This window comes from Novosphingobium sp. BL-S-24, assembly GCF_055521575.1.
Genome location: NZ_CM145487.1, coordinates 60,172 through 175,514, shown reverse-complemented (window position 1 = coordinate 175,514; position 115,343 = coordinate 60,172). Strand labels below are relative to the sequence as shown.

The 115,343-nt window shown below is 62.3% G+C and carries 85 protein-coding genes and 2 pseudogenes (2 of these 87 only partly in view); 55 read left to right on the top strand and 32 right to left on the bottom strand.

From position 1 onward, the window contains the following. The 4 genes from ACZ1JM_RS00680 to ACZ1JM_RS00665 form a co-directional block, all read left to right on the top strand. Window positions 1-884: the 3' portion of an MFS transporter gene (locus tag ACZ1JM_RS00680; RefSeq protein ID WP_465132180.1), read on the top strand. It extends 445 nt beyond the left edge of the window; only the last 884 of its 1,329 coding nucleotides appear in the window; its start codon lies beyond the left edge, outside the window; it ends in the stop codon at window positions 882-884. A gap of 65 nt (window positions 885-949) precedes the next feature. Then, a complete protein-coding gene (locus ACZ1JM_RS00675) occupies window positions 950-2,158 on the top strand; it encodes a cytochrome P450 (protein ID WP_465132179.1) in 1,209 nt (402 codons plus the stop codon). 126 nt (window positions 2,159-2,284) lie between these two features. After that, on the top strand, window positions 2,285-3,136 hold the full coding sequence (locus ACZ1JM_RS00670; protein ID WP_465132178.1) for a DUF3667 domain-containing protein: 852 nt from the start codon (window positions 2,285-2,287) through the stop codon (window positions 3,134-3,136). A gap of 7 nt (window positions 3,137-3,143) precedes the next feature. Further along, window positions 3,144-4,763 (top strand): TPM domain-containing protein, encoded by a 1,620-nt coding sequence (locus ACZ1JM_RS00665; RefSeq protein ID WP_465132177.1) that lies wholly within the window; start codon window positions 3,144-3,146, stop codon window positions 4,761-4,763. Between the two features lie 50 nt (window positions 4,764-4,813). On the opposite strand, the gene fghA is transcribed toward ACZ1JM_RS00665, so the two are convergent. From fghA to ACZ1JM_RS00645, 4 genes are all read right to left on the bottom strand, one after another. Next, entirely contained in the window at window positions 4,814-5,659 is an 846-nt protein-coding gene (fghA, locus tag ACZ1JM_RS00660) for an S-formylglutathione hydrolase (RefSeq protein WP_465132176.1), read from the bottom strand. A gap of 37 nt (window positions 5,660-5,696) precedes the next feature. After that, the gene (locus ACZ1JM_RS00655; RefSeq protein ID WP_465132175.1) at window positions 5,697-6,809 is read right to left on the bottom strand and encodes an S-(hydroxymethyl)glutathione dehydrogenase/class III alcohol dehydrogenase; all 1,113 of its coding nucleotides are present in this window, start codon (window positions 6,807-6,809) and stop codon (window positions 5,697-5,699) included. A 226-nt stretch (window positions 6,810-7,035) separates the two neighbouring features. Then, window positions 7,036-8,052, bottom strand: coding sequence for a glycosyltransferase family 4 protein (locus ACZ1JM_RS00650; protein ID WP_465132174.1), 1,017 nt, complete (start codon window positions 8,050-8,052; stop codon window positions 7,036-7,038). Window positions 8,053-8,054: 2 nt separating this feature from the next. Next, the gene (locus ACZ1JM_RS00645; RefSeq protein WP_465132173.1) at window positions 8,055-9,650 is read right to left on the bottom strand and encodes an alpha-amylase family glycosyl hydrolase; all 1,596 of its coding nucleotides are present in this window, start codon (window positions 9,648-9,650) and stop codon (window positions 8,055-8,057) included. 174 nt (window positions 9,651-9,824) lie between these two features. Between ACZ1JM_RS00645 and ACZ1JM_RS00640 the strand changes: the two genes are divergently transcribed. The 5 genes from ACZ1JM_RS00640 to ACZ1JM_RS00620 are packed head-to-tail and all read left to right on the top strand — an operon-like array spanning window position 9,825 to window position 14,171. Beyond that, window positions 9,825-10,061 (top strand): acyl carrier protein, encoded by a 237-nt coding sequence (locus tag ACZ1JM_RS00640; RefSeq protein ID WP_465132172.1) that lies wholly within the window; start codon window positions 9,825-9,827, stop codon window positions 10,059-10,061. After that, window positions 10,058-11,287 carry a beta-ketoacyl-[acyl-carrier-protein] synthase family protein gene (locus ACZ1JM_RS00635; protein WP_465132171.1) on the top strand — a complete coding sequence of 410 codons (1,230 nt, stop codon included), beginning with the start codon at window positions 10,058-10,060 and terminating at the stop codon, window positions 11,285-11,287. The genes ACZ1JM_RS00640 and ACZ1JM_RS00635 overlap by 4 nt, the downstream gene beginning before the upstream one ends. Then, window positions 11,287-12,384, top strand: coding sequence for a type III polyketide synthase (locus ACZ1JM_RS00630; protein WP_465132170.1), 1,098 nt, complete (start codon window positions 11,287-11,289; stop codon window positions 12,382-12,384). The genes ACZ1JM_RS00635 and ACZ1JM_RS00630 overlap by 1 nt, the downstream gene beginning before the upstream one ends. A gap of 3 nt (window positions 12,385-12,387) precedes the next feature. Beyond that, window positions 12,388-13,089, top strand: a complete 702-nt coding sequence (locus tag ACZ1JM_RS00625; RefSeq protein WP_465132169.1) for a methyltransferase domain-containing protein — start codon at window positions 12,388-12,390, stop codon at window positions 13,087-13,089. Then, window positions 13,086-14,171 (top strand): NAD(P)/FAD-dependent oxidoreductase, encoded by a 1,086-nt coding sequence (locus ACZ1JM_RS00620; RefSeq protein ID WP_465132168.1) that lies wholly within the window; start codon window positions 13,086-13,088, stop codon window positions 14,169-14,171. Before ACZ1JM_RS00625 ends, ACZ1JM_RS00620 begins: the two co-directional genes overlap by 4 nt. Window positions 14,172-14,196: 25 nt before the next feature. Here ACZ1JM_RS00620 and ACZ1JM_RS00615 read toward each other — a convergent pair. Further along, window positions 14,197-14,331: pseudogene (locus ACZ1JM_RS00615) on the bottom strand (DUF1993 family protein); the annotation flags it as partial. Beyond that, window positions 14,307-14,665: pseudogene (locus ACZ1JM_RS00610) on the bottom strand (elongation factor 1-alpha C-terminal domain-related protein); the annotation flags it as partial. The pseudogenes ACZ1JM_RS00610 and ACZ1JM_RS00615, both read right to left, overlap by 25 nt. A gap of 17 nt (window positions 14,666-14,682) precedes the next feature. Here ACZ1JM_RS00610 and ACZ1JM_RS00605 point away from each other — a divergent pair. Next, a complete protein-coding gene (locus ACZ1JM_RS00605; protein WP_465132167.1) occupies window positions 14,683-15,081 on the top strand; it encodes a helix-turn-helix transcriptional regulator in 399 nt (132 codons plus the stop codon). Between the two features lie 41 nt (window positions 15,082-15,122). Here ACZ1JM_RS00605 and ACZ1JM_RS00600 read toward each other — a convergent pair whose 3' ends face one another. After that, a complete protein-coding gene (locus ACZ1JM_RS00600; RefSeq protein ID WP_465132544.1) occupies window positions 15,123-16,295 on the bottom strand; it encodes an isovaleryl-CoA dehydrogenase in 1,173 nt (390 codons plus the stop codon). Window positions 16,296-16,382: 87 nt separating this feature from the next. Here ACZ1JM_RS00600 and ACZ1JM_RS00595 point away from each other — a divergent pair, with 87 nt between their 5' ends. From ACZ1JM_RS00595 to ACZ1JM_RS00545, 11 genes are all read left to right on the top strand, one after another. Then, on the top strand, window positions 16,383-17,270 hold the full coding sequence (locus ACZ1JM_RS00595; protein WP_465132166.1) for a LysR family transcriptional regulator: 888 nt from the start codon (window positions 16,383-16,385) through the stop codon (window positions 17,268-17,270). A gap of 75 nt (window positions 17,271-17,345) precedes the next feature. Then, window positions 17,346-18,020, top strand: a complete 675-nt coding sequence (locus tag ACZ1JM_RS00590; RefSeq protein ID WP_465132165.1) for a TetR/AcrR family transcriptional regulator — start codon at window positions 17,346-17,348, stop codon at window positions 18,018-18,020. Between the two features lie 89 nt (window positions 18,021-18,109). After that, the gene (locus ACZ1JM_RS00585; protein WP_465132164.1) at window positions 18,110-19,447 is read left to right on the top strand and encodes an aromatic ring-hydroxylating oxygenase subunit alpha; all 1,338 of its coding nucleotides are present in this window, start codon (window positions 18,110-18,112) and stop codon (window positions 19,445-19,447) included. Window positions 19,448-19,628: 181 nt separating this feature from the next. Continuing rightward, window positions 19,629-21,905, top strand: coding sequence for a TonB-dependent receptor (locus tag ACZ1JM_RS00580; RefSeq protein WP_465132163.1), 2,277 nt, complete (start codon window positions 19,629-19,631; stop codon window positions 21,903-21,905). Between the two features lie 78 nt (window positions 21,906-21,983). Beyond that, the gene (locus ACZ1JM_RS00575) at window positions 21,984-22,730 is read left to right on the top strand and encodes an SDR family oxidoreductase (protein WP_465132162.1); all 747 of its coding nucleotides are present in this window, start codon (window positions 21,984-21,986) and stop codon (window positions 22,728-22,730) included. Beyond that, window positions 22,727-23,794 carry a nuclear transport factor 2 family protein gene (locus ACZ1JM_RS00570; protein ID WP_465132161.1) on the top strand — a complete coding sequence of 356 codons (1,068 nt, stop codon included), beginning with the start codon at window positions 22,727-22,729 and terminating at the stop codon, window positions 23,792-23,794. Before ACZ1JM_RS00575 ends, ACZ1JM_RS00570 begins: the two co-directional genes overlap by 4 nt. 89 nt (window positions 23,795-23,883) lie before the next feature. Then, entirely contained in the window at window positions 23,884-24,312 is a 429-nt protein-coding gene (locus ACZ1JM_RS00565; RefSeq protein WP_465132160.1) for a DUF983 domain-containing protein, read from the top strand. Further along, entirely contained in the window at window positions 24,305-24,607 is a 303-nt protein-coding gene (locus ACZ1JM_RS00560; protein WP_465132159.1) for a hypothetical protein, read from the top strand. Before ACZ1JM_RS00565 ends, ACZ1JM_RS00560 begins: the two co-directional genes overlap by 8 nt. Before the next feature lie 6 nt (window positions 24,608-24,613). Continuing rightward, window positions 24,614-26,002 (top strand): aminotransferase-like domain-containing protein, encoded by a 1,389-nt coding sequence (locus ACZ1JM_RS00555; protein WP_465132158.1) that lies wholly within the window; start codon window positions 24,614-24,616, stop codon window positions 26,000-26,002. A gap of 72 nt (window positions 26,003-26,074) precedes the next feature. Next, window positions 26,075-27,358, top strand: a complete 1,284-nt coding sequence (locus ACZ1JM_RS00550) for a cystathionine gamma-synthase family protein (protein WP_465132157.1) — start codon at window positions 26,075-26,077, stop codon at window positions 27,356-27,358. Window positions 27,359-27,756: 398 nt separating this feature from the next. Then, on the top strand, window positions 27,757-28,572 hold the full coding sequence (locus ACZ1JM_RS00545; protein WP_465132156.1) for a helix-turn-helix transcriptional regulator: 816 nt from the start codon (window positions 27,757-27,759) through the stop codon (window positions 28,570-28,572). A gap of 12 nt (window positions 28,573-28,584) precedes the next feature. Here the strand turns inward: ACZ1JM_RS00545 and ACZ1JM_RS00540 are convergent, their stop codons facing one another. The 4 genes from ACZ1JM_RS00540 to ACZ1JM_RS00525 form a co-directional block, all read right to left on the bottom strand. Beyond that, window positions 28,585-29,478 carry a hypothetical protein gene (locus ACZ1JM_RS00540; protein ID WP_465132155.1) on the bottom strand — a complete coding sequence of 298 codons (894 nt, stop codon included), beginning with the start codon at window positions 29,476-29,478 and terminating at the stop codon, window positions 28,585-28,587. After that, window positions 29,475-29,963, bottom strand: coding sequence for a putative periplasmic lipoprotein (locus ACZ1JM_RS00535; RefSeq protein ID WP_465132154.1), 489 nt, complete (start codon window positions 29,961-29,963; stop codon window positions 29,475-29,477). The genes ACZ1JM_RS00540 and ACZ1JM_RS00535 overlap by 4 nt, the downstream gene beginning before the upstream one ends. Next, the gene (locus ACZ1JM_RS00530) at window positions 29,960-31,372 is read right to left on the bottom strand and encodes a hypothetical protein (protein ID WP_465132153.1); all 1,413 of its coding nucleotides are present in this window, start codon (window positions 31,370-31,372) and stop codon (window positions 29,960-29,962) included. Before ACZ1JM_RS00530 ends, ACZ1JM_RS00535 begins: the two co-directional genes overlap by 4 nt. 71 nt (window positions 31,373-31,443) lie before the next feature. After that, the gene (locus ACZ1JM_RS00525) at window positions 31,444-32,082 is read right to left on the bottom strand and encodes a CsgG/HfaB family protein (RefSeq protein ID WP_465132152.1); all 639 of its coding nucleotides are present in this window, start codon (window positions 32,080-32,082) and stop codon (window positions 31,444-31,446) included. Between the two features lie 232 nt (window positions 32,083-32,314). Here ACZ1JM_RS00525 and ACZ1JM_RS00520 point away from each other — a divergent pair, with 232 nt between their 5' ends. Continuing rightward, window positions 32,315-32,515: a helix-hairpin-helix domain-containing protein gene (locus tag ACZ1JM_RS00520; RefSeq protein WP_465132151.1), complete on the top strand. Its 201-nt coding sequence runs from the start codon at window positions 32,315-32,317 to the stop codon at window positions 32,513-32,515. A 13-nt stretch (window positions 32,516-32,528) separates the two neighbouring features. On the opposite strand, the gene ACZ1JM_RS00515 is transcribed toward ACZ1JM_RS00520, so the two are convergent. The 4 genes from ACZ1JM_RS00515 to ACZ1JM_RS00500 are packed head-to-tail and all read right to left on the bottom strand — an operon-like array spanning window position 32,529 to window position 37,685. Then, window positions 32,529-33,602: a glycosyltransferase gene (locus tag ACZ1JM_RS00515; RefSeq protein WP_465132150.1), complete on the bottom strand. Its 1,074-nt coding sequence runs from the start codon at window positions 33,600-33,602 to the stop codon at window positions 32,529-32,531. Continuing rightward, window positions 33,599-34,531: a galactosyltransferase-related protein gene (locus tag ACZ1JM_RS00510; RefSeq protein ID WP_465132149.1), complete on the bottom strand. Its 933-nt coding sequence runs from the start codon at window positions 34,529-34,531 to the stop codon at window positions 33,599-33,601. Before ACZ1JM_RS00510 ends, ACZ1JM_RS00515 begins: the two co-directional genes overlap by 4 nt. Next, window positions 34,528-35,682 (bottom strand): glycosyltransferase, encoded by a 1,155-nt coding sequence (locus tag ACZ1JM_RS00505; RefSeq protein ID WP_465132543.1) that lies wholly within the window; start codon window positions 35,680-35,682, stop codon window positions 34,528-34,530. The genes ACZ1JM_RS00510 and ACZ1JM_RS00505 overlap by 4 nt, the downstream gene beginning before the upstream one ends. After that, window positions 35,682-37,685, bottom strand: coding sequence for an HAD-IIB family hydrolase (locus tag ACZ1JM_RS00500; protein WP_465132148.1), 2,004 nt, complete (start codon window positions 37,683-37,685; stop codon window positions 35,682-35,684). Before ACZ1JM_RS00500 ends, ACZ1JM_RS00505 begins: the two co-directional genes overlap by 1 nt. Window positions 37,686-37,997: 312 nt before the next feature. Between ACZ1JM_RS00500 and ACZ1JM_RS00495 the strand changes: the two genes are divergently transcribed. Next, window positions 37,998-39,053: an AI-2E family transporter gene (locus ACZ1JM_RS00495; protein ID WP_465132147.1), complete on the top strand. Its 1,056-nt coding sequence runs from the start codon at window positions 37,998-38,000 to the stop codon at window positions 39,051-39,053. Window positions 39,054-39,263: 210 nt separating this feature from the next. After that, the gene (locus tag ACZ1JM_RS00490; protein WP_465132146.1) at window positions 39,264-41,312 is read left to right on the top strand and encodes a TonB-dependent siderophore receptor; all 2,049 of its coding nucleotides are present in this window, start codon (window positions 39,264-39,266) and stop codon (window positions 41,310-41,312) included. 51 nt (window positions 41,313-41,363) lie between these two features. On the opposite strand, the gene ACZ1JM_RS00485 is transcribed toward ACZ1JM_RS00490, so the two are convergent. After that, the gene (locus tag ACZ1JM_RS00485; protein WP_465132145.1) at window positions 41,364-42,257 is read right to left on the bottom strand and encodes an SDR family oxidoreductase; all 894 of its coding nucleotides are present in this window, start codon (window positions 42,255-42,257) and stop codon (window positions 41,364-41,366) included. A 228-nt stretch (window positions 42,258-42,485) separates the two neighbouring features. Here ACZ1JM_RS00485 and ACZ1JM_RS00480 point away from each other — a divergent pair, with 228 nt between their 5' ends. From ACZ1JM_RS00480 to nhaA, 3 genes are all read left to right on the top strand, one after another. Then, entirely contained in the window at window positions 42,486-42,890 is a 405-nt protein-coding gene (locus ACZ1JM_RS00480; protein ID WP_465132144.1) for an antitoxin Xre-like helix-turn-helix domain-containing protein, read from the top strand. Continuing rightward, window positions 42,890-43,573 carry an RES family NAD+ phosphorylase gene (locus tag ACZ1JM_RS00475; protein WP_465132143.1) on the top strand — a complete coding sequence of 228 codons (684 nt, stop codon included), beginning with the start codon at window positions 42,890-42,892 and terminating at the stop codon, window positions 43,571-43,573. Before ACZ1JM_RS00480 ends, ACZ1JM_RS00475 begins: the two co-directional genes overlap by 1 nt. A 147-nt stretch (window positions 43,574-43,720) precedes the next feature. Next, the gene (nhaA, locus tag ACZ1JM_RS00470) at window positions 43,721-44,923 is read left to right on the top strand and encodes a Na+/H+ antiporter NhaA (RefSeq protein WP_465132142.1); all 1,203 of its coding nucleotides are present in this window, start codon (window positions 43,721-43,723) and stop codon (window positions 44,921-44,923) included. Here the strand turns inward: nhaA and ACZ1JM_RS00465 are convergent. Then, the gene (locus ACZ1JM_RS00465) at window positions 44,920-45,381 is read right to left on the bottom strand and encodes a MarR family winged helix-turn-helix transcriptional regulator (protein WP_465132141.1); all 462 of its coding nucleotides are present in this window, start codon (window positions 45,379-45,381) and stop codon (window positions 44,920-44,922) included. The two genes, nhaA and ACZ1JM_RS00465, sit on opposite strands and share 4 nt — an antisense overlap. A 293-nt stretch (window positions 45,382-45,674) precedes the next feature. Between ACZ1JM_RS00465 and ectA the strand changes: the two genes are divergently transcribed. From ectA to ACZ1JM_RS00430, 7 genes are read left to right on the top strand one after another with little or no spacing between them, the layout of a single operon-like run. Continuing rightward, on the top strand, window positions 45,675-46,163 hold the full coding sequence (gene ectA, locus ACZ1JM_RS00460; protein ID WP_465132140.1) for a diaminobutyrate acetyltransferase: 489 nt from the start codon (window positions 45,675-45,677) through the stop codon (window positions 46,161-46,163). 15 nt (window positions 46,164-46,178) lie between these two features. Further along, window positions 46,179-47,498: a diaminobutyrate--2-oxoglutarate transaminase gene (gene ectB / locus ACZ1JM_RS00455; RefSeq protein WP_465132542.1), complete on the top strand. Its 1,320-nt coding sequence runs from the start codon at window positions 46,179-46,181 to the stop codon at window positions 47,496-47,498. Between the two features lie 29 nt (window positions 47,499-47,527). After that, a complete protein-coding gene (locus tag ACZ1JM_RS00450) occupies window positions 47,528-47,932 on the top strand; it encodes an ectoine synthase (protein ID WP_465132139.1) in 405 nt (134 codons plus the stop codon). A 19-nt stretch (window positions 47,933-47,951) separates the two neighbouring features. Beyond that, a complete protein-coding gene (thpD, locus tag ACZ1JM_RS00445; RefSeq protein WP_465132138.1) occupies window positions 47,952-48,878 on the top strand; it encodes an ectoine hydroxylase in 927 nt (308 codons plus the stop codon). Beyond that, complete coding sequence (locus ACZ1JM_RS00440; protein ID WP_465132137.1) at window positions 48,875-50,317, top strand: aspartate kinase; 1,443 nt, start codon at window positions 48,875-48,877, stop codon at window positions 50,315-50,317. Before thpD ends, ACZ1JM_RS00440 begins: the two co-directional genes overlap by 4 nt. A gap of 7 nt (window positions 50,318-50,324) precedes the next feature. Further along, window positions 50,325-51,572 carry an MFS transporter gene (locus ACZ1JM_RS00435; RefSeq protein WP_465132136.1) on the top strand — a complete coding sequence of 416 codons (1,248 nt, stop codon included), beginning with the start codon at window positions 50,325-50,327 and terminating at the stop codon, window positions 51,570-51,572. Continuing rightward, entirely contained in the window at window positions 51,569-52,852 is a 1,284-nt protein-coding gene (locus ACZ1JM_RS00430) for an MFS transporter (RefSeq protein WP_465132135.1), read from the top strand. Before ACZ1JM_RS00435 ends, ACZ1JM_RS00430 begins: the two co-directional genes overlap by 4 nt. 37 nt (window positions 52,853-52,889) lie before the next feature. On the opposite strand, the gene ACZ1JM_RS00425 is transcribed toward ACZ1JM_RS00430, so the two are convergent. The 4 genes from ACZ1JM_RS00425 to ACZ1JM_RS00410 form a co-directional block, all read right to left on the bottom strand. After that, window positions 52,890-55,019, bottom strand: coding sequence for a TonB-dependent receptor (locus ACZ1JM_RS00425; protein ID WP_465132134.1), 2,130 nt, complete (start codon window positions 55,017-55,019; stop codon window positions 52,890-52,892). A gap of 185 nt (window positions 55,020-55,204) precedes the next feature. Next, window positions 55,205-56,485 carry a DUF3526 domain-containing protein gene (locus ACZ1JM_RS00420; RefSeq protein ID WP_465132133.1) on the bottom strand — a complete coding sequence of 427 codons (1,281 nt, stop codon included), beginning with the start codon at window positions 56,483-56,485 and terminating at the stop codon, window positions 55,205-55,207. After that, window positions 56,482-57,921, bottom strand: a complete 1,440-nt coding sequence (locus ACZ1JM_RS00415) for an ABC transporter permease (protein ID WP_465132132.1) — start codon at window positions 57,919-57,921, stop codon at window positions 56,482-56,484. The genes ACZ1JM_RS00420 and ACZ1JM_RS00415 overlap by 4 nt, the downstream gene beginning before the upstream one ends. Next, window positions 57,918-58,655 (bottom strand): ABC transporter ATP-binding protein, encoded by a 738-nt coding sequence (locus ACZ1JM_RS00410; protein ID WP_465132131.1) that lies wholly within the window; start codon window positions 58,653-58,655, stop codon window positions 57,918-57,920. The genes ACZ1JM_RS00415 and ACZ1JM_RS00410 overlap by 4 nt, the downstream gene beginning before the upstream one ends. Before the next feature lie 261 nt (window positions 58,656-58,916). Here ACZ1JM_RS00410 and ACZ1JM_RS00405 point away from each other — a divergent pair, with 261 nt between their 5' ends. From ACZ1JM_RS00405 to ACZ1JM_RS00385, 5 genes are all read left to right on the top strand, one after another. Continuing rightward, window positions 58,917-60,986, top strand: a complete 2,070-nt coding sequence (locus tag ACZ1JM_RS00405; RefSeq protein ID WP_465132541.1) for a TonB-dependent siderophore receptor — start codon at window positions 58,917-58,919, stop codon at window positions 60,984-60,986. A 16-nt stretch (window positions 60,987-61,002) separates the two neighbouring features. Continuing rightward, the gene (locus ACZ1JM_RS00400) at window positions 61,003-62,784 is read left to right on the top strand and encodes a M14 family metallopeptidase (protein ID WP_465132130.1); all 1,782 of its coding nucleotides are present in this window, start codon (window positions 61,003-61,005) and stop codon (window positions 62,782-62,784) included. A 134-nt stretch (window positions 62,785-62,918) separates the two neighbouring features. Then, the gene (locus ACZ1JM_RS00395) at window positions 62,919-64,430 is read left to right on the top strand and encodes a DUF389 domain-containing protein (RefSeq protein WP_465132129.1); all 1,512 of its coding nucleotides are present in this window, start codon (window positions 62,919-62,921) and stop codon (window positions 64,428-64,430) included. 84 nt (window positions 64,431-64,514) lie between these two features. Then, a complete protein-coding gene (locus tag ACZ1JM_RS00390; protein ID WP_465132128.1) occupies window positions 64,515-66,704 on the top strand; it encodes a TonB-dependent siderophore receptor in 2,190 nt (729 codons plus the stop codon). Window positions 66,705-66,781: 77 nt separating this feature from the next. Next, window positions 66,782-67,039, top strand: coding sequence for a hypothetical protein (locus tag ACZ1JM_RS00385; protein WP_465132127.1), 258 nt, complete (start codon window positions 66,782-66,784; stop codon window positions 67,037-67,039). Between the two features lie 91 nt (window positions 67,040-67,130). Here ACZ1JM_RS00385 and ACZ1JM_RS00380 read toward each other — a convergent pair whose 3' ends face one another. Continuing rightward, on the bottom strand, window positions 67,131-68,099 hold the full coding sequence (locus ACZ1JM_RS00380; RefSeq protein ID WP_465132126.1) for a magnesium and cobalt transport protein CorA: 969 nt from the start codon (window positions 68,097-68,099) through the stop codon (window positions 67,131-67,133). A 136-nt stretch (window positions 68,100-68,235) separates the two neighbouring features. Between ACZ1JM_RS00380 and ACZ1JM_RS00375 the strand changes: the two genes are divergently transcribed. Continuing rightward, window positions 68,236-68,790, top strand: a complete 555-nt coding sequence (locus ACZ1JM_RS00375) for a hypothetical protein (RefSeq protein ID WP_465132125.1) — start codon at window positions 68,236-68,238, stop codon at window positions 68,788-68,790. A gap of 250 nt (window positions 68,791-69,040) precedes the next feature. After that, window positions 69,041-71,101, top strand: coding sequence for a TonB-dependent receptor domain-containing protein (locus ACZ1JM_RS00370; protein ID WP_465132540.1), 2,061 nt, complete (start codon window positions 69,041-69,043; stop codon window positions 71,099-71,101). A 9-nt stretch (window positions 71,102-71,110) separates the two neighbouring features. Here ACZ1JM_RS00370 and ACZ1JM_RS00365 read toward each other — a convergent pair whose 3' ends face one another. The 6 genes from ACZ1JM_RS00365 to ACZ1JM_RS00340 all read right to left on the bottom strand — a co-directional run bounded on the left by ACZ1JM_RS00365 (window position 71,111) and on the right by ACZ1JM_RS00340 (window position 77,069). Continuing rightward, entirely contained in the window at window positions 71,111-71,788 is a 678-nt protein-coding gene (locus ACZ1JM_RS00365) for an NTP transferase domain-containing protein (RefSeq protein ID WP_465132124.1), read from the bottom strand. Further along, the gene (locus ACZ1JM_RS00360) at window positions 71,764-72,366 is read right to left on the bottom strand and encodes an HAD-IB family phosphatase (RefSeq protein ID WP_465132123.1); all 603 of its coding nucleotides are present in this window, start codon (window positions 72,364-72,366) and stop codon (window positions 71,764-71,766) included. The genes ACZ1JM_RS00365 and ACZ1JM_RS00360 overlap by 25 nt, the downstream gene beginning before the upstream one ends. Continuing rightward, entirely contained in the window at window positions 72,359-73,117 is a 759-nt protein-coding gene (locus tag ACZ1JM_RS00355) for a class I SAM-dependent methyltransferase (RefSeq protein ID WP_465132122.1), read from the bottom strand. The genes ACZ1JM_RS00360 and ACZ1JM_RS00355 overlap by 8 nt, the downstream gene beginning before the upstream one ends. A gap of 124 nt (window positions 73,118-73,241) precedes the next feature. Continuing rightward, window positions 73,242-74,717, bottom strand: a complete 1,476-nt coding sequence (locus ACZ1JM_RS00350; protein WP_465132121.1) for a hypothetical protein — start codon at window positions 74,715-74,717, stop codon at window positions 73,242-73,244. Next, window positions 74,714-75,841, bottom strand: a complete 1,128-nt coding sequence (gene glf, locus ACZ1JM_RS00345) for a UDP-galactopyranose mutase (protein ID WP_465132120.1) — start codon at window positions 75,839-75,841, stop codon at window positions 74,714-74,716. The genes ACZ1JM_RS00350 and glf overlap by 4 nt, the downstream gene beginning before the upstream one ends. 19 nt (window positions 75,842-75,860) lie before the next feature. After that, window positions 75,861-77,069, bottom strand: coding sequence for a glycosyltransferase family 2 protein (locus tag ACZ1JM_RS00340; RefSeq protein WP_465132119.1), 1,209 nt, complete (start codon window positions 77,067-77,069; stop codon window positions 75,861-75,863). A 269-nt stretch (window positions 77,070-77,338) separates the two neighbouring features. On the opposite strand from ACZ1JM_RS00340, the gene glmM reads away from it, so the two are divergent. Further along, window positions 77,339-78,679, top strand: a complete 1,341-nt coding sequence (glmM, locus tag ACZ1JM_RS00335) for a phosphoglucosamine mutase (RefSeq protein WP_465132118.1) — start codon at window positions 77,339-77,341, stop codon at window positions 78,677-78,679. Between the two features lie 32 nt (window positions 78,680-78,711). On the opposite strand, the gene ACZ1JM_RS00330 is transcribed toward glmM, so the two are convergent. After that, window positions 78,712-79,686, bottom strand: coding sequence for a M48 family metallopeptidase (locus ACZ1JM_RS00330; RefSeq protein ID WP_465132117.1), 975 nt, complete (start codon window positions 79,684-79,686; stop codon window positions 78,712-78,714). Window positions 79,687-79,765: 79 nt separating this feature from the next. Here ACZ1JM_RS00330 and ACZ1JM_RS00325 point away from each other — a divergent pair, with 79 nt between their 5' ends. The 11 genes from ACZ1JM_RS00325 (at window position 79,766) to ACZ1JM_RS00275 (ending at window position 106,109) form a co-directional block, all read left to right on the top strand. Next, window positions 79,766-80,617 (top strand): metallophosphoesterase family protein, encoded by an 852-nt coding sequence (locus ACZ1JM_RS00325; protein ID WP_465132116.1) that lies wholly within the window; start codon window positions 79,766-79,768, stop codon window positions 80,615-80,617. Between the two features lie 180 nt (window positions 80,618-80,797). Further along, a complete protein-coding gene (locus ACZ1JM_RS00320; protein ID WP_465132115.1) occupies window positions 80,798-81,043 on the top strand; it encodes a hypothetical protein in 246 nt (81 codons plus the stop codon). A 1,172-nt stretch (window positions 81,044-82,215) separates the two neighbouring features. Then, window positions 82,216-96,462, top strand: a complete 14,247-nt coding sequence (locus tag ACZ1JM_RS00315) for an Ig-like domain-containing protein (RefSeq protein ID WP_465132114.1) — start codon at window positions 82,216-82,218, stop codon at window positions 96,460-96,462. 38 nt (window positions 96,463-96,500) lie between these two features. Then, window positions 96,501-97,922 (top strand): TolC family protein, encoded by a 1,422-nt coding sequence (locus ACZ1JM_RS00310; RefSeq protein ID WP_465132113.1) that lies wholly within the window; start codon window positions 96,501-96,503, stop codon window positions 97,920-97,922. Further along, complete coding sequence (locus ACZ1JM_RS00305; RefSeq protein WP_465132112.1) at window positions 97,915-100,107, top strand: type I secretion system permease/ATPase; 2,193 nt, start codon at window positions 97,915-97,917, stop codon at window positions 100,105-100,107. Before ACZ1JM_RS00310 ends, ACZ1JM_RS00305 begins: the two co-directional genes overlap by 8 nt. Next, on the top strand, window positions 100,104-101,318 hold the full coding sequence (locus ACZ1JM_RS00300; protein WP_465132111.1) for an HlyD family type I secretion periplasmic adaptor subunit: 1,215 nt from the start codon (window positions 100,104-100,106) through the stop codon (window positions 101,316-101,318). Before ACZ1JM_RS00305 ends, ACZ1JM_RS00300 begins: the two co-directional genes overlap by 4 nt. A gap of 158 nt (window positions 101,319-101,476) precedes the next feature. Further along, window positions 101,477-102,109: a DUF4198 domain-containing protein gene (locus tag ACZ1JM_RS00295; RefSeq protein ID WP_465132110.1), complete on the top strand. Its 633-nt coding sequence runs from the start codon at window positions 101,477-101,479 to the stop codon at window positions 102,107-102,109. 19 nt (window positions 102,110-102,128) lie between these two features. Continuing rightward, a complete protein-coding gene (locus ACZ1JM_RS00290) occupies window positions 102,129-102,470 on the top strand; it encodes a hypothetical protein (protein ID WP_465132109.1) in 342 nt (113 codons plus the stop codon). Between the two features lie 103 nt (window positions 102,471-102,573). Beyond that, window positions 102,574-102,696: a thioredoxin domain-containing protein gene (locus ACZ1JM_RS00285; protein ID WP_465132108.1), complete on the top strand. Its 123-nt coding sequence runs from the start codon at window positions 102,574-102,576 to the stop codon at window positions 102,694-102,696. A gap of 480 nt (window positions 102,697-103,176) precedes the next feature. Next, window positions 103,177-104,586, top strand: coding sequence for a DUF4139 domain-containing protein (locus ACZ1JM_RS00280; RefSeq protein WP_465132107.1), 1,410 nt, complete (start codon window positions 103,177-103,179; stop codon window positions 104,584-104,586). Next, complete coding sequence (locus ACZ1JM_RS00275) at window positions 104,586-106,109, top strand: DUF4139 domain-containing protein (RefSeq protein WP_465132106.1); 1,524 nt, start codon at window positions 104,586-104,588, stop codon at window positions 106,107-106,109. Before ACZ1JM_RS00280 ends, ACZ1JM_RS00275 begins: the two co-directional genes overlap by 1 nt. 43 nt (window positions 106,110-106,152) lie before the next feature. On the opposite strand, the gene ACZ1JM_RS00270 is transcribed toward ACZ1JM_RS00275, so the two are convergent. Next, window positions 106,153-107,304 carry a sterol desaturase family protein gene (locus ACZ1JM_RS00270; protein ID WP_465132105.1) on the bottom strand — a complete coding sequence of 384 codons (1,152 nt, stop codon included), beginning with the start codon at window positions 107,302-107,304 and terminating at the stop codon, window positions 106,153-106,155. Window positions 107,305-107,334: 30 nt separating this feature from the next. Next, window positions 107,335-107,934: a TetR/AcrR family transcriptional regulator gene (locus tag ACZ1JM_RS00265; RefSeq protein ID WP_465132104.1), complete on the bottom strand. Its 600-nt coding sequence runs from the start codon at window positions 107,932-107,934 to the stop codon at window positions 107,335-107,337. 98 nt (window positions 107,935-108,032) lie between these two features. Here ACZ1JM_RS00265 and ACZ1JM_RS00260 point away from each other — a divergent pair, with 98 nt between their 5' ends. Further along, window positions 108,033-110,936: a DUF2339 domain-containing protein gene (locus ACZ1JM_RS00260; protein WP_465132103.1), complete on the top strand. Its 2,904-nt coding sequence runs from the start codon at window positions 108,033-108,035 to the stop codon at window positions 110,934-110,936. A 52-nt stretch (window positions 110,937-110,988) separates the two neighbouring features. Beyond that, window positions 110,989-114,384 carry an acyl-[ACP]--phospholipid O-acyltransferase gene (locus ACZ1JM_RS00255; RefSeq protein ID WP_465132102.1) on the top strand — a complete coding sequence of 1,132 codons (3,396 nt, stop codon included), beginning with the start codon at window positions 110,989-110,991 and terminating at the stop codon, window positions 114,382-114,384. Between the two features lie 165 nt (window positions 114,385-114,549). Here ACZ1JM_RS00255 and ACZ1JM_RS00250 read toward each other — a convergent pair whose 3' ends face one another. Beyond that, window positions 114,550-115,343: the 3' portion of a LysR family transcriptional regulator gene (locus ACZ1JM_RS00250; protein ID WP_465132101.1), read on the bottom strand. The gene runs 100 nt beyond the window's last position; only the last 794 of its 894 coding nucleotides appear in the window; the start codon falls outside the window, past its right edge — the gene reads right to left on this strand; the stop codon is at window positions 114,550-114,552.

Genomic DNA, 115,343 nt, shown 5'->3' with positions numbered 1-115,343 from the left:
CTTCGCTTTTCATGCTGGCGCCGTTCGTCGGCGGTGGTCTGGCGCTGACACTGGGAGGCCAATTGTACGCCGCCTCGGCAAACTGGGCGATGCCCTCCTTTGGCGCGTTCGGAACGCTGGAGCGCTGGCAGATGATCTTCCTGCTGGCGGGATTGCCTGGGCTGATCCTGGCCCCCATCATGGCCCTCACCGTCCGCGAACCGCGCCTGCATAGAACGGCCAAGCCGGTGCGCGCCGCCAAGGGTGAACTTTTCCGGTTTCTGGGGGACAACCGGGGATTTTGCATTCCCTACATTATCGCCATCGCCCTGCTCATCACCATGCTGAACGCACATGTTGCCTGGATGCCTACCGCGCTGATGCGCCGGCATGAACTTGGCGAAGCGACTGTCGGCGGCAGCTTTGGCTTGGTGTTCATCGTCGCCGGGGCCTTGGGTACGCTGACGGCTGGCTGGCTGGTAGGCAAGTCGGCGGACGAGAACATGCTGGGCCGCACCGTCCGGTTGATGCGCGGAGCGGCATTCGCACTGGTTCTGCCCGCCGCCCTTGCCCCGATCGCGCCCAACCTGACACCCGCGCTGATGCTGCTGGTGCCGACGATATTCATCATCAGCGCTATTATCAGCATGTCCTCGATCCCGTTTCAGCTCCTGGCCCCGCCGCATTTGAGAGCTCAATCGCTGGCGGTCCTCTCGATCGCAGCGGCATTCATCGGCACCGGCCTTGGCCCCCTTATCATCGGGTTGCTGAGCGATGCCTTCGCTCGCATGCACCTTGCCGATCCCCTTGCCTATGCGTTGACCACCGCCGCCATCGTCATCGTTCCAACGACGGGACTGCTGCTGACACTGGCCGCCAGGCATCTGCGACCCACCTCGCCATAACCTCAGGTGGCATGCCCGTGGGTCAGGGCTACCGATGTTGACAATAACAGTAAGAGAGGATGCCCATGTCTGCCATCGCGGTGCCATCGCATGTTCCCGCCGACCGGGTTGTCGATTTCGACATTTTCAACCCGCCGGGCGTGGAGCAGGACTATTTCGCAGCCTGGACATCGCTGCTCGGCGGGCCGGGCCTGCTGTGGACTACCGCCAACGGTGGCCACTGGATCGGCGCCCGTGGCGACGTGGTGCGGGAATTGTGGGGCGATGCGCAGCGCCTGTCCAGCGAGTGCCTGGCGGTAACCCCCGGTCTGGGTGAAGTGATGCAGTTCATTCCGCTTCAGTCCGATGGCGCCGAGCATAAAGCCTATCGCGGGCCGGTGATGAAAGGCCTCGCATCCCGCTTCGTCACCGCGCTGGAGCCGAGCGTTGCAACGGCCGCCCGCGACCTGATCGCCGGTTTCCGCGATCGCGGGGCGTGCGAATTTGTCACGGAATTCGCCGAAGTTCTGCCGCTCAACATCTTTCTCAGCCTGATCGACGTGCCGCTGGAAGACCGCCCGCGCTTGCGCGCACTGGGCGTGCAACTGACGCGGCCCGACGGATCGGTGACCGTCGAGGGGTTGAAGCAGGCGGCAGACGATTATCTGTGGCCTTTCATCGCGAAGCGCCTTCGCGAACCGGGTGACGATCTGTTCAGCCGCATCCTGATGGAGCCGGTCAACGGGCGCCCCTGGAGTGAGGACGAAGCGCGCCGGATGTGCCGCAACCTGCTGTTCGGCGGGCTGGACACCGTGGCCGGGGTCATCGGAATGGTCGCCCTGCATCTTGCCCGACACCCCGATGACCAGCGCCTCCTGCGCGAAAATCCGCATCTGATCCCAGGCGCGGCGGATGAACTGATGCGCCGCTATCCGACCGTCTCGGTCAGTCGCAACGCGGTGGTGGATGTAGAAATCGATGGCGTCACCATTCGCACCGGCGACAAGGTCTATCTCGCCAGCGTGCTGCACAATCTGGACCCCGCCTGCTTCGATGCGCCGGAAGATGTTCGGTTCGAACGCGGTCTTACCCCGATACGCCATACAACGATGGGTGTCGGCCCCCATCGCTGCGTAGGCGCGGGGCTGGCCCGCATGGAAGTGATCGTGTTCCTGCAGGAATGGCTGTCCGGCATGCCGGAGACGACCCTCGATCCTGCCCGCCCCGTCACGATGAAGGGCGGCAACGTGGGTGCCTGCACCGCCATTCCGCTGGTCTGGACACCGCCCAGCTAGCACGCTGCTTGCAGCAGCCTCGGCGGGACGGATTTGCTGCACGGGTGGGCAGGATCGCACTCGCTCGCAACGCGCATCGGGTTGAGGTGTTACGTCTTTTCGTTGCTCAGCCATTTGCGAGGAGCCGTGCTGACGTTGCGCCGGGCGTTCTACACTATCCTGAGCCGTTCCGCCGCCGCGCCTGTGCAGATGCCGGATCGCGCGATGGATCCGGCCTGGTTCGACGGCAAGGTCTGCCGCAATTGCGCGGAACCCCTAACCACCCCGTTCTGCGCGCAGTGTGGGCAGAAGGCCGCCCGGCGTTTCGTCTGGAAAGACACCGCGCGCGAAGCCTGGGAACGGCTGCGGGTTTTCGAACTCCAGACCCTGACGACCATGCTGCGCCTTGCCACAATGCCGGGGACGGTGGCCCGCGAATATGTGCTCGGTCGGCGCAGCGCCAACATGCATCCGCTAAAACTGCTGGTGGCGATGGTGGCGATCCTGGTGGTGATGCTGGCGGCCAACGGCTACTTCGGTCACTACGCCTATGCGGGCCGCAATGCCGATGTCGATCGCATGGCCTCGCGGGTAATGGCCTATGCGAACTGGAGCTTTTCGCTGGGCATCCTCGCCATCTACGCCGGATCGTGGACGATGCTGCGCCCAAAGGCTAAGTATAACGCGATCGAGCATGCCGTGCTGTGCATCTACGCGCAAAGCGTGATCCTCGGCATCATCATCCTCAATATGCTGCCGACCCTGATCTGGCGCGATGCGCAGTTCATTTTGTGGCACAAGTCCGCATCTCAATACTACATCCCGGCGATCAAGCTTCTGGTGGTCGCCGCGGCCTACAAGCAATTCTTCCTGCTGCAGTTACGGTTCGACTGGCTGCGCCTCGCGCTGGCGTGCCTTGTATTCGCGGTCGTCAACTGGCTGCTGCTGCGGGCCTACGCTTTCGCGATCCTCTGGCTGGTGAGTTCAACGACAACATAAGGAGAGAATGATGCAGCGTTCCAACGTCCGCTCCCTGATTCCGCTTGCCGCCCTGGCTTTGGTCGGTTGCGGCTCCCAAGGGGAACAGTCCGGCACCAAGCTTTCCGGGGCGGACAAAGTGGAAGCCATCGCGTCGACACTGCAGGCGTGCTCGTATGATGGTGAACCTGTAAACGCTTCCGCATCCTCTCTCAACGGGCAGGCACCCAACGAATGCGCGCTGGCGGTACGCCGGATCATGGAGTTCACCGGCCTGCCCGCCAACTTCGTAGTGGTATCAGGCCCGGTCGAAAACGCTGCGGCCGTGATCCTGCTGGACGCCAATCGCATCCCGCGCCGGGTCATCGCCTTCAACCCGAAGTTCATGGCCGAGGCAACGGCCGCCGTCGGGGGGAACAAGTGGGGGCCGATCAGTGTCATGGCGCACGAGATCGCGCACCATCTGTCCGGACATACCATCGTCCCGGGCGGCAGCCGCCCCGAAATCGAACTGGAAGCGGACAAGTTCAGCGGCTTTGTCCTGCAAAAGATGGGCGCCCCGCTTGCAGACGCCACCAAGATGATCCTCACCATCGGGTCCGCCCACGGATCGCCCACTCACCCCGACAAGCAGCGTCGCGCTGACGCCATCGGGCAGGGCTGGAGGGAAGCCTGCCAGCAGCGCGGGGGAGCCGATTGCGGCGGCGGCGGTACGGGTGCGATGGCTTCGTCCGCGCCCTCCCCCGCAGCGACGCAGATGCCCAGCACCGGCGGATCAGCAAGACCGTCGGTCCTGCCGGCGCCGGGATCGATCCCGTTCAAGTACGGGCACTTCGTCATCGATGAAACCGGCAAGCTCGACCCTGCTCGCGTAAAGGCGATGGAGGGCCGGCTGTTCTCATTGGCAAAGGACGTGGGCGTGGAAGTGACCTTCCTCGTCGTCAATGACCTGAAAGGAATGTCGGCGCAGGATTACGCGTGGGCGATGATGCGGCAATTACGGATCGGCAAGCTTGATGTCGGCAACGGAGCGGTGGTCGTCGTCGCCCCGCGCCTACGCCAGGCGGCCGTCGCTTTCGGACCCGGCCTTGCCAAGGAAGCGGAATTCTCCGATCCGCAAAAGCAACTGCTGCAATGGACCGACGCCGCCTGGAATTACTGCGACGACGCGGATGGCTGCGGTGGGTGGACGGACAATCTGTTCGACATCTTCCGCCTTACGCTGTCGAACGCCGCAAACACCAAGTGGTCCATCCAGTATCAGACACTCGGCGATTTGCTGGCACATTACGACAAGGTCAATGCAGAGCGGATGCAATCCAAACGCCCGTTCAATCCGCAGACCGACCAACCCCTCGGCAACCTGATCCGGGTATCGGGCACGGTCACCAGCCTGTCTCCACCGACCGGGTTTGGCCAGGTGAACGAGAAGATGATCGGCGGCACGCTGGGCTATACCGCCGTCAGCCTGAAGACCGACGATGGCTATCCGGTGATCCTTTACGTATCGCCCCGTCTGGCCGGACTAATGCCCTCGGGGAAAATCAAGGAGGGCACGAAGTACACCGCAGTCGGCCGGCTGCAACGCACCGGTGACAAGGAGAAGCAGGCGTCCGCGATGTGGCTGTTCAGTTACGACGCGATCTGACGGGCGCTGGCTCCGTCAACGCCAATCGCTGACCGGCCGGCGCCGCTGCCTCATCCGGTCAGCCGCGCGGCGTGCCAGCGCAGATGATCCTCCATGAACGTGGAGATGAAGTAATAGCTGTGATCGTACCCTTCGCGCATGTTGAGGGTCAGATCGATGCCAGCTGCATCGCATGCCGCCCGGAGCAGTTCGGGGCGCAGTTGCTCTTCCACAAACGTGTCCGCCGTACCCTGATCCACCAGCAGATCGGGTACCCGCGCGCCGTCTTCGATAAGGGCGACGGCATCGTGCTTGCGCCATGCAGCGCGATCATTGCCCAGATAGCCGCCCAACGCCTTTTCGCCCCATGGCACCTGACCCGGCGCAACGATCGGCGCAAAGGCGGACACTGCCTTGAAACGATCAGGATGGCGCAAGCCGATCGTCAGCGCGCCATGGCCGCCCATCGAATGGCCCATGATCGACTGACGGCTCGTGTCTGCCGGGAAGTTCGCGCCGATCAGATCGGGCAGTTCCTGCGTTACGTAAGACCACATGCGGTAGTTGCGATCGAACGGCGCCTGCGTCGCATCGACGTAGAACCCTGCGCCCAGCCCGAAATCGTAAGCGCCTGCTTCATCGTCTGGCACGCCATCGCCGCGCGGGGACGTGTCCGGTGCCACGAAGATCAGCCCGAGTTCCGAGCAGACCCGTCGGAATTCGCCCTTGTCAGTGACATTTGCGTGGGTGCAGGTCAGGCCAGACAGATACCAGACGACCGGCAACTTTGCCCCTTCAGCGTGAGGCGGCACATAGACGGAGAGTGTCATGTCCGTGCCCGTCGCCTCGGAGGCGTGGCGGTACACGCCCTGCACTCCGCCAAATGCCAGATTGGCGCTGGTTTGCTCAAGGCTCATCGGAAAGGCTCCTGGATATAGTTTTTCGCAGACCCGATCAGAACACCACGACGCTGCGGATGCTTTCACCCGCATGCATCAGGTCGAAGCCCTTGTTGATCTCCTCCAGCCCCATGACATGGGTGATCATCGGGTCGATCTCGATCTTGCCGGTCATGTACATGTCAACGATCTTGGGTACGTCGGTGCGGCCCTTGGCCCCGCCGAACGCCGTGCCGCGCCAGTTGCGACCGGTCACCAGCTGGAACGGTCGAGTGGCGATTTCCTTGCCCGCTTCGGCGACCCCGATGATGATCGAGGTGCCCCAACCGCGATGGCATGCTTCCAGCGCTGTGCGCATGACATCGGTATTACCGGTGGCGTCGAACGTATAGTCCGCGCCGCCATCGGTCATCTGGACGATGGTGGCCACCACGTCTTCGCGGCTCATGCCCTTGCTGTTGAGGAAGTCGGTCATGCCGAACCGGCGGCCCCATTCCTCACGATCGGGATTGATATCGACGCCGATGATGCTCTTGGCCCCGGCCAGCCGCGCGCCCTGGATCACGTTCAGGCCGATACCGCCGAGGCCGAACACGACCACATTGTCGTTCACCTGCACTTTGGCGGTGTTCAGCACCGCGCCCACGCCCGTGGTCACGCCACAGCCAATGTAGCAGCTGGTCTTGAACGGCGCATCCTCGCGAATTTTGGCGACGGCGATCTCGGGCAGCACGGTAAAGTTGGAGAACGTGGAGCAGCCCATGTAGTGGAAGATCGGCTGCCCCTTGTAGGAAAAGCGGGTCGTTCCGTCCGGCATCAGGCCTTTGCCCTGCGTGGCGCGGATCGCCGTGCACAGGTTCGTCTTGCCGGACAGGCACGACTTACACTGCCGGCACTCGGGCGTGTAAAGCGGGATCACGTGATCGCCCGGCTTAACGCTCGTTACGCCCGCGCCTACGTCGCGAACGATCCCAGCGCCTTCATGCCCAAGGATGGAGGGGAAGATTCCTTCGCTGTCGAACCCGTCAAGCGTGTAGGCGTCGGTGTGGCAGATGCCTGTTGCCATGATCTCGACCAGCACTTCGCCCGCCTTGGGGCCTTCCAGATCGACCTCGACGATCTCAAGGGGCTTTTTCGCTTCGAAGGCAACGGCAGCGCGGGTCTTCATCGGGAAACGTCCTTCGGTCGATGCTGGGAACCCAGCCGGATTGGCGGTGCGATAGCAGGCGGGTCGGTTCGCTGTAAACACTCGGCGATACGACTGCCAGCGGCAGGGAGGGTTGGTTTTCCTACATCGCCGAACCCTGCTAGCATCGCGCGCGGCCTTTGCACCGACAGCCTGCATCCCCCGATTTCGGCTACAAAGGCACCCTCGTCCGCATGTGTTTGATCAACTAAACACTTCGAACCAGAATGCTCCGGTAGAGGGCCAGATAATCATCCACCATCCGATCGACGCTGAACCGCTGCTCGACACTACGCCGTACCAGATTTCTATCCAGCGCATCGATCCTGCCGACAGCGGCGATCGCCTCGTCCAGACTATTGACCAGATAACCGTTGACGCCATCCTCGATGATCTCCGGCATCGACCCCCGCCTCGTCGCGATCACCGGCGTCCCACAGGCCATCGCTTCGACCACCGAAAGCCCGAACGGCTCGTCAAAGTTCACCAGGTGAAGCAGCGCCCTGGCACTGCCAAGCGCCCGCAGACGGTCCGATCCCCCGGCAGGGCCATGGAATGTAGCTGAGTTGGGCGAAAGAGATGGTTCGACTTCATCGCGGAAATAGCGATCATCCTGCACGATGCCGTGAAGATTGAGCTTTCGCCCACAAGCCTGGGCAACCTCGATTGCCTCGGTAGCGCCCTTGTCCGGGTGAATGCGCCCAAAGAACAGGAGATCGTCCGAACCCGTGGGGTCAAAGGGAAATTCGTCAACGTCGATCCCGTGATGGATCGTAGCGGCGTAACGCAAGGCAGGGTGACGGTCGGCCGCGCTGATCGCGACGTAGTGTACCCGATCCTGAAATGGCTCATACATCGGCAGAATGCGGTCTGATGAAAAACCATGGATAGTCGTCACCATCGGCGTATCGACCAGACGAGAAAATGCATGCGCCGGGAAATCGGCCTGATTGTGGATGATGTCGAAATCACCAGCCTGCTCGAACAGATGAGCTAGGTGGCGAAATTCCCAGACTTTGGCATCTATTGCAGGGTCTTCACCGTAGGGCGCGGGGACTACGCCATCCAGCTTACCGGCGGTTATGCTGTCCATGGTCGCGAATAGAGTGACATCGACACCACGCGCAACCAGCGCCTCGGTAAGTAGGCTGGTGACCAGTTCCCAAGGGCCATAATGCTGCGGCGGAGTGCGCCAGGCGATCGGAGCCAGCATTGCTATTCGCATTTTCAAGTACCTGTCGCCAATCTCAAGATCAGTCCTTCATTCGGCAAAAGGGTGCCATCGTACGTTCGGAGGGATGGAAGTGTAGAGGCAACCGTGGCCGCGATCGGCAAACGGAGGTGATACGATCGTTCTGCGTCGCCGAGGTTCAGGAGCACCGCCAACCGTTCGCCATCATATTCGCGAATATAGCAAAGAATATCCTCAGCCGCTTCCCGCATCTCGAATGAGCCGACGGATAACGCAGGATGCAATCGTCTGAGTGTCAGCAAAGAGCGATAAAAGTTGAGCATCGAGGCGGCATCCGCCTCTTGCATCTCTACATTGCGGCTGCGCCAATCGTCGTTAAGCGGAAGCCAGGGATCGCCGGTACTGAACCCCGCGTTCTCTGATGCATCCCACGGCATGGGTGTTCGTGACCGGTCCCGTCCGATGTTCAAGGTGGGTTGGCGAAAGTGCTGTGGGTCCCTGATCCTGTCTACCGGTATCGTCACCTGGCCGATGCCAATCTCGTCGCCCTGATACATCGTTGGGGTACCCCGCAGGGTCAACAGCAGCATTGCCGCCACACGGGCCTGCTGCTCTCCGATCCGGGCTGCAATCCGGGGCGCATCGTGACTGCCAATGACCCAGTTCGGCCATCCGAATGCGGGGAGCGACGCTTCGTAATCGATAATCACCTGCCGCAGTCGCTCGGCATTCCAAGGGGTTTCAACTAGCTGAAAGTTGAAAGGAAGATGCACTTGCGGGCGCTCGGGAACGCCATACCATCGGGCATGACGATCGTTGGGAAGGAAAATTTCGCCAACCAGAACCCGCTCGCCATATTCATCGGCCAGCTTGCGCATCTCCGCCGTATAATCATGCGCTTCAGGCTGATCTGTGGAATGAAATTGGATGAGGCGATCCCGCTCGGTGATCTCGGGTGTCCAATCCGGGTTCAAGGGATTGTCTGGCAAAGCCTCGTGCTTGACGATATGCCATAACACGTCGATCCGAAAGCCATCCACGCCGCGATCAAGCCAGAAGCGCAAGACGTCGCTCATCGCGGCACGTACATCCGGGTTGCGCCAATTAAGGTCGGGCTGCTCCTTCAGAAAGGCGTGTAGATAATATTGCCCTGTCTGCTCGTCCCATTCCCAGGATGATCCGCCAAAATCGCTGATCCAATTGTTTGGAACACCGCCGTCCGGTTTCGCGTCGCGCCAGACATACCAGTCACGTTTCGGATTGCTTCGATTGGACCGGCTTTCCTTGAACCACGGATGCTGATCGGAAGTATGATTGGGCACGAAATCCAGGATGACCTTCAAGCCACGGTCATGCGCGGCGGCCACAAGGCTGTCGAACGCATCGAGGTTTCCGAACAATGGCTCGATGTCGCAGTAGTCCGCCACGTCATAGCCGAAATCTGCCATGGGTGACGGGAATATGGGTGAAAGCCAGATGGCATCTACGCCCAACGCTGCCACGTAATCCAATCGCGAATGGACTCCTGCGATGTCACCTATTCCATCACCATCGGAATCCTGAAACGATCGGGGATAGATCTGGTAGATCACTCCCCGTTCCCACCAGGCTCTTTTCGCTTGATCTGTCATCGATCGAGGTAAAGCGCGGGCACCTGTCCTGTTCCGCTTCAAAAGATCGGTCCGCGTCTGGCATATTTCTTTGTATGCGGCATCAGCAACAGTTCGGTCATGCAGACGTTTGATATGATAGGCTAACTCTGCGCGACATACGATAATCGAGTCGCGAAGCGCGAAAGGAGCCGGATGCCAGTCTCTCCCACTGAGGTACTTTCCGTTATCGCCGAGGAGTCCGGGCTTGATCAGGAAGCATTACGCCCTGATGCAACGTTCGATGAGCTTGATATCGGATCCATCGATGTCGCAAGCGCCCTGTTTGCGATAGAGGACAAGTTCGGCGTTGTGGTCGATTCTGAGGCACTTGGCCCGACCTCCACCATCAGTGACTTTGTGGCGCTCGTCACCCGCCTTGCTGCGGCATGAAGCGAAAGGTCGTCGTCACCGGATATGGCTGCGTAAGCGGATTGGGGATCGGTGTAACAGAGACATGGTCCAGGGCATTATCAGGTAGTGGGGCTATTCGCAGACTTACGCGAGATGCCCCGCCAGATCACCCTTCGCGTGCCATGGATGGACCTGCGGCGTGGATTGATCCCGGCAGCTTCGATAATTTGATAGCACAGGAGGATTTGCGACGTTTCGGCCATCTTGATCCGCTCTCGCTTTACGCACTGGCGGCGGCAGTAGAGGCGGTGGGTCAAGCGGGCTTGCGTGGTCATCACTCGCTTGCGACGCGCACTGCTGTAATTCTAGGTTGCGGCAGCGGGGGCAATACCACCGTCGATACCGCCTATGAACGACTGTATGGTCGTGAGCTGGCAAAAGTGCATCCTCAGACCATTCCCGCATCGATGATCTCCGCGCCGGCGAGTCATGTCGCCATGCTGCTTGGAATCCATGGGCCGACTTTCGTGGTAGCCGGTGCCTGCGCCTCCTCCGCTCAGGCCATGGGCGAAGCGATGCATATGATCCGGGCGGGCCGAGCGGACGTCGCCATCGCTGGTGGATCGGAAGCCTGTCTGAACCTGGGGTCATGGGTGGGATGGAAATCCCTGGGAGTGATGGCGAATGATACATGCCGCCCCTTCTCCAAAGAACGCAGCGGCATGGTGTTGAGCGAAGGCGCCGCGATCGTGATACTCGAGAGCGAAGAGCATGCTCAGGCACGGGGCGCTACGATATTGGGCGAGCTTGCTGGCTATGGCTCAAGCAGTGATGCGCGTGATATGACGGCGCCTGACCCTGCCGGAATTCAAATGGCCATCAGAAACGCTCACGAAGATGCCGACTTACCGTTCCACGGCCCAGCGCTGATTTCTGCCCACGGGACAGGCACACGCCTCAACGATCGCGCGGAGGCAGAAGTAGTGCGAGCAGTGTGCGGCGGTGCACTACAAACAGTTGACGTCATCGCGACGAAGTCTGCACATGGCCATCTTATCGGGGCCACCGCCGCTCTGGAATTTATCATCGGCATGAAAGCGCTGAACACAGGCATGGCGCCACCGATCCTGAATTACCAAAGCAGCGACCCTGAATGCGATCTTCCGCTGGTTCTGGCTGCAAAGCCTATTGACCATGACGTGCTGATTTCAAACAGCTTTGCCTTTGGAGGTCTCAATGCAGTTCTGATTGGGAAGCGATACTGATGACGACCACAGTCGCTTACGTAAACAAAATCGGCACGGCCGTACCACCGTATCAAGTTCACGATGCCTTTACTGCCTTTGTACGTGGTCTGCTCGATGACCCCAATCATGTTCGGCTATTTGATAGAATGGAGGGCCGCTCGGGGATCGAGCGTCGATTTTCTTTCCTAGAGCCTGAAGTTCTGTCCGATGGCGTTATAACCGATCGTGACCGTTTCTATGGATTAGGCGATTGGCCCTCCACTGCCGAACGGATGGTTCGTTATGAACGTGATGCGCCCATTCTGGCTGTCCAGGCTATAGAGGCAATGGGCGGAAATATCTCTGACGAAGGCGTCACACATCTCGTAGTCGCTTCCTGCACGGGGTTTATCGCACCTGGCCTGGATCAATTGATCATAGCGAAGACGGGCATGGATCCCTCCGTAGAGAGAAGCGTTTTAGGATTCATGGGCTGCTACGCCGCGGTCAACGCCCTAAGGACAGCACACCATATCGTACGATCGGAGCCTCATGCCCGCGTGCTCGTCGTGAATGTCGAGCTTTGCTCCCTTCATTTTCAACGCACGCAAAACCTGGAACGATTGCTGTCGATGCTTCTATTTGGGGATGGCGCATCTGCAGCACTGGTGACCGCAGACCAGCACGGGATCGCGCTCACAGACTTCCGTTCCGCGTCAATCGCCGGATCGACTGACGCCATAACGTGGAGGATTGGCGATCAGGGGTTTGATATGCATCTCGATGGAAAAGTCCCTGCATCCATAGGAAACGCCCTGCGTTCGGAACGCGAGGAAGCCAGCCCCCAAGGCATATTCCGAGGGCTTGATCCTGCTAAATATGATCTCTGGGCCGTGCATGCCGGAGGGCGCACTATCCTTGATGCCGTAGAACGATCGCTCGACCTCGCGCCGGAAGCACTACAACACTCTCGCGACGTGTTACGGAAGTTTGGCAACATGTCTTCCGCTACGTTGATGTTCGTTCTGGCGTCGATGCTGGAGGCACGTTCATCGGGCGGATCACGAGGCAATGGGATGGCCATGGCCTTCGGGCCCGGTCTCGCGTGCGAAAGTTTCACGTTTAGGATGGCCTAGGCAGTGGTCGATTTAAGCCATCGCTCCACCGATCCGGAATGGATGGACGGCGATACTGTCCCGACATCGGTCTTCGCTGCCTGCTTGGAAGACCTAGCCGCAGTCAACACACTCACCCTTGCGCGGCGACCTACACTGGAATTCCTAGACCGAGCTTTCGCCGCCACTCCGGCCGATCGTATTTTGACTATCGTCGACGTAGGTTTCGGGGCCGGCGATATGCTACGTTCGATGGCGGTTCATGCATCAAAAAAGCGTCGCTCTTGTCGCTTCATAGGGTACGATATCAACCCTCGAAGCGAAGCTATTGCTCGCAGCATGACTTCGCCGGAACTGTCCATTGACTATCGGACTGGTGACGCCTTTGCCAGCAATGACGTGCAAATAGACCTCGTAGTAAGCTCTCTCGTTACTCATCATATGCTTGATGATGAGATCATCTTGTTTCTTCGCCAGATGGAGCGCTATTCACGCTTGGGTTGGTTCATCAATGATTTGCACCGCCACTGGATTGCCTATCATGGGTTCCGCTTTTTTTCTGGACTGATGCAATGGCATCCGTTTGTCCGCCATGACGGGCCTTTATCAATCGCGCGGGCTTTTCGCCGGCAGGAGTGGGACTCATTGCTGGCCACTGCTCAGACGCCTGCCAAAGTCCAATGGCACTTCCCCTTTCGCTATTGTGTTGAACGGAAGCACTGGTGAGCGACGTTGTCATAGTCGGCGGCGGACTGGCCGGAGGATCGGCTGCAGTTAGTTTGGCTAGAACCGGAAGGCGCGTCCATTTGTTCGAACGCCAGCACGGACCCCAAGACAAGGTATGCGGTGAATTCCTTTCTATCGAGGCGCAAACTGATCTTAGAGCGATCGGCGTGGAGCCTCTAGCGTTGGGTGCTGTCGCTATCGATCGCGTAAGAGTGATCGGCCAAGGCAAGATTATCGAAGCTACTCTTCCCTTCACTGCCCTCAGCCTGAGTCGCAAGACGCTGGACCAGGCTTTGCTCGCCTTAGCCCGTGAAAGTGGTGCCGAAGTCCATTATGGTGTAAAAGTTTCGGAAATCCAATCTGGCAAAGTGACTTCCAATCTTGGGACAACAAACGCCAGCTCAATATTATTGGCCAGTGGTAAATACGATATACGAACTGCCCCACGTATCACATCAGGAATTAAGACTGATTACGTCGGATTCAAAACTCATTGGGAAATCGATACCGCCCAGGTCGCAGAACTAGATAGTGCAATTGAGCTAGTATGGTTTGATGGAGGCTATGCTGGAATTCAACGAGTGTCGGAACGGACGCTCAATCTCTGCATGGTTATAAGAAATGACTATCTGTCCAGAAACGGCAATTCATGGAATGGCATTTTGAACCGGTTGATGGAGATTGATCATGTCGCGCGCCGCCTTCTAAACGCGAAGCCTTTGTTCGAACGGCCGTTATCAATTGCCCGCTTGCCGTATGGGTATATTCATCATCCCTCCGACGATATGGACGCAGTGTATCGGATCGGCGATCAGGCTGCAGTCACGGCACCTCTGACCGGGGATGGAATGTCGATCGCATTAAGAAGCGCTTCATTCGCGGCAAAATGCATCGAAGGCGACATTTCGGTTCAACAGTACACTAAAATGGTGCGAAATGAAGTATCCTCGCAAGTAAGTCGCGCAATGACACTTCATCGAGCCGCTAACAGTCCACGAATGATGAAACCGTTGCTTTCAGTCCTGCAACTCTGCCCAAATTTTCTATCCTTTTTAGCCTTGAGAACAAGGCTGAAAGGGTAAGTCAAATGAACCGCATTTTTCGTCATCAAGGTTGCGCGGCAGGCCGAAGAAACGCAAACATATGACTGACATAGTCCGCCTTTCCTAACTCTACTCCCTCAGTGCGCAAAATGGCATACGCGGCCATCAGATGGAAATAGAACTGCGGCAATGCCCAATCGCAATCGTCGCGTTGGAGATCGTGTCGATCAGAATGAAACCACCAAGCGTGCGGTTCTGGTAACATGGCTCGAAGACGATCTGCTTGTGGGTAGACAATTGGCTACACCGATTGCATTCAGGTCGAGCGTCTTGGCAGCAAGCTGCTACATCGTATTGACATTGATTTGGTACTTGGGCTGCTGGATCGTTGCAGTCACCATCTGCGGCCCGATCTTCAGCCATTAGGAACGTCCGGGCAGCATCTCTTCATCGGCCATCCAGACGATCGTCGCCTCGAACTGGTCGGCTGTCTGCGGTGGATTATCGGCGGCAGCGATCACATCGCCACGCGATCGACCGGGAAGTGTCGATGTTGATCAAGAAATTCGCAAGCGAACCAGATGCACGGGCCCGGGCTCTCAATCTCAGTCGAGATCCACTCATGGATATGATCCTGCATCCGGTCAGGGGCCGGGCATCAAACTCGCAGGGATCAGCCGTAGCCATAGCGTATGTCAGCGGTGATAAATGGTCGAGCGCCGATCGGTGTGACCAACTGGTCGACTTGTTTGGCCTGCTGCCTAGTGAGGCCCGGCTCGCTTGGGCAATCTCCCAGGGCCTCTCGATTGCAGACGCGTCTCGCAGCCTTGGCCTAACGGTGGAAACAGGCCGCAATTATTCAAAGAAAATATACGCCAAAACCGGCGCGAGAGGCCAGGCAGAACTGGTAAGGATCATTCTTACCAGTGTCCTCGCGCTGGCGAGATGAATGTATCGCCAGCGCGAGGCGCAGATTAGCAAGCAACCGCCTTACTGCGCTCTAGGTGCATCCTGCCCGATCAATTCACGACCGATAAGCATCCGGCGCACTTCGTTGGTACCAGCGCCGATGTCCAACAACTTGGCGTCACGCCAATAACGCTCGACCGGCCAGTCCTTGGTATATCCCGCACCTCCGAGCGCCTGTATGGCCTCACCCGCCACTTTCACCGCATTTTCCGATGCCAGGAGGATGCATCCAGCGGCGTCAAAGCGCGTGGTCTTTCCTGCGTCGCACGCCTTCGCCACGGCGTACACGTAGGCTCGCGAAGAATTCAGCGCCACATACATGTCGGCGACCTTCGCCTGCATCAGTTGGAACTCACCAATTGGCTTGCCAAACTGCTTGCGCTCGCGAACGAAGGGAAGAACCACATCAAGGCATGCCTGCATGATGCCAAGCTGTATTCCCGAAAGGACGACGCGCTCATAGTCCAGACCGGACATAAGCACTTTGACGCCGCCATCGACGGACCCCATCACCTGCTCATCGGGAACAAAGCAATCGTCGAACACCAGTTCTGCCGTAGGCGAACCGCGCATGCCAACCTTGTCGATCTTTTGGCCGATCGCGAATCCTGGGAAATCCTTTTCGATCAGAAACGCGGTGATACCCTTGGAACCAGCGTCCGGCTTGGTCTTGGCATAGACCACCAGCGTGTCGGCATAACTGGCGTTCGTTATCCAGAACTTGGTTCCGTTAAGGCGATATCCGCCGTCAACCTTATCGGCGCGCAGCTTCATCGAAACCACGTCGGAGCCAGCGCCGGATTCAGACATCGCGAGGCTGCCAACATGCTCGCCCGAAATCAGTTTAGGCAGATACCGCGCTTTCTGGTCCTCGTTGCCCCAGCGCCGGATCTGGTTGATGCACAGATTAGAATGCGCACCATAGCTTAAGCCTATCGATGCAGACGATCTGCTGATCTCTTCACAGGCGATCAGATGTTCGAGATATCCGAGCCCCAGGCCCCCGTCCTGTTCCTCAACGGTGATCCCGTGCAGGCCCAATTCGCCCATCTGTGGCCACAGCTCCCGAGGGAAGCTATCCTCGGCATCAATCCGGGCTGCGATCGGCTCAATCCGGTCGAGCGAAAATCGGCGCGTCGTCTCGCGGATCGAGTTCGCCATTTCCCCGATTTGGAAATCCAGTTCGACCATCATCATCTCCGTGTGCTTCAACACCGATGTACGACGAAAGGTCGCATCTGGAAAATTGAAACACCGGCAAAAACATTATAGAGTTTGTCTATGATCGACCGATACCATCTGCGCTATTTCTTGTCGGTTGTTGATACCGGAAACTTTTCGCGCGCAGCGGTGGCATGCAATGTGTCTCAACCCACGCTCTCGGTCGGGATATCAAAGCTGGAGCAGTCCCTTGGTCGTCCGCTATTCACCCGGAGCAATCGGCGCGTTGCCCTGACGGAAGCGGGCTCCCGCCTGGTAAGCTATGCGCGAGCGATCGAAGCCGGGTTCACGGCTGCCGAAAGGGAAGTGCTCGACACTACATCCGTACGGCCCATTCGTCTCGGCGTCTTGTCGTCCACCCCTCGCGTCTGGACCGAACGCTTGCTGGCTGAATACCGGGCCAGTGCGCCAAGCCATCCGATAGAAATTCTCGAAGGCAGAGATCGCGATCTGCGCGAGCGGCTGGCTCGCGGTCGCATCGAACTGGCGCTGACGACGCTTCGCGATGGCGGTGAGCAGTATGTCAGTCGACCTATTCTGACAGAGGGATACTCTTTGGCACTGGGGGCTGACCATCGTCTTGCGGAACGAGAAAGCATCCGCGCCGAAGAGTTGATCGATGATCCAATGATTGTGCGCCGTCACTGTGAGTTGCTGGCAGAGACCAGCCGATTTTTTACGGCCCGTGGTGTCCGCCCGGCTTTTCCATCGCGGACCGCAAGTGACGACCGTGCCCTCAGCTATGTCCGAGCCGGGTTGGGGATTACCATCATGCCGGATGGATTTTTCGAGGATGGTGTCGCTCGCGTGCGTCTTGATGGCTTTGATTTCACCAGAGAACTGGGCCTCATTTTTGCGCCCCACGCAGATGCGGAAACGTTGCGTAATGGTGCCTTGGCTGAGGCGGTTGTCCGGGCTCTGGATGTTTCATGCGCCTTCATTTCCTGATCGAAGTTAGGTTTGTGCAGGTCAAACTAGTCGGTTGCGCCTTGCGGTCCAGCGGCTGAGCGTGGACAAGGCGCCATGAAAAGCCCGAGCCTCAATGCATCGCCTGCCGCACCCAGCAAGGGTGAGGCGACGCGCGGGCAAATTCTCGATGCGAGTGAAATCCTGTTTGCGCAGTACGGCTATCTGGGAACGTCGCTGCGCGACATCGCCGCTCAGGCGGGGGTGCGCATTGGAGTGGTCCACTACCATTTCAACAACAAGCATCTGATCCTGGATGCCGCCCTGGAGCGTAAGCTCAACCTTCTGCACGATACGATCGATGCAAGTTTTCGCCGAGTGGAGGAAAGCGGCGAACAGCTGTGCCTCGAACGCATGGTGACCGCTTTCATCTCGCCCTTTCTCGAGGCGGCGTGCCGGCCGGCCGATCCCTTACGCAATTACATCGTCATGACATCCCACTTGATGAGCACGTATCGAGTGCCCGAACTGCGCCCGATACTCGCCAAATTGAGCATCATATCGCAGATCCTGATCGACCGGATCCGCATGTATCGGCCGGATATTGGTGAACGTGAACTGCTTGCCGGAATATACCTGATCGAAGCCGCCCTTATCTTCATGGTGCAGGACCCGGGGTTTCTCGACGATATCTCAGAGGGTCACCACTCGGTCGATCGACTGGAGCAAATGGCTGGCCCTGCATTGCGATTCTTCGCCAGCGGACTTGAGGGGCTGAAATCCTCTTCCTGACCTTTTTATCAGTTAGGTCGTTCGACCAGTTTTGCTATCCGTTTCTATAACGAGACGAGATAACCACAAGCTCTCGGACAGGAGCAGAGATGGGACGGCAAGACATCCACGCCATGATGATCGACGGCCGAGACGCCGCGAACCTCAGAGGCGATCCGATAACCGGCGATCGATATACGTCGCCTGAATTCATGCAGCGCGAATGGGACCGTATGTGGACCCGCATCTGGCATATCGCCGGACGCACTGCGGAACTGGAAGAGGCCGGCGATTACGTCGTCCATAATTTCATGAACGAGTCCGTCTTTTGCGTGAAGCAGGAGGACGGATCGATCAAGGCCTTCTACAATTCCTGCCGACACCGGGGCATGCGCCTGGTCTGGGACGCAAGTTCCCAGGAGTCTTTCCAATGTCCTTACCACGGCTGGGTATGGGGCAAGGACGGTGTTCTGCAGCATGCTCAGGACCCTGAAGATTTTCCGCAGGGGAATCCTTGCGGAAAACTGAAGTTGAAGGAACTGCGCTGCGCGACATGGGGCGGTTTTGTCTGGTACACGATGGATGACCAGGCGCCGGAACTGCTGGATTACCTCGCGCCCATGCCTGATCTTTACAAGAATTATCCAATGGACACGGCCGTGCGCGTTTACTGGATGAAGATCGACCTTGATACCAACTGGAAGTTCGCGACCGATAACTTCTCCGAAAGCTATCACACGCGCACCGCCCATCCGCAGGTTCCGCCATGGATCGATCAGGACGTGGATACCGCCCGTCACGAGATGTGGTCGAACGGGCATGGCCGGACCGTGCAGCCGATGCGTCCGTCCCTGTCGGATCGGTTGCCGGAGGGTGTGGATCATCCCTTCGACATGATCCTGCAAGCCTGGGACATCGACCCTGCCAGCTATCCGGATTACGAGACCAAGGCCATGCAGGGCTGGCTGGACCTGAAGGCCGCCAAAAAGCGTCTGTGGCAAGAACGTGGCTACACGCACTACGAAAACATGGACGATGAGGAAATTACCGACAGCCCGCATACGGTGATCTTTCCCAACGTGACCATCAGCTTCCTGCCGGACAACCTGATCTTGTTCCGCACCGAACCCCATCCTACCGATCCGAGCAAGTGCACGTTCGACCTGTGGTGCATGGCCTTCCCGGTCGAAGGGCAGGAGATAGTTGAGTCGGTCATGGCAGGCCCGCAACCGCTGCGGGAAGCGGAGTTCCAGCATCGTGCCTTCGACAACGGACGCGGGGTGCCGGAGATCAAGGATCAGATCGTCTATCAGGATATGCTGCTTGCCGAAGGTCAGCAGAAGGGAATGCATTCCCGAGGATATGACGACGCCTATCTTGCCGCACAGGAAACGCGGGTGCGTTTTTTCCACGAAGTATTGAACGACTATCTGGAAGGACGGCGCTGAGCCTCCGTCAAGGGGGGTTTAGTTGATGAAACACATGCGATCGGTGCCTTTTACAAGGACGCCGGCGCGGTATGCGGGTTCGCGTTGGAAAGAGCCTGCACGAGAATAGCAGGGTCGGGCCCTGTAGGAAAATCCGACGCTGAGATCGACGACCATAATAAAACAGTGGGAGATGATGGACATGAAGGCATGGCTTAATACAGGCTCGCGCATTGCCCTGGGGGCGGCCGCGCTGATCGCGCCGCACGCGACACTGGCGCAGGAAGCGGCCGAGCCGCAGCAGCAGGGCGGCATCCAGGAAATCGTCGTGACCGCGCAAAAGCGCGCCGAAAACATCCAGGACGTGCCCATCTCCATCACCGCCGTTGGCGGAGAGCAACTGGCTGCCCGCCAGGGCACCTCGCTGCAGGCGCTGCAGGGACAGATCCCCAACGTCCAGATCGACAACTTTGCCAACACCCCGCAAAGCGCCGTTTTCACCGTGCGCGGCATCGGCGTAATCGAGCCGGATCCCTATGCGGGCAACACGGTGTCCATCGTCGTCGACGGCGTACCCCAGTTCTTCTCAATGGGCGCTTTGCTCGACTTGTACGACGTGGACCGGATCGAGGTTCTGCGCGGGCCGCAAGGCACCCTGTTTGGCGCCAATACCACGGGCGGCGTCATCAACGTGGTGACGGCACAGCCCACCGGGGAATTCGGCGGCCGGGCCAAGGCGGTCTATGGCAACTACAATCGCTTCGACGTTACCGGGTCCATTGAGGCTCCGCTGGTGAAAGACGTACTTTCGCTCAAAGTCGCGGGCATCCACACCCAGCGCAAGGGCTGGGTCACCAACGTCGTCGATGGGTCCGACTTGGGCCGCAAGAACCTGGACGCAGTGCGTGCCTATCTGCGCTTCACCCCCTCCGCCAACTTCGATGCGACGCTTCAGGGCGAGTATGTGAATGCCCGAAACGGATCGCCGATCGTCATCAACGGCGCGCGTCCGGGAGAAGCTCTTTACGTTCCGCCAGGCACGGCCGGAATGTACGTCGGCCCATGCGCGGCCAACAATCAGTCCGGCATGTGCGTCGCACCTGACAAGTACTTCGGCGCCAACAATTCGGTGCCCGACGAATCCAACATGGATACGTACTCGGGCACGCTGACGATGAACTGGCGTGATAGCGGCTTGGGAGACTGGACGTCGATCACCGGCTACAAACGGTTCAAACTGCGCGAATACACCGATCAGGACGGCAGCCCGCTGTTCCTCAACGATACCTATCGCCGCACGGTGGGGTGGCAGTTCAGCCAGGAACTGCGCACCAATCTGGAATTGAGCGATACGTTCAACGTCCTTGTCGGCGGCTTCTACCTCAAGAACCACTACGATCACATACAGGCCTACCGCCTGCAGTTCGCGGCACCAGGTCTGCTGCAGATCAACCTGCAGGATCAGGACAACTACTCGATTTCCGGATTCGCCCAGGCTTACTGGCAACTGACCGACCGCCTGAAATTGCAGGCGGGTATCCGCTATACCCACGAAAAGACGGAATCGACGCCCAGCCTCACCACCAGCATCGGCAATCCGGCTGGCTCCAACTACACGGGCGAAGGCAATACCGTCATCGGCAGCTTCACCGTCGGCGGCAAGAAAAGCTGGAACAACGTCGGCTGGAAAATGGGCGCGGATTATGAAATCGCGGACGACACCCTGCTCTACGCAAGCTGGACGCGCGGCTTCAAGTCAGGCGGCTTCACCGCGCGCGTGGGCGTGCCCGCCGATGGTGAGAACCCCTACGATCCCGAAAAGGTCGATACGTTCGAAGGCGGCATAAAGGCCGATCTGCTGGATCGCCGCCTGCGCATCAACCTTGCGGCATTCTACACCAACTACCGCGACATGCAGGTTGCGCAGATCTACTTCGACAATGCCACGGCAACGCAGGGCAACCGCATCCTCAATGCAGGCAAATCCGAGATCAAGGGCTTCGAACTGGAAGCCACGGCCGTACCGGTTGAGGGGATGACCCTGCGCGCGTCGCTTGCCTACCTCGATGCAAAGTACAAGGAATTCCTCTACGGTGATCCGCTTTCCGGGCAGATCATCGATCTTGAGGGATATCGCCTTCAGAACGCCCCCAAGTGGAACACCAGCATCGGCGCGAATTTCGTGATCCCGCTGGGCAACGGCGCCAATCTGGTGAGCGACGTGAGCTATACCTACACCAGCTCCAAGTACTACACCGCGATCCTGGACACGCCACGTTCGAAGATTCAGCCGACCCATCTGGTCGACGCATCGCTTACCTATCGCCCCGATCAGGCAGCGTGGTCGGTGGGATTGTGGGCCACCAACCTGCTGGACTCGCGCTATCTCTCGACCGTCTACGACAGTCCTGGATACGCCGGTCTCGCGGGCTACGCACCGCCGCGCCAGTGGGGCGGATCGGTCAGCTTCGACTTCTAGGGGTCGATCGCTGCCCAGCATCATTGTCGTCGTCTCCGCCAGCGCGGGGATGACGACTGCTTTGACGAAGGAAAGCTCATGAACCGCGTACACGGCAAAGTCGCCCTTATCACCGGCGGAGCCTCGGGCCTTGGCGCTGCCGACGCAAAGCTGCTGGCGGCGGAGGGCGCCAAGATCGTCATCACCGATGTGCAGGCGGATCTTGGCCGTCAGGTTGCGGCCAGCATTCCCGACGCGCTGTTTCTGGAACACGATGTCCGGGACGAGGCGCAGTGGCAGCAGGTTGTCGCGCAGACCATCGCCCATTTCGGCAAGCTGGACGTTCTGGTCAACAACGCCGGGCTGGTCCGCTTCGCCACGATCGAGGACTGCGATCTCGACAGCTTTCGCCTGCAGATGCAGGTAATGGTGGACGGCTGCTTCCTTGGCTGCCGAACCGCCATTCCACACATGACCAAGGGCGGCGGCGGGTCGATCATCAATGTCGCCTCGGTCGCCGCGCTCAAGGGGATCAGCGCCATTCCAGCGTACAGCGCGGCAAAGGCCGGCATTATCGCCCTGACGCGCAGCGTTGCCGTTCACTGCCAGGAACAGCGCTACGGCATCCGCGTCAACGCCATCGCCCCCGGCGCCCATGAAACGCCGATGACCCAGCAGGCGCTGGCCGAACTGCCGCCCGAAGATGCAGGACGCGACCAGTCGAATACCTACGGCCAGGGCAAGCCCGAAGATGTGGCGAACCTTGTGCTGTTTCTGGCGTCGGAGGAATCGCGGCAAATCACGGGTACGCACATCGTCATCGACAATGGCGAGACGGCGCGATGACCATCGCCCTGATCGCCGACAAACAGGCCATCGCCAACGTGCTCGCCCAACACAGCCGGGGCGTGGACCGTGCGGACGTGGGGCTGCTGGCGGATTGCTATCATCCTGACGGAACGGTCGATTATCGCTTCTATGCCGGACCCGCTGCCGAATTTGCGACGATCCTGTGCGGCGCGCAGAAGGCTGGGCCGGTCACGTCGCACCGCACGGCGCAGATGTGGATCGAGTGCGATGGCGATAGCGCCTGGTCCGAAAGCTACATCATGGCCTACGCCTCTTCGGCCGGAGAGGACGGCCCGGCTACGCAGCACCTGATCTGCGGTCGATACCTCGATCGCCACGCCCGCCGCGATGGCCGCTGGCGCATGACGCACCGCACTTATGTACTCGATACCAATATTAACTGGACGGGTGGCACTGCCCTGCCCGCATTGGGACCCCTGGGAAACCACGTCCCGGTCGGCAGCCACGGCAGCACCGACGCAGGCATTGCCCTGCTCGCGCAGGCACGCGCCCGCAACCAGGCCCAAGGAGCAACGACGATGACGCATGACGACAGCATGATCGACGCGGTGATCTCCCGCCAGCAGATCGCTGACCTGACCATGGCCTATTGCCGCGGCGTGGACCGCGCTGACGTGGAACTGCTCGCAGGTATATTTCACTCCGACAGCACCGTCGTCAGCGGCGCGTTCAACGGCAACGGCAAGACGTTCGCCGCCGAGATATGCGGCGTGGTGGAAACGGCATTCGACCAGACGTTCCATTCGATCGCAAACCAGTGGATCGAAGTGAACGGCGATGGGGCGGTCGGCGAAACCTATGTCCTCGCCGTGGCGACCACGCGCGGTGACGGATCGACCGACATGTTCACCGGCGGCCGCTACATCGATCGGTTCGAACGGCAAGACGGACGGTGGGGCATTGCCGAGCGCACGTTCGTGCTCGACTGGCAGCGCTCCGAACCCAGCACGCGCGATATGGAAGGCGGCATGTACGCCGCGCTCGACCTGCACGGTGCGCGCGGCAAGGGCGATCCGGTCTACTCCTTCGCGCGGCAATAGGCTCCGTTATTGTATGGATCAATGCATGGGTATTGCATCCATGCATTGATGGCGTATATGCAGGCAATCTCTTGCCGAGGTTGCTGATCATGGATGAACCCGAAGCCGCATCGAAAAGCAAAGGCCAGTGGATCTGGCATTGTGGTCTTAAGGGCCTGTGCCCGCGCTGCGGCAAGGGGCGCATGTTTCGCAAGTGGCTGAAACTGCAGGACCGCTGCCCGTCCTGCGGGTTGAACTACAACTTCGCCGCACCGGATGACGGACCGGCCTTCTTCTCGTTGTGCATCGTCGCTTTCCCGCTGACGTTCTTCGCGGTGTGGCTGCAGGTGAAGTACGAACCGCCTTTCTGGGTCCATCTCGTAACCTCCTTCCCGCTGCTCGCCATCGGCTGCGTGCTGCCGCTGCAGTACATCAAGGGCTGGCTCGTCGCGTCGCAGTACGTGAACAAGGCACAGGAAGCTGGAACCGAAAAGCTCTGGGCGGATCTCCACGCCCGGTCGGACGCCAAGGATGACTGATACCGGACTGGCCGCGCACATCGTGGCGGACGTCTACGATGCCATCAACCGGCACGATCTTGCGGCCATGCTGCGCGCGGGCAAGGCCCATGATTTTCCCGAAGTTGCGGCAGTCGCCTCGCGGCTATCGGCCTATACCGCCCGCACCGCCCATCATGAAGCGGCGCTGGCGCAGTACGCCGACCCGCATTTCTGGGACTCGGACACGCCCGGAGGCCCGCTTGCCCTGCACGACGGCGGCGAAATGGCGCGTAACGTGTTGGCGGGCCGCCCGCCGTTCTTCCATCGGGACTGACCGGCGATGCAGGGCTGGATACCGGACATCAGCAGAGCAAGCGGGCCGAAATACCTCGCCATCGCCGCCGCACTGTCGCGCGATATTGAAACTGGCGCGCTGTCCTCCGGCGATCGCCTGCCCCCGCAGCGCGTGCTCGCCGATGCGCTGGGCGTCGATCTGACCACCGTCACCCGCGCTTATGGTGAAGCCCAGCGGCTGGGGCTGATCGAAGGCAGCGGGCGGCGCGGCAGTTTCGTGCGAGCGAAGGCCGCCCCAACCCCTTCTGCCACGACCAGCCCCGATCCGGGCGACACCGGCATGAATGCCCCGCCGGACGGCTTCGGCGGAAATCTGGCCGCCGCCTTTCGCGACAGCGCGGCAAGTCTGCTTTCCTCTGGAATGAGCGCACCCTTTCAATACCAGCGCAGCGGCGGCGCGTCGTCGGTACGCAGGGCCGGCGCGGACCTGCTTGGTGCACGTGGCATTCCGTGTGACGAGGATACCGTCCTTGTCACTGCGGGGGGCCAGAACGCACTCCATGCGATTTTCAGCGCGGAGTTTTCCGCTGGAGACAGGGTCGCGATCGGGACCTTTGCCTATCCCGGCCTGCTTTCGCTGGCCCGCCGTTTCGGCGTCTCGCTCGTGCCAATCGCATGCGACGAGCACGGCATGCGGCCCGATCTGCTGGCGGCAGCGTGTCTGGCGGACAGCATTCGCGGCGTCTACATCGTCCCTGCGAACGACAACCCCACAACCATCACCATGCCGGTAGACCGCCGCCAATCCATCGCCGCCGTTGCGCAAGCCCATGGTTTGCTGGTGATCGAGGATGACGCCTACGGCCTGCTCTGCGCCCAACCCACCGCGCCTATCGCTGCTTTCGCGCCGGAGCGGACGTGGCATGTCGCCAGCGTTTCGAAAATCCTGACGCCCGGCCTGCGCGTGGCATGGCTGCGCGCGCCGGACGTTGCCAGAGCCTGGCGGCTGGCGGCCGACCTGCACGAAACCTCGGTGATGGCACCGCCGCTCAACGCGGCGATCGTAGCGCAATGGCTGCAGACGGGCATGTTCGAACGCCTCGTCGACGAAGTGCGTAACGAGGCACGGGCGCGCCAGACCATCGCGCATCAATGCCTTGCCCCCGCTACATTCAGGTCGCAGGAATACGGCTACCACCTGTGGATCGCCACGGGCGGGGCGAACGCGCAGCAGATTACGGAAGCCATGCGCCAGCACGGACTATCCGCGATCCCCGGCGAAGCCTTTGCCGCCGATCGCCTTTTGCCGGACGTCGAGACCAGCATGCGCGTCTCCATCGGCGGCACCATCGGCCATGATCGCCTGCAACGCGCGCTGACGCTGCTTGCTGCCCTGATCGGCCCGGATGGCACGCGCAAGGTCAGCATCGTGTAGGTTTGACCATTGCGCCCGGCGGCGCATTGCGGCAGCTTGATCGCAAGGTGGGGACCGATCGAGGAGAACGAGATGACCGCCCCGCGCGAAAACAAGACCCGCATCGGTGACCACCAGCTGCATCCGGACACCCTGATGCTGAACTATGGGTACGATCCGGCACTGTCCGAAGGCGCGGTAAAGCCACCGGTATTCCTGACCTCCACGTTCGTGTTCCCGACCGCCGAGGAGGGCCGCGACTTCTTCGATTACGTGGCAGGCCGCAAGGAACCGCCCCCAGGACAGGGCCGTGGGCTGGTCTATTCTCGCTTCAACCACCCCAACAGCGAAATCGTGGAAGACCGACTTGCCGTCTATGAAGGGGCCGAGGCCGGGGTCGTCTTCTCATCCGGCATGGGCGCGATCACTACGGCGATGCTGGCGTTCGCGCGGCCCGGCGATGTGATCCTTCATTCGCAACCGCTTTATGGCGGCACCGAAACGCTGATCGCCCGGACATTCGCCAACCTGCAGGTCAAGGCCGTCGGCTTTGCCAATGGACTGGATGAGGACGAAATCGGCGCAGCGGCGCGGCAGGCCATGGGGATGGGCCGCGTGTCCATCATCATGGTGGAAACGCCGGCGAACCCCACCAATTCGCTGGTCGATATCGCCCTCCTGCGCCGCGTATGCGACACCATCGAGAGCGAGCAGGGCCATCGTCCACTGCTGATGTGCGACAATACACTGCTCGGCCCCGTCTTCCAGCATCCGCTTCGCCATGGCGCGGACATTTCCCTGTACTCGCTGACCAAATACGTCGGCGGCCATTCCGATCTGGTGGCGGGTGCGGCGCTGGGATCGGCGGCGCTGATGCGCGAGGTTCGCCTGCTGCGCAGTGCCATCGGTACGCAGCTCGATCCGCACAGTTGCTGGATGCTCAGCCGATCGCTGGAGAGTTTGGGGCTGCGCATGGAGCGCGCCGACGCCAACGCAGCGATCGCGGCCACGTTCCTGCGCGATCACCCGAAAGTCCAAAGCGTGGCCTATCCGCCGTTCTTCCCTGAAGGATCGCGGCAGCGGGAGGTGTTCGCCGCGCAATGCACCGGGGCGGGATCGACCTTTGCGTTTGATATCGTAGGCGGTCAGGAGGCGGCGTTCCGGTTCCTGAATGCGCTGCAGATATTCAAACTGGCAGTCAGCCTGGGCGGCACGGAATCGCTCGCCAGCCATCCTGCGACGACCACGCATTCCGGTGTGCCGGTCGATGTGCGCGATCGTATCGGCGTGCTGCAATCGACCGTTCGCCTGTCGATCGGCATCGAACATCGTGACGATATCGTGGCCGATCTGGCGCAGGCGCTGGACGCTACATGACGAATCCCAGAACGGTGCAGTAATTCCCGTACTGGGAAAAAGCACTTCCTTAATAGATGCCCTTTGATTAGTAACGGCGACAGTCGTCGGCGTCATTACAATCACGCGTGACGGTTTTACTTTATCAAGTTCGCGGGGGGCCGGTGAACAGGGGTGAACTTTACGATGCAATTCATGACGATACAGCGTTCGCGGAGTTGCCTCAGACGTTAGCGCGGTTGGCGGGCGGTCGCTCTTCCACGTTATATCGTTTCAATGCTGCGCAAGAACTAACCGATCTTCAGTACGCTTATTTCTCAAAAGAATCGATCGACTTCATTCTGGAGGACCCGAGTCGCCGGTTGGATACTTGGGGTAACATTGGTTTTACGGTCGGGCCCACCGGTCGCGCCGTGGCAATGGACGATCTGCTTCCTGAAGAACAATTCCGGAATTCGGCATTCTGGAATGAAGTGATGCGCCCGATTGGCGACGATACCGGGCATTGCATGGGCCTGATCCACAAGCTGGGCGGCGATACGCTTTGTACCGCCATTCAGCGCTCGTTCGGCGCGGGTGCGTTCACGCCGGAAGAGACGGCGGGCCTGGACGACCTCGTCCTTGATCTTCATCGCATCTATCTGGCGCGCACCATGATCGGCGAGCGGGACCGCAAGATCGGCAACCTCAACGATCTGTTGAACGCGGGGGATGAGGGACTGCTACTGGTCGGCCCCACTCTGCGCGTGATCGAAGCGACACCCCCGGCGCAGGCCGTTCTGGCCGCAGGGTCGGCGGCATCGATCAAGAACGGGCGCCTTCATTTCGCCAATCCCCAACTGGAACGTCAGGTTCGCAAGGCGGTGGAGGACACGCTTCACCGGCGTACGACCGAGCAAGTCGCCTTTGCGTGTGAGCATCCTGAATCCGGGCAGATCGTGCGGATGCTGGTCCTTCCCGTGCAGCGCGACGGCGCGACTGGCTGCGTCGTCCGGGTACGCGATGAACGCCCTCCACGGTCGAACGCGGACATTTGGCTGGCGCAGCACTTTGGCCTCACCCAGGCAGAGGCGCGCGTGGCCGAAGCGCTGGCCGCCGGGCATTCTCCCAATGAGATCAGCGACATGCGATCGGTCAGCCTGCACACCGTACGGACCCAGGTGCGACAGGTCCTGCAAAAGACCGGCTGCGAGACGGTGACCAAGCTGGTCGTCCTTCTACGCAGCCTGCCCTGAGCCTCTCCTGATCTAGCGCCGCGACCCGGCGATGGCGGCCATTGCGTCGACCGCGATCTGGCGCCCGCTGGCGAGCGGGCTGACTGGAGCGGGGGTTGCGCGCACGAAGCCGTTCGGCCCTGCCACGTAAGGCATGCGGCCGACTTCGGGCTGGCCGTCGCTGACAGTCATCGCCACGATCTCGCCGCTGCGCACGTCGCGAACGATGATCTTGAACGCGCCGTCGCCCGATCCGCGACTGAGCGGGGTCACTTCCATCGTCCAGTCGGCCCGGCCTTGCAGCGCCTTCATCTCCACTGCCTGCGCATTGGCAGGATCGCTGCCCAGTGCCGCCGCGCGGACGATGGTGGTCCGGTCGATCAAGCGCACGCCCGCGTTCGACAGCGCCTGAACGAAGCCGCGCTGCAAGTCGAAATCATCGGCATCGCTGTAGGGAGACGCGCGGCGGCCCCGATCAAGGCGGCCGGACGTCGTGCGGATGGTGCCGTCGGTCCCACTCTCGGACGTCGAGTCATAGCGCGAATGCGAGCCGCGCCGGGTGCTGCGCTCATCGAGATCCCCGGACGCACTGCCGGTAATGCGCGAAGAAAACTCGGTCACCTCCTCACGCTCGGTTTCGATGTCGTCGGTCAGCTCGCGGTTCCAGAACACGACGACACGCGGCGAACGGGCGCGGGCATAGGCGCTGGAAAAGCCGGCCGCGCGGTCCATCCGGGTCGGCGGGCCGATGCGATCCATCGTTTCCGGCTGGCCAAGACGGTCCGCCCCTTCCGCCCATTCACCCGCCATGCCCGGCTGGCCGGAGCGCAAGCCCCCCTCCTGCGCCACGGCCATTGGCATGTGCCCGGCGACCGTCAGGCCGACGATCAACGCCGCGCGGGTCACGAACCCCCTGCCCACCGTCACTGGTCGCTCCGCAGTTCGATCAGGTAGTATTCGACGCCGCGTGGGCTGATCGAACGCTCCTGATACGTGCTCATCGACAAGGGTGACAGGTGTACAGTCTTCCACACGGACGACGGCTCGGCAGGCCCCTGCCCCTGGTTGAGAAATGATGAGCGCGCCTGAACGACCAGCGGCTTCTTGGTGCAGTTGACCAGCCGCGCCGTGACTTCCAGCGTATCGGCGGGAGTGCGGCTGACGAACAGCCCCTCCACGATGACCTTCTTCCACACGCCGCGATCGTTCATCTGCACCGCGTTGAGGTCCACCGGGGTCATCGCTCGCGGGATGTTGGCGACCAGCGCGGGCCCGCCATGCGGAGGATCGCGGCGGGCAGCGCCGATGCTGCATTTGAGCGGGCGGTTCTCGCGCGCGGTGGAGGGCGATCCCCCCAGAACCGCGCTGACTGCCAATGCGGCGACCGCGATCGCCAGCGTGCGATTGATCACAGTGCAGTTCCTTCAAGTGTAGTGCGGAAAGCCTTGTTCTTCAACTGGACCGGCTTCTTGCGGTTTTGCGAAGCGGCGACACCCGCGTCCTCACCGATGATGTCGGTGCCGAACACACCGGGCCGTGAGCGCATCCACACGACATTGCACGCCTTGCCGCCGCCGCGGCGAGCGGTTCCGGCCAGTTCCAGCGGCTCGGCGCCTTTCAGGTACTTGCCCTGGTACTGCCACCCATCGGTCTTGGTGTTTGCGGTGCCGACCATGATGAGGTCGGGCAGCCCCTCCCACGCGCGAATGTCTGCATTCGTCTTCATCGCGCCGGAGAACATGGAGAACATGCTGCCCGCAAGCTGCATGTATGGGTCGCCGCCCATCATGCCCTGCATGGCCAAGGCAGAACCGACCGCGTCGGTGCCTTCCTTCCAGTTGGCCTTGCCGTTCATCACGCCGTCGATCGCGCGACCGCCGCGCGTGGTCGCCTGATACTTCACGCTGCTCGCCAGCTTCATCGGCACGGCAACCTGCTGCTTGCCATCGACCAACGTGATCGTCGTATCGCTTTCGTCGTATTCCGCCCCGGCCTGGAACAGCAGCTTCTGCGCCTGCGCCGCGTCACGGGCCTTTACCGGACCATTGCCCAGTTCCGCCACGAACAACACGTTGTCGCCATCGGCGGGTATCACCAGGTCCTTCTGGGACTTCACCGCCAGATCGAACGATTCCTTGGCAGACGATTTGTCGCCCGCGCACTTCTGGCTCCAGCCCTTGAGGTAGTTCATCACGGCGAAATCGCCCTGGAAGCTTTCCTCTTCCGAAAGCGTATCCTGGTATTCGGCGTTGCGGAACGACACGGTGGCATCCTGGAACTTGCCTTCCTGAAGGAAGATCAGCCCGCGATAGTAATAGGCCATCGAACGTTCGTAAGGTTCGCCCTTGAAGTCCTTGTTCGCTTCGTTGTGGAAGATCGACCGGGCGGTTGCCGCCTGAGGATTGTCGGCATAGATCGTCTCGATGCGGTTCAGTGCCTGATCGAACGCCCAGCCGGCGTCCTTCATCAGGCCTTCCTGATACGCGGCAAGGCCAAGTCGCTCGAAATTGAGCACCGCGTTACGCTCGCCGCCCGTGTAGAGCGCCTGATACAAAGGCCGCAGCTTTTCCGGCTTGCTGGCGACGTACGCGGAGATTTCATCGGGATACGGGCCTTCGCCGTACTTGGCCTTCAGGTCGCGCAGACGCTTCGCTTCGGCCTGCGCCGCGAGTTTGGCGGCCTTCGCCTCAGCCTTTGCATCGACAGCGGCAGTAGCTGTTGCAGCCGGGGCGGCCACGGCGGCCGGTTCAGCCTGCGCGATGGCGGCGGCGGCGATCAGGTTGGTCGAAAGAAGAGCGGCAATGATGGTAGAGCTACGCATAAGTTTCCCCCTTATGTGTCAGGAATCCGCGCGACGAGACGAGGTCACGCGTCCAGTTATTGCTTTGAAGATCAGCGGTAGACGACGTCGTCACCCGCAGCGCGCAGGATGACGTAAGGCTCGCCGGTCCATGGAAGGTCCCCCGTTTCCATGTCGACCAGTTCGAACACCACCTGGGTGCGGCGCTGCACCAGACCGGAGCGCTGATCACGCGAGTCCAGCGAGGTCACGCGTCCGATCAGTTGGTAATCGACACCAGACACGCCCCTGGTCATTCCGCGAGTCCCGACATCCGCGACGCCCGAACGCTTGAGCTCACGCTCACGCATGACGATGTCCATCGCTTCACGGCTGACGAAGCGGATGCGACCTTGCGCCGCCCGGCTGAGTTGCGCGCGCAGCATCGAGGTGATCATGTCCCGGTCGATGCGCTGGATGCTGTTGTTGTAGAACTTTTCGCTGTCCACCACGATGCGTGGCGGCGTGGCGGTTCCCACGATGTCCGGCCGCGACATCAGATCGCGCACCACGTTGTTGGCCATCCGTTCTATATCGACGGACTCGATCGACTGGCCGAACACCGCGCCCTTGCTTTGCGGATCCAGTTCCATGGCCTGCGTGCCGCGCTTGTTCGATCCCGCGTGCGCGGCACCCCCTGCCATGACGCACGCGCATGCGGACGCCGCCGCGATAAGATATCGAAACTGCATGAGTACCCCTATTCAACGGTGGCCGCATCGTTTCCGATGCGGCCAGACCGTGCCCCGGGATTGCTATTTCATGACTTGGTATGTCTATTCATCATCACAATTGATGATGCCGTGGCGAATACTGGTTTGTCACCATGCGGTCCCTGGACGATAATGGAAGACGACAGGCAACCATGCCCGCTTCATCCGGTTATCCCGTCGAATGACACATATCCGGGAGCGAGGCCGATCCATGACTGATGCCGTCAACGTGAACACAGCGAGTGCGGAAGAGCTGGACGCCGTGCCGGGGCTTCAGGGTCATGGCTTCGAGATCGTCCGCTATCGCGGGGAGCGCGGGCGCTTCACCGATCTGCGCCAACTTGAGGAGGTGCCTGGCATGGCCGGAAAGGTCGATGGCACCAGCGCAGCGCTCAGCGTCGGCGATAGTTGACGCAGCCTCTCGTTCAGGCCGCCAGACTATGCATCCCTGCCATGGCGGCCTGATAGAGATCCTCGCAGCGATCGATCCATAGCTCGCGCGTGAACATCGCCTCTACCCGCTGACGGGGACGGACGCGTGGGATCGCCATGGTGTCAACGATCGCGGCGGCCAGCGCCTTCACATCCCCGGGCGCCGCAAAGCGGCCGGCATCGCCGATCACTTCCCGCGCTGCTCCCTGATCGAAGGCAGCGATGGGTAGACCGCAGGACATCGCCTCTATCGCTACCAAGCCGAACGGTTCGTCCCAGCAGGGCGTGAACAGGAATACCGACGCCTTGCCGATCTGACGCGCCAGATTGGCCGGGTCCAGATGACCGCCATAGCGTATGGTCTCGCTCAACATGGGCGCAACGTGCGTTTCCCAGTATTCGGGATCCTCCATCGGGCCGTAAAGGGTCAGAGCGATACCGGCGATCATCGCTGCCCGAATGGCGAGATGCGGCCCCTTGTTGGGCGTGATGCGCCCGCACCATGCCGCCGTTCCGTCGCCGTTGGCCACGAACGGCCAGAGCGCGGGATCGATTCCATTGTGCAGAACGCTGACTCCGGGCGGCGTTTGCTCGGGAAACCACGCCTCCAACTGGCGCGCCGAGGTAACGGTCAGGCGATGCGTCGCGGCGATGCTGGCGGTGACGAAGCCATGCAGGGCATCGTACGGCGGCACGTGAAGCGACGTGACCGTCGGCACTTGCGCGGTGCGGCGCGGCTCCAGCGCAAAACGGTGCAGGCTGTTGTTGTGCACCACATCGAACCCACCCGCCGCGATCCGTTCGCAGGCAGCGGCGTATCCCCGGTCCAGATGCGCGATCAGCGGGGCGGAGCCGCGATGCTCGGCCCAGGGGAACGTGCGTTCGTAATGCTCGTCCAGCACGGGATCGATCGTAAAGCGTGGATCGCTGTCACCCGAAGCGAAGAGCACCACGTCATGCCCACGGGCGCGCAGGCCATCGGCCAGATGCCAGCAGTGCGCTTCCATTCCGCCGGCAAAGGGGTGGGCGATGCGCTGGCGCACATGCCCCAGGATCGCGATCCTCATGCGGCGACGAGAGCGTCATCCGCAACGCAGCGCGCTTCGAGCAGGCGGATGACCGTGGCGCTGTTCGCGTAAGGCTGCTCGCTCTGCTGCCCGGTCAGTGCCAGATCAGCCTCGCTGGGACTGCGCAGGATGGTGATGGGCTGGCCGGGAGTGTGATCGATCAGGCCCATCATCCCGAACGCATGAAGCCAATGCCCCATGGTGCGATAGCCCCACTTGGCCTCGAAAAGCTGGGCATTGCGCACGACGCTTTCCAGATGATGGACGGGCGGCATGTGATGCGGATGGTACTGGTGATAGGCCAGCCCACCCTTCAACCACGCGATGGGGACGCCGGCCGTGCTGATCGTCTTGCCGAAATCGGTGTCTTCCCCGCCATACCCGAAATAACGCTCGTCAAAGCCGCCGACGCGAAGGAATGTGTCGCGCCGCATCGCAAAGTTCAGTGACCAGAAGCAGCGATAATCGGCGCAAATTTCGATCCCGCTGGGCGGCGGGCCGCGGCGGTCCGAATGCTTGACCCCCACGCGCGCGAATTCCTCGAACGACCATGCTTCCCGCGTCGCGCCGCCGGGCAGATAAAGCACTTCGCCCATAAGCAGACCGTCGAACTCCGCCATGTGTCTGGCGTAATCTGCGATAAGGCTAGGTTCCGCGATGCAATCCATGTCGAGGAAGATCAGCAGTTCGCCTTCTGCCGCCGTTGCCGCCGCGTTCCGCGCTTCGGCAAGGCGCAGGGTATCGGAACAGACGCGCATCTGCCGGATCGGAAATGGAGCAGGAGGAAGCGCGTAAAGCTCGTCCTGCATCACCGCCACGATCAGTTCACCGGGAAGCTCTGTTTGCTGTGTCAGCCCATGGACCAGATTCACCAGATGAGCGTCGCGGCCTTTTGCCAGCGTGACGACGGAAACAGGGTGCTTGGTCATTGGGGCTCCATCAACGGGGGGCAAGGGATTGGAGAGGCGATTGGTGTCGGTTGGTCGGTTGGCCAAAGACGATGGCTCAAGGCTTCCAGCCAATCGGCGGCTATGCGGGCAGGCTCGCTCTCGATCATGGCGCGCTGGATATCCGGGCGATGGCTACGCAGTGTATCGTCAAGCGCCTGCTGCCACGCCTGCGCAGAGGATGGCAGATGCGGCCGTATGCAAGCGGCACCCGCCGCGCCCAAGGCATCGGCTTTGCAGTGCTGCTCATCGAAATAACGCCATTCCGGCACTGCGAGCCACGGACGCCCTGCCGCCAGAACCTGCTGGCAGGTTGTGTTGCCGGTAGAGGAGATGACGATGTCCGCTGCTGCGATGTAGTCGGCGGCGTTTTCCACCCAGCCTCTATGCTCGATGTTGGCAGGTTCGGTGGCGTGCCAGTCGCGCTGTACGGGTCCGATGGTGATCCATTGCGCATCGGGCCGAGTGCGCGCCCCGACGCCCAGCGGCGCCTGAGCGAAACCTCCGCCACCGCCGCCCGAGACGACAAGGATCATCTGCGCATCGCGGCCAATTCCGATCCGCTGGCGAGCGACTTCCCGCTCCACCGACAGCGTATCGACGCCCAGACCACCGACAAAACACGTCTTGGCCCGCATCGCCTCGTCCCAGTCAGGCTGGGCGAGGTCTGCATGAAATGCCGCGAGCAGCCCTGCCGCCCCGTCATACGCCGCGCGATGACCTGCGTCGGAGCGTTGACCGTGCTGCAGCACTTTCACATGCGGGACGGAACATATGCGCGCCAACTGCCCAACCTCGGCCGAGACGTCGCAGATCAACAGTGCCGGGTCCGCTTCGTGGAACCATGCCGTCATCGTCGCCATCGCGTGGCGGATGCCCGGCCATCCCAATGGCGCGCAATGCAGCGTTTCCGGTGTTCCTACCCAGTCGCTGGAGCCGATCTCCCCCCCGGTAGGCTCGAATAGCGAGGGGATGCGGACGATCCGTGCATGGTCCGGCAAATCAGGGAAAATGTCGTCGCGGGCGCTGAACAGGGTGAGCGGTCGCGACGCCGGCAGCGCGTGGGCAATGGCGGCGGCGCGCTCTGCATGGCCCCTGCCCTGATGGTGAACGAAGTATCCGAAGGGCCGCATCACGCCGCCACCGGCATGGCCTGGGCCATCACGCCATGCTGCTCAAGTCCCTCCAGAATTCCGGCTGCATGGTGTTTCAGCGCCCGGTACATGCCGGAGCGCATGGGCAGATCATCCAGATCGGCATCCGCATTGCCGACGAGGATGGAGTAGCCGCACTGCGCCAGCATGTCGGCATCGTTACCGCTGTCTCCCGCTGCGATGCAGGCCGAGATCGGCAGACCAAGCCGCGCGGCATACGCGGCGATCGCTGCGGCCTTCCCGCCCTTGATCGGTAGGACATCGATCAGGGTATCATGCGAGTGAATTACCTTGCCCAGCAGCCCGGCATCTTGCAGCGCTTGACGGATAAGCCCGGCGGTAGCCGCATCGCCGAAAAAGCTGCGCTTATGGCGCGTCTGCACGCGAGCGGGCTGCTCCTCCAGCTCAAATGGCCGCAAGGCTCGATCAACAGCCGACAGATCCCAGCCATCGTCGAGGGACGCTTCGAAATCCGGGCACGATCGCCATTCGCCGTCGTCGCCCGGCAGCATTATGCTGGACCCTACATCGACAATATAGGCGTCCGGCTGCGGCAGGTTCCAGGCATCGAGGATGCGTCGTGCATCAACGAAAGGCCGACCGGTGGCGATGACAAAGGGAATGCTCCGCTTCCCCGCCCAATCGCGGAAAGCCAGCGCGCTTTCGCGGCACCCCGTGAGCGTGTTGTCGATATCGCAGGCAAGAAGCCCGGGCGTGCTCTGAGCTCTGTATATCGCGACTGATGCTTCGGCATAGGCGGGCCAGGAATAGCCATCGATGGCGTTCAGACCGGCCACGGCGTGGCGGCGATGGTGCTGGGGATCGGACAGCAGGGCATGGCAAGCGTCGGCAATCGCACGGGTATCACGCGGGTCGATCAGGATGCCATTGCCCAGCGCGCCCACGATCTCCACCGGACCGCCATGGCACGTAGCAACCACCGGCACCCCTGCGGCCGCGGCCTCGATCAGTGTGAGGCCGAAAGGTTCATGCAACGCGGGATTGATGAAGATGCCACCGTTCGCCGCCAGCGCGTACAGAGCCGCGACATCGCCCGCGCCATGTGATGCTGGGAGGGCGACTTTGCCGCGCAGCGCGGGCTGGGATGCCAGTTGCCTCAGTTCTTCCAGCACCTCGCTCTCCTCACCGCTTGCATGATCATGCTGCCCGGCGAGGATCACCAGATTGGCGGCCGAGCGAAGGCATTCGTCCGCTGCGAACGTATCGAGGATCACGGATAGGTTCTTCTTGCGAACAGGCCGTGCTACCGCAAGGATGATCGGCAACTGCGGGCGGTCTAACCAATCTCCGAGACGATCCGCAACGGTGTCGGTGGACACGCCACGGACTATGTGCGGTACTCCGGGTTTCAGGCGATGGACCCGGTCGCCGGTTGCAACATCATAGGCTGCGATCTGGCGATCGGCTTCGTCGTGGGTTGAAACGAGGATCGCGTTTGCGTCAGCAATAGCAGCGCGTTCGTTCCGGATGCGCGCATCTAGCGCGCTGTCGGCCAGCCCCAGCTTCAGCTTGTCGATCCCCAACGCGTGCGGGGTATAGGCGACAGGAATCCCAAATCGCCGCCGCGCCTCGATCGCAATGGCGGCAGCATCGGCGAAATGCGCGTGGATCACATCGGGAACGACGGGGAGTGACCCCAGATGCGCGCAAAACGCCTCGGTCAACGCCGGGAGTTCGGCGGACAGAGCTTCTTTTTGCAGGTAGGCCCGGTTCCGCGTGGCGATGCGGTTGATCGTCAACTTAGCGCAAATGGATTCCGATGATTGGGCATGCATCGCATCGAGCGTTGGATCAGCGAACAGGCGCGTCACGATCGACACCAAGCGAACATCATCTCGCGCTGCCTGAGCCTGCGCCGCTTCCAGAATGTAAGCAATATGTCCGCCCGTGTCGGGAGTAATACCAAACAGTACAGGCGGCGCCTTTAAACATCCGCCAAGCGCAAGATGAATGATGAACAAGAAGCCCCCTTTGATGATACCGGGCTTCAACGTCGACTTACAGGCTTTGATCCTGCTGATATGTCGTGGGCTAATGTGGGTTAGTGCGATTTCTCGTTGGTTTCCTGAATGTTTCTCAGCGCAGAAACTTACCGCATCACCGTTCGTTGTTAGCCCCAATTTTAACCGAATATGGTCGTCAAAGCCTCATCACCAGATCTTGCGGAAGTGGGTGCGACTTAAGCTGGAACATGCCGCAAATATCGACCAAGCAAGGCGTGAAGGCGGGGTTCATCTCTTCCTGCGGGTCTGGCTTACGACAAGGATAGTTCATTGGAATTGGAAACCGCTACCCCCTCGCGTTACTGGTCGCTCAGCCGCATTGCCGCTGCCGCCGTGATGATCATCGCAATCGCGGGAGTGGCGCTGCTGATGGTGAAGCTGTCCAGCTTCCTGATGCTGGTATTCGCGGCCATCGTGCTGGCAGTCGTCTTCGATGCCATGACAAGGTTCATCTGTTCGCTACTACCGATCGGACGGGGTTTTTCCCTGGCGATTGCCGTCATCGTCCTGCTGGGGACATTCGTTGGCGCGCTGGTGCTGTTCGGGGCGCAACTGACCAGCGAATTCGACACGATCCGGGAAAGTCTGCCCAAAGCGATCAACCAGCTTCAGGCCTTTCTCGAACGCAACGGGTTTGGCGAGGCGGCCAACGGCGCGCTTGAGAAAGGGAAAGACAGTCTTTCCGGCGTCGTATCCCGGATCGGCACCTACATGCTCGCGGTAGGAAGCGGACTGACCAATCTTGTCCTGGTGATCTTCGCCGCGATCTTTCTGGCGTCCGATCCAAAGGTCTACCGCGAGGGGTTGCTGCATCTCGTACCGAAGAAAGGCATGGACGTCGCCGAAGCGGGCCTGGCCGATGTCGGCCATGGCCTGAATGGCTGGATGAAGGGGCAGGTCATCTCCTCCATCGTGGTGGCATCCTTGACCTCGGCGGGCCTTGGCCTGCTTGGGGTACCGTCGGCGGCGGGCCTCGGCGTCATCGCCGGACTGCTGGACGTCATCCCGATGATCGGCCCGGTGATCTCCGGTGTACCGGCGGTGCTGCTCGCGTTTACCCAGTCTCCGGCGACTGCACTGTGGACGGTGGTCCTGTTCCTGATCGTGCAGCAACTGCAGGGGAATGTCCTCCAGCCCATGATCCAGAAACAGGCCGTTGATGTACCGCCCGCCGTCCTGCTGTTTACCGTGGTCGCCGCCGGGACACTCTTCGGCTTTCTCGGCGTGCTGCTGGCCGCTCCCTTCACCATCACCATCTTCGTGCTGGTTAAGCGGATCTATGTGAAGACGCTTCTCGACAAGGATATCGATCTGGAAAACGGCTAGCACCCGTGTTTGCGATGGGCAGATTGCTCTTCGCTCGGCCGGATCAGGGATAGGCCGTATTCCCAATCCTGAGCAAATGAGCACAGATCTATTGCGAACGAAATGCAAAAGCAGTAGCGGCGATCCCGGTGGCGCGCGTTTTTTGCGCCTGCGGGGGCGGCATACGTGGTTACGGTTCAAGGGCGATTAGTGTGTCTGTGCAGCGCGGGATTGTCGTTGGTTTGCGCGACGCCCGCCGTTGCTGAGACCGAGGCCATCGAACCGGGCGGGCCAGCGGGGGAGATCATCGTCACGGCCCGCGACGCTAACGCCAGCATCCTCGGCACCGACACACCGCTTACCATCTATCCGCAATCGGTCCGGGTGCTCGATAAGGATGCCCTGGCCAATCTGAATGCCCCGCGACTTCAGGATGCGCTCGATTACGCGGGCGGTGTCTCCCGTCAGAACGACTTCGGCGGATTGTGGGACAAGTACGCGATCCGGGGCTTCGCCGGAGACGAGAACGCGGGGCCGGATATTCTCATCAATCGTTTCGGTAGCAATTTCGGTTTCAACGCCCCGGTCGATACCGCCACGATCGAGCGGGTGGAGGTGCTGAAGGGTGCCAGCGCCGCGCTGTCCGGGCGAGGAGAGCCGGGCGGCTCCGTCAATATCGTCACGAAAGCGCCGCTGGATCACGCCCATGCCGCTGCCAGTGTCAGCTATGGCAGCTGGAACGCAGCCCGCGTCACCGCCGATATCGGCGGACCGATAGCCGCGGACCTGTCCGTTCGCCTCGTGGGCGCGGTGGAAGACCGCGACAGCTTCCGCGACTACGTCGATGCAAAGCGCAAACTCATCGCGCCGTCGATTGCGTGGCGGCCCCTGCCCGGTCTGCGCCTGCTGTATCAGGCTGAGTACATGCGCAACGACACGGTGCTGGACCGTGGTATAGTCGCCATTGCGGGAAATGCCCGTGCGATGAAGCGATCTACGTTCGTGGGCGAACCCGGTGACGGCCGCATCGCCCAAAAGATCTTCTGGCAGCAGGGCAGCCTGTTCGCCGAGCTCGGCGGCGGGATCGGGCTGGAGATCGGCGGCAGTCACCGCGATGGCTCGCTGCGCGGATTCGGCACCATGGTCGATTTTGGCGCGCGCGGGTTACAGCCTGACAATCGCACAGCCGGGCGGGATCGCCGCTATCACGATTTCAGCTGGAACGATCTGACTCTGCGTGCGGAACTGACGGCCGAAGTTGAACTGCTCGGAATGCAACATGTGCTGCGCTTCGGTGTCGATCGGATTCGCCACGCACTGGACTTCCGGCTTGACCGGTTTCGTGGAACCCCAACGCGTCCGGCGCTGCCCATTGATCTTTTTGATCCGGTATACGGGCAGCCGTTGCCGACCCCGCCCGCATCGCTCAGCCGCACGACCTCTTTCCGCAGCGAGAGCGTCTATGCGCAGGACGTTGTTCGCCATGGGCCTTTTACCTTGCTGCTCGGCGCCCGCTGGAACAGCTTTCGCGAGGACGTATTCAACCGCCTGAGCCGTCGCGACTTCGATACTGACGACAAACGCATCACGCCGCGCGCTGCTCTATCATGGCAAGTCGCCAACGGCGTATCGCTGTATACCAGTTGGGGGGAATCGATGCGCCTCAATCCCTCGGACGGCACCACCACGTTCGATGCGGAGCGCAGCCATTCGACCGAGGCAGGACTGAAGGTGGCCATGCTGGAAAACCGGCTCACCGGCACGGCAGCGGTATTCGACATGGAAAAGCGCAACGTCGTGAACCCCAACGCCGTCGATCCCTTCGTCAAGACGCAGATCGGTCGCCAGCGGTCACGGGGCGCCGAGGCCGAACTGACCTACACGCGCGAAAACGACCTCTATGTCACCGCGGCCTACACGTATCTCAACGCCGAAATCCGGGAGGACCAGAATGCGGCGCTGATCGGCAAGCCGCTGTCGAACGTGCCGCGCCATAACGCCAGCGTGTTCGCGATGAAATCGCTCGGTCGCCTGGGCATTGGCGGCGGCATCACCCATGTTGGACGCCGCGCGGGGGATCCTTTTGGCACGAGCTATCGGCTTCCCGCCTATACGACGGTGCGCCTGGCGGCCCGCTACGCCGTCACGGACGAAGTGACGGCCCGCGTTGATGTCGATAACCTGTTCGACACGTACTATATCAGCAGCTCCTATGCGAACGTCTGGACCGTCCCCGGCGCCCCGCGAAACGTGCGCTTTACGGTGGCGGCTACCTTCTGAGCCATTGATGGTGGTAGCCTCGACCAACCTGCCAAGTACTCGCCTGCTCGATCAAGCCCCAGTTTTGCCACCGGTGACGCGGTAGACCTCACCGTTGATGTAGCTGCTCTCCTGACTGGCCAGCAGGACGTAGACCGGGGCGATTTCCACGGGTTGTCCGGGGCGACCGTGCAGCGTCTGCTCTCCGAAGGTCGTCACCGCGTCCTGCGGCTGGCCGCCAGAGGACTGCAGCGCCGTCCAGAACGGACCCGGCGCGATGACGTTGGCGCGGATGCCCTTCTCGATAAGCTGCTTGGACAGTGCTTGCGTGTACGCAACGATGCCCGCCTTGGTGGTCGCGTAATCCAAGAGGATCGCGGACGGGCTATACGCCTGCACTGACGCCGTGGTGATGATCGTGGCACCGGCAGGCAAATGCGGAACGGCGGCCTGAATGATCCAGTGCATGGCGTATAGATTGGTCTTCATCGTCAGGTCGAAATCCTGCGATGACACCTGCGAAATGTCGTCCCGGTATTGCTGGTGGCCGGCGTTGATGACCAGAATGTCGAGGCCGCGCAGCCCTTCGACCGCGCGCGAAACCATGGTTCGGCACCAGTCTTCGTCGGTAATGTCGCCGGGGAGAGCGACTGCATTGCGACCTTCTGCTTCGATCAGCCGGATCACTTCGGCGGCATCGGCCACTTCGCTCGGCAGATAGGAAATGGCAACGTCCGCTCCTTCGCGGGCGTAGGCTATCGCAGCAGCCCGGCCGATCCCGCTGTCGCCGCCTGTGACGAGCGCCTTGCGGCCCGTCAATTTGCCTGCACCCCGATAGCTCGTTTCCCCATGATCAGGAACCGGCTCCATCTTTCCGGCGATACCGGGCGCGGGTTGGGGCTGATGCGGGAAAGGCGGGCGGGGATACTGATGGCGCGGATCCTGCATGGTCAGACGGTCTGTCATTTGGGGGATTCCTTTAATGGGCCTGTTGGCGCTTGGGATGATAATGACCTTCGCCGAAAGTCCGTTGGGCCGGATTTGTCTGAACAATGCAGGAGTTCGAAAATTGTTCTTTTACAGGGAATTGAGTTTTTCCGCGCAAGCAGTTGGTCAAACCTACGATCCGATATATGATCATGTGTTGATTTTTGTGTAGATATCACACATATCTGTGATCGAAAGGATTTCGCCATGGCGACCGCTGCTCGTTCCAAAAGCCCCGTTCATACCAAAACGCCCGATCGCAGGGAGTTGACCGGACCGGCGCTGCGCACGTTTTTCCGCATTGCCGATGCCTGGGGCCTCAAGGAAGCCGAGCAGATGAAGCTTTTGGGCCTGGACAATCGTTCCACGTTCCAGACCTGGAAACGCGGTTCGGTGTCGGCCATTCCCAAGGATGCGCTGGAGCGGATTTCCTATGTGATGGGCATCTACAAGGGATTGCAGATGCTCCTACCGCGCACGGCGGACGAATGGGTACGCAAGCCGAACGAGGCGCCACTGTTCGCCGGACGACCTGCGATCGAACGGATGGCCTCGGGCAATGTCGCCGATCTATATGTAGTGCGCCAGTATATCGACGCGCAGCGCGGCTGATGGATGACGTATCGACGGCGCGCGTGCTGTGGCAGCCGTGCTACCGCATCATCGCAAGTCGTTTTCCGCCCATATCCCTGTTTGAAAACGTCGCTGACGCGGCGGACCTCGAAGCGGTCTACGCGATCGAGGCGATGACCAACGACCGGTTGCGCGACGAGGTTGGCGACCTCGCCCTGGTGCCGTCCGATGATCGGGTATCCGGGCCGGGCAGTTCGGTGATCATGGCGGCCTTTACCCATCTCAATCCCGATGGCAGCCGCTTTTCCGACGGCAGTTTCGGCGTCTTCTATGCCGCCGATACGATCGATACCGCCGTTGCCGAGACGAGCCATCATCGTGCTCGCTTCATGGCATTCACCAGCGAACCTGCGCAGGAGCTGGACATGCGTGTCTATGCCGTGGACCTGGATGCCATGCTGCACGATATTCGCGGCCTTCGCGACGCATATTCGGCCCTGTACGATGCGGACAACTACGCTGCGGGGCATGCGTTTGGCGGAAAACTTCGCAGCGCAGGCGCTGACGGTATCGTCTATCACAGCGTACGGTACGCCGGGGGCGAGTGTGCTGCCGTATTCCGCCCTCGCCTGCTCTCCCATTGCCGACAGGAACGGCACTTGTGCTATGTATGGGATGGCCAGGCGATCACCACCGTTTATGAAAAGAGAGCATTCGGCTGACATGCCGCAGGCCGCGACGGATTGCGATCGGTCGCTCTTGATGCGATAGGACCGATGGGTGTTCGCTTGCGAGATATCGATGCGGGCAGGTTTTCACGCTGGTCGGGCCGCCAGCGGCAAGTCACCTGCGTCCGAAAGATTGAGACCATGAAACACCCCCTTGCCCGCGCGAGCGCGATCCGACGCTTTCTGGAAGCACAGTCGTCCTCCGGGATCGTGCTGATGGGCGCAGCGGTGACGGCGTTGATGATCGCCAATTCACCGCTGGGTTCCGGCTACGCGGCACTTCTCCATGTGTATCTTGGTCCCCTGTCGCTGGGGCATTGGATCAACGATGGACTGATGGCGCTGTTCTTCCTGCTAGTGGGCATGGAGATCAAGCGCGAGGTGCTCGATGGCCAGTTGGCGACCTGGCCGCGACGCATCCTTCCGGGGGCCGCCGCGCTGGGCGGGATGATCGTGCCCGCGCTCGTCTACCTCGCATTCAATCGGGGGGCGACCGCCACCGGGTGGGCGATCCCGGCGGCGACCGACATCGCTTTTGCGCTCGGCGTCATCACCCTTCTCGGTAAACGCGTTCCGGTGTCCTTGCGGGTGTTTCTGGCCGCGCTGGCGATCATTGACGATCTGGGCGCGGTGGTCATCATCGCCGCCTTTTACACGACCGGCTTGTCGGTGGCTTATCTTGCCGGGGCCGCCGTCGCGTTAGCCGTGCTGACAGCCTTCAATCGCCTTGGTGTACGCCGCCTGTCCCCCTACCTGCTGGTCGGAGCGATCCTGTGGGTGCTGGTGCTGCGATCCGGGGTCCACGCCACGCTGGCGGGCGTCATGCTGGCCTTCACGCTGCCGCTTGAACTTACCCCCGGCCGTTCGGACGCCGATTGCGTCAGCCCGCTCCACCGTCTTGAACACATCCTGCACAAGCCCGTCAGTTTTCTGGTGCTCCCCCTGTTCGGGCTGGCCAATGCCGGAGTGCCTGTCCTTGGATTGCCTGCGGGGGCGTTCGCCGCGCCGGTGACGCTCGGCACAGCCGCCGGGCTGCTGATCGGCAAAGTCATCGGCGTGTTCGGGTTTTCTACCCTCGTCATCCGCATGGGATTGGCGGACATGCCCGCGCATGCAAGCCGCCTTCAGTTGCTGGGGGTTGCGATGCTGTGCGGGATAGGCTTTACGATGAGCATCTTCATCACGCTGCTGGCGTTTCCGGGCAGTCCCCTGCTGCAGTCCGAGGCCAAGATTGGCGTGCTGGCGGGGTCGTTCCTTTCCGGCCTGATCGGCTTTGCGATCCTGTACCGGGCCAAAGGCGATCCGGCCACCGCCCACACTGGAACGAGTGCAAGCCCGGCCTAGCGTTCAGCGCTCGACGTTTCCGCCACGGCGCCGGGCGTGAGCAACGCATCCAGTCGCTCCAACGCCGCCAGCAGCATGGCCTGCTCCCAGCGCTCGAGTTGCGCGTACCCTTCACTGAAGCGCAACTGCAGCGGAAACGGAGATGCTTTAAGCTTTTCACGCCCTTCCTCGGTCGATTGGAGAAGCATCTGGCGCTTGTCCGCCGCGCTGCGGGTTCGCGTCACCAGGCCGCCTGCGACGAGCCTGTCCACGATATTGGTGATGGTCGCCTGCCCGAAGCGTAGCGAGGTGGCGACGGCGCTGGGCGTGATTGCCTCATGGGCGCAGATCTGCCGCAGCACCAACCCTTGCGACGGGGTAAGCCCGGTCGCGGCGGCCATCTTGCGATTGTCGAGATCGGCCGCATCAAGAATTTTTCGCAGCGCCGTCAGGGCCGCAGGCGTGAGGTCGGAATCCATGCCTACAGCTAGCTGTGGCGGGGGTTTGCGCCAAGCGGGAAGATGCTTCGAAGGTGGAAGATAAATGACAGAATACGACCTTAGCGAGGAACCATTCTTGGATCTCGCAGTTGCAATATAGCTCATAACAGCTATGTTTTGTGCAGAGATAGTCACGATGAGGCAATAGCCAAGCACCATGATGTGCTTCGGAGGGTGAAGTAATCTTAGATTTGAATGCGGACGAGGTAAGCCATCGGAGCGATTCCGGGGCTTCCAAGAACGCGCCGCCGGGCCAAGGCATCACGCCCGCAATGGTCCTGCGCTGCCCCGTCGCCGAGGACGGTCCCGCCGTCACGGCATTGATCGCGGCATCTGCCCCGCTCGATCCCAATTCCGCCTACTGCAACCTGCTTCAGTGCAGCGATTTCGCCAATACGTGCGTGGTCGCCGAGCGGGACGGCAAGGTAGTCGGCTGGATCTCCGGGTATCGCCCTCCCTCCCACCCCGAACGGATCTTCGTGTGGCAAGTCGCCGTCGATGCCTCCGCCCGGGGGGAAGGGCTGGGAGGCCGGATGCTGGATGACCTGCTGGCTCGCCCGGCGGTATACGGCGCGACCACGCTGACCACGACCATCACCCAGGACAACCCCGCAAGCTGGGGTCTGTTCACGGCCTTCGCCCGCCGTCACGGCGCGACGTTGACCAGATCGCCGCGCTTCGAGCGCGACGCGCACTTTGCCGGTGCGCACGAAACGGAATGGCAGGCGAGCATCGCCCCGTTGCCGTCCGCCCATACCTGACAGGGAAATCCAATGATGACCAAGACCCCCATGCCGAGCGCCATCGCGCCGGATACCAAGATCTATGACCGCCGCGAATCCAAGGTCCGCAGCTATTCGCGCTCCATGCCGCGTCAGTTCGGCAAGGCGCAGGGACCATGGCTGCACGACAGCGAAGGTGGACGTTATCTCGATTTCCTGTCGGGCTGCTCGTCGCTGAATTATGGCCACAACCACCCGGTGCTGAAAGCCGCGCTGATGGACTATATCGCCAGCGACGGCGTGACCCACGCGCTGGACCTGCACACCGACGCCAAGTCCGAATTCCTGCGCACGTTCGAAGACGTGATCCTTGAGCCGCGCGGGCTGGACTATCGCGCGATGTTTACCGGCCCGACAGGTACCAACGCGGTCGAGGCGGCGATCAAGCTGGCCCGCAAGGTGACGGGCCGGGAAATGGTGGTCGCTTTCACCAACGGCTTCCACGGCATGACGCTGGGCGCCCTCGCCTGCACCGGGAACGCCGGAAAACGCAGCGGCGCGGGCGTCCCGCTCAGCCACGTCAGCCATGAACCGTTCGACGGCTATTACGGCGACGAGGTGGACACCGCCGATCTGCTCGAACAGCGCCTGTCGGATCCTTCGAGCGGCCTTGACGCACCCGCCGCCTTCCTGGTCGAAACCGTGCAGGGCGAAGGTGGCCTTAACGCCGCGCGTCCCGAATGGCTGGCCCGCATCGCCGCGCTCGCCAGGAAGCATGGCGCACTGATGATCGTCGATGACATTCAGGCCGGATGTGGCCGCGCGGGCGGTTTCTTCAGCTTTGAAGGCATGGGCTTCACGCCCGATATCGTCACGCTCGCCAAATCACTGTCCGGCATGGGCCTGCCTTTCGCGCTGACGCTGATGCGGCCCGATCTCGATATCTGGAAGCCGGGCGAGCATAACGGCACGTTCCGGGGCAACAACCACGCTTTCGTCACCGCCACTGCCGCCCTGCGTGAATTCTGGGCTGATCCCGCCTTCATCGATGCGGTCGCCCGGCGCGGCGGCATCCTTGAGCAGCGGCTTGAACGAATGGCAGAACGCCACGGCCTATCGACCCGCGGGCGCGGCATGATGCGCGGCATCAACGTGGGCGATGGCGCCATCGCATCGCGCGTCACCTCGGCCTGCTTCGACGAGGGCCTGATCATCGAAACCAGCGGCGCGCATGACGAAATCGTCAAAGTGCTGGCCCCGCTGACCATCGATGATGCCGTGCTCGAAGCCGGGCTCGACATTCTGGAAGAAGCGCTCGCCGAAGCGATCGCGCCGGTGCGCCGCCCCCTCGCCCGGATCGGCGTCGCGGCCTGAACTCTCCCCTATTTCAAAGGAATACACACATGATCGTTCGCCAACTCAAGGATGTCCGCAAGTCAGACCGTCACGTCGTTTCCAATGGCTGGCAGTCCGACCGGCTGCTGCTGAAGGACGATGACATGGGCTTTTCATTCCATGTCACCACGATGTTCGCCGGTGAGGAACTGCACATGCATTACCAGAACCACCAGGAAGCCGTGCTCGTGCTCAAGGGATCGGGCACCATCGAAGATCTGGGCACCGGCCTGACGCATGAGCTGAAGGCAGGCGTGATGTATGCGCTCAACGAAAACGACAAGCATATCGTCCGCCCGGTCGAGGACATCCTGTGCGCCTGCGTGTTCAATCCGCCCGTCACCGGTCGCGAAGTACACGACGAGAGCGGCGCGTACCCTGCCGACACCAGCGAAGCCGTTGCGGCGGAGTAAGGATACGGAAGGGGCACTGATGCAAGACCACTATCCCACCCGCCACGCGGCCAAGCCTCAGCTGCTTGCCCGCAGCGAGCCGGTCGCCCGCCGCGCATGGCAGCCGGGCGCGCCGCTGACCGCCGATCAGGTGTCGCAGTTCGATCGCGACGGCTATCTCGTGCTGGACGATGTATTCTCCGAAGCCGAAATGGCCGCGCTGCAATCCGAAACCGGACGCCTGCTGGGCGATCCGCAGGGGCTGGACGAAGAAACCGTCATCGCCGAGCCGGGCAGCCGCGAAATCCGATCGATTTTCGAGATTCACGAACAGAGCGCCATGATGGCCCGCCTCGCCGATGATGAACGGCTTGCCGGTGTCGCATCCTGGCTGCTCGACGACGATGTCTACGTCCATCAATCGCGCCTGAACTACAAACCCGGTTTCAAGGGCAAGGAGTTCTACTGGCACTCGGACTTCGAGACCTGGCACGCCGAGGATGGGATGCCGCGCATGCGGGCGCTGTCCATGTCCGTACTGCTGGCGGAAAATACGCCCAACAACGGGCCTCTGATGGTCATACCCGGATCGCAGCACGTGTTCATCGCCTGCGTCGGAGAGACGCCGGACGATCATTACAAGGCATCGCTGCGCAAGCAGGAATACGGTGTGCCTGATGAAGATACGCTGGCCGAACTGGCCCACCGTCAGGGCATCGTCGCGCCGACGGGCAAGCCGGGCACTGTCATCGTGTTCGACTGCAATACGATGCACGGGTCCAACGGCAACATCACTCCCTTCCCGCGCGCCAATGCCTTTCTGGTCTATAACGCGGTGAGCAACCGCCTGCAGGCGCCGTTCGCCGCTGCCACGCCGCGCCCGTCATTCATTGCCGCGCGCGAGGTGAAGACGATCGTGCCGGTGTCCGGCCGGATCACTGAAAGCCTTGAAGGAATTGCTGCATGACCCGGACCCATTCCGTGGAAAAGATCGGCGGCACATCGATGGCCGCCACCTCTACCGTGTTCGACAACGTGCTGGTTGCAGGGCGCGAGGGCGCTGACCTCTACAACCGCATTTTTGTTGTGTCCGCCTATGCCGGGATGACCGACCTCTTGCTGGAAAACAAGAAGTCGGGCGAGCCGGGCGTGCATGCACACTTCATCCGCAACGAAGTTCCGGGCGCATGGCGTTCGGCCCTGTCGGACGTGATGGATACGATGCGGGCGCGCAATGCGCAGATGTTTGCGCGCACCGAAAGCCGCGAGGAGGCCGACGCCTTCGTCGCCCGGCGCATCGCCGCACTGGAAACCTGCCTCGACGATCTCGACCGTCTGCGCGCCCACGGCCGCTTCTGCCTGAAAGAGCAGATGACCACCGTGCGTGAAATGCTGGCCGGACTTGGCGAAGCGCATTCCGCGCACTCGACCGCGCTGATGCTGCGCGACCGGGGCGTCAACGCGGTGTTCGTGGACCTCACCCTGTGGAACCATGAGGACATGCGCAGTCTGGACGGGCGCATCGAAGAAGCGCTCTCGCCCATTGATCTCGCCACCCAGATGCCGGTCGTCACCGGGTATGCGGGATGCGAAGGCGGTATGGTGCGCCGCTATGCGCGCGGGTATTCCGAGATGACATTCTCGCGCATCGCGGTGCTGACGCAGGCGCGCGAGGCGATCATCCACAAGGAGTTCCACCTCTCCAGCGCCGACCCGCGCCTTGTCGGTGAAACAGCGGCCCGCAAGATCGGGCGCACCAACTATGACGTCGCCGACCAGCTCGCCAACCTGGGTATGGAAGCGATCCATCCACGCGCCGGGCGCGGGCTGCGCCAGTCGGGCATTCCCCTGCGCGTGCGCAACACTTTTGACCGGCATGATGGTGGCACGCTGATCAGGGGTGATTACGTCTCCGAAGCTCCCCGCGTCGAGATCGTCACCGGCCTCGCATCGGTGCAGGCCCTGCAGGTGTTCGAACAGCATATGGTGGGCGAAAAAGGCTATGACGCCGCGATCCTCGATACTCTGACCAGGCATGGCGCCTGGATCGTCAGCAAAAGCTCCAACGCCAACACGATAACGCATTATCTGTCGGGCACTGACCACGCGCAGATGGCGGGCATCGTTGCCGACATCGAAACCCGCTGGCCCGGCGCTGCGGTAACGGTGCAGCCGGTCGCGATGGTCTCGGTCATTGGCAGCGATCTCAACGCACCGGGCCTTGTCCCGCGCGCGCTGATGGCGCTGGCGAAGGAAGGCATCGGCATGATTGCCATGCAGCACCAGATCCGCAACGTGGACGTGCAGTTCATCGTCGGGGTCGAGGATTTCCACCCCGCCGTGCGCGCACTGCACAAAGCCTTGGTGGAAAGCGCTGGCGCGTCGGAAGAACGCGCGGCCGCCTGATCCTTCGATGCTGAGCGCGATCCTGCCCGTGCGCAGCCTGCTGCTCGCCATCTTCATGCTGATGGCGGGCGGCGGCTTCATGAACACCCTCGTCAGCGTGCGTCTGGAGCGCGCGGGATCGGGTACGCTGGCGATCGGCCTTGTTGGCACCGCGTACTTCGCCGGGCTTGTCGCCGGATCACTGCGCGCACCGGCACTGCTGCGACGGATCGGCCATATTCGCGCCTTCGCCGCCTTCGTCGCGGTGCTGAGCGCCAGCACGCTGGCTTACGCCATTCACCGCGACGCACCGTTCTGGGGCACGCTGCGCTTTGCCGACGGAGTGTGCCTTGCCGGGATATACGTATGCCTCGAAAGCTGGCTGGGCGAACGGGCCGAAGGCGCGAGCCGGGGCAGCATCCTGGCGGGCTACATGATCGCGCTCTACGGGGGGCAGGCGATCGGGCAGTTCACGCTCAACATCGGCGGCGCTTCCTCCTCCATGCCGTTGCTCGCAGGCTCGATCCTTATTTCGCTTGCCGCCGTGCCGGTCGTGCTGACGCGCATCGCCGCACCGGCTCTGGAAGAGGCGTCCTCCCTGTCCTTCCGCGAACTCTACGCGGTGTCGCCTTTGGGCATCGTCGGCGCGTGCCTGACCGGGGTGATGCTGGGCGCGTTCTATGCGATGGGCGCGGTTTATGCCCGGCGCTCCGGGCTGGACCTTGCCGCGACGACCGTGTTCATGAGCGTGGTCATCACCGGCGGCGTGGCGCTGCAGTGGCCGCTTGGCCGCCTGTCCGACCGAATGGACCGGCGCACGGTGATCGTCATCGGCTTTGCCGGAACGCTCGCCGCCAGCCTCGCCATCGCGCTGACGACCGGAACCACACCGCTGATGCTGTTCGGCGCGCTGTTCGGCGGGCTTAGCTTCGCGCTCTACCCCCTGTGCGTCGCGCATACCAACGACCATCTTTCCGCGCAGCAGCGCGTCGCCGCCAGCGGCGGATTGGTGCTGCTCTACTCGCTGGGCGCCGCCATCGGCCCTTCGCTCGGCGCCGTGGCGATGACCGTGCTCGGGACGGCGGGACTGTTCCTGTTCATCGCCGCTTGCGCGGGCGGCGCGCTCGCCTTCGGGTTGTGGCGTCAGGTCCGCTCAGAACCGGTGCCGACGCATCTTCAGGAAACCTATGTCGTGCTGCCCCGCACGACCCCGCTCTCCACCGGCATGTCGACCACTTCCGACCCGGTGACGGCGGACGAAAGCACCCGTTTATGACGCAAGAAACTCCGCCCGCCGTGCTTCATCGCGCCATCGCCGCCTCTGCCATCGGCAACGCGACCGAGTGGTTCGACTATGGCATCTACGCTTATGGCGTGACGTACATCTCAGCCGCACTATTCCCCGGGGAAACAGCCGAGCAGACGCTGTTCGCGCTGGCGACGTTCGCGATCTCGTTTCTGGTGCGCCCGCTTGGCGGGTTCTTCTGGGGGCCGCTCGGCGACAGGCTGGGCCGCAAGACGGTGCTGGGCGTGACCATCGTGATGATGGCGGCGGCCACGGTCGGCGTCGGGCTGATCCCGTCCTACTCCACAATTGGTATGTGGGCGCCCGCGCTGCTGGTGCTCTTGCGCATGGTTCAGGGGTTTTCCACCGGCGGCGAGTACGGCGGCGCAGCGATCTTCATGGCGGAGTACGCGCCGGACGCAAAACGTGGTTTCTATGGCAGTTTTCTGGAAGTCGGCACGCTGGCGGGCTTCTGCGGCGGGGCTCTGCTGATGCTGGGCTTTTCGCTGCTGCTTGGCGACGCGGCGATGCGTGACTGGGCATGGCGCCTGCCGTTCCTGCTGGCGGGTCCGCTTGGCTTCGTCGGCGTCTATCTGCGCTCTCGCATGGAAGAAACGCCGCTGTTTCGCGAGGTCGAGGAAAGCGGACAGGCGAGTGCCGCCACCCCGATACGCGACCTGATGCGCTACCACCGCCGCCCGCTTCTCGCGATGGGCGGGCTGGTGGTCGCGCTCAACGTGGTGAACTACACCCTCCTCAGCTACATGCCAACATATCTGGAGCGCCGCCTCGGTCTGTCCACCGACGCCTCGCTGGCGGTGCCGATCGCGGGCATGCTGTTCATGATGGTTCTGCTGCCGTTTGCGGGCCTGCTGTCGGACCGGATCGGGCGCAAACCGATGTGGATGGCATCGCTGATCGGCCTCACGCTGGCAGTGGTTCCGATCTATCACGTGATGGGCGCAGGGCTGGCGAGCGCGGTTGTCGGCTATGCGCTGCTGGGCATGCTCTACGTGCCGCAACTTGCGACGATTTCGGCGACATTCCCCGCTTTCTTCCCGACGCCGGTGCGATTTGCCGGGTTCGCCATCGCCTATAACCTGTCGACCTCGCTGTTCGGCGGCACCGCCCCTGCCGCGAACGCCTGGCTGATCGACCGGACCGGCGATCCGCTGATGCCCGCCTACGTCATGATGATCGCCTGCATCGTCGGCATGATCGCCCTGCGCTTTACCGAGGAAACCGCCCGCCAGCCGCTGCGCTCTGCATGATGCAGCCGGGGCGGTGGGCGCCGCCCCGGCATGTTCGTCAGAAGCTGAGCCGGGCGCTCACCCGGATGTCACGGCCAGACAACGGCGCGTAATCTTTCAGGAAGGAAGACGCCCGCCGCGCGACGACATCGAAGATGTTGTTGGCCGAAACCGCGAAGCTGAGCGGGCGGTCGTTGCCCCATGGCCTGATGTTCACCTCGGCGTTGACGAGGGTGTAGCTGGGCGTCGTGGTTTCGAATTCGGCAACGCGATCCTGCTTGGCCGCGTGTTCGACTTCACCGCGAATGTCGAACTTGGGTGACTGGTAGCCGAGCCCGCCCAAGACGCGCAGCGGCGGGATGCGCGGTGCGGGGCCGACGTTCTCGACCCGCGCATGGACATAGTCTGCCAAAGCATCGGCAACGATCTTCCCTTCGCCCAACCGGGCCAACGTCAACGAACCCTGCACTTCGAACCCGTAGTAACGGGCATCCGCCTGACGGAAGGCATAGACGGGCAGGCCGTCCTCCTCTTCGCCGGTCAAATCCTCGTAGATGAAGTTCGAGAACCATGTGTGATAGGCCGAGGCTTCGAACGTATAGTTCGCGCCGCTGCCGCGCAGGATCGCCTCGACGCTGGTGGCTTTTTCCAGCTTGAAGTCCGGGTTGCCTACTTCGAACGCCTGCGTGCCGGCATGCGGACCGTTGGCGAACAGTTCTTCCGCCGCAGGCGCGCGGCTGGTGCGGGAGACGTTGAGGCCAAGGCGCCAGTGGTCGTTCAGCCCATAGGACGCACCGAGCGAGCCCGAAAAGGAATCGAACGTCCGGCTGCCATCGAAGAACTGGGGCTGATCGACAAGTGGGTTCGCGGACAAATAAGTATGCTCGTAACGACCACCCGCCTCGAACTTGAGCGCACCGTAATCGAGCTGCTGCAGCGTGAACACGCCGATCTGCGTGGTGGTGTTCTTGGGCAGGAACGCTTCCTCCCCGATCACATTGAAATCGCGGTTGTACATCTGCACACCGGTCACGCCATGCCAGGCGCCATGCTTTGCCTGCGTAAACTCGAGGCGGCCTTCCATCCCCTTGTTGTAGAAGGCGGTGCCGACCGAACCGTCTTCTTCAAGCTCGGCGTGGGTGTAGTCGGCATAGCCCAAGCGTAGCGAAACCTTGTCGAGCACATTGCCGTCGCCGTCGATTTCGGCGCGCATGTCGATACGGTCCTGCTTCAGGCTGAGGCGGGGTGCCTCCTGCTCCTGCCCCTGCTGGGTGGCGAAGCGGATCGGAACGCCATAGAGGCTGTCGTAATGGCTGTAGGAGACACCGATGTTGCCGCCGCTGCCTATGTAGGCAAGCCCGGCGCCCGCCGTCCAGGTCCTGGCGGCGGAATTGGGCAGCTTGCCCCTGACCCCGGCATTGGCAGCGAAATCGATCGGATCTTCGCCTGGCTCGGCCGGTTCCGCCGGTAGCAGGCTGGTCGCGAGAGCCTGATCGCGCAAGGACCGGGTAAGTGCGTAGCCGCCGATGCGCATGTCATCGCTTTTCAGATAGCTGCCATCGGCATGTGCCACCCATCCGCCCGACAGCGGCACGTCGATCGACCCCGAAACCGAGCGTTCGTCCGCCGCCGATCCGTATGACCCAAGGGCGTCGATGTGCACGGCTTCGTTGGGGACGGCGGTGGGGATCCGCTTGTCAATCACGTTGACCACGCCGCCGATCGCCGAGGATCCGTACAGCAACGACTGCGGGCCGCGCAGAACTTCGATGCGCTCTGCCAGCAGGGGGTTTACGACGGCTGCGTGATCGACCGAGGTGTTCGATACGTCGATCGAGCCAAGCCCGTTGGTCAGCACTCGTACCCGCTCACCCTGCAAGCCGCGCAGCACCGGACGCGATGCGCTGGGGCCGAAGGACGTGGCCGAAACCCCGGGCTGATGAGCCAGCGTCTCGCCGATCGAAGCACGGATCGCCTGGGTCAGTTCCTTGCCCTGGACGACGGCGACACTGGAAAGCATGTCCAGACGACGAGTGGGCAGCACCCCGGTGACGATGATCTCCGACCCGGCGGACTGGTGGTACGTATCCGTGCCTGCGCTTTGCGACGCAGGGTCTGCCTGCGCGTGGGCGATGGCGGGAATAAAAAGGACGGCGAACGCACAGCTGGAAAGAAGCTGGTTTTTCATGAGGCAGGCACCTTGGAGATTCACATTGCGTCGCGGCGACTCCCCGGGGGAAGCATTGGCGGCAAAGCGCACCTACTCACTTCAATGATATGATACAACGTTTCACGACGGCATATTGCAAATTGTTTCTGTGTACCCGGATAGTGCCGCACTTCTGCAACACAGTGCCCGGCTCCTTCCTCGCCTCACCGCGTTGTCACCTGCACTCCGCCAGCCTGATCGCCGAAGCGCGGGACCCGATCGAAATCCGCCTCTCCGAACGGGAGGTCCCGGAACAGATAGCCGTAATAGAAGGAGCGAAGCGCGCTGTGATACGATCGAATGCGATCCTGATACGATAACTGCGCCGTCAGATCGGTATCTGCCATCCGGGTCAGCAACGCCTGAACCCCAACCGACGGAAGGACCCATCCCAGGCTACGCGCAGCATTGTCACGGGCTTCCAGACCGGCGCGGTAGGCCTGAACCTTGCTGGCTACGCTTTCGTCACCGACCTGATGAAAGGCGAAATACCACTTGTAATGGAATTCCGGGCCGAGAGGCGCGGAGTCCGACCATTCGGGGTGATTGGCATAGAACCGGCGCATCGTTTCCTCGCGCGGGATATCCCATGCGCCGTTGACGGCTTCACGCTGCGCCATGGCGATCTCTGCCCCCTGGCTGATCGGCACGGCGCGGTTGATCGCCACATTGGCGAGCGTCGGCAGCACCAGCACGAGGATGAGCCAGCACGCCGCCAGCGTGGCGGCGTTGGCGACCGAACTCCATTTTAGCCGCCCGATCAAAGCGGCGAGCCCGATCCAGAAAAGCACATACGCAGCCGTCACCAGAAAGACGGCAAGGATCGCGACAAGCCCCACGCCCGAGATGATGGCCGCTCCCGCGAAAGGGATAGCCAGCGCTGCCCACAGCAGGGCAAGCCGCAACAGCGTCCGCCGCCGCCATAGTGCCTGGCCGCCATGCGGCAGAGCGTCCAGTGTGCGCTGACGACCCGCCTCGCGCTCGCCCGAAACAAGGTCATGGCACAGCGCGATCACGAACAGCGGCGCGAGGAACACCAGCACGAACGCAAAGTCGAACCGGCCGGGCAAGGCCAGTTCCGGGTTGAACGTATCGCCATCGTAGATTTGCGCTTCCAGGCCCAGCGCACGCACGCGCAGAATGTAAGGCGATACATCGCGCATCCCCAGCGCGGCGAAAGCAAGGGACGATGGCGCGTCCCACGTCGCATGGAAACTGTAGTAGGCTGCGCTTCCGGCATCCTTGGATTTATCGACCCAGTCGGCAATCGCGCCGATGTCTTCCGATTGCGCCTGCGGAATGGCGGCGATCGCGGCGCGCTGGCGGGACACTTCTGCCATCCCGGCGACCAGCGCGGCGATGGTAAGCACGGCCAGCAACACCAGCGCGCCCGATGCCAGACGCTGACGCAGCAACAGACGCAGTTCGTGTGTCCATAAAGTCATCGGCGTGCTCCCAATCGCCGGGTAGCGACAACAAGCAGCAGCCCCGCCGCCGCAAGCCAGACGAGGATGACGGCAATCCCCGGCAGCGCCCTCAGCGCAAGCGATGTGCCCGAAGGCGCGCGATAATCGAAATCGGGCAGGGCCTGCCAGTTACTGGCGTCGACCCGCTTGCGGCGATCGGCCCCCGGATCGGCAGCGGTGTCGTTGGCATAACTGACGCCTTCCGCCTGCATGCGGTTGAGGCGCTGGACGAGCTGGTAGCGGTATGCCTCTGCCTGCTCCAGAAAACCGCGGTGGGCAGCAAAGTCGGTGCCGGCGGCAGACATGGACAGGGATCGAAGGGCAATAGCGGGGCTGAGCAGTCCGACGGTGTCCACGATGGCGTTCTGCCGCGCCTGGGCGCGATAACTCTCGTTGGCATAACGGTCGAACAATTCGGATGTCAGGCGTTCGCCTTCCATGCCCACCAGGCCCTTGTAGTTGACCGGCAGGTCCTCGACCCGGGTGACGCCGTGGTGATCGAGCACCGCATGCTTGAAGGCGGCAAAGTGCGGATCGTCAGGATTATGGGCATCGCCCATGGTGCGCAAATCCCGCGCTATGGCGACATCCGTCTGTAGCCTGTTGCCGAGCGGGACCGCTGCGCTGGCAGCATCGGGCGCCACGCGCGGCAGCAGAACAACGATGATCGCCCACAGCGCGATGAGCAGCAGCAGCGCATCGCGGCTGCGCGAGGCCCACGCCGAAGCCAGCGCAATCATCAGCACCCACAGCGCCAGATACGCCCCATATCCGACGATGATGGCGATCATTGGCAGCGCCAGCGCGCCGGGCTGGCCGGACAAGGCAACGAGGCCGATCACCGCAGGCAGCGCCACCAGCATCGCCACCGTGCCCAACGCCAGAAGTTTGCCTCGCACGATTGGCCCGCGCCCGGCCCCCTGCACCATCAGCATGCGAAGCGTACCGCGCTCGGTTTCACGGGCGATGGCACCGTAGCCAAGGAAGATCAGCAGCAGCGGCGCAAGGGCCTGCAGCACGAACGCCGGGGTCAATTGCCCGAAGCGAACGAGGAGAGAACTTTGGCGCACATCGCCGAAGTTGGCGGTGTTCTGGCGGTGCCCTTCCAGAAACATGCTGTTCCCGGTGAAGGCATCGACCCCGGGATCGAACGCCGCCAGCACGCCAAGCGGGCGAAAGATGAAGGTGCCGTAATGCACCACGCGATGCGGGTGGCGATCGGGCTGCGCATCGAAGGCGGTTTCCGCCGCATGCTGATGCCGCGCGCGCAGTTCCGCAATCCCGCGCTGGTGCGCCCAGGAACTGACGGTCGCCACGACGGTCAGCGCCACCAGAAGCGCAAAGGAGATGACGGCCACGCGATTGCGCACCATCAACCGCAGTTCCTCACGCGCGATCAGGGATGTTGCGCTCACGCCGCCACCTTTGTGTCGCGCAGCGCGAACCGTGCATGTAGCGCCCGCACATCGAAGCGATCCGGCCCACTTGCAGCGACGTCCTCGGCGATGTGGCCAGCTTCCAGAAACGCGATGCGGTCTGCCACGTCCGCCGCGCTAAGCAAGTCGTGCGTGACCATCAGCACTGCCGTCCCACGGTCGCGGACAGACGATACCAGCGCGTTGAAATCGGCCGTTGCTCTGGGATCGAGGCCGGATGTCGGCTCGTCCAGCAGCAGCACCGGTACGGCGCGCAGCAGGGCGACGGCGATGGCCACTTTCTGGCGCATACCCTTGGAAAACCCGCCAAGGCGCAAGTCCCACGCCTGTTCCTGCAGTCCCGCTGCCGCGAACGCATCGGTGATCGACGTGCGATCCTGCCGTTCGCCGGACAGCGCGAGCAGGTATTGCGCGTTCTCGAGCGCGCTCAGATGGTCGTAGAGCGCTACATTCTCTGGTAGATAAGCGATCTTGCGCCGGGCCTCATCCGCCGCCGTTCCCGGATCGATGCCGCACACCCGCACGCTTCCGGAATTGGCCCGAACAAACCCGAGCAACGCCGCCAACGTTGTCGATTTGCCCGCACCATTGCCACCCAGCAGAGCGGTGATGCTGCCTGCCGTCACGGTAAGCGACAAGGCATCCAGCACGCGGTGTTCGCCATACGCGACTTCGAGGTGATCGATGAGGATCGGCGGGGTGGAATTCATCATGGACGCTCGTGACAATTCAAGGACTTCAGCCCTACTGCCTCGATTTATGTCATGTTGCAACATATCATTGACCGTCGTCATGCGCGCTGCCAAAGGCGGCACGCAGGGGGCGGGCACGCTCCATTCGTGTAACTTTCAAGCTTCAGGAAACCGATCGTGCGCTCCTCGAAAAGCAGCGGCCTACTCGCCGGAACCCTCCCTTTTGCCATGGCGCTGTTTCCCATGCCTGCGTATGCAGAGGCAGCCGAAGAGTCTGATGGAATGGACGGCCCTCGTTCGACCGAGGACAGCCGCTCCATCACCGTCACTGGCGTACGGCAAGCCTATCGCGGCAATTTTGCGGTCAACGAAATTCCCCAGTCGATCGGGGAGATCGACGGCAAGACGCTGGAACAGAACGGCATCCAGCGTCTCACCGATGCGCTTGACCTCAATGCCTCGGTGTCGCGCCAGAATACGCTGGGCGGACTGTGGGACTCCTTCGCCGTGCGCGGGTTCGCGGGGGATGAGAACATGCCCAGCGGCTATCTGGTCAACGGCTTCAACGGCGGGCGCGGCTTCGGCGGTCAGCGCGATGTCGCCGGGATCGAACGGGTAGAAGTGCTCAAGGGACCGGCGGCAGCGCTGATCGGGCGCGGCGAGCCGGGCGGCACGATCAACCTTGTCACCAAGCAGGCAGAACTGGGCAGCACCTTCGGCACGGCGTCATTACAATACGGCAGCTTCGACCGGGTTCGTAGTGAGGTGGACGCGAACATCGCGGTTACCGGCGGGCTGACGGCGCGGCTCATCGGGTATGCCGAGGACGGCGACACGTTTCGCGATACGATCCAGCAGAAACGCTGGGGTTTCCTACCCTCCATCGGCCTGGCTTTGGGCGAGCGCACTCGTCTGACCTACGACTTCGAAAAGACGCGGGTGGAACTGCCGTTCGATCGCGGTATCGTGGTGCTGAACGGAAACTTCGACACCGTGCCGCGCACTCGCTTTCTGGGCGAGACGGGGGACGGCGATACCGTCGCTCGAGCCACCGGCCATCAGCTGCGGTTGCAGCACGAATTCAACGATCGCTGGAGCCTGCTGGTCGGCGCCAGCGCGCGCTCCACGCTGCTGACCGGCTTTTCATCTGATGCAGAGACCGTGCGTTCGCGCCAGTTGCTGTACAGGGACGGCGTATCGCTGTCGCGTCAGCGCCGCTCGCGTTACTACGATGCAGACCACTATGTGCTGCGCGCGGAGATAGGCGGGGAATTCAATACAGGCAGTATGCGCCACCGGGTGCTGATCGGCGCGGACTACGATGATTTCACCTACGATCAGGTCTTCCGCCGCTATCGTCCGCCGCTTCTGACCGCCAACCCGAGCGCGCAGGCCGGGTATGTCATCGACATCACCAATCCGGTCTATGGCCGCTATCCCCTGCCTGCCACCAGCGTCACCACCAACCGCGTGGACAAGCAACGCGCCGCTGGCGCCTATATCCAGGACCAGATTGAACTGACCGATCGGCTGCAACTGCGGGTCGGCGGGCGTTACGACACGTATTCGCTTAAAACCGACAACCGTCTGACCAGCGTGCAGAGCAAGCGCACGAAAGGCAGGTTCAGCCCGCAGGCCGGCATCGTTTATGAACTGAGCACGCCGTTGACGATTTATGCCGCCTACGGTCAGGGATTTCGTGCCAACGTCGGGACCGACGTGGCGGGCGTCATCTTCGACCCGGAGACGAGCACCTCGATCGAGGCCGGTCTGAAACTGACCGCGTTGGGAGGGGCGCTGAATGGCACCCTTTCCTTCTTCCAGCTGGAAAAGTCGAACGTGCTGGCCAGCGATGCGAACAACCCGGGTTTCTCCGTGGCCATCGGCAAGGCGCGCAGTCGCGGCGTCGAGCTGGACCTGAACGGACATCTGCCCGGCGGCATCGATGTGCTGCTGAGCTATGCCTATGTCGATGCCCAGGCCCGGTCGAGCGTGCTGGACCCCAACTTTTCGTTTCAGGTGAACCCCGGCGATCCGCTCATCAACATTCCCAAGCACAACCTCAATGTCCAGGCGGCCAAGACTTTTGCCGTGGGAGAGCGTCAGGCCACGTTCGGCGTCGGGATGCAGCATGTCAGCAAGCGATCGGGTGAGACCGGGACGGACTTCATGCTCCCCTCGCACACGTTGTTCCGCGCTTTTGGACAAGTGGAGCTGATCGAGAACCTCGACCTGTTCGGCAATGTCGCCAATCTGTTCGACGCGGACTGGTACGCCAACAGCTATTCGCCGCTGTGGGTACAGCCGGGCGCGCCGCGCACGGCCACCATCGGCGTGCGCGCCCGTTTCTGAGACCAAGGCAGACACGATGTTCAAATCCGCCGCTGTCACCGCAGCCTTCGCCGCGATCCTGTACGCCTCACCCGTTATTGCCGAAGCACCGCCGCTGACGCTTCCGCCCGAACTGCCCTGGTCCGGGGAGAGCCTGAAACTGGTCGCGCCCGCCGATGATCCCTGGATCACGCCTGCCGAAGCGTCCGGCTTCAAGAATACGCCGCGCTACGCCGACGTGCGCGCCTGGCTGGAACGGCTGCAGGCGGCTTCTCCCCTTATCAAGCTGGAGACGTTCGGACAGACCGGCGAAGGCCGCGATATGGTCATGGTCCGGGCCAGCAAGGGCGGCGCGAACAAGCCAGTGGTGCTGGTGCAGGCCGGCATTCACGCAGGCGAGATCGATGGGAAGGACGCCGGGCTGTTGCTGCTGCGCGACATCGCCCTGCGCGGCAAGGACGATCTTCTCGACAAAGTGGACCTCATCGTCGTGCCAGTCTTCAACGTCGACGGGCACGAACGCATGAGCGCGTGGAATTTCCTCCACGTTCGCGGTCCCGCCGAAAAGGGCATCGAAGGCAACGCCCGCAAGATCAACCTCAACCGCGATTACGCCAAGGCCGACGCGCCTGAAACCCGTGCGATGATCGCCCTGCTGCGCCGGCTCGATCCGATCCTCTATATCGATTGCCATGTCAGCGGTGGCTTCGACATGCAGTACGACATTACCTATACCTATGCAGGCTGGGGCAAGTACGCTCGCCACCGCGCCACTGCGGATTGGCTGGAAACGCGGTTCGGCCCAAGCGCGAAGGCGGCGCTGGAAAAGGCCGGGCATATCCCCACGATCTACCCGAGCCCGGTCGACACGCGCGAGCCGACCAAGGGCATTCGATATAGCCCCGAAGGTCCGCGCTACTCGACCGGCTATGGCGACTTTGTCGGCATTCCCACAGTGCTGGTCGAGAACCATATGCTCAAACCTTATCGCCAGCGCGTGCTTGGCACCTATGTCCTGCTGGAAGCCGCGCTGAAGCTGGCGGCAGCGGATGTGCAGAAAATAGCCAAGGCAAAAGCGATTGATCGCGCCGCCCGCCCGCGTCATCTGTTGACCCGGTGGGAGCCGACAAAGCAGCCGATCGGGTGGGTCGAGCAGTTCAAGGGCGTGGCCTTCGAAACGTACCGCTCCCCCGCCTCCGGCCGCATGGAGCAGCGCTGGACGGGCAAGCCGATCACGTTCCGCATGCCGATCATCGGGCAAGACCCCGTGGAGTCCGTGACCCTGCCGAAAGCCTGGCTGATCCCTGCGGCACAGACGGACGTGATCGACCGGCTTCGGCTTCACGGCATCCGGATGGAAACCGTGGACAAGAGCCGGACGGCAGTGCTCGACAAGGTCCGCCTTCGTGACGCTGCCCTCGAAAATCCGCACGATGGCCGGGTGCCAATCAAGGCTGCTTTCGCACACGAGCGTGTGAGCGAGGAAATCCCGTCCGGCACCATACGGGTGGCGTCAGACCAGCCCCTGGGCCTGCTGGCGGCCGCGTTGCTGGAACCGGAAAGCCAGGACTCGTTCCTTGCCTGGGGCTTCTTCCCGGAAGTGCTGGCTCCAGCCGCAGGTACGGAGGATTTTGTAATGGCGCCGATGCTCGACACGCTCCTGTCCCGCGATGCCTCCCTGCGCAGCCAATTCGAGGCAAAGCTGGCCGCCGAACCCGCTTTCGCCGCCGATCCAAAGGCGCGCCTGAAGTGGCTAGCCGCCCGGATACCCCAGCTCGATACGTTTCACCTGACGTACCCGATCAGGCGGGAGCTTTGACACCTCACACCGGTCTTCCCCGATCGAAATTGGGCGACGCCGGAACCACCGCCACGGTGCGAACTTGATACAAGTCAGGAAACGGACGCTGCCCGGCAGTGTCGGCTAAAGGCCGGATGTGCCGGGGAAGCGTGTTGAACGAAGCGAGTAAGACGAGAATACGCAGCAAATTAAGCCGCTGGTGGGGCATATGGGTGACGGGCGGCGTGGATCATGACGCCGTGCTCAGCCAGATCGCGGAAGATTCCGGTTGGTCCGGCCGCTATGCCTTCCTGATCGTGATCTCGGCGGCCATATCGCTGCTGGGTCTGCTGATGCCATCGGTCGCCGTATTGATCGGGGCCATGCTGCTCTCGCCGCTGATGATGCCGATCATCGGCATGGGCTTCGGGATTGCGACGCTCGATTTCAACGAGATGCGCCGCGCCGCCATAGCTCTTGGCGCAGGGTCGGCCATCGCTATCGTTCTGTCGATCGTGCTGGTTTCGATCTCACCGATCCAGACCATCACGACCGAGATCGCGGGACGGACACAGCCCACGCTGTTCGATCTGCTCGTCGCCTTGCTGTCGGCTATCGCGGGTGCCTATGCGCTTATTCGCGGCCGGGGCGGCACGGTGGTGGGCGTCGCCATCGCCATCGCCCTGATGCCGCCGCTGGTCGTCGTCGGTTTCGGGATAGCGACATGGAACTGGACAGTGTTTTCCGGCGCCCTGCTCCTGTTCCTGACCAACGCCATCACCATTGCCCTTACCGCCGCGCTGGTTGCGCGGGTCTACGGGTTCGGCAGTCATCTGTCGCGCCATCATACGGGCTGGCAGCTCATCCTGTTTGTCGCGGCGCTTGGCGTGCTGTCGATCCCGCTTGGCGCGGCTTTGCGTCAAATCGCGTTTCAGGCCGTCGCCCAGCGGCAGGTGCGTGACGCGATCCAGTCACGCTTTCCCTCCGGCTCGCGCCTCAGCCAGCTGGAGATTGATTACGGCACCACGCCGATCCGCGTTCGCGCGGTCATGCTCACGCCGCGCCTTGACGGTCAGGCCGATCGGTTCCTGGCTGGGGCGGTCCAGCGCCAGCTTGCACAGAAAGTCGATATTCACGTCGACCAGCTTCAGGTGTCGATGGAAGCAAACGCAGCGGAAGCGGCTCAGATTTCGCGCGCGGGTAACGCATCTGCCAGTCAGGCCGCGCAGAACCGGGCACGGGCGACCCACGATCTGGCGCTTATCGCCGGGATCGAGCCGTCCGCCGTCTCGGTCGATACGGGCGCACAGGCTCTGGCGGCGCAGGCGTCGGAACTGCCGGGCCTGGGCCTTGCCGGCTACCGCGCGCTTGAGCAGCGGGCCGACCGGCTTCTGCCTGCCTGGAAGATCACGCTTGCCCCACCCGGCGGTGTCGCCTTGCCGCAGGTCGCTTTCGATCAGGGCGTGGTGGATGCCGCCGCACTCGACAGCGCGGCATGGGCCTCCGCGCGCCTCGGCCGGACCATCGCCATCGCCGGAGGCACCGAAGCCCAGCGCACGGCGATCGCCAAAGGCATCCGCGATCGCGGCGGTCAGGCCATCGACGGCGACGGTAGCGGCAGCATCCGGCTGACCTGGCAGGCAGAGCCACCGCCTGCTCCCGCCCCGTTATCAAAGAGCGACTAACCCGCCCTTAAATAGATATTGCGAGTCGTTATCACCGCGTGTAGTGCGCCCGGCAACGAGGCTGTATTCTCAGGGGTGACGACGTTGAAGATCAAGACATCGCTTTTGCTGGCCTGCGCGCCCGCCATGGTTGCAATGCCCGCGATGGCTCAGACGAACCCGCAGGATACGGACACTTCCGCCACTTCGACGGCCAGCGATTCCATTGTCGTCACCGGCACCTACACCCTGCCCGACCGGATCGACACCGCCACCGGCCTTGGCCTGACGGTGCGCGAGACGCCGCAGTCGGTCAGCATCGTGACCGCGCAGCGCATCCTCGACCAGAACCTGATCAACGTGCGCGACGTGATCGAAAACGGCATCGGCGTCTCCGTCAACGAGACTGACGATGTGCGGAATTCCTTCTTCGCGCGCGGCTTCCAGATCCAGAACACCCAGCTCGATGGCGTTCCCACCGCCTGGGCCTTGGGCGGCGACCGCGGCGAAACGATCGCCGACGTATCGATCTATGACCGCGTGGAGATCGTGCGCGGGGCGACCGGCCTGCTCAGCGGCGTGGGCGATCCCTCTGCCTCGATCAACCTGGTGCGCAAGCATGCCGACAAGACCGAGTGGGGCGGCTACCTCAACGCCGCGGGTGGCAGCTGGGATACCTGGCGCCTGTCCGGCGACATCGGCGGTGCGGTCACCTCGGACGGACGCCTGCGCGTTCGTGGCGTCGCGCGGTATGAGGAAGGCAACGCCTTCACCGATTACTACAGCAACAAGAAGCTGGTCCTCTACGGCACGCTGGAGGCGGACGTGACCGACGACACGCTGCTGCGCGTCGGGTTCAGCCACCAGCGCAGCGTGCCCAAGGGCGCGTTCTGGGGCAGCTTGCCGACGTTCTACAGCGACGGCACCGTGGCTCGGTGGGAACGCTCCAAAAGCACTGCCCAACCCTGGACCACCTGGACGACTCAGAACCAGAACTTCTTCACCTCGCTGTCCCACGATTTCGGCGACGGGTGGAGCCTGACCGGCAACTACAACCGCACGCGCAACACGCAGTTTTCAAAGATCCTTTACCTGTTCGGCAATGTGGATCGTACCACTGGTCTTGGCCTGGCTAGCAACCCTTACTCGGCTTACGGCGTCAGCATCCAGAGCAGCTACGACGCTCAGTTGAAAGGTAAGCTGAACGTCTTCGGGCGCGATCACGATCTGGTGCTGGGATACCTGAACAGCACGCTCAAGCGCCATACCGACAGCTATGTCCCGCTCAATCTCCTTGTGCCCGATACCTTTCTGTTTCCGCCCGCCGGGGACTTCATCAACTGGAACGAGGATTCGTACCCCGATCCGGGATTCTCGACGACGCCGAAACGGGACGAACAGGAACGCATCAAGCAGATCGGCTACTACGGCGCGCTGCGCGTCAACGTGGCCGACTGGCTGAAAGTCATCGGCGGCGGCCGTCTGGCAACATGGCGGCGCAACGGCATGGCTTACGGCGCGGTGAACAACTACGGCGACAAGAACGTCTTCATCCCCTACGTCGGGGCGCTGGTGGACGTGACCCCGAACCACCGCGTCTACGCCAGCTACACCACGATCTATCAACCGCAGAACCTGCGGGATCGCGACTACAACCAGCTAGACCCGATCACCGGCAAGGCTTACGAAATCGGCCTGAAGAGCGCCTTCTTCAACGAAGCGCTGCAAACCTCGGTCGCGCTGTTCCGCATCGAACAGGACAACCTGGGCCAGATTGACGGACCGGAGACGACGATCCCCGGCAGCGGCCAGATATTCCAGCCCTATCGCCCGGCACAGGGTGCGGTCAGCAAAGGCTTCGAGATCGAAGCGACCGGCAGTCCGCTGGAAGGCTGGAACATCAATGTGGGATACAGCCAGTTCAAGGTGCGCGACGCCAATGGCCTGGACGTCAACACCAACCAGCCGCGCCGGCTGCTCAAGGCGTTCACGACCTACACCATACCCGGCATCTTCGAAGGACTGACGCTGGGCGGCGGCGTCAATTACCGCAGCTCCGCCTATTCGGATGGAACGCGGCCCGGTACGACACCGCCGGTGCCCTTCCGTTTCAAGCAGCCTGGATTCGCCATCGTCAACCTCATGGCCCGCCTCGCAGTCACCGAGAATGTTAGCGTACAGGCCAACGTCGAGAACCTGCTGGACAAGACCTATTACAGTCAGGTCGGCAACTTCAGCCAGTACCGCTATGGCGAACCGCGCAACTTCATGGTGGGCGCCAACTACCGCTTTTGATAGCGCAGCACGGTTGCATCTTCCGCAACCCCGGCAAGAGGCGCATGGTAGCGCCGGGTTTGTGCGGGAGATGTACGGTGGATGATTCTTATAAGCTGGTGATCGAGAAACAACGGGACAAATATGTAGCCGCCGTTTTCAATATCAATGCTGAAATACTTGCCGATTTTCCATATCGGTTGGACGAAAAGACTTCAACCGGCGGCCATGTGTACGGGTGGCGCATCCAGTGGATCAAGGATGCACCTCCCGGCATTCGCACTGAAGGCGAGGCCGGTTCGTTGTGGTCCGACATCGACGTGATCGAACCGGAAGAAGAGGTAACGGCTATTTAACCGTAACCTCAGCTATAGATAGATGTTCTCCAGGTGATCCATGGTTTGACTGATCTGGCATATGGCCGTCATTCCAGCCCGCGATTCTACGCTACAACCACCCCACCCGCTTGAAGCGGACATAAAGCGCGGTGCAGGCGACCGCGATAACCCCCAGCACAATAAAATAGCCGTACTGCGTCTTGAGTTCGGGCATGTATTCGAAGTTCATGCCGTAGATGCCCGCGATCGCAGTCGGCACCGCAAGGATCGCCGCCCACGCCGCAAGCTGGCGAGTGATCGCGCCGGTGCGTTGCTGTTCCAGCAGGTTGCTGAATTCGAACACCGAGATGACGATCTGGATCAGGCCATCCACTAATACCTGAACGCGGCGGGTATGGTCGAGCACGTCGCTGAAGTAAGGCCGGGCGTCAGGGTCGATGCACGGCAGATCGAGGCGCGCCAGCTTCCCCGCCACTTCGGTCATCGGGCCGAGCACGCGTTGGAACTTGGCAAGCTGCCGCCGTAGCGTGAAGATGCGGGTGATCTCGTCACGCCCCAGGAACGTGTCGAGCGTCTTCTGCTCCATCGCCAGCACGTTGTCCTCAATGGCGTCGACGATCGGCAGATAGCCATCGACGATGTAGTCCAGGATAGCGTGCAGGACGTAGTCCACCCCTTGCATCAGCAGAGTGGGGGCGGCTTCCAGCTGCTCGCGCAACGCCTTGTGTGACCGGGACGATCCGTGCCGCACGCTGATGATGTGGCTGTGCCCGATGAAGATCGCGGTTTCGCCATAGGCGATCTTGTCCCCGTCCAGCGCCGCCGTGCGTGCGATGACGAACAGTTGTTCGCCGTAGACATCGACTTTCGGCAACTGGTTGGCGTTGACCGCATCCTCGATCGCGAGGGGGTGCAGGCCATATTGGTCCTTCAGCGTCCGCATTTCCTCGTCAGTGGGATCGCAGATGCCGATCCAGACGAATTCCGACTTGTCGGCCGGGCAATCGACCTTCTCGTCGATCGTCACTTCGCGGACACGTTTGCCGTGGCGGTAGAGATAGGCAGCGACAACCGTCATTCGGACCTCAGAACTGGAACGACGCTCACTTGGGTACGATACAGCGCCACGTCAAACGCGCACGAGCCATCATGGCCCGGTTTCCCCCCAAATGTTGCTGGATGGCACCGATTGGCTGGCCGGGTATTGTTAAACCATGGCGCGACGACAAAAGTTGAAAGTGTTCAGGACGGCGGCCGGGTTCCACGATGCCTACGTGGCCGCCCCCAGCCAGAAGGCCGCGCTGGCCGCATGGGGAAGTGACGCGGACCTGTTCGCGCGCGGCATTGCGGAAATGGTGACGGACACAGCCCTTACCCGCGAACCACTTGAAAACCCCGGCACTGTCATCAAGCGTCTTCGCGGAACGGCGGAAGAGCAGTTGGCGGCGTTGCCGGCGGATCGTCCGAAGCCCGGACGTGCCGATGGCGAGACACACGGGGCGAACCTCAAGCCCAAACCGAAGAAAAAAGCGAAGCCAAGACCATCTCGAGCAAAGCTGGAGGATGCTGAAAAAGCTCTCGACGACATTGTGGCGCAGCAGAAAAAGCAGGAGGCCGATCTGCGCGCGCGCGAACGCGCATTGGAGGAGGAACGCCGCCACATGCAGACAGCGCATGAACGCGAACGCAAGGCAGCGGAGAAAGCCATCAAGCACGAGCACCAGACCCATTCCCGAGCGCTGGCTCGCTGGAGGGCAGGTTCGACGTGAGCGGGGCGGCTTTCCGGGGAGTGCCTCGCCCACGTTGCATCGTTGTATCAAATTGCGAACACACGGTTCTCTGTTCGTGATTTAGCATTTCTGGATCCCAATCACGCCCCGGGACGATTGACACCTCAACCTCTCCAACACATGCGGCTCCGCAATTGCGACGCACTCGCATTTGCAATATGCAGGGGTTAATCACTTGATCAAATTGAAGGATCGTCACGTCCGCAGCCTGGGCGCGGGTTTTGTTGCTTTGTCTGCCTTTGCCTCGCAGGGGGCTCTCGCTGATGAGGCGGTAGAGGACACCGGATCACCTATCGTCGTTACAGCCGCCGGGTACGTTCAGGACATCATCGAAGCGCCGGCCAGCATCACCGTGCTCGACCGGGCGGAGTTGCAGGACAAGCGCTTCGTAAGCCTGGCCGAGGCACTGCAGGATGTGCAAGGCGTGGACGTTGGCGGCGAAGCCGGAAAGACCGGCGGCCTCAACATCTCGATCCGTGGCATGCCCAGCGACTACACGCTCGTGCTGATCGACGGTCGCCGGCAGAACGCGCCCGGCGGGGTCACCCCCAACGGCTTTGGCGAAACGTCCACCAGCTTCCTGCCACCGTTTGCGGCGATCCAGCAGATCGAAGTGGTGCGCGGGCCGATGTCCACGCTTTACGGATCGGACGCGATGGGCGGCGTCGTCAACATCATCACACGCAAGGTCGGCGACCGCTGGGTTGGCAGCGCGACCGCTGAAACCACGATCCAGGGCGACGAGCGGTTTGGCAACATCCAGTCCGCCTCCGGTTTCGCCCAAGGGCCACTGGTCAAGGATCTTGTCGGCCTCACCCTGCGCGGCAGCGTGTTCCATCGCGAAGGGTCGAACATCGAGATTCCCGGCGATCCGGCATTGACGCTCGGCCGCAACCCGGTCCGCTCGGACATCTATACGTACGGCGGCCGCCTGAGCTTCACGCCCCACGCCGATCATGATCTCTGGCTGGAGTTCGATCGTAACGAACAGACGTACGACAACACCGAGGGCCGCCTCGGCACTTTGGGCTCGGGCGGGTATTCGCCGACACAGAAGTTCAATCGCTCCAACTATGTCGCCGCGCATACCTGGCGCATGGGTGATTTCGGCCAGCTCGACACCACGCTGACCCGCAACGATACCGAGACGATCGGCCGCCTCATCCCCAACGGCACGCCCGGCGCAACGCCGGGGAGCGCCCGCAATCTGGAAGCGCGCAACGACATCATCGACACGCGTTTCGCCGGTAAGGCGGGGCCTGTGGCCTTCACGGTGGGCGGCCAATACTGGTGGGCCAGAATGATCGATGGCGTGGCACCGGCACCCTTCAAGTTTCGCCAGTGGGCAGGCTTCGCGGAAGCCACCCTGACGGTGGTCGACGGATTCAACCTGACGGGCGGCGCCCGGTATGACGACCATTCGACGTTCGGTTCAAAGTGGTCGCCGCGCGCGTACGCGGTGTGGAACATCAACGACGATTTCACCCTGAAGGGCGGCGTGAGCCGGGGCTTCAAGACGCCGCGGGTCGAACAGATCGCCAGCGGCATCATCGGCTTTGGCAGTCAGGGCCGCGTGCCGCTGATCGGCACGCCGGGCCTGACCCCCGAAACCAGCACCAGCTACGAAGCGGGCCTTTACTACGACAGCCACGGCTTCTTCAGCGGCAACGTCACGCTGTTCAACAATGATTTCGACGACAAGATCGCCAGCGGACCCGGCATTGCCAATTGTTCGTTTGCCGGTAACCCCAACCGCCCCGGATGCCTTGATGTCGGCAATTTTCCCGGCGTCGATCTGTTCGGGCAGTCGATCAACATCGACAAGGCGCGCACGCGCGGGGTCGAGGCAGCTGCACGCTTTGCCTTCACCCCCAGCCTGACGTTATCCGCCAACTACACTTATACGCAGACCGAGCAGCTTAGCGGCGAGGACCAAGGCCTGCCGCTGGTGGGCGTGCCCAAGCACATGTTCAACGGCAACCTGCGCTGGAACGTCACCGAGGCGGCAAGCCTGTGGGCGCGCGCCGAAGTACGGTCGAGCCGCTGGCGCGGTAATAACGCACAACAGGCCGCGCTTGGCGATTTTCGCAGTTATGAGGTTTTTCATATCGGCGGCGCGTACCGGATCACGCCTGCCTTCCGCCTTGCCGCGACGGTCTACAACGTGCTCGACACCGACTATGCCGTCTACGTCCCTTACGCGAACGGAGCGGTCACGGCTTTCACCCCTGCCTATTCCATCAACCAGGAGGGTCGGCGGCTTTGGCTGTCGGCAAATGTGGACTTCTAGGCGCAGTGATCACCCCGGCACGTACCCCGCGCATTCATTCAGCCGGAACAGCGCGGCGTTCTGCCGGGCACGGTTCAGGTCGCCCTCGGTGTCGATCTCGTAGGAGTCCAGCACGCCGGTCGCCATCGGCAGGTGGGCGTGCAAATGTTCGTAGACGGCGGTGTTGCCGATAGTGTCGAAGATGCGGGTGGGCAGCCACGAGATGTTGGCCCACTCGTAATCGGTGGGGCGATCGCGGTTGAAGCCGGTGGCCCGCTCGCCCTCCATCTCCACATAGACCGCGTCGGTGCTGCGGGACGGCGTGAGGGCAAGGCGCGCCTCGTCCGGGCGGCAGGCGGCAAGGAACGACTGGAAGCTATCAGGCACGACCAGGATATCCGCGTCCATGAACAGGCAATCGCCGCTCAATCCGCGCGCGCCCATGGCGTAGCTGTGCAGCGTCGTGGTGGTGCGAAACGCCGGGTTGCGCACCACGATCGCATCGGGGCGGACACGGCGCAGTTCCTCGATCACCTGCGTTTCCATGAAGCCGACGACGACGCGCACGTCTGGCACGTCGGCCACCAGATGCATCAGGTGAGCCAGCACGCTGACAGCCTCCACCTGCACAAGGCACTTGGGCTTGCCATGGCCAAGGCGCGAACCAAGGCCCGCAGCGGCGATTACAGCGTGTTCAACAGTCGACATAGACCCTTCCCGTTCAGCGCCACATAGTCCGCCATCGACAGCAAGGCGTCCGGGCTGGTGTGGACGCCGTTGAATGCCACGCCCACGTCCGCCACATCGAACATCGGCACGTCGTTATAGCCATCGCCCACCGCGATCACCCGCCCGAACCGCTCCTTCAGTTCCAGCGCGGGCACGTTCTTGCGCATGATCTGCACCAGCTCCAGCTGCCCTTTGGCGCTGTACTGGCTGGTGGAGGAATAGAGCCCGCAGCCCAGACGCTGCGCCAGCGGCGCGATCCACACGTCGAGATTGCCGGTCAGGATAAAGCAGCGCTCACGGTTCTGCGCGATGAACGCCTCGATATCCGGGTCCACGTCCACCTCGGAGACGATCTGCTGGATGCGTTCGACCCCCGCCGTGCGCAGGACCGCGAAGCGCAGGCGAAACGAATCCTCGAACGGGATCAGCCCATCCATGGTAAGCCGCGTGAGCAGCCCCATCTCCTGTTCCAGCCCGAGTTCCGACGCGATCAGGGGCAGCAGTTCCTCGCGCGTCACCGTGCCGTCAAGGTCGAAGCAGAAACAGCTGTCAGGCATGACCCGGGGCACCGGCTTTTTGAACCAGACAGAAATGCTGCTGGGTTTCGGCCCGGTTGTTGAGGCCAGCCTGTTCGAACAGCAAGGTCGCCGCGCCGACGATGTAGTCGGGGGCGGGAAAGGCGGTTTTCAGCGCGCCGACGATCTCTTCGGGCGAGCGATAGATCGCGTTGTAATGCGCCTGCAGTTCCTCAGACCAGTGGCCCGACAGCGTCAGGCGGCCCTCCACGCCCATTGGCTCGCGCACATAGACGATCGCGCCGGGGGCCAGATGACGGCTGAGGCGATCGAGCAGCGCGGGCATCTGATCGTCGTCCAGATAGATGAGAATGCCCGAGCAGATGACCCGGTCGAACGGACCATTCGCCGCCAGCCATTCGTCGGTCAGTTCATCGACGCCAAGCGCGTGGAACGCCACGTTCGGCAACGGGCAGTAGCTGCGGGCAAGGTCGATCAGCGAAGGGCTGGCGTCGATGCCGTGATAGGTGCTCGCCTGCCCGGCGATGGCCGCCGCCCAGCGGCCGATGCCGCAGCCCACGTCCAGCACGCGCTCGGCCCCGGTCAGCGCCAGCAGCGGGGTGACGCGCTCCCGCTCCATGGCATCGCGCTGCTCTGCGATTTCGGGATGCTTGTCCTGATAAAGCACCGCCGTCAGCGGCGTGTCGGCGCGAAACTTGCGCGCACGCTGCTCGAAGAAGTCGGCGACCTGATCCTTGTTGAGCGCGATCTTCTCGCCCGTGACCCTGCTCATGAAATCTCCATTCGACGCTGGTGACTGCCGCCGGGCGCGCGTGCAGCAGGCGTCCGGGTTCGCGGAAGGATGAACCCTGAAACGAGTTCAGAGTGATAGGTGTGAGGGAGACCGGCGTTCGTGCTCATGATGTGCCCACGGTCAGCCCTTCGGCGATGGCGTCCAGAATCAGCTGCGTCGGGGCCTGCTCGCGCGGGAACAGCGTTTGCAACAGCGCTTGCCGCTCGCGTTCCAGCGGCCAGGCCACGCCGTTCGCGTAGCCTTCCACTGCTTGTCGCACCGCGTTGAAATCGGCGGCGTGATGGGCGGCGGCAAGGGCGGCTTCTCCCAGCGCGTTCATCGGGACGTGGCGGCCGGAGTCCATGAAGACCAGCGGCTTTTCGAAGATCGGGTATTCGGTCAGGAACGATATGCCGTCCGTCACCATCATGTCGGACGCCGCGAACAGATGCGCGTATGTCTGGGTTTCGACCGCGCAGTTGGGTTGTGCCTGCCAGTCTGCCAGAAACGCATCGAGGCGATCCCTCGGGATGGCTCCGGTCTGCGCGGCGAAGGTGAACAGCGCCGGATGCGGTTTCAGCACGAAGTCGATGTCCGGCCGTTCGCGCGCCCAGGCGAGGAACTGCGCATGGTTGGCGTCGAACGTGCCGAAGCCCAGCCAGTTCGTCCCCACCGAATAGTGCGGTGCCCAGACCACTCGGAAACGGCGCTGGCCCTTGTCAGCGATGGGCCAGCTTTCCGCCTCGTCGCGTTCGCGCAGCAGGCGGGCCAGTTTGGGATAGCCGCTGACAATGAACTTTTGCGGATCGGAGTGGTCGAACTGCTGGAAATAGGCGCAGGTCTGCTCCGTCTCGCAGAACACGCGCCAGGCCATGCGATGGTAATGCTGGTCGAACGATTGGGGATCGACGCCGATGGCGCTTTTCTCGGTGCCCGAAAATTGCGCGACGATCGACATGCCATACGGCACCGAGCAGATGCGGGCGAAGCTCAGCCGGTCGGTTGCGAAGGCGAGCGGCACGTCATGCTCCCACTGCGACTGGCGAAAGATCACGTCGGGCTGCAGGGCGCGCAGAATGTCGAGCGCGGGCCACGACGGTTCCATGCCAAGCCGAATATGGGAAATGCCCGCATTGTCGAGCGCGGCGCTGGTCTGGTCCTCGCCGCCATAACCCGCATCGCCCGGAAACTTGCGGTTGATGCTGACCACCAGCGGATCGAAGCGGTCGTCCGCCAGCATGGCATCATGCAGATCAATCTGCGCGTCCCAGCTTTCGATGGCGTGGACCAGAAACACGCAGCGGATACGCGGACCGCCGCGCGCGATCTTGCGCGTCGTCAGGTGGCCAATCTGCCGCAAGTCCGCCGTTTCGGATTCCACTTTGTCGTACAGCTGCTGGCCGACGTCCTGGATCGTCTGGCGCATCTGTTGGGTGAGGCGCGCTTCGAGATCACGCGCGGTCACCTCGATCCGTTCGGCCAGACGCTCCTCGATATCGGCCATCGCGTTGGCAAGGAAGGCGAGCGTTTCCACCACTGCGTCGTTTGGCGCGTCATTGGTCGCTTCGGAGGCGGCCGGATCGTTATAGGTGTCGTTCATGTCGTTTTAGGTGCCACCATAAATCGCGCTGCCGCGTCCATCGCCTCGCGGATCGTCACGTCCATATCGAGGTAGCGATAGGTGCCAAGGCGGCCGATGAACGTGACGTTGGCTTCCTCCTTCGCACGCTCCTCGTAACGGGCGAGCAGGGCTTTTTCCGCGGCCAATCCAATGGGGTAATACGGTGTGTCTCCCGGCTCGCAGGAGCGGGAGTACTCTCGATAACATACTGTTTTAGCGTGACTTTCCCACGGCGCGAAATGCTTGTGTTCAGTGATTCGGGTATAGGGAACGTCGATGTCGCCATAGTTCATCACCGCGCATCCCTGATAGTCGCCGTCATCGCGAAACGCCTCGAAATCGAGCGTACGATAGCTCAATCGGCCGATATCGCACCCGAAATAGCCGTCGATGGGACCGGAATAGAAGACATGCCCGAACTGCGCCATTTCCGTCCGCTCCGCACGGGTGTTCAGCCGCATGGTAATCAGCGGGTGGGACAGGATACGCTCGATCAACGCAGTGTAGCCGTCGCGCGGAATGCCTTGAAAACGATGGGAAAAATAATTGTCGTTGTAGTTGAAGCGGACGGGCAGCCGCTTGAGAATGCTGGCGGGCAACTCGGTCGGCGAACAACCCCATTGCTTAAGGGTATAGCCTTTCAGAAACGCCTCATACAGATCGCGCCCGACAAAGCGGATCGCCTGCTCCTCGAAATTGCCCGGCTCCCCCTCACCACCCTCGGCCACAGAGGCGATGAAGGCGCGGGCCTCGTCAGGGCGGAAGGTCTTGTTAAAGAACTGATTTATCGTGTGAAGATTGATCGGCATCTGGAACACCCGCCCGCCGACCGTCGTCTTCACTCGGTTAATATACGGCATGAACTGCCCGAATTCGTTGACATAGCGCCACACTTCCTCGTCATCGGTGTGGAAGATATGCGGCCCATGAACGTGCATCATCACGCCGGTCTCGTCATCCCGCCGCGTATGGCAATTGCCCCCGGCGTGGCCGCGCTCCTCCACCACGGTCACGCGATGCCCGGCTTCCGCAAGATGGCGCCCTACCACGGCACCCGAAAAGCCCGCGCCGACGATCAGGATGTCCTGCATGTCTGTACGCACCTGCCCCCGCGTCCTGCCGTCAGAAGAACTGCTTGAGATAGGAAGGCAGGTCAAACACGGCGTCCTGATCCTGCACCTGATCGACCGCAAACCCTTGGTTCACGCGGAGCCAAGCCCGGGGGCCGCGGCCTTCCGCCGATGGCAGCTCATGGGTCAGTCGATCGCGCAGAGCGGGCGCAATCATGCCGAGGATATGCTCGTCCAAGCTAGGGTCGATGACGACGGGCGCTTCGGCGTATTCGCCCGCCTCGGTCGCCGCTACCGTCAGCGCCGCCAGCGTGCGCACGATGTCGAGCGACACCATTTCCATCTGCGGCGGGCTGTACGCGGCCATGCGATGGTACAGGACGTAGGCTTCCGGCCAGCGCTGGCCCTGGATCAACAACCGCAACGCCACCGACTGGCGCAGCGCCATGAAGTGCAGGATCGCGCTGATCAGCGGGCCGCGATCTTCCTCGCCGGTCTGGCCCGGTCCGAACATGTGGGATGCGATGAACTCAAGCCCACCGCGATAGGTGTCCCACTGAAACATGCATTCCTTATTGCCCTGCTGGGTGCGGGGATCGTCAGAGATGGCTGTTACCCGCGCAAATGGCTCCGGCACAAACAGCACGTCCGCTGCATTCAGCGCCCTTGCGGTGAAGAGGAATGCCCAGAAGATGAAGGGCGTGGCGCTCGATATCGAATCGGCCAGCACGTCGCGGCGCACGATCAGGAATTCGGGAAAGACGTGGCGCTCAAGGATGAAGTTCAGCAATCCGCCGAAATCGCCTTTCGCATGCCGTATCGGCTCGGCCAGCTTGTAGAACGGCGCCATGTCGCCTCCGCCCTCGCGCGCATCGACCAGCATCCACGGCGCCTGAACCATGCCGATTGCCGGATCCGCTTCCATCACGCCGATGTATTCCACCACCTTTTCGGGGATCAGCAGATCGTCGTCGCCAAGGAATACCGCATATCGCCCCCGCGCCCGATTCATGGCAAAAGCGTAATTGCTCATGAACCCGCTGTTGCAGACCCGACGATAGGTCCTGATTTCCGGCTCCTCGGCAAGGGAAGCAAGGTAGGCGGCCGTTTCATCGGTCGAACAATCGTCGACGAGCACCATCTCGAAAGCGATGCCAAGCCGCCGGAACGCCTCCAGATGAAAGGTAACGTTCCGCTCCAGCATGAACTGTCGGTTAAACGTGGGCACGCATATGGAAAGGGCCACTTCGGATACCGACATCAATATACGCCCTCAGACAGCTTGATGCTCGGCATGTAAACGCAGGCTACTAAAGATATGGTTAATTTAGAGGAAATCCGGCGGTCAGCTGACCACCCATGAAGCCAGGCAACTCATCCCGTTAAAATACCAACTTGTCCCAAGGGTTTACGCATTTGTAGCATGTAACGGCGTGATACTCGGCATTACCCAGTTGGCAGGATCAAATAAGCCGCTAATGCGTTGCGCCTCGTTGGTAATTCTACGGATACCTCTTGAGGGGGGCATATATGACCAGGCAGTTTTTCGGCACCGACGGTATTCGTGGGCGTACAAACCAAGGCGCGATGACCGCTGCCACCGCCATGAAGGTAGGTCAGGCCGCCGGTTCGCACTTCCTGCGTGGTGAACATCGCCATCGAGTCGTGATTGGCAAAGATACCCGCCTCTCCGGCTATATGCTTGAAAACGCCATGGTTGCCGGCTTTACCAGCGTCGGCATGGACGTGGTGCTGCTAGGGCCGATGCCGACCCCGGCGGTCGCCCTGCTTACCCGCGAACTCCGCGCCGATGTCGGTGTGATGATTTCTGCCAGCCACAACGGTTATGAAGACAACGGCATCAAGCTTTTCGGTCCTAACGGCTTCAAGCTTTCAGATGCGGACGAACTGGCTATCGAAGCCTTGCTCACGCAAGATGTCGATCTGGCCGCACCGTCCGAAATTGGGCGTGCGCGCCGTATTGACGATGCGCCGGGCCGCTATATCCACGCTGTCAAAAGCTCGCTGCCTTCAACGGTGAGGCTCGATGGCCTGAAGATCGCGATCGATTGCGCCAATGGTGCAGCCTATCAGGTCACGCCGTGCGCGCTGTGGGAACTGGGTGCGGAGATCGTGGAGATCGGCGTCAATCCCAACGGCAAGAACATCAATGATCGCTGCGGTTCCACCCATGTCGAATTACTCCGCGATACGGTGATTTCGTCGAGTGCGGATATCGGCATCGCGCTGGATGGCGATGCCGATCGCCTGATCGTGGTCGATGAAAAGGGCCGGACGGTGGACGGCGACCAGATCATGGCGCTGATCGGCGGCCAGATGGCGGCGCGGGGAGAACTGCGGGGCGGCGGCGTGGTCGCCACGGTCATGTCGAACCTTGGCCTCGAACGCTATCTCGATGGTCAGGGCCTCACCCTTGAGCGTACTGCGGTAGGGGATCGTCACGTCCTTGAGCGGATGCGCGCGGGTGGTTTCAACGTGGGCGGCGAACAGTCGGGGCACATGATCCTGCTGGATCACGCAACCACCGGCGACGGCACGATCGCCGCGTTGCAGGTGCTGGCGGCGCTGGTTCAGTCGGGTAAGCCCGCCAGCGAACTGCTGCACTTGTTCGATCCGGTCCCCCAACTGCTGCGCAGCGTGCGGTTTGCCGGAGGCCGACCGCTGGAAATCGACAGCGTCCGGACATCCATCGCAAACGCCGAGGCGTCACTGAACGGCCGGGGTCGCCTAGTCATTCGCCCCTCCGGCACGGAGCCGGTGATCCGCGTCATGGCGGAAGGCGACGACGCAGGCGAAGTGGAAGCAGCCGTCGCGTCCATTTGCCATGCTGTGGAAAGAGTCGCAGCCTAAGCCGTCGCAGCTGCCCTATTCAACGGCGCCGATCAGCGCGCCGTCACGAGCAATTTCTGCCAGTCCCCATCAAGTGGTTTGTCACGGTCGGCCATGATCGCGGGACGGTTGGGCCGTGACGCTCCCAATGCCGCAATAGCCCGCTGGATCGTCGCGACGCGGTCCTTCCAGGCCGGGTGAGAGCGGCTTCTAAGTGGTCCGCCAGCGTGCTTCGGCCCGAAGGCTTGCCAGAAACGGACGGCAATGTCAGGATCGTAACCCGCGTTGGCGAGAAGGGATACCGACAGGATATCTGCTTCCAGTTCGGTCTGCCGGAAATAGGCCACGTTGCTGCCGAAGCCCGACAAAAGCCCATAATCGACGCCTTTGGCTTCGAGCCGATCACGATGGCGCAGGATGTTGTGCGCCAGCTCGTGAGCGATCGGAGCCGCCACTAAATCGGGATAATCCGCAAAGAACCTGCTGCCGATCTGGACCATTTCCCCGTCTGCGCGGGCAACAAATTCTGGCCCAACCGCCACTTCGAATCGCGTGCGGCACGCGGGAACAGGATGAACCGTCATCATTTTGTCGATCCCATTGCGCCGGACGTTTAATTTCATCGGCACTCCGGCCGGCAAGGCGGCTATCTGCCCCGCCAGCCTGATCAGTTCGGCAGTTCCGGCATCGCCGCCAAGGTCTGCCGCATCGAAGCGTACGGTGCCTGCTCCGAGCACCGCGTCATCCGCTTTCACGCCTGCTGCCGCAGCGGGTGATCCAGGAAGCACCGCCTCCACCCCTGCCGGACCATCGAAACGGAAGTGCCGGATTGCCTCATCTCGAACACCGCGCGCATATTGCGTCGGCGTATGTAGCAACAGCCCCAGACCCGGCTCCTGCCGATCGCACAGGGGCGCATTTGCGACAGCCAGTCGATAGCCAATCTCGGTCAGTTGCGTATCGACTGCCCGTATGTTCTCGAATTGCGGGCTATCTGCCGCCGGGGCGGACGCGGAGGCACCGGCCATCGCAGCAACGCCGATTGCTATGTGCAAAAGGCAGCGTACCGTCACTTTTCGGTGGTTTATGCTTGCAACGCGGCGAAGTTTGATCATTGCGGACATTCGACGTTCATCGCCGCCAGGGTACCGCAACTTCCCAATGCTCGCGAAACTTTTCTTTCGCTCTGCCAAAATCGCAGAGCCCGCCGCTGCGGTCCCCGAGGGCCGGCGGATCTATGCTATCGGCGATATTCATGGAAGGCTGGACCTGCTTGAAGGTCTTCTGGCCCGGATCGAAGCCGATTCGGCGGCGCGTGGCGGTGAATACCAACTGATCTTCCTTGGCGACCTGATTGATCGAGGTCCTGAATCTGCAGGCGTAATCGAGCGCCTGATGGTGCTGAAAGCTGAACGGCCTGAAACCCGCTTTCTGATGGGCAACCATGAAGAGGTGTTCCTAACGGTATTGACCGGGGACGGGAAAGCGATCCGCCTGTTCCACCGCATCGGCGGCGCCGCGACGATCCTGAGCTATGGCATTACTCAGGATGCCTATGATGCTGCTGACTTCGGCGAACTGGCCGCAATGGTGGACGCTGCGGTCCCTGCCTCCCATCGGAATTTTCTTACGAGCTTCGAAGATCTGATCGTCGAAGGTGATTATGTGTTCGTGCATGCCGGGATTCGACCCGGCGTGCCGCTGAACGAACAAAAAATCAGCGATTTGCGGTGGATTCGCGACGATTTTCTTGTCCCCTCCACAGCGCATCGTCGACCATTTCCCAATAAAACCGTCGTATACGGCCATACGATAAGTGAATCAGTGGTCGAGGAGATCGGTCGCATCGGTCTTGATACCGGCGCCTATCGCTCTGGAATCCTTACGGCGATGGGTTTTGAAGGGCAGGATCGGTGGGTCCTGCAGGAGCAGCAGGTTCGCGCTACTGTCCCAGCATGAGATTGCCGCTTTGTAAAAAAATGATGGCGCTATCGATTGCACTCGTGTGATACCGTTGCAGACGTTCAACACTTCGCCCCAAGATTTTGGTGCAGCGCATCAATTCGCTTGCGCGCATGTCCAGGCATTGCTAGCCGAGACTCTCGTGTCACGTTTTTTCTAGAAAAAAGGCCAATAGATATGCGTATTAGCAATCTTCTTGTCGCTGCTGCTGTTGCTTCGTCGCTGGTAGCGGCTCCTGCTCTTGCAAACCCTGCTGCTTCGCTCTCGGTTGCCAAGGCTTCGTCGGTCAAGGCTTCGAGCAAGGGCAAGAAGTCCAGCGACCTCGCTGGCGGCGCCATCATCGGCGTTGCAGCAGCTGCTGCAGTCATCGCCGGCGTTGTGATCATCGCCAGCGACGACAACGACAACGGCGACAGCAACTAATCTGTCCTGTTACAGTCAAGGAAATGGCGGCTTTCGAGCCGCCATTTTTTTGTCCGGCGCAGACGCAATACTAAACATTGTATCAGCCTCGCCGATACCGGCCGATGCCTCCACACATCTCTATCAAAGTCTACCACTTCCGTTCTTCATCATCAGCCGTACAGGAATGGGTGTCTTTAGATGACTCCTTGAATGCAGATTGATGCACACCCTTCTCCAGCATATACAGGTAGAGCCGACTAATCGTTGCCGAGACTACCGACAAAGCTGTTTTGTGTAGTTCAATGCTTAACAGCACAATCCATCAGTTTTCCTCACCTCGATATCATTCACAACGGCACTTGATGCTCAAGATCAGCTTGGCCTTCCGTGCTGACGATCATCGTCGGCTTACGCTACCGGTACCAATCGTTTCCTTACCAATCTAAGTTATTGCTGCCACCAGTGCGCCATCTTGGCCAGCGTCAAACGATCAGGCTTTCTCGGCGTGAATTCGCTGCGCGTTTTTGTCGATCTCCACACTCCCACGGTAGGATGTACATCGCCGGCATCATGCCGGTAAATTCAGCATATCCGGGGCTTCTATTAGTGCTCCGCGTACTGAAATTTATGCTGTCAAAATGCGCTCAACTAAGATCTATTAAATGTAAAATTAAGACTAAATAAATATTGAATATTCATGATTATTATTAGTTGGACGATTTACTGATTATATGTAGAATTTTATTTCGCGATGACGAATAATCTTCGTTGCTGCATACTCGGTATGCATCTCAGCCGATAGGCGATCTGGCTGCTAACAAACCACATATGATAATTGCGCCGTTGCGCCCCGACATATGTTTGAGCGAGCAAGACGATCGTTCTGCTCAGTTAGTTGCTCGAAAAAGAGCGTTTGGCCGAGCAGATGCAAAGGCAACTCCACTCACATCGAATGTAATTCCTGTCCACAATGGACATAGTTCGCAAGAAACCAATTTTCTTGATTTCGAATAATGTATTACACCTAAAAAATCGAAAAACGATCTACTCAGACTTGAAGAGGTCGTGTGATTAATTTGTAATTAACTAAGGCAAAAATTAGATTACTTATAGTCTATTATTTTTGTCCGACAAGAAAATGAATGCTGCTTCTTAGTATGAGCAGCAGACTTATTGCTGGGAACAATGTCATGGACAAGCTCGTCGAGACTGCTCACCGCATCACCAACAAGATTGATCGTGTGGTTGTGGGAGATAATGCTCAAGTCGCTGTTCCTGCCAATTCGAACATTAATATCGCCGTGTCCCCACAATCCGTCACTTCGATGACGCGCGATCTCAATGACTTGGTCATTCAGTTTGCCGACGGTTCAGTACTGCGGCTGGCCAGTTACTTTGCCTGCGGTTCGGAAGAGCCAGGCCAGATCAGTCTTGAAGACCCTGTTAATGGAGCCAACTGGCTTGTAAATCTGGACAGCGCCGCTTGTTTGCCCGCTGGCGATCCCGGCACCGGTCCGGTGAATTACGAACTAACTGCAGTAGAAGCTGAAGTGGATACAGCAGCTGCTGCGGGGGTAACCGCTGCGAGCAGCTCGGGTGGATTCAGCTCCTTGGCGCTGGCTGGGCTTGGCGCGGCAGGTATAGGTGGTGTTGCTGCTGCGGCGGGCGGCGGCGGTGGAAACGGTGGCGGCACTCCTCCCCCTGTCGATACGACGCCTCCTGCGGCACCGGTGCTGTCCGCCACGACGGACGATGTCGGTCCGGCCCAGGGAGTCATCGCTAGCGGCGGCGTTACTGATGATGCGACCCCGACTTTCAGCGGTGCCGCGGAAGCGGGCGCCCGAATTTCGGTGTACGACAATGGCAGCCTGATCGGCACAGCCACAGCAAGCTCTTCGGGCTCATGGACTTTCACCCCCGCCCCCGCCTTGGCTGAAGGTGGTCACAGCATCACCTTCACGGCTACCGACGCAGCCGGCAACGTAAGCGCTACGTCTACCTCTTTCCCGTTTACCGTCGATACAACGCCAGCGGCGGTGCCGGGGCTGTCCGCTGCATCGGATGATGCAGGTGCGATTCAGGGCCCGATTGCTGCAGGCGGTACGACCGATGATACGACCCCCACGCTGACAGGTACGGCCGAGGCGGGATCAGTTGTCACGGTCTACGACGACGGCACTGCCCTTGGTACGACAGTCGCGAATGCGAACGGCGCTTGGACTTTTACTCCAACCACACCCTTGGGCGAAGGCGGACATAGCCTGACGTTCACCGGCACAGATGCCGCTGGCAATATCAGTGTCCCATCAGCGCCCTTCGTTTTCACGATCGACACGCTGGCGCCGACTGCGCCGGTTCTGTCGCCATCAGATGGCGTGACGGTGTCCGGCACCGCTGAGGCGGGAACTTCCGTTGGCATTGACACCGATGGCGACGGGGTGGCCGATGCCACCACCACCGTTGCGGCGGATGGCAGCTGGAGCGTTACGCTGCCCGCACCGGTCGCGGCAGGGACTGTCGTCACCGCCGTCGCCACCGATGCGGCGGGCAACGCCTCGCCTTTGGGAAGCGTCACCGTCACCGCCGGGATCGACACCACCCCGCCCGCCGCACCGGTGGTTCTGGGTGCGATCGACGATGCGGGTACCGTCGTTGGTACCATCGCTGGCAATGGCGTAACCGACGATACCACGCCGACCTTCAGCGGCACCGCAGAGGCCGGATCGACCGTATCGGTCTATGACGGCACAAGCCTGCTCGGCACCGCCGCCGTCGATGGCAATGGCGCCTGGAACTTCACCCCCACTACGCCGCTTGGCGAAGGCGCGCATGCCGTCAGCTTCACCGCTACCGATGCCGCTGGAAACGTCAGTGCTGCATCGGCTCCGTTGGCCTTTACCGTGGACACCACGCCGCCGCCAGCGCCCGTGCTCGATCCCACCGACGGCACCACTCTGTCCGGCACAGCCGAGGCGGGGGCCACGCTGCTTATCGACACCAATGGCGATGGCACTCCCGATGCCACCGTGCTCGCCGATCAGGCCGGGGCATGGACCGTCACGTTCACGCCCTCGCTCGCTGATGGCACTCTCGTCAGTGTCGTTGCGGTCGATGCGGCGGGCAATGCCTCGCCTGCCGCCAGCGGTACGGTGACCGTCGCCATCGATACCACCCCGCCACCGGTCCCGGTCGTGGGTGCGGTGATCGACGATGTTGCTCCGGTCCAGGGCACCCTCACCAACGGCGCAGCCACGAACGATGCCACACCAACCTTCACGGGGACGGCAGAGGCCGGCGTCCTTGTCTCGGTCTACGCCAACGGCGTCCTGCTCGGCACAACGAACGCCGATGGCAACGGCGCCTGGAGCTTCACCCCCACAGCCCCGCTCGCCGATGGACCCCAGGCCCTTACCGCCACCACCACCGACAGCGTCGGCAATGAAAGCCTCCCCTCCCCCGCCTTCTCGATCACCGTCGATACCCTCGCGCCGGGGGCGCCTGTGCTTTCGCCATCGGATGGCGTGACAGTTTCCGGCACCGCCGAGGCCGGGGCAACCGTCAGTCTCGATACCAATGGCGACGGCGTGCCTGATGCCGTTACCACCGCAGGAGGCAACGGCGCCTGGAGCATCACCCTGCCCACGCCGCTCGCCGATGGCACCGCCGTCACCGCGACCGCTACCGATGCGGCGGGCAACGTCTCCGCTTCGGGCAGCGTCACCATCTCCGCCGGGATCGACACCACGCCGCCCGCTGTGCCGGTGGTTCTAGGCGCTACCGATGATGTAGGCGCCATTCTCGGAACGATAGCTGCCAACGGCGTGACCGACGATGCCACGCCAACCTTCAACGGAACTGCGGAAATGGGCGCGACCATCGCGGTCTATGACGGCGCGACCCAAATCGGCACGGCGACTGTCGATGGTAACGGCGCTTGGAGCTTTACTCCTGCTCCGCCGCTCGGCGAAGGCGCGCACAGCATCAGCTTTACCGCTACCGACGCCGCCGGCAATGAGAGCGCCGCATCTGCAGCTTTTGCCTTCACCGTTGATACGGTGGCCCCGGGCGCACCTCAGGTGAACCCGACCAATGGTGTGCTCATCACCGGCCTTGCGGAGGTGGGTTCGACCGTTGGCCTCGACATCAATGGTGATGGCGCGCCTGATGCGGTGACCACCGCGGACGGCAATGGTGCATGGAGCATCACCCTGCCTGCCCCGCTTGTTGATGGCACGGCCGTCACCGCGACGGCTACCGATGCGGCGGGCAACGTCTCAACCCCATCAGCCCCGGCGATCGTTGACGCAACCGCACCCGCTGTGCCGCTCGTTGATCCGAGTAGCGGAACCGTACTCACCGGCACCGCCGAGCCGAACGTCGCCGTCGATATCGATCTCAATGGCGATGGCACGGTCGATGGAACCGTGCAGGCCGGGCCGACCGGTGCCTGGACCTTTACGCCAGGGGCCCCCATTCCCGATGGCACCAACGTCACCGTCACGGCGCGCGATGCGGTGGGCAATACGTCTTTGCCCGCCACGGTCGTCATTGATGACGGCGCTCCGTCGGCACCTGTCATCAACAGTGTGGCGGACGATGCTCAGCCTGTGGTCGGCGTCATCATCGAAACAGGCGCGACTAACGATTCCACCCCGACGCTGAGCGGCTTTGCCGAAGCTGGATCGACCGTCACGATTTATAGCGGCACTGTGCTGATTGGCACCACCATCTCCAATTCCAGTGGCTGGTGGACATTCACTACACCGGCGCTGGGGGACGGCGCATACAGCTTCACCGCCACGGCGACGGACGGGCTGGGCAATGTTAGTCCGGCGTCGAGCGCCTATCCGATCACGATCGACACGCTGGCGCCGACTGCGCCGGTTCTGTCGCCATCGGATGGCATGACGGTGTCCGGCACCGCTGAGGCGGGAACTTCCGTTGGCATTGACACCGATGGCGACGGGGTGGCCGATGCCACCACCACCGTTGCGGCGGATGGCAGCTGGAGCGTTACGCTGCCCTCGCCGGTTGCGGCAGGGACTGTCGTCACCGCTGTCGCTACCGATGCGGCGGGCAACGCTTCGCCTTCGGGAAGCGTCACCGTCACCGCCGGGATCGACACCACCCCGCCCGCCGCACCGGTGGTTCTGGGTGCGACCGACGATGCGGGTACCGTCGTTGGTAGCATCGCTGGCAATGGCGTAACCGACGATACCACGCCGACCTTCAGCGGCACCGCAGAGGCCGGATCGACCGTATCGGTCTATGACGGCACAAGCCTGCTCGGCACCGCCGCCGTCGATGGCAATGGCGCCTGGAACTTCACGCCCACTACGCCGCTTGGCGAAGGCGCGCATGCCGTCAGCTTCACCGCTACCGATGCCGCCGGAAACGTCAGTGCTGCATCGGCTCCGTTGGCCTTTACCGTGGACACCACGCCGCCGCCAGCGCCCGTGCTCGATCCCACCGACGGCACCACCCTGTCCGGCACCGCCGAGGCGGGGGCCACGCTGCTTATCGACACCAATGGCGATGGCACCCCCGATGCCACCGTGCTCGCCGATCAGGCCGGGGCATGGACCGTCACGTTCACGCCCTCGCTCGCCGATGGCACTCTCGTCAGTGTCGTCGCGGTCGATGCGGCGGGCAATGCCTCGCCTGCCGCCAGCGGTACGGTGACCGTCGCCATCGATACCACCCCGCCGCCGGTCCCGGTCGTGGGTGCGGTGATCGACGATGTTGCTCCGGTCCAGGGCACCCTCACCAACGGCGCAGCCACGAACGATGCAGCGCCAACCCTCACGGGGACGGCTGAGGCCGGCGTCCTTGTCTCGGTCTACGCCAACGGCGTCCTGCTCGGCACAACGAACGCCGATGGCAATGGCGCCTGGAGCTTCACCCCCACAGCCCCGCTCGCCGATGGCCCCCAGGCCCTCACCGCCACCACCACCGACAGGGTCGGCAATGAAAGCCTCCCCTCCCCCGCCTTCTCGATTACCGTCGATACCCTCGCGCCGGGGGCGCCGCAGGTGAACCCGACCAACGGCGTGCTTGTGACCGGCCTTGCGGAAGCCGGGGCAACCGTCAGTCTCGATACCAATGGCGACGGCGTGCCTGATGCCGTGACCACTGCAGGCGGCAACGGTGCCTGGAGCATCACCCTGCCCGCCCCGCTCGCCGATGGCACCGCCGTCACCGCAACGGCTATCGATGCGGCGGGCAACGTCTCGCCTCCTTCGACGCCCGCTATCGTCGATGCAACGGCACCCGCTGTGCCCGCGATCGGCGTGGTTACGGACGATGTCGGCCCGGTGGTCGGCGCTCTGACCAGTGGCGATCGGACCGACGACCGCCAGCCCACGCTTTCTGGCACTTCCGAGCCGAATGCCCGCATTTCCGTGTTCGACGGTGGCACGCTGATTGGCACCGCGACGGCCAATGGTTCCGGCGCTTGGAGCTTCACGCCCACGGTTCCGCTAGCCACCGGCCTGCACACCTTGACGATCACCGCCGCCGATGCGCTGGGCAACACCAGCGGAGCGTCTGCGCCGTTCGTGCTGACCGTCGATACCGATGCGCCGGGTCTGCCCGCGATCAACGCGGTTACTGACGATGCCGGGCCTGTGCTGGGCGCTATCGCCGCTAATGGTATCACGAACGATACGACGCCTACCTTCAGCGGATCGGCTGAGGCTGGGTCTACAGTATCCATTTATAACAATGGTTTGCTACTGGGCACCACTGTTGCGGATGGCAGCGGCGCCTGGAGCTTCACGCCCACTGCCGCGCTTGCCGATGGCCCGCAGTCCGTCTGGGTTTCCGCCACCGATGTCGCAGGAAATACCAGCGGGCAGTCCGCGTCGTTCGAATTCACCATCGACACCGGCGTTCCGGCTGCACCCGCTATTTCCGGGGCTTTGGACGATGTTGGGCCGGCAACAGGCGTTCTGGCGAGCGGTGCAACGACGGACGATGGCACGCCGACTCTGTCGGGAACGGCGGATCCCGGGGCTTTGGTGACGATCCTGCAGAACGGGACGGCGGTTGCCACCGTAACGGCAAACCCGCTGGGCGCATGGACTTTCACGCCGACCACGCCGCTTGTGGATGGCACCTATAACTACACTGCGAGCACACAGAGCGCGGCAGGCGTGCCCAGCGCGCCTTCTGCGGCGTTCGTGCTGACCATCGACACGACCACCCCCGCGGCACCTGTCATTTCGGCGGCGGCGGACGATGTCGGCCTCTACACCGGCACCCTTGGCAGCGGCGCAGTGACCGACGATGTGCTCCCCGTCCTGTCCGGCACCACTGCCCCCGGCACCACCGTCACGATCTTCGACAACGGCGTCGCCATCGGTGTTGCAGTTACCGATGCCAGTGGCGCGTGGACGTTCACGCCTGGCACCGTGCTGAGCGAAGGAGCGCATGTCTTCTCCGCCACGGCGACCAACGCCGCTGGCAACACCAGCGCCCCGTCGACCAGTTTCGGGCTCACCGTCGATACGGTCGCCCCCGCCGCTCCCATCATCAACCCCAGCAACGGCTCCACGGTGACCGGCAGTGCCGAGCCTGACGCCACCGTGAACCTGGACTTCAACGGAGACGGCATCGCCGATGCTACCGTGGTCGCAACGGGCGGCTTGTGGACATATACCCCGCCCGCCGGATCGCCGCTGGCGAACGGCACCATCGTCACCGCCACCGCGACTGACGCCGCGGGCAACACATCGGGCAGCGACCGGATCACCATCGATTCCGCACCCCCGACCGCGCTGGCGATCACCGGCGTGCTGGATGATGTCGGCCCGCTGACCGGCAATGTTGCCAGTGGCGGCACCAGCGACGATACGCTGCCGGTCATCTCCGGCACGGTAGAGCCGGGCGCGATCGTCACCGTCTTCGATGGCGCGACCCAGCTTGGGCAGGTGACGGCCGGAACCAACGGTCTGTGGTCGCTGCAATTGACCACGCCGCTGGCCGCAGGGCCGCATTCCTTCACCGCCACCGCTGCTGACGCGCTGGGCAACACCACCGCGCCGACACCTGCCTATGTCGTCACGATCGACGGCAGCACCCCCGCCGCGCCCGCCATCACCGGGCTGACGGACGATGTCGGCGTAACGCAGGGCACGGTCGCCAATGGCGGCGGGACGGACGACGCGACGCCGACCATCACAGGCACCGCCACTGCCAACGCCAGCGTTTCCGTGTTCAACCAGGGCACCTTGCTGGGCACAACGACGGCGGACGGCACCGGCGCGTGGAGCTTCACGCCCGCCGCTCCTCTCGCCGATGGGCCACTCAGCTTCACGGCGATCGTCACCAGTCCCGCCGGTATCCCCGGACCGGCCTCTCCCGCCTATACCGCCACGTTGAACACCGTGACCCCGGCGGCCCCGCAGATTACTCTGGTGGAAGACAACGTCCCCGGCATCGTCGGCCTCGTTACAACAGGCGGCCTCACCAATGATACCACGCCGACGATCAGCGGCACCGCGCAGGCCAATTCCACCGTCTCTGTCTTCGACAATGGCGTGTTCGTCACCAGCGTGGTTGCGGACGGCAACGGCGAGTGGAGCGTCACCCCGACGCTGGGCGAAGGGGCACACGCCATCACCGCCACCGCGCTCAATGCGGCGGGCAACGCCAGCCCGGCGTCCACCGCGTTCACCTTTACGATCGACGCCACCGGCCCGGCGCTGACCGTCAATCCATCCAACGGCCTGTCCACCCTGACCGGCACCGCAGAGCCGGGCGTGACGATCAGCATCGACGTCAACAACGACGGCAGCGCCGATACGGTGCAGGCCGATCCTGTCACCGGGGCATGGACCTATACCTTCCTTGCTGACCCCGGCGCGGGCACGCCCATCGCGGTGTCGGCCACCGACGCGGCAGGCAATGCGACCTCCACCGTCGTCACGCTCGACAAGACGCCGCCCGCCACTCCCACACTTGTCGGGGTGAACGACGATCAGGGCGCGGTTCGCGGCGATCTGGCCTCCGGTGCCACCACTGACGATGCTCTGCCGGTGCTTCGTGGCACCGCAGACGCCAACACCCTCATCACCGTGCTCGACAACGGAACTCCGATCGGCACTACCACCAGCGACGGCTCAGGCAACTGGACATTCACACCTGCCTCGCCGCTGACCAATACCGGCCACAGCATCACGATAATCGCCACCGATGCCGCCGGAAACGCCAGCACCCCGACCGCGCCGTTCACCTTCACGGTGCTGACCGGCACGCCGACCGCTCCGGTGATCTCGGGTGTCGAGGATGACACGCTTCCGCAGTCCGGCTCCGTGGGCAACGGCGGCGCGACCAACGACAACACGCCGACGATTTCGGGCACCAGCGATCCGAACGCGATCATCACGCTCTATATCAATGGCGTTGCGCAGGCCGGCCCGATCACGGCGGACGGCAATGGCGACTGGTCCTTCACGCCCACGCTAAACGGCGGCGATGGTACGTATACCTTCACCGCCACCGCCACCAACGCAGCGGGCAATGTCAGCCCCGTGTCCTCCGGCTATGCGGTGGCGCTGGACACCGTGGTCCTGCCCCCCGTCCTCAACATCAGCGACGGAACGACCGTGTCCGGCACCGGCGAAGTCGGCGCGACGATTATCCTCTCGGTCGATGGCGCGCTCAACGGGCAAGTCATCACGGTGGACGGCTTCGGCCGCTGGCAGACCACGTTCACTCCGCCGCTGACTGATAACTCGGTTCTCACGGCGACGGCGATTGATCTTGCGGGCAACACGTCAGGCCCCAGCAACGCGGTCACCGTGGACGATGGGATCAACACGACGCCGCCGTCCACGCCGGTAATCCTGGCGGTGATCGACGATGTCGGCACGGTGGCGCCGGTTCCGCCCGGCGGCGCGACGAACGACGCTACCCCGGTCATCACCGGAACCGCAGCCCCCAACACTGCCATCACGATCTATGACGGCACGACGGCCATTGGCAACACCACCACCGATGGCAACGGCGACTGGAGCTTTACGCCTGCAGGGCCTTTGGGCGAAGGCGCGCACAGCATTTCGGCGACGGCCAGCGACGGTACCCTGCAAAGCCTCAACAGCGCGCCCGTCGGCTTCACGGTCGATACGATCGCGCCTGCCGCCCCGACCATCGATCCCAGCAACGGCTCCGTGCTCAACGGCACGGCGGAAGCGAACGCCTTTGTCGACATCGACCTCAACGGCGACGGTGTCACGGACGCCACGGTGCAGGCGAACGCGAGCGGCGTCTGGACGTATCCGGCCAGCCCGGTACTGGCCGACGCGACAGTCGTGACCGCCACGGCCCGCGATGCCGCGGGCAACGTCTCTCCGCAAGGCACGCAGACGATCGATGCCGCGCCTCCCGCCGTCCCGGTCATCACCGCCGTGACGGACGATGTGGCCCCCGTCACCGGCAACGTTGCCAGCGGCGGCACCACCAACGACACCACGCCCACGCTTTCAGGCACGGCAGAAGCCGGGGCGACGATCTCCATCTATGACGGCGCGACCCTGCTGGGCACCACCATCGCGACCGGCGGCAACTGGACCTTCACCACTGCCGCGCTGGCGACCGGCGGCCATAGCTTCACGATCACCGCCGCTGACCCGCTGGGCAACACCAGCGCCGCGTCCGCGCCCTATACGCTGACAATCGACACCAGCGTTCCGGCCGCGCCTGTCATCACCGGCGGCCTGGACGATGTCGGCCCGATCCTGGGCGCGATCGCCAACGGCGGCGCTACCAACGACAATCAGCCCACGCTGAGCGGCACTGCCCCTGCGAATGTCACCGTTTCGGTGTTCGAAGGCGCGACCCTGCTGGGCACCACCACCAGCGATGGCACCGGCGCGTGGAGCTTCACCCCTCCAACGCCGCTGGGCGAAGGCTCGCATTCGCTGACGGCGGTCGCCACCAATGCCGCCGGCACGTCCGGCGCGGCGTCGGGATCGTTTACCGTGGTCGTCGATACCCTGGCCCCCGCCACCCCGACCCTCGCCACCGTATCCGACGATGTCGGCGTGGTTCAGGGCACGCTGGCGACCGGCACCGTCACCGACGACGCCCGGCCCACGCTGACCGGCACGGCGGAAGCAAACTCCACCGTTTCCATCTTCGACAACGGCGCGCTGATCGGCACCGTCTCGGCCAACGGATCGGGCGCGTGGAGCTTCACGCCCACCACTCCGCTCGCTGACGGCCCCCATGCCCTGACCGTGACCGCAACCGACGCAGTCGGCAACCAGAGCGGCACGACTACCGCCTTCAACCTTACCGTCGATACCGCTGCGCCTGCCGCCCCGGTCATCGCCTCTGCCAACGACAACGTAGGCACCATCCAGGGGGCAATCGCAAATGGCGGCGTGTCTGATGATGCGACGCCAACACTTACCGGCACCGCCGAAGCCAACGCCACCGTCTCCGTCTTCAACAACGGCGCGTTGCTGGGTACCGTTATTGCCGATGGCACCGGCGCGTGGAGCTTCACGCCCGCCTCGCCGCTTGCCGAAGGATCGCACAGCTTCACCACCAATGCGCGCGATGCCGCTGGAAACCTTGGCGCCACGTCGGCGGCGTATGTCGTCACCGTCGATACCACGGCGCCCAATGCACCCGTCATTACCGGTGCCAGCGACGATGTCGGCCCGGTAACCGGTCCTCTCGCAAACGGTGCTGCGACTAACGACACGCAGCCTACGTTCACCGGTACGGCGGAAGCAAACGCCAGCGTCGCCATTTTCGAGAACGGCACGCAGATCGGCACCACCACGGCGGACGGCGCGGGTAACTGGAGCTTCACGCCCACCACTCCCTTGGGCGAGGGCAACCACACGTTCACCGTCCGCGCCACGGATGCCAGCGGCAACCAGAGCGGGGCCTCCGCCGCGTTCTCGGTCCGGGTCGATACCGTCACCCCCGCCGCGCCCGTCATCACCAGCGTCAACGATGATGTCGGAACCGTGCAAGGGCCCGTCGCCAATGGCGGAGTCACCAACGATACCGTGCCGCTGCTGCGCGGAACGGCAGAGGCGGGATCGACGCTGACGATCCTTTCCAACGGCACCGCGATCGGCACCACGCAAGTCGATGTATCGGGCAACTGGAGCTTCAGCCCCAATCCGGCGCTGGGCGAAGGCATCTATACCTTCACCACCATCGCCACCGACGCGGCGGGCAATGCCGGTCCCGCATCGGCAGGCTTCGCGATCACGGTAGACACCACCGCGCCCGCCGTCCCGGCCATCACGGGCATCATCGACGACGTGGCTGCGAATACCGGCACGATCGCCAACGGCGGCCTGTCCAACGACAATCTGCCGCAGCTGACCGGCACCGCCGCCGCCAACACCACCGTCCTGATCTATGACGGTGGCACCCTGGTGGGCAGCACTACCGCCAACGGATCCGGCGTGTGGTCCTTTACGCCCGGAGCCGCGATTGCCGATGGCTCGCACAGCTTCACGGCGGTTGCCGTAGACGCAGCGGGCAACGCGAGCTCAGCGTCGGGGGCCTATGGTCTGGTCGTGGACACGGCATCCCCCGCCTCCCCGATCATCGCCAGCGTCACCGACGATATCGGCACCGTGCAAGGCCCGGTTGCCAACGGCGGTGTCACCAACGACACAATGCCGCTACTGCGCGGCACCGCAGAGGCCGGGTCCACCGTCACCATCCTGTCCAACGGCTCCGCCATCGGCACTGCTCTTGCGGACGGAGGCGGCAACTGGAGCTTTAGCCCGGCATCCCCCCTGGCCGAAGGCACCTACGCCTTCACCGCCACCACCACCGATCCGGCGGGCAATACGGGTCCGGTCTCGTCCGGCTTCACCATCGTTGTGGACACCACGCCGCCCGCTGCCCCCGTCATCACCGGCATCATCGACGATGTCGCGCCGGTAACCGGGACGATCGCCAACGGCGGCATGTCGAACGACAACCTGCCCCAGCTGACCGGGACCGCCACCCCGAATTCGGTCATCGACATCTTCGACGGCACGACCCTGATCGGCACGACGACCGCCAACGGATCGGGCGCGTGGACCTTCACCCCGACCACCGCCCTTGCCAACGGCCCGCACAGCTTCACCGCCGTCGCGCTTGATACGGCGGGCAATGCGAGCACCCAATCCAGCAGCTATGGGCTGATAGTGGACACGGTGGCACCCGCCACACCAACCATCACGAGCGTAACCGATGATATCGGTAGTATGCAGGGTTTCGTCGTCAATGGCGGGGTCACGGATGACACCATCCCGCTCCTGCGCGGGACGGCGGAGGCGGGGTCCACCGTCACCGTGTTCAACAACGGCACCGTGCTGGGCACGGCGATCGCGAACGGCAGCGGCAACTGGAGCTTCAGCCCGCCCAGTGCCTTATCGCAAGGGTTGCATACCTTCACCATCACCGCCAGGGATGGCGCGGGGAACGTCAGCCCCACGTCGAGCGGCTTCACCGTTACGGTGGACACCACTGCCCCCGCCGCACCCATCATCACCAGCGTGAGCGACGATGTCGGCACCATCCAAGGCCCCGTTTCCAACGGCGGCTTTACCGATGATACCACCCCGCTGCTGCGGGGCACGGCGGAGGCCGGGGCCACCATCACCGTGCGCAACAATGGCACAGCGATCGGCACCGCCCTGGCGGATGGCAGTGGTAACTGGACCTTCACGCCCACCACCCCCCTCGGTGAAGGCCCGCACAGCCTTACCGCGCTGGCGACCGACCCGGCGGGTAACTCGGGACCAGTATCGTCTCCGTATATCGTCGTCGTCGATACCATCGCGCCGGCTGCACCTGTCATTCTCTACGCGGTGGACGACAGCTCTTCGAGCAACCGCAATGTTTCCAACAATGGTTTCACTGCTGACACCCGACCCGAATTGTTCGGCACCGCCGCGGCCAACACGCCGCTGCTGATCTATAACGACGGGGTCTTGCTGGGCAGCACTACCTCCGACGCGCTGGGCTTCTGGTCCTTTGCACCCACTTCACCGCTGCCCGATGGCCCGCATAACTTCACCGCCCAAGCAGTGGATCCTGCCGGCAATTCGAGCACTCAATCCAACACGTATGCGTTGAACGTCGATACGGTGGCGCCGGGCCAAACTATCGCCATCACTACCCTGACCACCGATACCGGCATTCAGGGGGACTGGAATACGCAGGATTCCACCCCGACTGTGGGCGGGACTCTCAGCGCCACATTGGGCGCGGGCGACCAGGTACAGGTGCAGATCGATGGTGGCGCCTGGGTCAATGTATCCTCCGCCGGCACCAACTGGTTCTATGGGGCAGGCCAACTGGCTGTGGGCAACCACACCGTGGCGGCGCGAGTGGTCGATGCAGTCGGCAATGTCGGCAGCAGCACTTCACAGGCGCTGGTCATAGAAGCCATTCCGCAGGTCCCGCCGACCGTGCAGGCCAACAGCGCATCGCTGCTCGGGCTGATCGGACTGGACGCGCTGAACCTTATCGATCTCAGCGCACAGTCTCTCACCGCGTTCGATCGGAACAACAACCTGAAAAGCGTTACCGTCAGCTACGGTGCGCTGGTGGGGCTTGGGGTCAATCCTCTGATCGCATCGACCTTGCTGGCTCAGGAACTGGGGCTGCAGTTTTCGGTACAGAACCAGTCTGGGGTCCTTGGCCTTCTTGGCCCATCGTCCACGCTAACCATCACGTCCGCCACGCCGAACGGGACGATCAGCAATTTGGCGATCAATGAACTTCTTGGTTCAGTGCATCTCGAATCATCGATCGCGGTCAACGTGCTGGGCAGTCTGGTGATCACGGCAACCGACACGAACAATCAGACGTCCAACCTTTCAGGCACGGGTAACCTACTCAACCTGAACCTGCTAAGCGCCACCGGATCACCGAATTTCATCGATGGCACAGGCATCGGCGATACGCTGTTCGGCACTTCGGGGAACGACCGGATTTACGGCCATGCTGGCAACGATACCTTGTACGGCGGCAACGGGAACGATTTCCTGCGCGGCGGTGCGGGAGCCGACAGGCTGTATGGTGAGGCTGGCAATGACATTCTGGTCTTCGATGCCGCCGACGTCCTTATCGACGGGGGGATCGGCCGCGATACCCTGCTGATCGAAAGCCCGGCAGGTAGCCCGATCCTCAACTTCGATGCCGTCACAAACGTGCGCAACATCGAAGTGATCAACCTGGGTGTCGGCGATACCGGACGCGCCATCAGCCTGACGCAGAACGCCGTCACCAACATGACCGACGCCAATCAGACGCTGACGGTGGTCGGCGATGCCAGCGATAGCGTGACGATGACCGGCGCGGTGTTCCAAGGACAAACCCTGATCAACGGCGAAGCCTACAATCACTATACGATGGGCACGACCAACATCTTCGTTGATCATCCGGTCATGGTAGTGGTGTAACCATACGGGATAAGAGTTTCAAATAACGAAGGGAGATCATGGGGTTTACGCAGTGGAGGTTCGCCGGGGCGGGTGCGGTCGTCGCCCTGGCAATGCTATCGGTCGAAACGTACGCACAGGAACAGGAACTTGCCCCGGCGACCACTACGGTAACCGGAAACGAACAGGCACGCGCACCACAGGTAACTCCGCAGACGCCTTCACAAACCACGCAGACCCCGCAAGTGCCGCGACAGCTGGATCTGGCCGAGGCGGTGGCACTAACCCTTTCGCGGCATCCTGAAATCGCTCGCTCCAACGCCGCACTGGCGCGGGGCAAGGCCGAATTGGGCGCGGCGAAATCGGTGTGGACGCCGCAGGTCGGCTATCAGGCCAACCTTGGCCCCAACATGTTCTCGGGCCGCAATTCCTCCGGTTTGAACGAGAACATGGCCGGACCCAGCGTCTTCCTGCAACAGCAGGTCTGGGATTTCGGGCGATCGAAAGGAGAGATCGGCGCTGCTCGCTCCACCACCCGCCAGCGCGGATGGGAACTGGAATCGGTGGCAGACCAGTTGGCCGAACAGAGCGCGCTCACCTTCCTCGACGTCAAGCGGTTCGAGGATCTGTCCGCGGCGGCAAAGAAGCAGGTCGCTGACCTTGAGCGCCTGCGGTATCTGATCGGGCTGCGCGTCAACGCCGGGATTTCGGACAAGTCCGACCTGATGCTGGCCGATGTCCGCGTCGAGAGCGCGCGCGGGGAAGCGATCCAAGCCGAAACCTCGCTGGCGGTGGCGCAGGCAAACCTGCTCAACCTGATCGGCGGCATTCCCGACCGGTATGTTGACCCCGCGCCGACCATCTCCCGCTTCGAGATGGGGACGGAAGAACCCGATTACGAAAAGCTGCCCGCCGTCATCGCGGCGGCAGAGGCAGAGAACGCCGCCACGTCCCGCATCGGTCAGGCCCGCGCCGAACGCTATCCCCGGCTCGGCCTGCAACTGGGCTACACCCGCAACAACTACACCTACAACACGCGCGACAATTCGCTGGCGGCGATGGTCACGGTGACGGGCGACATCTACCGGCGCAGCAACCACTATCTGGTCGAAGCCGCGCAAGAAGACCGCCGCGCCGCCGATGCCGTGCGCGAAGTCGCCATTCTCGACGCGCGAGGCCGGGCACTGACCGCCAGGCAGGAAATCCGCGCCGGACAGCAGCGCATCTCCGCCTATACCCGGCAGGAAGAGCAGGCGATCACCGCCAGTCGCATCTTTTTCGAGGAATACAAACTGGGCAAGCGCACCCTGACCGAGCTGCTCAACACCCAGCTGGAAACATACCGCGCGGCCAGTTCGCGCATCGTCGCCGAATACGACATCATGGGCGCGCGCGTCCGGTTCGAAAATGTGAACGGGACGCTGCGATCCTCGCTCGGCCTGCCGGCGCGCCTGCGCCAGGAAGACGACATCGATGGCTGACAATCCTCCTCCTCCGCCTCACACAGTGCCCCCGATCGTGCAAAGCCCGTGGACCGCCGCCGTCGCCGCGCTGGGGTCGCTGAAAGGCGTTCCGGTGGGCGCGCCCGAGCTGGCCAAGCGCCTCTACTGGTCGGACGGGCAGGACCTCGATCAGGCGCTGATCCACGCCGCGCGACTTTCCGGCCTCGAATTCCAGATCGCCCGCATGGATCTGGATGCCGTGCCGCAGCTGATGCTGCCCGCGATCTTCGAACTCAAGGACAAGGACGTGATGATCGTCCATGCCCGCGATGCGCAGTCCGTGCAGGTCACGTCCCCCGGTCTGCGGCAGGACAACCCGATTGACATTCCGCTGGAGACCTTCCGTGAACGGATCAGCGGCCGGGTCGGCTTCGTGGAGCCGATGTCCACCAAGTCGCGCAATGCCCGGCTCGATGAATTCCTGCGCAAGCCAAGCCGATCGTGGCTGTGGGACATCATCATGGCCGACCGGCGCGGCTATGGCGAAGTCATGCTCGGTTCGGTCTTCGGCAACCTGCTGACGTTCGCCACCTCGCTGTTCGCGATGCAGGTGTGGGACCGCGTGATCCCCGCCCGGTCGATCTCGACGCTGTGGGTGCTGGCGCTGGGCACCGGCATCGCCCTGCTCATCGAACTGCTGTTGCGCACCGCGCGCGTGCAGCTGGTGGACCGCATCGGCCGCCGTGCCGACATAGCAATATCGTCGCAAGTATTCGCCCGCGCGCTCGACATTCGCAACGACGCGCGTCCCAAATCCACCGGCGCGCTGATCTCGCAACTGCGCGATATCGAACAGATCCGCGAGATGCTGACGTCGACCACGGTGTCGGCCCTGATCGACCTGCCGTTCATCGTCCTGTTCCTGATCCTGTTCGCCTTCCTTGCCGGGCCGCTGACGTACGTGCTGATCGCCGCCGCCGTGCTGATCGTGCTGCCCGGCTTCCTCCTCCAGCGCCCGCTGGGTCGACTTGCAACCGAAGGGATGCGCGAATCCGCTTTGCGCAACGCGATCCTGGTCGAATCGATCGAGCGCATCGACGAGATCAAGACCGCGCAGGCCGAGGCCCGCTTCCAGTCCTTGTGGGAACGCCTGACCCTTCTCGGCACCCGTGTCGGCGCCGAGCAGCGGTTTCTCACCGCCCTGTTCGTGAACTGGACGCAAACCCTCCAGCAACTGGCTTACACCGCCGTTGTCGTCGCCGGCGCGTTTCAGGTGATGAACGACGACATGACGATGGGCGCGCTCATCGCCTGCTCGATCCTGACGAGCCGCGCGCTGGTGCTGTTCGTGCCGTTCGGCCACATCTTCACGCGCTGGCAGAACGCCAAAGTCGCGATGACCGGGCTTGAGGAGTTGTTCCAGAAGCCGGTCGATCACGATCCCGAGCAGGGCCTGCTGCGCCGCTCCGCCCTCCTGGGCAACTACGAGATCAAAGACCTGACGTTCCGCTACGATCAGGACGGGCCGCTGGCGCTGAAAGTCGATCGCCTGTCGATCCGCGCGGGGGAGCGTATCGCGCTGCTCGGCCGGATCGGCGCGGGCAAATCCACGCTGTTGCGCCTGCTCTCGGGCCTCGCCTGGCCGGAAACCGGCGAAGTCGTGCTCGACGGCACCAACATGAAGCTGATCAACCCGGTCGATATCCGCCGCGATTCCGCCTATCTCGGGCAGGGCGCGCAGCTGTTTCTGGGCACCATCCGCGAAAACCTGATCATCGGCGCGCCGGGCGCCAGCGACGAGCAAATCCTCCACGCGCTCGCCGTGACAGGCGGCCTTTCGCTTGTCCAGAAGCAGCCGCAGGGCCTAGACCTGTTGTTGCAGGAAGGCGGTTCCGGCCTATCCGGCGGGCAGCGCCAGACCCTGCTCCTGACCCGCGCCCTGCTGCGCAACAGTAATATCCTCCTGCTCGATGAACCGTCTGCCCCGCTTGACGATATCAGCGAGCGGTCGCTGGTCGCCAACCTGGCGCAATGGCTGCGCGGGCGCACGCTGATCGTTACCACCAACCGGCCCGGCCTGCTCGACCTGGTCGATCGCATCGTGGTGATCGAAGGCGGACGGATCGCGATGGACGGACCGCGCCAGCAAGTGCTCGCCAAACTGACGACGCCCGCCGCCCCGGCCGCTCCGCCGCCAGTTGCACCGCAGGAGAGCCGGGCATGAACACATCCGCCTCACCTTCGCCGTCGGGCGGCCTCCTCCTCGATGGCCTGCGCGCCGAAGAGGAAAGCCGCTGGCTGCGTACCGTCGGCCGCCTGCGGATCATTCCGATCCTGTCGATCGGTGTGCTGGCGTTCCTGATCTGGAGCTATTTCGGCGTTCTGGACGAAGTCGCGGTCGGCCCCGGCAAAGTGACTCCGCCGTCCCGCGCGCAGATCATCCAGAGCCTGGAAGGCGGCATCGTCAACGGCATCTTCGTGCGTGAGGGCGATATCGTGCGCCCGCACCAGAAGCTGGCCACGCTCGACACCGCCCGCTTCAGCGCCCAGCTGGGCGAGGCGGAAGCCAAAGCCCGCGCGCTGGAAGCCACGGCGGCAAGGCTGGAAGCGGAAATCAGCGGCGGCAGCCCGAATTTCCCGGACGCGGTCAGGAAAACCCCCGCCCTGATCCAGCGTGAGATGGAACTGATGCGCTCACGCCGCCAGAATCTGGAAGTCGCCACCGCCAGCCTTACCCAGTCCCTGCAACTGACCCGCCGCCAGCTGGCGATGACCGAGCCGCTGGTCGAATTGGGCGCGGCCAATCAGGTCGAAATCATTCAGTTGCGCCGACAGGAAAACGAAATTCAGGCAAAACTGGATTCGCTGCGCAACCAGTACGTCATCGACGCCAGCGCCGACTATGCCAAGGCGCGCGCCGAACTCGATCAGGTGGTCGCCGTCGTCGGCGGCAGGCGCGACCAGCTGGACCGCACGACGCTCTATTCCCCGGTGCGCGGCATCGTGAAGAACCTGGAAGTCACCACGATCGGCGGCGTCATCCAGCCCGGCGGCTCGATGATGGAGATCGTGCCGCTGGAAAAGCAGCTAGTGATAGAGGCCCGCATGTCTCCGCGCGACATCGCCTTCCTGCGCCCCGGACAGCCCGCCACGGTGAAGATCACGGCCTACGATCCTTCGATCTACGGCAGCTTGGCGGGTACGGTGGACAGCATCTCTCCCGACACGCTGCAGGATGAAGTGCACCGCGACCAGGTGTACTATCGCGTCCACGTGCGCACCAATCGCGCCACGCTCCACGCCAAGAACGGCCGAGAATACGCGATCATGCCTGGCATGGTCGCGACGGTGGAGATCAAGACCGGCCGCAAGACCGTGCTCCAGTACCTGATGAAACCGATCAACAAGGCCCGCGAAGCCCTGCGCGAGCGGTGATGGTCCCGGGCAGTTGCTCTTCAGCAAGAACGCGGTGCCTCCCCGATCGACCGTGTTACGATCCAGCAACGTAATTGCGAGTGACTTGCGATAGCGTCTTTACTATGGAATGCTTCAATTGCGGCCTAAAGTTTGCTGGCGCTTTTGAGGAGTTCGATATGGCTTTACGGTATCTCGCCCCCGCCCTGCTCATGATCGCGGCGCCAGCAGCGCAGGCGCATGAGGTGTGGATTGAGCGTGACGGTAACGGCCCGGCGCGTATTTATCTGGGGGAACCGGCAGAACTGATGCCTGCTGGCGGCGATCCTGAGTTCCATCATCTTAAGGCCCCGAAGCTGCTGTCTGGCGGCAATCCTGCCCTTCAACGCAAGGCCGGTTATATTGAGGCAAGCGTTCCGGCGGGCGACGTTCGTGCCCATGACGACGCAGTTTTTGCGCCATGGGGACCGGACGACAAGAAGGAAGGCATCGCCTACTTCGCTCGCGCCGGCCGTGCCGAGGCCCGCTCTGAAATGCCGTTCGAGATCGCGCCGGTAGCCGCCGGCAGCAATCGCTTTCGCGTGATGTTGAATGGACAGCCGCTTACCGACACGGAAGTGGAGGTCATTTCACCCGACAAATGGACGAAAAAGCTGAAGACCGACTCTTCGGGCACTTTCACCGCGCCGACGCGCGGCAAGGGGCGATATCTCCTCACGGCGTCGCACAAGGATGAAGCGGGCGGCGAAACGTCGCTTGGCAAAGTTGCCGTTCTCCATCGCATTACAACGACGACATTCGCCGCTAACTGACCGACGCATTGCTGCATGGATGGGGGGTGGCTGGATCGATACGTTGCCTGGCTGCCCGCCCACTCGCGCCCTTTCAAAGCTGATATCGACCGCCGAGCCCGGTCGCAACTATTGCTGGCCAAACTATACTTACGTGACAGAATATGACGCGATCTATAGTGGCGACAAATTTGCCGACTGGAAGAACAATATCTTCATCACAAGCGCTCGTCGGGGAGAGATCAATGGCACGGGCGGCGTAGTGCGCGTGGTGATGGACGACAAGCTGCGTGAACTACGTCAGGAAACCGTTCTCGGCGACTTGCATCAACGCTTCGGATGTACGCCAAGGCCCCGACGGATTGCTCTACGCGCTAACTGACGAAGACGATAGCGTACTGCTACGTCTAAGCCCTGCGAAACGCTAAAGGCTTAATGGGCTCGAAAGCACACAATCGTGGCTGGCAGCATGTGGAGAGAGCGCAGTGATACTCTATCATGAAGTGCGTGGCTGCTCCCTCGCCGTCGATATCATCGCACGCGAGCTGGGCATTCCGCTTCATATCGAGTGGGTCGACATGCAAACGAACACCCTTTCGGATGGATGAAACTATTACCAAATCAATTCCAAAGGGACCGTCCCTACCCCCGACATCGATGGTGTTTGTTGAGGGAAGGGTCCGTTATCATGCAATATTTAGCTGACCAAAAACCTGAATCCGGTTTGATATATGCATCCGGTACGATGGAGCGATACCGTATCCTCGGCCCCGCATTAGCTATGCGTCGGCATCGGCCTGACCCTCGGGGGCGGCACTCCCCCCCCATGGCGTACGATTGGCTATGTTGCGTGCCATCGCCCGGTACTGTGCTCATCCTTCGTGACTGACGTAGCCTTCCGGCCCATGGACCGCCCTATGCTACCATGGATTAAGTTCATCAACAGACATTATACTAATACGCACTCGACGGGGTGAGGCTGAGCTGGGCACACTGAATTTGTTCTGAAATCTGTTTCCTCTACTGGTCTTTTCAATCTGGCTTCGTCACTATGTGACGCTGCTATGGGAAGACGAAGGGGCAAGTCCATGAGCAATAGATACTTTGGTTGGGCAGCTCTGCTTGCTTCCGCTTCCGTCCCGCTGGCGGCAGAGGACGCGGGCATCCCGGCGATGGGGACCGCTCAAGGTGACCTGTCGATTACTATATACAACAACGACGTGGCTTTGGTGCAGGACATTCGCACGCTTAGCCTTGGTAACGGGCGTGTGCGACAGGACTTTCCCGACGTCAGCGCGCAGATTCGGCCGGCCACGGTTTCACTTTCTGTCGCCGACGCGACGATCGTCGAGCAGAACTTTGATTATGATCTGCTATCCCCCTCCAGCCTGATGGAAAAGGCAGTTGGAGAAACGATCACGCTGATCCGCACCAATCCCGCCACGGGCGCCGAGACTCGCGAACGCGCCCGCGTGTTGGCGGTGAACGGCGGAGTTGTGCTCGACATCGGGGGACGCATCGAGGTTCTGCGTGATGATGGCCTTCCGGTTCGCGCCGTGTTCGATCGGGTGCCAGAGTCGCTTCGGGCAAGGCCCACGCTCTCGGTTACATTGGCCAGCACGCGGTCCGGTGCGCGGCCAACGACGCTTTCGTACCTCACGGGTGGTCTGCGCTGGAGTGCTGACTATGTCGCCCTGTTCGACGACAAGACCGGCAAGATCGACGTGCAGGGCTGGGTTACGTTGCAGAACAACAGCGGCACGACCTTTTCCAACGCGAAGACCCTGTTGGTCGCTGGCGACGTCGGCAGTGTGAGCGATACGAATACGTACATGCCGCAGCCGCGCCGGATGACACGCACCAGCCCAGGCGCCGAGAGCGCCGCCCGCGAGCAGCTGGGCGACTTCTATCTTTACCCCCTGACGGAGAGCACCACGATCGCCGACAAGCAGACCAAGCAGGTCAGCTTTCTGGACGTAAAGGGCGTGACTGCGAGTTCAGGCTATCGCTTCGAGAACGACTGGCTCGCCAGCGCGAACGAGGCGCGGAGCGCCCAGAGCGTTCTGAGCTTCGCCAACTCCGGCGCGGGCGGCCTCGGAGATGCGCTTCCCGCTGGAACCGTGCGCGTTTACGTCCGCGACACGCGCGGGCAACCGCAGTTCACCGGCGAGAACACCATCGGGCACACGCCGCAAGGCTCAACCATCGCTCTGCCGACAGGCGATGCCTTCGACGTGAAGGTACAGCCCGTCATGGTAACCCGCACGCGGATCAACCCAAATCGCTGGCGCACCCAGATGCGTTATCGCCTCACCAACGCACGTTCACGTGCTGTGACGGTTGAACTTGTGCAGAACGGGCTCGACTGGAGCGATACGCGCATCACTGAGGAAAACCGCAAGAGCGAGCGCCGCGATGCCGGCACCGCCGTGTGGCAGGTGCCGGTTGCGGCAAACGGGGAGGCGATGATCACCGCGACGTTCGACACGCGCTACTAATGTTCCGCCTCCATCTTGCCGTCGTCCTTGCGGCCGGAGCCTTGCCGTCAGCCGCCGTAGCGCAGGAGACGCGAATGATCGTATCGGCCGCTCCGACACGCGTCGCGCTGACCGTCTATCGCGCGGCATATTCTCGTGGCGAGATCGACCGGGGGAACCCGCGCGGCTTTGCAATGGTCACCGAAACCCGCAAGGTCCGACTGCCGCGCGGCCGTGCAGAACTTCGTTTCGAAGGCGTGGCCGAGGGCATCGTTCCGGTCAGCGCGGTGATCGAGGGGCTACCCGGCGGCACGATCGAGAAGAATCGCGATGCGCGACTACTCTCGCCTGCGTCGCTGATCGATGGAACGCTGGGCCGTGAGGTGACTCTCACTCGCACGGACAAGGCCACCGGCAAGGCGACCAGCGAGGAAGCGACCATCATCGCTGGCCCAAAACAGGGCGTCGTCCTACGCACCGCGAGGGGAATAGAGGCACTGCGATGCTCGGGGCTGCCCGAGAAACTGGCATTCGGCAGCGTTCCAAACGGCCTGTCGAGCAAGCCAGTGCTGAGCGTGACGACTGACAGCCCCTCCGCCCGCACGGTTACAGTGCGGCTCAGCTATCTTGCTTCCGGCTTCGATTGGCGCGCAAGCTATGTGGCGACACAGGCAGCCGATGGCCGTACCCTCAACCTTTTCGCGTGGTTGACGCTGGCGAACGGCAACGGACAGGCGTTTACCCAAGCCGAAGTCAACGCCGTCGCGGGCCGCCTAAACCGCGTCGGCACGCCGCAGATGCAGGCCGCGATCGAGCACCTGCGCCTGTCCTGCTTCCCCCTTGGCACGACAACGTCCAACCTCGCGTCGCGAACGGCGCCGCAGCAAGAAATCTTCGTCACCGCGCAACGGCGGTTCGAGGGTGCGCCATCCCCAATGATGGCAGCCATGGCGCCCCCTCCCCCGCCACCGCCCGCTCCTCCCCCTCCTCCCGAGTATCTGGGCGACCTCAAGCTGTACCGCGTGCCGGAACGGGTCACTGTAGCCCCGCGCGCGCAGAAGCAGGTCGCCTTGCTGGCGCGCGGAAACGTGCCGTTCGAGCGCCGCTATCGCCGGGCGGTCGTCCCCTGGCAAATGCTGGACGCCGCTCCGACAACCGTGGTGCTGGTACTGCGCAATGAACGCGCAGCGGGGCTAGGCCTTGCCCTGCCGCAAGGCACGACCACCCTTTATGCGCAAGGTGCGAATGGACGACGGCTTCTGGGCCTAGGCACGCTTACAGACCGGGCTGAAGGAGAGACCTTTAGGCTCTCTGCCGGAACAAGCACGCAAGTGCTGATAACCCAAAAGCGGCTGGCGCCGAAAGAGATGCAGTTGACGGTCTCGAACGCCAATTCCTTCCCGGTTGCAGTGGAAATCCCGATTGGCTCGCCCGGACAGAAGATCGTCGCTCAGGGTGACGATCTGCCGCAGACGGACGGAATAGCCACATGGTCACGGCCTCTCGCTGCAGGGGAAGAGGCGGAGCTGCACTTCAGCTATTGAGCCGTAGCCATCCAGACTATCTGCTGTTTTCTAGATGCGCTTTCTATTCACCACCTGGCGCATCTGCTTTTCGACGAAAAGGATAGGCAAATTGCGCCCAATAGCCCTGCGGGACCTTTTCCGGCACGCCATAGCCGCTCGGCCAGACGCCGTCAGGGAAATGATGTGTGCCGAAGAGTCGGTCGAGAAAAGGAAAGTGGATCGCGAAATTCTTGTCCACCGCCACTTCTTCTATCCCATGATGCCAGTGGTGGAAACGGGGCGTCGCCACAAACCGGCCCACCCAGTTGAGGTCGCCACCTAGATTGGCGTGCAACAGCGAAGAGTATATGTAGACGAAGCCGATATAGGCCTGCATCACCGAAGGCGAAAAGCCGAAGGTCAACAGCGGCAATGACGTGACGCTACGTAGCGCGATAATCTCGAAGAAATGCATGCGCGCCCCTGCCAGCCAATCCATCGATTTGGCCGAATGATGAACCGCGTGGAAGCCCCACAGGAACGGCACCCGATGGAAAGCGCGGTGAAACCAATATTGGGCAAGATCGGTCAACAGCACTACTTCCAGAAACTGGAGCGCCCAGGGCTGGCTCGCTACCATGGCGCGGATGCCCGCCAGCCCCCCTGTCGATGCATTGATGAACCCGGAAGGTGCAAGCGCGAGAAAGGTGATGAGCTGCACCAGCATGGAGCTGAGCAGGTAATAAAACAGGTCTTCGCGCCATTCCTGTCGAAACAGACGCTGTTCTCGACGGCGAGGGAACAGCCTCTCGATCGGCGCGAACATCAGTCCGGTGGCGATCATGTTGACGGCAAAGAAATCGACGCCGAAAAAGATGCCCCAGTCATGGGTTTCACGTGGCTGCACATCTGCTCCGCCCAGCAGCGTGGCGATGAGCGCGATTACCAGCGCGGTGGCGCCGATTGCCTTGCGCGGACGAAGCAACAGACTGAGCAACGCCAGACCATAGCCGGCGATCAGGATCAGATGCACAGCTGGACGCAGGCTATTGGACTCACGCAGCGGCGCCAGTTCGGGCATCGCGAACCAGTCGGGCCAGCGCAGCGCCGCGACGAGGCAGAGGCCCGTGACAGCCAGCAGCAGCCCGAAGAAACCCGAAAACCAGCCGCTGCCGAACCGCCGCACAGCCAGAGGAGATTGCAGATCGCGCTCCAGATTTTCGAGCCATTTCATCGTCTACTACTTCCTCTTGCAAAACCGATGCTACAGATGCGCACCAGCTGCTGACAGCGACTCCTTGACCCGCGCGATTGCCATTTCCAATGGCGCGGTTTCGCCCAAAAGGGCAAAGCTTCCGTTTAGCGCGAAGATACAATGGCCATGGACAGTCGCCACCAACGACCGCGCCAGCCGCGGTGCCCGATCGCGCGTTTCGGGAGATAGCACCGCCGCGACTTCCCTCACTACCACATCGGTCAACGCCGCGCGCCGATTGGCGAAATCTTCCGGCATTGGCATGTCGGGCGGCAGGCGATGATCGTAAATAGCGGTCCACAACGGCATATGATCTGCCGCAAAGCTGAAATATCCTTCCACTAGCGCCGAGATGCGATCCGTTGATGGCCGGGCAAGCCGCTCTTCAAGATGTGCGGCCCATTGTTCGAACGTGCGCGTATTGATCGCCACAATGAGCCGATCGTAACTGCCGAACACGTTGTACAGCGTCCCCACGGCATACCCAATGCGTTTCGCTACTTCGCGCGCGGAGAAGCGAGCGAAGCCCACCTCCGCCATATGGCGGTGCCCCTCCGCCAAAATCAACGCTTCCAGTTCGTCACGACTATGATCGGATCGTCTGCCCATGCCGCCGTTCTAGAAATTCAATTGAACACTGTCTAATATTTTAATTGAACACTGTCTAATTAAGGTCTATTCCATCCCGACCAACTGGAGAATGAGACATGCTGGTGACGGTGGTCCTGATCGTGCTGGGGGTCGTGTTGCTAAACACTCGATCCCGGATGAAACAGCTTGAGACGAGGTTTTCGCTGATCGAGATGGAGGCGCAGCAGGCCCGATCCGACCCCGGTCCACCCCCTGTGATGACGGCGCCGCGTGCCAATGTTCCCGCCGTTGCACGCACCACACCGATCACCCGGACTGCTGGTGCGGAAACATTTGCGCCGCCTCCTATCCTCCCTACGCTTGCTGCCGCGCAGGAACCTCTCCCCGCGCGCGAACCCACTGCGACCAGTGAGACTGACATGCCCGCCCGTCCGGGCTTCGCGTTCGAAGATTTGTTCGGCCGTCGCTTGCCGATCTGGACGGGCGGCATCACGCTGGCGGTGGCGGGCGTATTGCTCGTCAAATATTCGATCGACACTGGCCTTTTATCACCGATCGTGCGCGTGCTGCTGGGCCTGCTGTTCGGTGGCGGCCTGATCGCCACAGCGGAAGGCGCATTGCGGCAGGAGGAACGCCTGCGCGATCCACGGGTGCGTCAGGCGCTGGCGGGCGCCGGCATCGCCACGCTGTATGCGGCCATCCTGACCGCCGCCAATCTTTATCATCTCATAGGCCCGGCGACTGCTTTTGTCGGCTTGGCCACCGTGACCGGGCTCGCACTTGCTCTATCACTACGCTTCGGCGCGCCGAGCGCATTGCTGGGGCTGGTTGGCGGCCTCGCCACCCCTGCACTCGCCGGGTCGACCGAACCTAATGTGCCGTTGTTGTCCTGCTATCTCGCGCTCTCGATTGGTGGGCTGTGCGCTTTGTCCCGCAGCCAACGCTGGATGTGGCTGGGTGTCGGCGCGCTGATCGGCGGGGCCGGCTGGGGCAGCCTGCTGATCCTGAACGGCGCGCTCGATGTCGCGGCCGCGCTCTCCGTTGGCCTCTTGATCCTGGCACTGGGCATCGGTTTCCCACTGCTCGCCTTCTCCGGCAACCGCGCCGCCCTGATCCGCGGAGTGTCCGCAATTGTGGCTGCAGCACAGATGGCCGCACTGGTGGCGAGCGGTGGCTTCGCGCCGCTTCACTGGGCCTTGTACGGCCTGCTATCGATCGCATTCATCTGGCTCAGCGGCCGCGAGGCCGCCTTCCGTCGCCTGGTCCCGGTGGGCCTCGCCGTTGCGCTGCTGCTCGCAGGGGCGTGGCCATCACCGTCACCGCTGGCCTTGACTTTTGCGATCTTGGGAACCGCTGTCATCTATGGCGGCGCCGCGCTGTGGCGGCTGTGGCGTCCGGCCGGCGGCCTGATCGAAGCGGGTCAGGCCTTGGCGATAGCGCTGGGCGGACTGGCTGTCGCCGCCGTCCATTTCTACCGCGCTACGCCCGTAGACGACATCCATTTTGCCCTGATCGCGCTGGTCGCCAGTTCCCTGCCGCTATCGGCCATGGCGCTCGGCTGGCGTCATCTGGACCGCAAAAACGATCTGCGCTTCGTGGTCCTCGCAACAGGTTCGGCAGTACTGCTGGTCCTGGCGGGCGCGTTCGGCCTGCCAGGCTGGATGGCGCCGGTCACGCTCGCACTGGTCGGCGCGGCGCTGCTGATGTTGTCTGAAAAGGCGCAGGACCATCGCGTTGAATATAGCGGCTGGGCCTTTACCTTCGTCGCTCTCATTTCACTGATCATAGGACATCGCGGCTTGGACGAAAGCCTGCGGCTGATCGGCAATGCCCAGTCCGTCGCCCCACTTCCCGCCCTGCTGCGCTGGTGTATGGTCACAGCCGTCGCGGGCCTCTTCGCCTGGCGCGCACGCTTTGCCAAAGGACGCGTCGTGGCGCAGGTCGCTGCCGCCATCACCGCCTATGGCGCCGTGGCTCAAATCGTTCCTTCGCTCTGGCTCGGGCCGATCGCCGCTTTGTCACTGCTTCTTTTGGCTCGATCCAAGCGCCGCCCTTTGCCGCAACCACTGCTGCCAGCTATGGCAACGATGCTGGTCGTTGTCCTGCTGTGGGCGGCATGGCCGCTACTCGGCTGGAGCGGACAAGGCCTGTTATCGCTGGTCGGCCGGCCGATGCTCGCAAACAACCCACCTGATATGCCGGAAACGCTGCGCCGCCTCGCACTGCCCGCTGCGCTCCTTGCGCTGGCGATGTGGCGGGGCCGTTTCGATGGGTTCGCGCGGCGAACCGGCATCGCCGCCGCATCGTTGATGGGCGCGGTGGCCATACACATCGGGTACAAGCAACTCTTCTGCATTACGACCGATGCCGACATGATCCACGCCGGACTTGCCGAACGCGCTTTGTGGGAAGCACTGTTGCTCGGTGCCGGCTGGTCGCTGTGGCATTTCGCACAACGCCCTAAGGCTGCTTTGGGCTTGATCGGCGCCGCGCTCGCGCACGGTGTATTCTACAGCTTGTTGCTGCACAATCCGCTCTGGGCCACGCAGGCAGTGGGCAGCATCCCGCTGCTGACGCTCCTGCTCCCAGCGTTCGCGCTGCCCTTTGCCGCGTTCACATTGACGCGCCGGATTGCGCCGGATTTGACTGTCCGTTTCGACCGTCCGATCCAAGGTGCGCAGATGCTACTGATCGTCTTCTTCGCCTACAGCGTCCTGCGCCAGCTGTTCGAAGGATCCCTGCTCAACGGTCCGCATCTGGAGATGGGCGAGGATATCGGACGGTCGGTGCTGGCCATTGGCCTTGCCATCGGGTTTCTGCTGCGTGGCATCCGCATCGGCAATCGGGACTGGCGCATCGCGTCCCTGCTGCTGATGCTGGGGGCCGTCGCCAAGGTCTTCCTGTTCGACGCGGCGGGCCTGACCGGATTGCTGCGCATCGCATCCTTCCTCGCGCTCGGCTTCAGCCTGATCGGCATCGGCTGGCTCTACAGCCGCCAGCTCAAAAGCGATGCCGATTAACGTCCCGTCTATACTTCCCGCCTATCGCTCTCATCCACGGGGGTTCCAAATCATGTCTGCGCCTGATCTGTCACTGTTGGGAAAACGTCGCTTCGCGCCATTGTTCGTCGTCCAGTTCCTGGGCGCGTTCAACGACAATTTGCTGAAGTTCGCATTGCTTTTCCTCGCTAATTTCGTGCTGTTCCGTACCGAGCCGGAAAAGGCTGGACTCCTGGCTACGATCGCCACGGGCCTGTTCATCCTGCCCTATTTCCTCTTTTCCGCCATCGCCGGGCAGATTGCTGACGCATGGGACAAGGCGAAGCTGGTGCGCGCGGTGAAGGCAGCGGAAATTGGCATTATGACCCTCGCGCTCATCGGCTTCCACCTTCAATCAGTGCCGCTGCTGCTGGGTTGCCTCTTCCTGATGGGGCTTCATTCGACCATTTTCGGACCGGTCAAATTTTCGATCCTTCCCCAACATCTGAAACAGCACGAACTGATGGGCGGGACCGGACTGATTGAAGCAGGCACCTTCCTTGCCATATTAGGGGGTCAGTTGCTGGCCGGGGTCATCCCCGCGATGGCCGCTGGTCTGGCTGCCGTGGGCATCGCGATACTGGGGTTTCTCTGCAGCCTGGCCGTTCCGGCCGCTCCACCGGTCGCACCGGGACTGAAGGTCGATCGCAATATCTTCCGCAGCACCTGGCAGATATTGAAAGCTGCCCGCCATGGTCGCGGCGTATGGCTTTCCATCTTGGGAATCAGCTGGTTCTTCGCGGTCGGCGCGGTCCTCCTGTCCGAATTTGCGCCTCTGGTCAGCGGCGTGCTGCATGCACGGCAGGAAGTCGCCACCCTCTTCCTGCTCGTTTTCTCGCTCAGCGTCGCACTCGGCTCCCTGCTCGTCAATCGCCTGCTGGCGGGTGAAGTGTCCGCCCGATTCGTGCCGGTGTCGGCGCTGGCGCTGGCCGGCTTTATGATCGACCTATGGCTCGCGACGCGCAGCTATGGTCCCGGCATACCTGACGCAAACATCGCAACGTTCGTGGCTTCTTCGAGCAGTTGGCGCATACTCATCGACTTGTTTGGCATCGCTTTTGCCGGGGGCATGTTCATCGTGCCTCTATATGCCATCCTCCAGACCCATGCCCCGCGCGAAGAACGTTCGCGCACAATAGCCGCCAATAATATCGTCAATGCCGCCGTCAGTGTCGTCGTGGTGGTGATAGTTACGCTGATGCTGGCGCGCGGCGAGAGCGTTCCTGGTGTCATCGGCGCAATGGGATTTGCCACGCTGACGATCGCACTCATTTCCTGCTGGCTGCTGCCCGAAACTATGATCAAGGCGATTTTCCGCGGCATATTGCGGCTGCTTTATCGGGTCGAAGTAACAGGAACCGAGAACATGCCTGCGGCCGGATCGCCAGCCGTGGTGGTGGTCAATCACGTCTCCTTCCTCGACGGATTGCTGTTGGCTGCCTTTCTCCCTGGCAAGCCAACTTTCGCAGTCCACACCCACATTGCCAAGGCTTGGTGGATAAAGCCATTCCTGTCGCTGTTCGATGCCTTTCCGGTGGATCCGACCAATCCCATGGCAGCAAAAGCCATGGTTAAAGCGGTTCGTGAAGGACGGACGCTGGTGATTTTTCCCGAAGGCCGCATCACCGTCACCGGGGCCTTGATGAAAGTGTTCGACGGCCCCGGCATGGTTGCCGACAAAGCCGATGCGCCTATTATCCCCGTCCGCATTGATGGCGCGCAATATACGCCCTTCTCCCGCTTGCGAGGTAAGGTACGGCTGCGCAGCTTCCCCAAGATCCGCCTGACAGTGCTCTCGCCACGCCGCTTTGCAATCGAGGGCGAAATGACCGCTCGTGCCCGCCGCGCGATTGCAGGACGCCGTCTCTACGATGAGATGAGCGCTATGATCTTCGCCACGTCGAACAGCGACGAAACGCTTTTCGAGGCGCTGCTGGAGGCGCGGCATATCCATGGCGGCAGGGCGGCGGTTATCGAAGACATCAAGCGCGAGCCGATGTCTTACGATCGACTGGTCGTTGGCAGTCTGGCGTTGGGTCGGCCACTTGCCGCCGCGACCCGACAGGGAGAAGCAGTCGGTGTGCTGCTGCCCAATGTCTCGGCAGTGGTGGCAACGTTCTTCGCACTGCAGGCTCATGGCAGAGTCCCCGCGATGCTCAACTACACGGCGGGCCTTGCCAATCTGAAAGCCGCCTGCACCGCCGCCCAGGTTCGCACGATCATTACAGCCCACGCATTCGTTACCCAAGCCAAGCTGGGTGACATCGTCGCCGCGCTGGAGGCAGAGGGCATTCGCATCCTCTGGCTGGAGGAGATCGGGGCGGCCATCGGCATCGGAGCGAAAGCGCGCGCCTGGATCGCTGGCCGCTTCGCCGGACACCATCATAAGCGTCTGCGTATCGCCCCGGACGCGCCCGCCGTCATCCTCTTTACCAGCGGTTCGGAAGGTTTGCCAAAAGGGGTCGCCCTGACTCACCGCAATCTGCTGTCGAATTGCCGACAGCTCGCCGCGCGGATCGATTTCAACACGGCAGATACGGTGCTGAATGCGCTGCCGGTGTTCCATAGCTTTGGCCTGACCGGCGGCACGCTGCTGCCGCTCCTGCATGGGGTAAAAACCCTCCTCTACCCAAGCCCGCTCCACTACAGGATTGTCCCCGCGCTTGCCTATGATAGCAATGCGACGATCCTGTTCGGCACCGATACGTTCCTGTCAGGCTATGCAAGGATGGCCCATAACTACGATTTCTATTCGGTGCGCTACATCTTTGCCGGCGCTGAGCGCGTGCGTGACGAAACCCGCAAAGCCTATGCGGAGAAGTTCGGCCTGCGCATTCTTGAAGGCTATGGCGCGACCGAAGCTGGCCCCGTGATCGCGGTCAATACGCCGATGCATTTCCGCGCTGGCACCGTCGGCCGTTTGCTGCCGGGCATCGAACAACAGTTGAATGACGTCCCCGGCATCGCCGAAGGTGGACGCTTGTCGATCCGCGGTCCCAATATCATGGCGGGCTATATGAAGGCAGATGCGCCGGGTCTCCTGCAACCGCCCGAGGGCGGATGGCACGACACCGGCGACATCGTTACGATCGATGCTGATGGGTTCGTCACTATTCGTGGTCGCGCCAAGCGCTTCGCCAAGATTGGCGGCGAAATGATTTCGCTCCCCGCCGTAGAAGGCTACGCTTCGGCACTGTGGCCCGATGCCGAACATGCCGTCGTCACGCGCGCCGATGCACGGAAAGGCGAACAACTGGTTCTCTTCACCACGCGCAAAGGCGCTAAGTCAGGCGATCTCCAAGCCTGGGGCCGTTCGAACGGGATCACCGAGCTGGCCATTCCCCGTGACATTCGCGAAGTCGATGCGCTCCCGGTGCTGGGTACAGGCAAGCTGGATTATGTAACGATGGGGGTAATGGCAGTGGCATGAATATCGCCATCCCGCTGGCGATCAGACATGCACGTCCTTTCGGTTTCGCCAGGCATTTCGGCCTTTAGTTGGCGACCTCCGGGGGTAACCCATTTCAGTCTTCCAAAACAAAGTCCTGGTCGTGCAGGCGGACCTTTCATGCTTGCGGTTTCGTACAAACCTTGATCAGGACCACGCTCCCTTCCTACCGTGTTCCCGCATGGCCTCGATGAAGGCTCGAACCGCAGGCATGGCCGCCCTACCGGGATCGTAAAGAAGGCTGACCGGCATGGCCGGTAAGGCATGATCCGCGAGCACTTCAACCAATTTCCCGTTCGCAATGCACTCAGCCGATTGATAGCTTAGTACACTGGCAAGCCCCACGCCCGCTTCAGCGGCAGCGATCGTTGCATCGATGCTGTTGACGGTCAGGCGGGGAACTACCTCCGTGATCGTCTCGCCGCGCGCACCGAACCGCCATGTGCTGCCGACACGCACTCCGCTGCCCACAATACAACGATGGCTGGCAAGTTCGGCAGGATCAGCGGGCATCCCATGTTCGGCAAGATAAGCCGGACTGGCCACGATTGTCTGCCGAACCGAGCCGATCGTCACGACACGCAACGTGCTGTCGGCCAAGGCTCCAATCCGCACCGCCACGTCGATACCTTCTTCGATGATGCGGACATTGCGATCAATCAGCATCATGCGCGCGTTGAGACCTTCGTGGCTCGCCAGCAGCGTATTGATGACGGGTAGAACATGCAGGCGCCCGAACATCACCGGTGCTGTGACGTAAAGTTGCCCGCGTGGAACGGATCGTCCGCCCATCGTAGTCTGCTCTGCTTCACGCAGGTCAGCGAGTATGCGCCGCGCCCTGTCCAGCAATGCCGCGCCCTCGTCCGTCAGGGACACCGCCCGCGTCGACCGATGGAACAACGTCACGTCAAGATGCCGCTCCAGCGCAGCGACCGCGCGCG

What these genes read in the sequence shown, in the direction of transcription:
- ACZ1JM_RS00375 (WP_465132125.1), top strand. Translation starts at nt 68,236, where the DNA reads ATGGCGCGACGACAAAAGTTGAAAGTGTTCAGGACGGCGGCCGGGTTC.
- ACZ1JM_RS00340 (WP_465132119.1), bottom strand. Translation starts at nt 77,069, where the DNA reads ATGTCGGTATCCGAAGTGGCCCTTTCCATATGCGTGCCCACGTTTAAC.
- ACZ1JM_RS00510 (WP_465132149.1), bottom strand. Translation starts at nt 34,531, where the DNA reads ATGACCAAGCACCCTGTTTCCGTCGTCACGCTGGCAAAAGGCCGCGAC.
- ACZ1JM_RS00585 (WP_465132164.1), top strand. Translation starts at nt 18,110, where the DNA reads ATGGGACGGCAAGACATCCACGCCATGATGATCGACGGCCGAGACGCC.
- ACZ1JM_RS00570 (WP_465132161.1), top strand. Translation starts at nt 22,727, where the DNA reads ATGACCATCGCCCTGATCGCCGACAAACAGGCCATCGCCAACGTGCTC.
- ACZ1JM_RS00645 (WP_465132173.1), bottom strand. Translation starts at nt 9,650, where the DNA reads ATGACAGATCAAGCGAAAAGAGCCTGGTGGGAACGGGGAGTGATCTAC.
- ACZ1JM_RS00565 (WP_465132160.1), top strand. Translation starts at nt 23,884, where the DNA reads ATGGATGAACCCGAAGCCGCATCGAAAAGCAAAGGCCAGTGGATCTGG.
- ACZ1JM_RS00580 (WP_465132163.1), top strand. Translation starts at nt 19,629, where the DNA reads ATGAAGGCATGGCTTAATACAGGCTCGCGCATTGCCCTGGGGGCGGCC.
- ACZ1JM_RS00435 (WP_465132136.1), top strand. Translation starts at nt 50,325, where the DNA reads ATGCTGAGCGCGATCCTGCCCGTGCGCAGCCTGCTGCTCGCCATCTTC.
- ACZ1JM_RS00310 (WP_465132113.1), top strand. Translation starts at nt 96,501, where the DNA reads ATGGGGTTTACGCAGTGGAGGTTCGCCGGGGCGGGTGCGGTCGTCGCC.
- ACZ1JM_RS00520 (WP_465132151.1), top strand. Translation starts at nt 32,315, where the DNA reads ATGACTGATGCCGTCAACGTGAACACAGCGAGTGCGGAAGAGCTGGAC.
- ACZ1JM_RS00350 (WP_465132121.1), bottom strand. Translation starts at nt 74,717, where the DNA reads ATGAACGACACCTATAACGATCCGGCCGCCTCCGAAGCGACCAATGAC.
- ectA (WP_465132140.1), top strand. Translation starts at nt 45,675, where the DNA reads ATGGTCCTGCGCTGCCCCGTCGCCGAGGACGGTCCCGCCGTCACGGCA.
- thpD (WP_465132138.1), top strand. Translation starts at nt 47,952, where the DNA reads ATGCAAGACCACTATCCCACCCGCCACGCGGCCAAGCCTCAGCTGCTT.
- nhaA (WP_465132142.1), top strand. Translation starts at nt 43,721, where the DNA reads ATGAAACACCCCCTTGCCCGCGCGAGCGCGATCCGACGCTTTCTGGAA.
- ACZ1JM_RS00665 (WP_465132177.1), top strand. Translation starts at nt 3,144, where the DNA reads ATGATGCAGCGTTCCAACGTCCGCTCCCTGATTCCGCTTGCCGCCCTG.
- ACZ1JM_RS00300 (WP_465132111.1), top strand. Translation starts at nt 100,104, where the DNA reads ATGAACACATCCGCCTCACCTTCGCCGTCGGGCGGCCTCCTCCTCGAT.
- ACZ1JM_RS00440 (WP_465132137.1), top strand. Translation starts at nt 48,875, where the DNA reads ATGACCCGGACCCATTCCGTGGAAAAGATCGGCGGCACATCGATGGCC.
- ACZ1JM_RS00430 (WP_465132135.1), top strand. Translation starts at nt 51,569, where the DNA reads ATGACGCAAGAAACTCCGCCCGCCGTGCTTCATCGCGCCATCGCCGCC.
- ACZ1JM_RS00255 (WP_465132102.1), top strand. Translation starts at nt 110,989, where the DNA reads ATGTCTGCGCCTGATCTGTCACTGTTGGGAAAACGTCGCTTCGCGCCA.
- ACZ1JM_RS00655 (WP_465132175.1), bottom strand. Translation starts at nt 6,809, where the DNA reads ATGAAGACCCGCGCTGCCGTTGCCTTCGAAGCGAAAAAGCCCCTTGAG.
- ACZ1JM_RS00600 (WP_465132544.1), bottom strand. Translation starts at nt 16,295, where the DNA reads ATGATGGTCGAACTGGATTTCCAAATCGGGGAAATGGCGAACTCGATC.
- ACZ1JM_RS00425 (WP_465132134.1), bottom strand. Translation starts at nt 55,019, where the DNA reads ATGAAAAACCAGCTTCTTTCCAGCTGTGCGTTCGCCGTCCTTTTTATT.
- ACZ1JM_RS00575 (WP_465132162.1), top strand. Translation starts at nt 21,984, where the DNA reads ATGAACCGCGTACACGGCAAAGTCGCCCTTATCACCGGCGGAGCCTCG.
- ACZ1JM_RS00320 (WP_465132115.1), top strand. Translation starts at nt 80,798, where the DNA reads ATGCGTATTAGCAATCTTCTTGTCGCTGCTGCTGTTGCTTCGTCGCTG.
- ACZ1JM_RS00265 (WP_465132104.1), bottom strand. Translation starts at nt 107,934, where the DNA reads ATGGGCAGACGATCCGATCATAGTCGTGACGAACTGGAAGCGTTGATT.
- ACZ1JM_RS00380 (WP_465132126.1), bottom strand. Translation starts at nt 68,099, where the DNA reads ATGACGGTTGTCGCTGCCTATCTCTACCGCCACGGCAAACGTGTCCGC.
- ACZ1JM_RS00315 (WP_465132114.1), top strand. Translation starts at nt 82,216, where the DNA reads ATGGACAAGCTCGTCGAGACTGCTCACCGCATCACCAACAAGATTGAT.
- ACZ1JM_RS00545 (WP_465132156.1), top strand. Translation starts at nt 27,757, where the DNA reads ATGGACGATCTGCTTCCTGAAGAACAATTCCGGAATTCGGCATTCTGG.
- ACZ1JM_RS00605 (WP_465132167.1), top strand. Translation starts at nt 14,683, where the DNA reads ATGTTGATCAAGAAATTCGCAAGCGAACCAGATGCACGGGCCCGGGCT.
- ACZ1JM_RS00355 (WP_465132122.1), bottom strand. Translation starts at nt 73,117, where the DNA reads ATGAGCAGGGTCACGGGCGAGAAGATCGCGCTCAACAAGGATCAGGTC.
- ACZ1JM_RS00270 (WP_465132105.1), bottom strand. Translation starts at nt 107,304, where the DNA reads ATGAAATGGCTCGAAAATCTGGAGCGCGATCTGCAATCTCCTCTGGCT.
- ACZ1JM_RS00360 (WP_465132123.1), bottom strand. Translation starts at nt 72,366, where the DNA reads ATGCCTGACAGCTGTTTCTGCTTCGACCTTGACGGCACGGTGACGCGC.
- ACZ1JM_RS00590 (WP_465132165.1), top strand. Translation starts at nt 17,346, where the DNA reads ATGAAAAGCCCGAGCCTCAATGCATCGCCTGCCGCACCCAGCAAGGGT.
- ACZ1JM_RS00550 (WP_465132157.1), top strand. Translation starts at nt 26,075, where the DNA reads ATGACCGCCCCGCGCGAAAACAAGACCCGCATCGGTGACCACCAGCTG.
- ACZ1JM_RS00330 (WP_465132117.1), bottom strand. Translation starts at nt 79,686, where the DNA reads ATGGCCGGTGCCTCCGCGTCCGCCCCGGCGGCAGATAGCCCGCAATTC.
- ACZ1JM_RS00420 (WP_465132133.1), bottom strand. Translation starts at nt 56,485, where the DNA reads ATGACTTTATGGACACACGAACTGCGTCTGTTGCTGCGTCAGCGTCTG.
- ACZ1JM_RS00530 (WP_465132153.1), bottom strand. Translation starts at nt 31,372, where the DNA reads ATGCGTAGCTCTACCATCATTGCCGCTCTTCTTTCGACCAACCTGATC.
- ACZ1JM_RS00505 (WP_465132543.1), bottom strand. Translation starts at nt 35,682, where the DNA reads ATGCGGCCCTTCGGATACTTCGTTCACCATCAGGGCAGGGGCCATGCA.
- ACZ1JM_RS00400 (WP_465132130.1), top strand. Translation starts at nt 61,003, where the DNA reads ATGTTCAAATCCGCCGCTGTCACCGCAGCCTTCGCCGCGATCCTGTAC.
- ACZ1JM_RS00560 (WP_465132159.1), top strand. Translation starts at nt 24,305, where the DNA reads ATGACTGATACCGGACTGGCCGCGCACATCGTGGCGGACGTCTACGAT.
- ACZ1JM_RS00650 (WP_465132174.1), bottom strand. Translation starts at nt 8,052, where the DNA reads ATGCGAATAGCAATGCTGGCTCCGATCGCCTGGCGCACTCCGCCGCAG.
- ACZ1JM_RS00480 (WP_465132144.1), top strand. Translation starts at nt 42,486, where the DNA reads ATGGCGACCGCTGCTCGTTCCAAAAGCCCCGTTCATACCAAAACGCCC.
- ACZ1JM_RS00475 (WP_465132143.1), top strand. Translation starts at nt 42,890, where the DNA reads ATGGATGACGTATCGACGGCGCGCGTGCTGTGGCAGCCGTGCTACCGC.
- ACZ1JM_RS00485 (WP_465132145.1), bottom strand. Translation starts at nt 42,257, where the DNA reads ATGACAGACCGTCTGACCATGCAGGATCCGCGCCATCAGTATCCCCGC.
- ACZ1JM_RS00295 (WP_465132110.1), top strand. Translation starts at nt 101,477, where the DNA reads ATGGCTTTACGGTATCTCGCCCCCGCCCTGCTCATGATCGCGGCGCCA.
- ACZ1JM_RS00630 (WP_465132170.1), top strand. Translation starts at nt 11,287, where the DNA reads ATGACGACCACAGTCGCTTACGTAAACAAAATCGGCACGGCCGTACCA.
- ACZ1JM_RS00405 (WP_465132541.1), top strand. Translation starts at nt 58,917, where the DNA reads ATGGACGGCCCTCGTTCGACCGAGGACAGCCGCTCCATCACCGTCACT.
- ACZ1JM_RS00640 (WP_465132172.1), top strand. Translation starts at nt 9,825, where the DNA reads ATGCCAGTCTCTCCCACTGAGGTACTTTCCGTTATCGCCGAGGAGTCC.
- ACZ1JM_RS00275 (WP_465132106.1), top strand. Translation starts at nt 104,586, where the DNA reads ATGTTCCGCCTCCATCTTGCCGTCGTCCTTGCGGCCGGAGCCTTGCCG.
- ACZ1JM_RS00635 (WP_465132171.1), top strand. Translation starts at nt 10,058, where the DNA reads ATGAAGCGAAAGGTCGTCGTCACCGGATATGGCTGCGTAAGCGGATTG.
- glmM (WP_465132118.1), top strand. Translation starts at nt 77,339, where the DNA reads ATGACCAGGCAGTTTTTCGGCACCGACGGTATTCGTGGGCGTACAAAC.
- ACZ1JM_RS00365 (WP_465132124.1), bottom strand. Translation starts at nt 71,788, where the DNA reads ATGTCGACTGTTGAACACGCTGTAATCGCCGCTGCGGGCCTTGGTTCG.
- fghA (WP_465132176.1), bottom strand. Translation starts at nt 5,659, where the DNA reads ATGAGCCTTGAGCAAACCAGCGCCAATCTGGCATTTGGCGGAGTGCAG.
- ACZ1JM_RS00280 (WP_465132107.1), top strand. Translation starts at nt 103,177, where the DNA reads ATGAGCAATAGATACTTTGGTTGGGCAGCTCTGCTTGCTTCCGCTTCC.
- ACZ1JM_RS00305 (WP_465132112.1), top strand. Translation starts at nt 97,915, where the DNA reads ATGGCTGACAATCCTCCTCCTCCGCCTCACACAGTGCCCCCGATCGTG.
- ACZ1JM_RS00290 (WP_465132109.1), top strand. Translation starts at nt 102,129, where the DNA reads ATGGGGGGTGGCTGGATCGATACGTTGCCTGGCTGCCCGCCCACTCGC.
- ectB (WP_465132542.1), top strand. Translation starts at nt 46,179, where the DNA reads ATGACCAAGACCCCCATGCCGAGCGCCATCGCGCCGGATACCAAGATC.
- ACZ1JM_RS00595 (WP_465132166.1), top strand. Translation starts at nt 16,383, where the DNA reads ATGATCGACCGATACCATCTGCGCTATTTCTTGTCGGTTGTTGATACC.
- ACZ1JM_RS00555 (WP_465132158.1), top strand. Translation starts at nt 24,614, where the DNA reads ATGCAGGGCTGGATACCGGACATCAGCAGAGCAAGCGGGCCGAAATAC.
- ACZ1JM_RS00465 (WP_465132141.1), bottom strand. Translation starts at nt 45,381, where the DNA reads ATGGATTCCGACCTCACGCCTGCGGCCCTGACGGCGCTGCGAAAAATT.
- ACZ1JM_RS00410 (WP_465132131.1), bottom strand. Translation starts at nt 58,655, where the DNA reads ATGATGAATTCCACCCCGCCGATCCTCATCGATCACCTCGAAGTCGCG.
- ACZ1JM_RS00675 (WP_465132179.1), top strand. Translation starts at nt 950, where the DNA reads ATGTCTGCCATCGCGGTGCCATCGCATGTTCCCGCCGACCGGGTTGTC.
- ACZ1JM_RS00450 (WP_465132139.1), top strand. Translation starts at nt 47,528, where the DNA reads ATGATCGTTCGCCAACTCAAGGATGTCCGCAAGTCAGACCGTCACGTC.
- ACZ1JM_RS00260 (WP_465132103.1), top strand. Translation starts at nt 108,033, where the DNA reads ATGCTGGTGACGGTGGTCCTGATCGTGCTGGGGGTCGTGTTGCTAAAC.
- ACZ1JM_RS00515 (WP_465132150.1), bottom strand. Translation starts at nt 33,602, where the DNA reads ATGAGGATCGCGATCCTGGGGCATGTGCGCCAGCGCATCGCCCACCCC.
- ACZ1JM_RS00525 (WP_465132152.1), bottom strand. Translation starts at nt 32,082, where the DNA reads ATGCAGTTTCGATATCTTATCGCGGCGGCGTCCGCATGCGCGTGCGTC.